Below are 115,343 nucleotides of genomic sequence, written 5' to 3' on the forward strand. Positions count from 1 at the left end.
TGGTCTTCCCGCTTGAACGACTACGCGCGGCAGGCCGTGGATCTGGACCGGATGAAGAGCGGAATTCGCGCCGGCAGGAATACGATCTCTTTTACGAGCATCGCTCCGGACGATCAACTGTTTGACCTTGACCATGTGAAGCGGGCCTTTCTGGACAGGATGGCTATCGAGGGTAATGTGCTGCTGAATTACGGATATGCGAAAGGCTATAAGCCGCTGATTGAGTTGCTGATGAGATATATGGAACAAAAGGGCGTAGATCTGCAAGGCAAAGATATGCTCATCACCAGCGGGTTTACCGAAGGTTTCGATATGATTCTCGCTGCGCTCGGGAAGAACAACGGCGGAGCTGTCCTTTGCGAAAATCCTACGCATCATACGGCCATCAAGAACCTCAAGCTAAACGGCTTCGAGATTAAGGGGATTCCGATGGAGCATGACGGCATTAACCTAAGGGAGCTGGAGCTGGCTTTGTCCGAACGGGCTTACGATTGCGCCTATTTCGTTCCGTCTTATCATAACCCGACAGGGATTGTAACCTCCCCCGGCAAAAGAATCGCTCTCATGAAACTGATGGCCGAGCATCAAATCCCGGTGATTGAAGACGGTTTTAATGAAGAGCTGCGCTATTCGGGCTCCCATGCTCTCCCCCTGATCGCTACGGCCGGACGTGGTAATGGCGTCATCTATATCGGCAGCTTCTCAAAAGTGCTGTTTCCCGGTCTACGGGTCGGGTGGGTACTGGCCGACAGGGAACTTATCGATTATTTGGAAAGCATAAAGCGGGCCCGGAACATCCATACTTCGACGCTGGACCAGTCGGTGTTGTTTCAATATCTGCATAATGGCCATTTGGAGAAATACTTAAAAAAAGCACGGGCCGAGTATAAAAGGAAATATGAATGGACGCGGCTATGCTGCGAAAAATACATTCCGTTTGCCCGTGTAACGGGGGACGGTGGGCTTCATTTGTTCCTTGAATTCGAGGAGAACTTCGATACGCACCGATTGCTGGAGGCTTGCTCTGTGAATGGTGTGATTTTTACTCCGGGAGACCTGTTCTTTACGGACGGTGGCGGAGTCAATACGATGCGGGTCGGCTTCTCGCGGGTGAGTGATGAAGATATTGATAAAGGGCTTCGAATCATAGGCGGATTGGCCGCCAAACAACTTGAGGGGTAGAGGGGTGCAAAATATGAAGGTCGGCGTTGTGATGGGAGGCATGTCCTCGGAACGTGAAATATCGTTGATGACCGGAAAAGAAATGCTGGCTCGACTGGATCGCAGCAAGTATGAGGTGGTTCCGATCGAGATCGTGAAGCAGGAGGATCTTAGCGAGCAAGTCCAAGGTATCGATTTTGCGCTGCTTGCGCTCCACGGCGCATACGGGGAGGACGGAACGGTTCAGGCGGCATTGGAATCATTGAGCATTCCGTATTCGGGAAGCGGCGTAGAGTCCAGTGCTCTCTGTATGGATAAAAATAGATCCAAGGAATTACTTCGCGCTGCCGGAATCCCGACGCCGGATTGGCTTTGTTGGAGCGGAATGGAGGAATATGACGCGGAAGCCGTAGCACAGCTGGGATACCCGGTGTTTGTCAAACCGAATTCGGGCGGATCAAGCGTCGGAACGCTGCCGGTTTCCGATGAAGCTTCTTTGAAAGCAGCCGTTCAGGAGGCGCTGCGCTGGGACTCTTCCGTGCTCATCGAACAATTGGTGGAGGGAGAAGAGATCACCTGCTCCATTGTCGGCGAGGATTTGTTGCCAGTCATCGGCATCCGCTCTAAAGCCTCGGCGTGGTTTGACTATCATGCCAAGTATCAGGACGGGGGAGCGGATGAACAGGTGGTCTTTTTGCCGATAGAAATTCAAACAAGTGTGCAGGATGCTGCGATAAGCAGTTACCGGATTTTGAAATGCAGCGTGTATGCCCGCGTAGATATGATTTTGCGCAACGGGATTCCGTATGTTCTGGAAGTGAACACGCTGCCGGGTATGACGCCGAACAGTCTGCTGCCGAAAAGTGCGCAAGCGGCGGGCCTCAAATTTAACGAATTACTGGATCGGATCATCGAGCTGTCGCTGCAAGAACGGGAGCAGAACGGGATTCACAACTTGAGTCTGCAAAAGGAGAGTGTGACCGCTTATGGGAAGTGAGAGGATTGCACCTTTAGTTCGCGATATTCCGCCATCCGGCATCCGCGCTTTTTTTGAGACTGGCGCCGGCCGGAAGGATACCATCCAGTTGGGTGTAGGGGAGCCGGATTTTGTAACGCCGGAGCATGTGCGTGAGGCTTGCATTCGCGCCTTGAACGAAGGAAGAACAAGTTACACGCCAAATGCGGGTTTGCCTGAACTGCGGGAAGAAATCTCATACTATTTGAATGGGAGCTTCCGGTTAAAGTATGAGCCAGAACATGAAATCCTAGTCACTGTCGGGAGCAGCGAAGCGGTCGATTTGGCACTCCGAACGTTCCTGACGCCAGGGGACGAGGTGCTGATTCCGGCGCCCGGTTATATCGCTTATTCGCCGATCGCCCGCCTGCATGGGGCGGAGGTCGTAGAAATTCCTTCCTCCGCGGAGCGAAACTTCAAGCTGGAGGCGGATGAGCTGGCTGCACGGATTACGCCGCGATCCAAGATATTGGTGGTGAACTATCCGTGCAATCCGACAGGCGCAGTCATGACGGAAGAAGACTGGCTGCCGATTGCTGAGCTTGTCACCCAGCATGACCTCCTGGTCATCTCGGATGAAGTCTACGCCGAGCTAACATATGGCCAGCGGCATTTCAGCATCGCCGCGCTCCCGGGCATGAAAGATCGTTGTATTGTGATCGGAGGATTCTCCAAGGCGTTTGCCATGACGGGCTGGCGCATCGGATATGCGTGCGGCGACCGGGAGTTGATTGCCGGGATGCTGAAAATCCATCAGTATACGATCATGTGCGCACCGGTACTCGGCCAAATCGCGGCGCTGGAATCGCTGCGCAGCGGACTTGACGCCAAGGACCGGATGAAAGCGGAATATGACGGGCGCAGAGTCATGTTTGTTCAAGGGCTAAATGAACTTGGGATGAGATGTCACATCCCGGAGGGCGCTTTTTACGCCTTTCCTTCCATTGCGGATACCGGCCTTAGCTCCGAGCAGTTCGCCAGGGGACTATTGCAGGAAGAGGGAGTTGCCACCGTACCGGGTCATGTTTTTGGAGTCGGCGGCGAAGGGCATATCCGTTGCTCTTACGCAGCGTCCCGGGAGAAACTGTGCGAGGCGCTGGAACGAATTGAGCGTTTTAAGAAAGCTATCCAAAAGACATCGTTTACGCTTTGCCATTAAACTTGGCGATAAACAAAAACAGTCGTTTCCTCTCGGGAATCGACTGTTTTTTGGTAATTTGTAAAATACAAGTAATGACAATTGGACTTTAACCTGAAACAGGATTGCAGTTCATCTCCAATTTTGCCAAAACCTCATTAAACAAACGGACGGACCGCAATACCGTCTCTTTCTCGAATACCGTCAAGTGAGAAAACACTTCGTCCAGGTAATCGTTCATTTGTCGCTCAATCGAATCGGCGACAATCTGTCCTTCGGTTGTTAAAGAAAGGGTGTATACCCGGCGGTCTGTTGAATCCGGCGTCTTCTGAAGCAGGTTCAGCTTCATCAAGGACTGGACCTGGCGGCTAAAAGTCGTAATGTCCGTGCCCAGCGTTTCCGCGATTTCCTGCATCGACGGCTTATGCTGGCGGCTGACCTCGAACAGAATATGGCTTTGTACCGGGGAGATGTCGAGAGATCCGACACTGCAGCAATTTTTATTAAGCAGTGCGAACTGACGTGTCATAATCTGAAACAATTCGCGAGTATTTTCCATATTCGTTCACCTCATAAATCAGTTATATCTCTTTATGTTGCAGTTTGCAAGTATCATTTCTTTCATTTAAGGACATATGTCCTTCCCAACTCTAAGGCGATAGCGCTATCTTTTAATTAAGACAACATTAGAGATATTAAGGGAGAGAAACCAACGATGAGAGGGTTATTATTTGCATTCCTGGGAGGGGCTTTGATTACTTTGCAGGGGGTAGCCAATTCCCGAATCAGTCAGAGCATCGGGACCTGGCAGGCGGCCACGCTTACCCAATGGACCGGGTTTGTAACGGCGCTGCTGATCCTGCTATTTATCCGCGACCGCAAGTTGCGGGAGTTTAAGCAGGTTAAGCCTTTATACTTGACGGGAGGCGCATTGGCGGCGATTATTATTTTCGGCAACGTAACGGCGATTCAACAGATGGGGGCTACCTTTACAATATCCGCACTGCTGATTGCCCAACTGAGCCTCACTTTTCTTATAGACAGTAAAGGATGGTTTGGTGTAGCCAAGCAAAAAATGCAGGCACCTCAGTTTATCGGCATACTATTGATGGTGGCAGGCGTCATAATTTTAAGATTTTGAGGTGAGAAGAACCATGAAAGAGATTTTGGACATGGAAATCCTGAACTCGCATTTACAGGAATTTGATTTGGAACCGATCTTTACGGAATCGTTGAAACCTCATATGACACTATACAGTTATGATGCAGGTGAACTCGTATGCTCACAAGGAGATCCATCGGGAACGCTTTACGTACTTGTTAAAGGGAAACTCAAAATTTATACGACCTCGGCGGAAGGAAGAACTCTGGTTCTCTGCTTCAAAACACCGCTTGAGCTCGTAGGAGACATAGAATACGTAAAAAACACGGACATCGTTAATACCGTTGAGGCAGTTACGCCGGTTCAACTGATCGGCATCCCATATCGCCAGTTAAAGAAGTATGTAAACGACCATGCGCCATTTCTTCAGTTTCTGCTGGACATTATAACTCAGAAGTTTTATATCAAATCCAATTCGTTCAGCTTCAATTTGATGTACCCCGTAGAAGTGCGGCTGGCAAGCTATCTTTTGTCGGTCTCTTCGGGCGAGTCGGATGAACTGCTTCATGAACAGTTAAGTACGGCGGGCCTGAAGGATGCGGCGAATCTGATCGGTGTCAGCTACAGGCATTTGAACCGGATCGTGTATCAGTTTTGTTCGGAAGGTCTGGTCGAGCGGAGCAAGGGCGGGATTATCGTCAAGAATCGTGAAGGGCTGCGGGCACTAACCAGTCATAATATCTACGAGTAAAAGGAAGGAGATTAAAGCCATGTTAATAGGTATCTTTTGGGCGCTGCTCGCCGGTGCGCTGGTGGGTCTGCAAAATATTTTCAATAGTAAAGTCAATGAACGCGCGAACTCCTGGGCGACGACCGCGTTAGTGTTGGGGTTGGGATTTTTAGCTTCCCTGGTGATCGGATTGATTGTAGAAGGAAAGAAGCTGTTTGCCGTTCAACATATGGAGCTATGGTTCTGGTTTAGCGGGATCATCGGCGTAGGGGTTGTCGTCTGCATGGTAAACGGAATCAAGCTGCTTGGACCGACCTATGCCATTTCGATCGCGATGACCTCACAGCTTGTTTTCGCCCTGTTATGGGACTCTCTTGGCTGGTTCGGATTGGAGCAAGTGCCGTTCACCTTCAAACAGTTCATTGGTGTTATAGTGATTGTATCGGGTATATTTGTCTTCAAATTCGGAGGGTTGCTGCAGGGTCGAAAGCCGTCAGTACAAGGGGAATAATTCGTACTATATAATTGTTATAAAACTAAAGATTGCGGAGGAATTGTGTTGGAAATCAAAATCGATGATTTATCCGGAGATCAGGTAGCCAGGTTAATAGATGAGCATCTGCAAAGTATGGAATTGCATTCCCCGCCGGAAAGCATTCACGCCCTTAATCTTGAAAAGTTAAAAAAACCGGATATTACGTTCTGGAGTGTCTGGGAGCAGGAGGAATTGCTCGGATGCGGAGCCTTGAAAGAGCTTGACGCTCACCATGGGGAGATCAAGTCGATGCGCACTTCTTCGCAGCATTTAAAAAAGGGAGTTGCAAGAAAGCTGATGGAATTTATAATTCAGGAAGCCAAACGCCGAGGCTATCGCAGGCTTAGTCTGGAGACGGGCCCCATGGAAGCATTCGCTCCGGCCAGAAAATTGTATGAAAGTGTTGGATTTCAATATTGCGGTCCCTTTGCGGAGTATGTGGAGGACCCGTACAGTTTATTTATGACGAAGGAACTGTGAATCGGGTCCAAATTAATGATTAAAGGATCAAGGAGTAGGTGTTATTTATGTCTATTTGTCTAAAGCCTTATAACGACGATGAGACCGAAGCGTTGATTGCGTTTCTTGCGGGTGAAACCTGGCCGTATCATGGAATAGCGACGTTGACGGAAAGTAACGTGCGCGAGCAAGTTGCACAAGGAAGATATAACTCGACCGACGAGAAGAAAACATTCTGGATTCTGAACGATGAGGATACAAAACTCGGATTGCTGCGGGTATTTGATCTTCAAGATCCGACCCCTATGTTCGATATTCGCATTTCTGCGAAGTATCGCGGCCAAGGCATTGGTTTACAAGCGGTTAAGCTGCTTGTCGAATACGTGTTTACGAAGCATGACGATAAAATTCGGCTTGAAGGCCATACAAGGGTCGACAATTACGCAATGCGCAAAACATTTCACAATGCAGGCTTTGTGAAAGAAGCGGTACACCGATTGTCTTGGCCGTCGGAAGACGGGAAGCTTCATGATTCTATCGGATATGCAATTCTTCGAGAAGATTGGGCGGAAAACAAAACCACGCCAATTAACTGGGACGATTTCCCGTTTTGAGTGTGACGAAACATTGTCAATTTTAACAAAATTAACGCGATGACCTCCTAATCATGAACATTCTTCGAACAGCCTAGGCATAGGAACGAATGTTTGTTAATGTTATGGTAATTTGTAGGAGTGGAGGTGTACGCAATGAGTGTAAAAGAGCAAGTGCTTGAAGCGATGAAGGCGGCAGGTAAGCCGGTTAGTGCAGGCGAAGTGGAGCAGCTGTCCGGCTTGGACCGCAAGGAGGTCGACAAGGCCTTTAAAGAACTGAAGAAGGAAGAAGCGATTACTTCCCCTATTCGTTGCAAATGGGAGCCGTCTGTTAAGTAAGTGCTATCCTGACCTACATAATAATATCTGGAGACCTTGGACCGTTTGTATCGGGTCCGGGTCTTTTTGCCGTTCATTGTAATATTGACCTGGATGTTTCAATATAATATTATATCTACATACCATTCGGTATCTATATAACACAACTATCTATTTTTCATAAGATCCAGGGGTGAGCTATTGAGCGTTCGAACTCAAGTATTGAAATCGGCGGAGGAATTGGTGAAAAGCAAACCGTTCGATCAGATTACGTTTGCGGAAATCGCTAAAATGGCGGGAGTACATTGGACTGCCGTGCGCAGACATTTTGGAGATAAGCAGGGCCTGCGAAGCTGGCTGGCGGAGAGACAGAGTGACAATAACGGACCGCTCGCAGATACCCGAACCCGAATTTTAGAAGCCGCTGCCAAAGTGTTTGCGGAGCAGGGATATGCCACCGCTTCTTTGGAGAAAGCTGCGGCCGAGGCTGGAATGACCAAGGGAGCCGTCTATTGGCATTTTTCAAGCAAACAGGATTTGTTCCTTGCGATTATGGAACGGAATTTAATTCAGCAAAACCGGCAATTGCCATTGCAGATCGAAGATCTTCTGGAAGCGGATGATCCCGAATCGGCTTTGTACGCTTGGCTCAAATCACAGTTTGATTGCCTGGAAGCCGGAGACGGCGGTCCGCAGCTATTTCTTGAATTCATCACATCGAGCAGGGAACCGGAAGTACGCCACAAACTGCAAGCGATGTTCGGCCAAAGTCTAGAAGCTTTAGGCGGCTTTCTGGCACAAATGCAGCAGAAGGGCTATATCGCACAAGGATTGGACCCTCAATCTCTCGGCATTATGGTGGATGCGTTGATGAAGGGCATTGTCATCGAATGGTTAATCGATCCGGTGAGCTGTCAGCTGGAGCCATTATTGCAGACTGCAGCGAAAGTATTATGGCGGGGGCTAGCACCCGGCAAATAGAGAAATCATCCCGTAAAGTCGGCAGCCTCGACATATTTGCGGGTTAATTTTTGGATACAACATACCATTCGGTATGCGAATATTATATTTGATAGTACATAGTAAACAAGGGAGTGATAAGATGAAGGTAGAACGGCGTATTAAGAAATTCGACAAGCAAGCCAACATGTATGATAAAAAAAGAGAGAAGCTCGAGCTCGCAAGTTACCGCAAAAGCTTGCTGGGTTTTGCCAGAGGTCACGTATTGGAGCTGGGTATCGGGGCGGGAAGCAATTTGCCTTTTTACCGTTCAGACGTGAAGCTGACGGCGGTGGATTTCAGCCCGGCCATGCTTGAAAAAGCTAAATTGGCAAATGAAGCGCAATACGGGCTGGAAGCGGAATATATTCAAGGAGATATCGACGCGATAAGCCTTGAGGAAGACGGGTTCGATACTGTCGTATCCACACTCTCTTTGTGTGCTTACAGCGATCCCGGTAAAGTGCTGACTCATATAAGCCGGTGGTGCAAGCCGGAAGGGCAAGTACTATTACTGGAGCATGGCATTAGCTCGAACAAATTCCTTGCTGCTGCCCTTAAGGTTACCGATCCTTTAGCTTATCGGATCGCCGGCTGCCATTATAACCGCGATATTATGAAGTTAATTGCGGAGTCACCGCTCGATGTGATTAAAGCGGAGCATTACATGTCCGGGATGCTTCATTTAGTCTGGTGCAAACCGGGATCAGCCGTTTTGTTGTGAAGCCGTTTCCTGAAGTGATATACTTTTGCTGTCAAGACGAATACATAAAGATAAAGGAGCGATAACCCAAATGTATAGATCGATCAACGACTTTTTGGAAGACTGGAGTCAAGAGGAGGCTCTCACGCTCAAGGTGCTTGAGGCGCTTACAGATGATTCCCTGAAACAATCCGTCTCGGCCGCACAGCCAAGATCGCTTGGAGATTTGGGATGGCACCTGGTTGGCAGTCTGGATATCATGCTTGGTGCTGCAGGGCTGGTCATCGCCGGTCCGGAATATAAGCTGCCTACTCCTGAACGTGCTTCGGACATCGTTCAAGGTTATCGCCAAATGAGCGATGCTGTTACTAATGCGCTAAAACAGCAATGGAATGACGAGAAGCTGTCACAGGGGATTCTGTTATTCGGTTTTATTGATACGACCTACGGCGGTGTACTGAAAACCGTGGTACGTCATCAAATACATCACCGGGGGCAAATGACGATTCTTATGCGTCAAGCCGGCGTGGTACCCCCTGGCGTTTACGGCCCTAATGAAGAAGAGAGTGCGGCGATACGGGCTGCTAAAGGCTAATCATAGACTAATGCAATGAATTCAGGCCATTGGAGAGGTTGATAAGGATGAGAGAGCGGATTCAAGAAATGGAGCTGGAGGAGCAGGAGCTTCAATTTCGTCAATTTACGAATGAGACGGCGCTTGAAGTCGGACTGGCAATCATTGAGGAGGCCAAGAGCCGGGGGAAGAGCATTACGACGGAAATATACCGCTCGGGCCAGCGTTTATTCGCTCATGCCATGGAAGGCACGTCGAAGGACAATGAGGATTGGATTCGGCGGAAGAACAATGTGGTAAACCGTTTCGGAGAGAGCTCCTGGCACGTCACGCTGCGGTTGCGGGAAGAAGGGAAGTCCTTGGATCAGGATTACGGCTTGCCGATTGAGGATTATGTGGGCGCCGGCGGCGGGTTTCCGCTTATCATTGAAGGGGAAGGACTGGCTGGTACCATCACGGTATCGGGTTTATCCGACCAAGAGGACCATGATCTGCTTGTGGCGGCGTTAAGAAGAATTAGGGTTTCTGCAACTTAACCGGGACGACTTTTTGAACAACCTCTAAAAGATTCAAAAATTAGGTTTACCTCTGACCGATAATTTGATAATATTATCGCAATATCAAATGCGATGAAGAGAGAAGTAAATAAATCGAATTCTTTCTCAGAGAGCTCCTGCTGTGCTGAAAGGGAGTAAAGAATGGTTTATCGAAAAAAGACTCAGAGCAGCACACCGGAACCGAATAGATCGGGGATGCTGTGCCAGGAGCTCCTGTTACAGAGCTAGAGTATAAGCATTGAGATTCAATGCCGTACTTGAAGAGGTCAATATGGCGACATATTGGCGAATCTAGGGTGGTACCACGGGTATACAATATCTCGTCCCTAAGACTAATAAGGTCTTGGGGGTGGGTTTTTTTTATTACTGTAAAGATAAGGAAACTTAGCAAGCGTGCATCATATAGTACACTAAATCTTATTTGAAGGGATTTGAATAGGTTATGTCGCAAAAGCTGAAAGTCGGAATTGTGGGCGGAACGGGTATGGTGGGCCAGCGGTTTATGCAGCTTCTGGATCAGCACCCTTGGTTTCAAGTAACGTCGATCGCCGCGAGCGCCAATTCTGCGGGCAAAACTTACGAGGAAGCCGTGCAAGGCAGATGGAAGCTGGCCGGGCCGATTCCTGAAGAAGTGAAGAATATCGTAGTCCAAGATGCTGCTCAAGTAGATAAAGTTGCCGGAGAGGTCGATTTTATTTTCTGCGCCGTTGATATGAAGAAAAATGAAATTCAGGCCCTTGAAGAGGCTTATGCCAAAACAGGTACACCGGTTATCTCCAATAACTCGGCACACCGCTGGACACCTGATGTCCCAATGGTTATTCCCGAGGTGAATCCAGGCCATATTGAAGTCATCGCTGCACAACGGAAACGACTGAATACTTCGACCGGATTTATCGCCGTCAAGCCGAATTGCTCCATCCAGAGCTACGTACCGGCGTTGAACGCGCTGCTCGCTTACAAGCCGACTACTGTGGTTGCCTCCACGTATCAGGCGATCTCCGGCGCCGGCAAGAACTTCACCGACTGGCCGGATATGCTGGATAACGTGATTCCCTATATCGGCGGAGAGGAAGAGAAGAGCGAACAGGAACCGCTTCGTATCTGGGGAAGTGTTGCAAACGGAGAGATTGTTAAAGCAAGCTCGCCTTTAATTACAACTCAGTGTATCCGTGTTCCTGTAACGGACGGACATTTGGCTACAGTATTTGTATCTTTTGAGAAGAAGCCTTCGAAAGAAGAAATTCTTCAGCTGTGGCAGCAATTCAAAGGACGTCCGCAAGAGCTTGAACTGCCTAGCGCGCCAAAGCAGTTCATCACCTACTTCGAAGAAGAGAACAGACCTCAAACGAAACTGGACCGTGACATTGAGCGCGGCATGGGTGTCTCTGTGGGAAGATTGCGTGAGGACTCTCTTTACGATTATAAATTTGTCGGTTTGTCCCACAATACTTTGCGCGGAGCTGCCGGTGGTGCCGTATTGATCGCCGAGTTGCTTAAAGCGGAAGGATACATCCAGCCAAAAGCTTAAAACTTGAAATGCCGAACAAGGAATATTTAGCGAAATAGCTATCGTTGGCTAATTCATCCATCAGAATATGTAAAAGGGGCTTTCTCCAGGACATCCAGGTGCCGGAGAAAGCTCTTTTAGTATCGTTGTTCCCGCTCATAGAAACCCAACGGATTTAACTGCGTAATAAGATAAGACATGAATTTAAATCGCCGAATAAATCCTAAAGAGAAGTTGAGGTAATTCATCGAATGAATGAGTTATATACAGAGCGTGCCGATGCGGGATACCAGCGTGCTGAGCGGAAAGCTGAAGAATATTTTACATCGCTCTACAAGCAAGTAACGGAGAAAACATACGTATCCGCCCTGACGGAAGATTTCCACTTATGGAAACGAAACCATATCCACCGTCCTGCCTGGCTGTCTCTTTTCTCGCGGAAGAACAACAAGCCGGATTCTAAAGATTACCACAGATATATCAGTTGGTTGAATTATACAGGGAAGCTGGACGATTACTTAGAGCGGAGCGTTTCCTATATTTATATGAGGGATCTGGGTAAAGCCCTGGATTCCGCGCATACGCAGACCCGGATTCAACGTGTAATTGACGACGTAAAGAAGTTATTGCTCCGTTCCAATGATGCAAGCCGCGGATTTCAACCGGATTTTATAAGTTTATCCGGGATGTACCGATGGGCTCAAAAGGAAGGTGTAGAGAGCGCGGCGATCTGGGTGATCCATAAACTGAACCAAGTGGCCATACATATTCCGAAGGAAATGAACGCTGAGCATGCCCAGCGCAAATTAATCAAAATCATGATCGGGGTCATTATGCACGCGATCGAAGAGATGGATGAGGACACTACTGCTATCGAACGTGCACGAAGACTAGATGCCGCGATCCGGCTTGGTTATTCCTACGGCCTGACGTATCCTTTCATAGACGATCTATTGGATTCCGGAGCCTTGGATGCCGAGGAGAAAAAGCAATATACTTCACTGATCCGCCGCGCGCTGCTTACCGGGACTGTGCCCGAGCCTGGCGAATGGTCCGGAAGTAATTCGGAGACGATGCAGTATATCCACTCGGAGCTTAGTGAAGCTTTTGAGTGTATTAAGGCTTATCAGGAGCCGGAAATGCAGCAGACATTTTTCGAGCTGTCGTACATGTTTTTTCATTCCCAGGAACTGGACCGAGATAAGGAGCTTTCCCATGCGGATTATACCAATGAAGAGCTGTACATCCCCGTCATTTTGAAATCTGCTGCTTCCCGCCTGATCGTCCGCTCGGTCATAAGCGCGCCCGAAGACGAAGGGTTTGATCAACGATCGTTCTATTACGGAATCTATAATCAGCTGGCGGATGATTTTGCGGATATGTTTGAAGATATGAGAGAGGGTGCGGTTACCCCTTATACCTATTATTTAAAGTACCGTGATAGCCGTCCTGATCTGATTAATCCGTTTGAATTATACTGGGCGGTCATCTCTAATTTGATTCATAATGTCTATCATAATGACGCCAAGACCAGAGAAGTGATATTGGACCGGGCCATTAACGGATTAAAACGCTGCAAGGCTCGTCTCGGTTTGGCAAAATATACTGAAGTTATGGATATATTCGCTTCCGGAAACCCGGCATTCTATCGTCTAGTGGAGCAAATGGTTACAAAAGCGGAGGATGTTGACTTCTTAGACAAACTGCTTCGGGACCAGATGGTTAATGTTCTAATCAACGACCGGAAGGAAAAAGAATACTTTGCAGAGACGGTCAACAATGTCCGCGAGCAAATCAACAATCTGATGCGGATTACAAAGACCAGCGGGATGGCCCCGATTCAAGAGTCTCTAATCGATGCAGCAAATTATAGTCTCGAAGGGGACGGTAAGCGATTAAGGCCGATATTGGCTTGGGTCATGGGTGTAAACGAATATGGACTCTCTGCATCGGCAATCGAGCCGCTGCTAAGATCCTTGGAATATATGCATACCGCGTCTCTGATTTTTGATGATCTGCCTACCCAGGACAATGCCTCCTCACGTAGAGGACGTCCAACACTGCATCAGGTGCATAATAGCGCCACGGCTGAATTAACAGGTCTGTTTCTGATCCAGAAAGCGATCCAGGAACAAGCGTCGCTGCAGAAGTTCGATCCCGAAACCGTACTGGAGCTGATCCGATATTCTTCTCAAAAAGCAGGGGAGATGTGCATGGGGCAGGAGATGGATTTGCATTCAAGAGGAAAAGCTTTGACCCTGGAGCAATTGAATCGGATGTGTTTTTACAAAACAGGTATTGCCTTTGAGGCTTCTCTCGTAATGCCGGCTATTCTTGCTCAGGTGAAAGAGACGGAAATTGAGATTCTGAAAAAGTATGCTTACCATGCAGGCATTGCCTTTCAGATCAGAGATGATTTGCTTGATTTTGAAGGAGATACGAATTTGCTCGGAAAGCCTGTCGGCAAGGATGCCCAAAACAATAATTCGACATTTGTGAGCATCCTTGGCGTGGAAGGAGCCAAGCAAGAAATGTGGGAGCATTACTGCCTAGCCATGGAATCGTTACAAAAGATGCCCCGTAGCCCCGTTTTCCTAAGGCATTTATTGACTTATATCGTAAGTCGGAACAGTTGAGACAGCCGGAAATCTCTTTCACGATTTTGTCATCTTCCAGCTCGTTATATTATGGTATGATCATTGGGAATAATTTACTCTATGAACAACATTTTTATAGAAAGGGTGTTTAATATGCAGAGAAAACCAATAATTATAGGCATTGGATTGGTAGCCGTGGCCCTTGGAGTCTTCTTATTTACGGGGGGCAACGAAAAAACAGTGAAGAATGAAACTGCGAAAGACATCAAGCAAATGGTCCAGGATTACAGCCTGCGCAAAATCACCGCTCAATCGGCTTCCATCACTTCGCAGCAACTGATCGTGACTGCCGAGAATTCAGCCAAAACTACGTATGAACTGCCTGAGGATGAGTTTTTTGTATCGATAGCTCCGTTCGTCGAAAATACCCATCCTTGTGAAATTCACAGTTTGACGGGATGCCAAGGCGAAATGGTTGAGCAAGAGTTTGATATCAACGTTGTCGATGAGAAAGGAAAGACCGTTCTGAATCAAAAGATGAAGTCTCAGTCCAACGGTTTTGTAGACCTTTGGCTTCCTCGGGATCAAACCTATCAAGTAACGATCGAATATGACGGGAAGACGGCGAAGTCCGAGGTCTCCACGTTTAAAGACGATAACACTTGCATTACGACCATGCAATTAAGTTGATTTTTTTCTTCGGAATTTCCCTCGTACCAGCGCCAGTAGCAAGTAATATAAGGGGATACTGTTGATGATTACCCAAAATGCGATAAAGCCGAGCTCGGAAAGATCCTTTTGATATTGCGTCGTATTTTGGGAATATTGAAAAGCGGCAACGGTCGCGGTCCCGGTTAGTATGGATATTAGCGGCCGGGTCTCCTTTAACTTGAAAAGATGACCGAGGCAAGAAACCCCGACATAAACGAGGAACGCATCGTGAATGATCATGGATATAGCCCAAATCCCGATAAATAGGGGGTCGGCATTGCCTAGCAGCCCGGTAAAGGAAGTTCCTCGGATTAATTGCAATATCGGGTATTTGACCTGACTCCCGTAATGAACACCAAAGTTGAGCAGGACGAGCAGCCAGGTCAATAGTACGGCAACCGTGACCATCGTATTGGCCAGCAAAAGGTTCCGAAGCGTCTTTTTGTCAAAATTAAGGTGGGGAAGGAGAAAAAGGAATATAAACCATTCTCCGATCCAGGAAATGACACTAAGCACATCCGTAAACAAGTTGGTAAAATTACGGTGGTTCAGCAAGGCAGGCAGCATCTGATAGTCCGCATCGCCGATGAATAGCAACAGCAAGAAGAGAACCCCTATGAGGATGAGGATAAAGGTACCATCCGCAATATAGATAAGGGTTGAGAACCCCCACCGGGCCGTAATCATAATCACCAAGCCGACCAACAGCAGAATGAACCATGGGGGCGTATCTTTCATATAGATGGAACCGTAAAACAAGGTGAACTGTTCCATATCCAAGGATACATAATAGATGCTCCAAAATGAGAGCAGGAGCAAAACTGCCCTATGTCCCCACTTACCTGCGATTTGTTCCCCGTAAACGACCCAGCTTTGCCCCGAATTTGAAGCTAATTTGCCTACGAAGTAGGTGCAGGAAATAAGCACGACATTGACGGCCCCTCCAATGAGCATGGCAATCCATCCCTGATAGCCGGATGTACTGATTAACGGCGGAATCATAAAAGCGAGCGGGATGGTGAGCATATAAATGCTGGAAAACCGGAATGTTTGAAATGATGTCGTTCGCATTTATGCACCATCCTTATTTATTGTCGTTGACTAGCACGGCGGAGTTAAATCCATCCTAACAAGTACAAGATAAAGCGATTCGGATTCGGCCACCAGGAAATGAAATTAGCCCCGATGTTCCAGACGAGCGTAAGAGAGAAGAGCCACCAGAAGGCTTTCTTTCCTTGAGCAGGCTTATTATGAAGCTGTTTCCATTCGAACAGGGCGATAGCCGCAAAGCAGATTGCCAGCATCGGACACCTCGCTTTCTTGAGCGATAAACTCTTTTTCGAAAAGTTATGGCTTGTTCGTAATCACGGATATTTCGACTTTGCTTTCCGTTTGAATGTGCTCACGGTCCTTATAATATTCCGGCCAATTCTCCCGGACCTTCCTCCAATAATCGGGGTAGTTCCATTCGAGAAGCAAACCAAGCCTCAGCACATCGGATCCTAGTATTTTGGACTTATGAAGCGCGGAATTCAGTTCTTTATCAACTTTGACATTCAGCAGTTCGGTAACAATTCGTGATAGTTCGGTATCGCTGCGCTGCTTCGCATCTTTCTTGTAAACTAAACTACCTACACCTTTTAGATGGATCGTGAATACCGGGCCTTCCCGGGTCATCCTTACTTTTCGCTCGGCTTTCAAATTATAGAACAGCACGCTGGCCCGGCTGCTGCCCCCGTCCCATTCGACGGTGTAGGCCTGTTTTCTTAATCGATCCGCTGCCCATGCTATAGTCCGTGCTTCATTGGTAGGCAGGGTTCCCGTCATTTTATCATCCTGGTATAGAGCTGTTCCCTGAATTCCTGCCCAATTTTCCTTCTTTTCATTTTCGCTGGGCAACGCTTTGGCTTGGATCGACATATAATTCGTAGCAAAACCGACCTTGGAATAGTGCGCGATCAGAGACTCTTTCACTGTGGTTGTATACAAGGTGCGCTGCAAACTCATTCTCCGTAAAACTTCCGAAGGCATTTGTTCATACAGGGGTACCAGTTCGGCAATCTTTCTGGCTTTGCCAGGTGCCGTGATCAGAAAAGAGCTGATATGGAAAGTGGGCTCCCGGTCTGCCCAATCCAGTAAATCCCCGATGCCGGCCTCGGCATACTCCCGGCCGATTACCACAACACTGGTATGTCCGAAATTGATTTGGCGGCTAAGATCCTTCTGGATTAATCGTATCGTGTCCGGCACCGATTCTCCGGTTTTGGAAATCATGGCATAAAATCTCCCATTTGAAGATCCGCTCCCGGCTTGCTGGCCGGACATCATCCGGTTGGGCAATGGACTGCTGATCGTCACCTCTACGGTTCCGGGTTGATCTCCTTTATCGATATATAGGGCAAATACAAAGACTTGTTCATCGACTTCCAGTTTGGACCAGCATCCCGAGAGCAAGAAGAGGGGGAGAAGAATCAACGGCCACTTTAAGCGTGTCATTTCGATTTTTGTCTCCTTAAGTTCCGGTTCGCATACGAGGTCGGTCTGGACTTCATTTCAGGGGAAGGAACGCGGACAAAAACATCTTTCCAGTCGCTAAGAACTAGCGGGGCAAGAGGTTGCATGTATGGCGTACCGAACGAATTCAGATTCACGAGATGCCCGAAAACAATGAAGGTCAGGATAAACACACCAAAGAGACCCGTCGTTCCCCCGATGATCAGAAGCGGAAATCTGAGCAATCGAAGCGCCAATCCCATTTCGAAGTGGGGAATGATATAGGAGGCAATACCGGTTATAGATACGACAATGACCATTGGCGAAGATACGATCCCGGCTTGTACGGCCGCTTGTCCGATAACGATTGCCCCAATGATGGAAATGGTTTGGCCCACCGGTTTGGGAATCCGGGTCCCCGCCTCACGCAGGCCTTCAAAGGTCAGCTCCATAATAAAGGCTTCCGTCAAAGCGGAGAAGGGAATGTTCTCCCGCGCCGCGGCGATGGTCAGAAGAAGATCGGTAGGGATCATTTCAGGCTGGAACGTGGTGATCGCGACATAGAGTGAAGGAAGCAGCATGGAAATAACGCCGAAGAACATTCGGACCATACGTACCCAGCTTGCGGCCATATAGCTTTGGTAATAATCTTCCGAGGATTGCATCAGCGAAAATAGCGTAACCGGTACGAGGAGTGCGGAAGGCGTTCCATCCTGCAAAATGCCGACCCTTCCCTCCAGCAGGGAAGCAGCAACGGAGTCAGGACGCTCCGTATACTGGAACTGGGGAAACGGCGTGTGATTGCCTTTTTTCATTTGCTCAGCCGTGTAACTGATGCCCAAAACACCGTCGATGGATATGGCCTGGATTTCCTTATCGAGCTCCTCTACAATGTTGGGGTCGCACAACCCTTCGATATACACGATATAGATTATCGTTTTCGAATATTTCCCGGCTTCGTATCGGATCGTTTTAAGATCCGGATGCTTGATTTTATGTCTTAGCAGAGAAAGATTTGTGGCTATGTCCTCGATAAAGGCCTCTTGTGGGCCAATGACCACCAATTCGTTTTTGGATTCCGATACCGCTCGTTTTTCATACTTTGCCAAGTCGAACAGATAGATTTTTCGGGCATCGTTGAAACAAAAAAGCGCTTTGCCTTGGACTAATTGATCGATCGCTTCCTCTAGGGTGGCCGCGGGAACATAGGGAAGAGGAAATAAGGTGCCCTGATCGAGCCGGGCGGCCAGTGATTCCCAATTATCCGCCTTTCCGGCTTGTTCGATAAAAACCTTGGAGACTTGGTCTTGTAATATAGGTATATTAATGATGGACTCGATATAAATCAGGGCGCAGGAGTGGCCATGGATCAGAAAATGCTGATACACGACATCCTCATTTGCCGACAACTGCTCTTTGATCTGTTCGAGAATTGAATTTTGATTATTCATGATGTTTCATTGCTCCTGACACAAATCGGGATTCTGTTCTTTATAGGTTGCCGGGAAATATTAGAAGTTATTCAGTTACGAGACGTTGAAATTACAAATGGGTTCATGTTATGATACAACTACTTTAATGACTGGAGTTGAAGAGGATAATGTAGATTTCTTGCTAAGAAATAAAACAAAAAAGCGATCTTTTTCGCAAGTTTTATTTTGTTATGCAAGAAAGTTACTTTACCTTTTTAACTCAACGGTATATCCTGATCTGACTCCGGTACTGGGGGCGGATTTGCTGTATATTTTTGAGCTACAAGAAAGTAACTTTCTTGTAGCTCTTATTTTTTTGTACAGGAGGTTATATTTCATGTCATTAATAAATGTTTCGAAACTGACGTTTGCCTATGAGGGCAGTTATGACAATATTTTTGAGAAGGTTAGCTTTCAAATCGATACCGACTGGAAACTAGGGTTTACGGGAAGAAACGGACGCGGGAAAACTACATTTCTAAACTTATTGCTTGGTAAACATGAATACAGCGGAACGATTTCGGCCGATGTCCAGTTCGAATATTTTCCTTACGTTGTTGAGAACAAGGAGAATCATACCATTGATGTCATCGAAGAGATTTATCCGGACTATGTTCACTGGGAACTCATGCGGGAATTATCTCTCCTTCAGGTGACCGAGGATGTGTTGTACCGGCCGTTCGAATCATTATCCAACGGAGAGCAGACGAAGGTGTTGCTGGCAACCCTTTTTCTCAAGGAAAATCGGTTCTTGTTAATTGATGAACCTACCAACCATCTGGACATGAACGCAAGAAAGCTTGTAAGCGAATATCTCAACAGCAAGAGCGGCTTTATTCTGGTGTCTCATGACAGAGCGTTCCTCGATCACTGCGTAGATCACATTTTGTCCATCAATAAGACAAACATCGAGATCCAAAAAGGGAACTTTTCCGATTGGTGGGAAAATAAACAGAGACAAGATCAATATGAGTTAGCCGAGAACGATAAGCTTAAAAAAGATATCAAACGTTTGTCGAAAGCGGCAAAGCGAACGAGCGACTGGTCTGATGAAGTGGAGAAAAGTAAGAACGGGACCAGAAATTCCGGCTCCAAGCTGGATAAAGGGTACGTAGGCCATAAAGCGGCTAAAATGATGAAGCGCTCGAAATCGATGGAACAGCGACAGCATTCCGCAATTGAGGAAAAGTCAAAGCTTCTTAAAAACGTGGAGAGCACCGATAACCTGAAGATTTCGCAGCTTGTTTATCATAAGAATCAGCTTGCCGAGCTTGAGCATATTTCGATTTCTTACGGAGATAAGACGGTTTGCGAAGATATAAGCTTTACGATTGAGCAGGGGGAGCGAATCGCGCTGGAAGGGAAAAACGGCTCCGGTAAATCCAGCATCATCAAACTGATCTGCGGTGAGGACATCCCATATTCGGGCACGTTCAGAAAGGGAAGCCAGCTTAAGATTTCCTATGTGTCGCAGGATACCTCTCATTTACAAGGCAATCTAACGGACTTCGCCAGAGATCAAGATATTGATGAGAGCTTGTTCAAAGCGATTCTAAGAAAGCTTGATTTCTCCAGAATTCAATTTGAAAAGGACATGTCCGCATTTAGCGGCGGCCAGAAGAAGAAGGTTTTAATCGCGAAAAGTCTCTGCGAGAAAGCCCATTTGCATATTTGGGATGAGCCGCTTAACTTTATCGACATTTTTTCACGCATGCAAATCGAAGAATTGCTGCTTGAATATTCACCGACACTGCTGTTTGTGGAGCATGATCTTGAATTCTGCAACAATGTGGCAACGAAGGTCGTAAAGCTTTAATTGATACAAAATGAATCCCTTTCATCCCTTTAACAAGACAATTATTATTGTCCTGACGTGGATGAAGGGGACTTTCTTTATTGGAGAGAATTTGATTTTTATAAGAAAATCAGTTATCTTGGTTATAAAGTATCTTGATGATCAAGATATTATATTGAAAAGAGGAGCGCTGTCCTTTGTCCATTGAGAGGCAAGATCATGTTACAGAATTGCAGGAAGCCTTCACACTTCGTATGCGCGGGTTAGGAAACCGAACCATTCTCTATCAGCAAAATGTGGCCAGCTCTTTAGGGCTATACAATAATGATTTCTTATCTATCGATATCCTGCATGAAAAAGGTCCTGTCACTGCGGGGGAGCTCGCGAAACTAACCGGACTTACAACAGGGAGCGTTACCGCATTAATCGATCGACTCGAAAAAAACGGGTTTGTTCGCAGAGAGCAAGACCCTAATGACCGAAGAAAAGTAATTATCGTCCCATTGTACGAAAATAATGAAGAGGTCCGAAAAACGTATCTTGCGCTTCACGCGGCCATGGTCAAATTGGCTTCCTCTTACAAAGTAGAAGAGCTTGAGCTCATAACGCAGTTTCTAAGCAAAGCCAGTACCTTATTGGAGGAGCAGATCCGGGATCTCCAATCGAATCCTCGCGGCGAAACTTCTTCTTAATGGTATTCATCGACATTAAATGAGATAGGATATGGAGGTTATTTTATGGCAGTGCTGGTTCTTTACGCTACAAAAACAGGTGCGGCAGAACGATGCGCAAAAGTATTAACGGATGAACTTCCACAAAGTACGATGTGCAATATCGAAATGGACAAGCCAGATCTTGGGCAATTTGATGGAATTATTCTCGGTGCCGGAGTTAGAGATGGCAAGATATACAAACCGATCCGTGATTTTATCAAAAAAAATCAGGACGAGCTGCTGAAGAAGAAAATGGGGTACTTCATTTGCAATGAGAAACCGAAGGAAACCGAAGCGATTATTGAGCGAAACATTCCCGTCGGCTTAAAGGATTCGGCAGTCTGCATCGAATCGTTTGGTGGGTATAAAGCCTATGCAGCACCTAAGGAAGGCACCGACCTGTACAAGGGAATTTTCGTGGATCGAATCAAAGCTTTTTCCGATAAATTCGTTACCAGTACTCCTGATGATTGATATGAATATGTAATAACCTACAGCCCCATCAGAGATTTCACAATCTTTGACGGGGCTTTCTTTGTTAAACTTGACATTTTGCCAAACTATCGTATACATTTGTATACAAAGATAGTTCGTATACGAATGTATACGACAAACTCTGAGGAGGCGTTGTTAAGTTGCGCGAGGGAAGACATAAACATAGAGAGAATCACGGACATCGAGAGCATCCGGAAACCCGCGGTGGACAAGATCAAGATGCGACTGGCAAGCAACGGCCCCATAGCGCGCAAACTTTTCGCCGGGGCCGGGCCATAGCTTTTCTTGAAAAACTGAACATCAAGCGTTCGACTTTGCAGCGGCAGCTCGAGCAGCCGGAATTTGAATCCATAAAGCAGGTCATCAGCGGGGAGCTGAAAGCGACCGATGCGATTATTCAGGAATTCATCCACACTTTCGAGCTTCGCGAAGCTATTTCAGATAACGATCCCAACAATAAAGGAGCCGATGAATCCCATGACAATAACTGAAGCCATCAAAAACCGCAGAACCATCAAAGCCTTTAAACCGGATTCCATTTCGGAGGATGATTTGCTCTCCTGGTTGGAAGCGGCAAGCTACGCGCCAAACCACCGCTTGAACGAACCGTGGGGAATTCTTGTCATTGGTCCAGAGACGAGATCCAAACTGAACCATAAAAAGGACTTTGGCGGAGCGCCTGTTGTCCTTGCCATCGTATCCAAGCCTGCAGGGACTCCATTCGAACGGGATGAAAATATTATGGCCGTTTCATGTTTCGTGCAGAACTTTATGTTAGCCGCGCATGAAGCCGGGGCGGGCGTCTATTGGTCTTCGATGGGGAACTTACCGCAAAATCGCGAGATTCTCGGCGTGGAGCAAGATTATGATGTCGTAGGCGTTCTTGGTGTCGGTTATCCGGCGGAAGTACCGGCGGCCAAACCGAGAACTCCGATCTCTTCCAAGATCACACATTTAGCATAACGGCCGTACATGTGAGAAGGCCCGTCCGAACAACGAATCGTTCGGGCGGGCCTGATTTATGATTGTGGATCAGATGACCTGAAGTACAAAATGAAGAACGAAGAGAAGCGATATAAAATAGAAGAGTGGCTTCACTTCGCGCCATTTGCCGACAGCCACATGAAATAGCGAGTAGCTAATGAAACCGATCGCGATTCCGTCCACGATGCTATGCATGAGCGGAATGAAGGCGATGATGAAGAAGGCAGGCAATCCCTTTTCCATGCTTTCAAAGGAAATGTTGCGCACCGAAGGCATCATCAAACCACCGATGAAAATTAGGATCGGCGCGACAGCCTGATCCGGAACGAGCGTGATCACGGGCATCGCAATCAACGAAATCAAGAACAGAATCCCCGTGAACGCTGATGTCCAGCCTGTTCTACCTCCGGATGAAATCCCTGCAGCGGCTTCAACAGTGGAGACGGTAGGACTTGTTCCAAAGATACCGCTAAGAAAAACGGAGAACGAAGTAGCTTGCATGGCTTGCTTAAAGCGTTCAGGTTTTTCGCTCATGTTCAGTTGAGCGTTAATGAGTCCTACATTCTCGAACACGATAACGAGAGTGAGTGAGAAGACGGCGACAATCAACGTGGTGACAGGCAAGCCTTTAAATGTCAGATGCCCGAAAACTTCACCGTAGGATGACCAGGTAAAGCCGCCAAGGCTGCTTCCTGCCGATGGCTTAATGCCGAACAAAAAGGCAAGCACTGTTCCGCCGATAATGGACAGCAGCAAATTGCCGGGCACCTTCCGCATGTACAAAATGCAGGTCAAGGCTAAAGTGGCAAGTGTAACGATGACACCGGGGTTCCCGAACGATTGCACGGCGATCACTGAAGCGCTATCCGGTAGAATGACGCCGCCTTTATGCAAGCCGATCAGGACCAGCATAAGTCCGATACCTACAGAAATTGCTTCTTGCAACGATGCGGGGATGGCTTCACGCAACTTCCCGACGAGAGAGGTCAAGCTAATAGCTAAAAAACAAATGCCCGACATCATAGACACCGCCAAAGCTTGCTGCCAAGTTAATCCCATACCTTGAACAAGCGTGTACGTGAACATGGCATTAATCCCCATGCCGGGAGCGATAATCAGGGGAGCTTTACCCCATAAAGCCATTACAAAACACCCAACCGCCGATGCAAGAATTGTTGCGATAATTCCCGCTTCCTGCGGGATGCCGGCATCCGCCAATATCGATGAATTGACGATTATAATATAGACGATCGCAAAAAAAGAAACGGTTCCTGCCAAAGCTTCCCGTCGCCAAAAGCTTGGGGCAAAGCGGGGAGTTGAATTAGGTGATACAGGCTCCTTTGTGTGCGATGGTATCTGTTTCTTTTGGTGGACCAACCATAAACCTTCCTTTCATTGTAACCCCTCACCCAACCCTTTCAAGAAATATGAAAGAAAGACGGCTAAAAGCCGCATGAGATATATCATACCATATTAAATTTAGTCTTGACACTTCGGGGATATGTCGTATACATTTGTATACATAAGCGGTTGTATACAAATGTATACATCCGAATAAAGGAGCGAAATGATGTACATAGAAGGTGAAATGAATGTGGAAGCTTAAGCGATTTATGAAGCCTTATTGGCTGTGGTGCTTATTGGCGCCTCTTCTGATGGTGGTCGAGGTGATTATGGATTTGATGCAGCCAGCGTTGATGGCGAGTATTGTCAATCAAGGACTCTTAACGAACAATTTGGAGCATATCAAATCCACGGGATTGATGATGCTGGGTGTGGCCCTTGTCGGCCTGATCGGCGGGGTAGGCTGTACCGTGTTTTCGAGCATCGCCTCCCAAAGTTTCGGCAACGATTTGCGAATCACGCTGTTTGAGCACATCCAGACCTTCTCGAATCGAAATCTGGACCGTCTGAAGACGGGTTCACTGATTACCCGATTGACGAACGATGTGGGGCAACTTCAGACGTTTGTGCAAATGATCCTGCGCACGTTAGTCCGTTCACCGCTCCTGCTTGTCGGCAGCCTGGTGATGGCGATACGAATCAGTCCGTCGTTGACGCTTATCCTGTCCGTATCCGTCCCGTTGTTATTCATCATTTTTTATGCAATCATTCGGCTTTCCTTTCCTTTATTCTCAAAAATGCAGGAGAAGTTAGATAGCGTCAACACGGTGTTACAGGAAAATCTGTCGGGCATCCGGGTGATCAAAGCCTTCGTTCGGGCAAAAGAAGAACAAAAGCGGTTTAATGCGGCTAATACGGCCTACACCGGCAACGCGATCAAAGCGATCCGCCTCATGGCGTAATATTCCGCTTATGATGCTGGTCCTGAACGCCAGCATTGTAGCGGTATTGTGGTTCGGCGGGCTTAAGAATTGGAATGGAGAGCTTCCTGTCGGTGATTTGATTGCTTTCATTAATTACGTCACACAGCTATTGATGTCGATGATGATGCTGAGCAATTCGCTTACCTTTGTGTCCAGGGCGAAGGTGTCGGCGGACCGGGTGAACGAAGTGCTCGGCGCCGTCAGCGAAATTTCCGATGCGCCGTCGGCGAAGACCGAAGTGATCCGCTCCGGCCGGATTCAATTCAATCATGTATCTTTCGCATATAACTCAACGGACGAAAATCTAGTTTTGGAGGATATCCACTTTACGGCCGAACCCGGAAAAACGGTGGCCATTCTTGGCGCTACCGGGGCAGGGAAGTCAACGCTCGTAAGCCTCATCCCCAGGCTCTATGAGGTTTCATCCGGTTCCATTATGATTGATGGAACCGATATCCGCGATATTAGCCTGGACCATCTCCGCAGCGAGATCGGTTTTGTGATGCAGCAGAGTATTTTGTTCAGCGGCACCATCCGCGACAATATCCGGTATGGCCGACCGGACGCTACCGAAGAGGAAGTGGTGCAAGCGGCTATAACCGCCGAAGCACACGGTTTCATCACCGGCCTTCCTCAAGGGTACGATACCTTGCTTGGTCAGCGAGGCATCAATTTGTCCGGCGGGCAAAAGCAGCGGCTGTCCCTTGCGCGGGCTCTGTTGATCCGTCCTAGAATCCTCATCATGGACGACAGCACAAGTGCCCTGGATGCCGCAACCGAGGCCCGAATCAGGCAACTGCTGAGAGAGCAGATGCAAAACAGCACGAGTATACTGATCGCTCAGCGGGTTTCTTCGGTCATCGACGCCGATGACATCCTGATCCTGGAGAATGGCCGCATCGTATCCCGAGGCACTCACGAAGAGCTGATGCAAAGCAGCGAAATTTACCGGGATATCCGGCAGTCGCAGCTGAAAGGAGAGGAGACGTCCCATGTCTAGCGTAAATAACCGCGCGCAGATCCCGATTCCCGGGCGTCCCGGCGGATTGGGCGGAGGTCCGCATGGCGGTCCTGGGGGAGGTCCCGGGCGAGGTGCCATACCGATTGTAAGGGCCAAAAACCGCGGAGCTACGATCAAGCGAATTTGGGCTTATTTAAATCGTCAGCGGGCCGGACTGATTGTGGTATATGTGTTCACTGCGCTAAATGCGATCGTTGCCCTCATCGGGCCCTATCTGCTCGGAACGGCCATTGATACTGCGGTCATTCCCGGCGATTGGGACAAACTGGTCCGGTTTTGTCTGCTTTTAATCGGCATTTATTTGTTAGGGAGCGTTGTTGCTTGGGTGCAGGCGTATGTCATGACTTCCGTATCGCAGAATACGGTGTTTGAGCTGAGGCGCGATCTCTTTGCCAAGTATCAGGAGTTACCGGTGCAGTTTTTTGATACGCATTCGAGCGGGGAACTCATGAGCCGGGCCACCAACGATATCGATAACGTATCGAATACGTTGAACCAAAGCGTGACCCAGCTGCTAAACAGCCTCATCACGCTGAGCGGCTCACTCGTGATTATGCTCTCGTTAAGCCTTCCGCTTACGGTTGTGGCCTTGATTACGATTCCGCTTGTTCTGCTGGCAAGCCGAAAAATTACGGGCTTGAGCCGGGTTTATTTCAAAAATCAGCAACGGCATCTTGGCGAGCTTAACGGATTTATCGAAGAGACGATTAGCGGTCAGAAAGTGGTGAAACAGTACCGCAGGGAAGAGATCGAAGTTCGACGGTTCCGCAGCATCAGCGGGGAGCTGAATAAGGTCGGAATCAAGGCGCAAATCGTATCCGGCCTTGTAGGCCCGGTTATGAACCTGATCAACAATTTGAACTTTGCCCTCATAGCCGGAGTGGGCGGGTGGATGGCGTTTCACGATATAGTTACTGTGGGCGTCATCGTCAGCTTCCTTAACTATTCCAGGCAGTTCGGCCGGCCAATCAATGAGCTGGCTAACCAATACAACCTGATCCAGTCTGCCATCGCCGGTGCGGAGCGAGTGTTTGAAGTCATGGATATGCCGTCCGAATACGGGGATGACAAAGAGAGCGAACTGCCCCGACTGAGTGGGGAAGTCAAATTCGACAACGTATCTTTCGGCTATAAGCCGGATGCGCCGATTCTGCGCAGGGTGACATTCGAAGCGAAGCCGGGCGAGAAAATCGCGCTTGTCGGACCGACAGGAGCCGGGAAAACGACGATCGTCAATCTGTTGACCCGGTTTTACGAAATCCATGGCGGGAATGTATTTATCGATGGCCGGGAGATCCGGGATCTGGACAAAAATGCGCTGCGCAGACAGCTCGGGATGGTGCTTCAGGATGCGCATGTATTCTCGGGAACGATCCGCGACAATATCCGCTTCGGTCGGCTTGATGCGACCGACCGGGAGGTGGAAGAGGCTGCCCGGCTTGCCAATGCGGAGAGATTCATCGCAAGGCTGCCGCATGGCTATGATACGATGCTCGAATCGGAGGGCAGCAATCTGAGCCATGGACAGCGCCAGCTTCTGACGATTGCTAGAGCGATTCTGTCCGATCCGGCCATCCTGATCCTGGACGAAGCAACGAGCAGCGTAGATACGCGGACGGAAATGCAGATCCAGCATGCGATGAAGACCTTGATGAAGGGGCGCACCAGTTTCGTAATTGCACACAGGCTTAGCACGATCCGTGATGCGGACCGTATTCTGGTCATCCAAAACGGAGAGATTGCTGAGCAGGGCAACCATGAACAGCTTCTAGCGTTGTCGGGAGTTTATCACGAACTATACAACAGCCAGTTCAAGCAGGCGATTCAGGCGGACGCCATATAATGATCGCGCTCGCTTAAGTTTAATTATAGGAAGGACGGAAACGGCGCACAGCCGATTACCGTCCTTTTTTGCGTTAAATTCTTCATTTAAGTTTGGTTAAAGGTTTCGGACTTATTATACAAACATGGATGGAAGAAAGGAGGTGAAAGACATGAAACGTACTTCAATTCTAATCTCAATCGCAGTTGGTCTTGGTTCCATCCTTCTCCTTGCGGCATTGTTAAAAGTGAACATAGTCCCTATTAATGAAGGCATGCAGCATCGTCAAGCATGGCATGAACCTATGAGGTATGGACACCATGGTGTTCCCTTGCACATGAATTCCAACAATGCTGCAACTCCAGCTTCTGGTGCGAAACCGGTTTGGCACTTTGTGCTTCAAATCGCCGTTCTGCTCGGCGGGGTCACACTTTTCCTCAAGGGGAAAGGAGGGCTTAAATGGACAGGCGCTGTATTCGCCGTTCTGAGTACGATGAGTTTACTTACACCCCTTTGGGGCCTGGTTGTGTTGATCATCGCTTTTTTACTGTACAGAAGGATCGAAAACAACCGTAAATATATATCCCCTCAAGCTATAAACGTATACCCGTCTTTCGTGGAAACCACGGAAAGCCGGGGCCGGTTTTTGGATGAGTGGGAACGCAAACAACATAAGGAGGAATGAATTTCATGGGTATTTTTACAAGAATAAAAGATATCGCCGCAGCCGATACACACCGCTTGCTTGATTTAGTGGAAGATCCGGTCAGTATGGCTAAACACTATATCAGACAGCTTGAGCAGCAAATCGACCAGGCCCGTTTAGCGCTGGAGAAACAGCTCGCCGCTGAACAACAATACGATCTGCTGGTTGCCAGAACCGGACAAATGATCGATAAACGTACGCGCCAGGCCGAGCTCGCCGTCGAACGGGAGGAAGAAGATATCGCCAGGCTGGCCATCCAGGAGAAATTAAGCCACTCAAAACTGATGCAAACCTATTTGGAGCAGCGCGAAGTTATTCGGAAACAGGTCCAGGCCTTACAAGAGGAGATCGCCCGCCTATTGGATTTGCATAAAGAGCTGAGTGATAAGCTGAACTTCCTGCTGGCACGCAGTCAAGCTGCAGCCGCCTTAAGGGCAACGGTCGCAACGGCTTCGCCCGGCGACATTAGTAAGATTTCGCGCGGATTTGACCGCATGGAACAAAAAATCATGACCCTCGAATCCGGCTTACTTGCCTATCGGAGTATGGATCAAAGCAATGCACGGCTGACAGGTTGGTCGGAACAGGATGAAGTGGAAAGTGAGCTGGCAAGACTTAAAGCCGTGAAACAGACTCAATAATAAACTTGAATAATCAGGAGGAATTATCATGAAAAACAAAGCGATAACAGCAAGTGCGCTGGCATTGGCTATTACACTAGGCGGAGGAGCGGTGCTTGCCGGACAAGCGTTTGCCGCTTCGGATTCAAACATTACGAGCTCAACATCGTCCGCAACACAAAGAGCGGATAAGGGAACATTAAAAGGGAAAGGCGGGCATCATGGAATAGGATTAAAACTTGACGATACGGCGATTGCCGCCCTTTTCGCTATGACTGAAACCGAATTGGAGACGGCAGAGCGTTCGGGGAAATCTCTGGCTGCGGTGGCCGAAGAAAAGGGGATCTCGCTTCAATCGGTGATTGATCTTGTAGCCAAACAGCTTACGGCGCGCCTTGATCAGAAGCTGTCGGACGGAAGCTTAACCCAGACTCAATATGATACCGAAAAGGCTAACGTTACGGAGAAAGCAACCAAGCTTGTGAACCGTGAGTTGACGGGTAAAGCAAGCCTTGGCGGACACGGTGGGGCAAGAATCGATGAGGAAGCCGTCGCAGAACTGCTTGGTATATCAACCAGCGACTATGAGACCGCCAAGCATGCCGGTAAGTCGATGGCGGCATTGGCGGAGGAGAAGGGCGTTGCTTTGCAATCGGTCGTGGAGCTCGTAACGAGCCAGCTAACTACGGCGCTGGATAAGTAATTGGCAGATGGCAAGATAACGCAGTCTCAATATGATACTGCCAAGACCAAACTCGCGGCAAAAGCACTCGAAATCGTGAATGGAACGCGTTCGGATAAAGCCGGCCATCACGGTCACGGTTCCCGGTCAGGCACAGTGAATGATACTGAGAAGACAACGGAAGGCTGAACCTCAAACCTCCATCCTCCTGCTTATTACAAGGCAGGGGGATTGTTTTTGATTATGGACTTTTATTATGGCAGCTAATTCGGTCTACACAAATATCATCAGTTGCGTTTTGACAGATCGATGTAATTGGGGTTATTATAGACACATTAAGTCTTTGATTGATCCGTTAAATAATTCGGGAGTGATTAGGTTTGTCTAATTATAGATAATTTATATCTATAATATCTACAAAAAGAAATGGAGGTTTCAAGTTATGAACTATCATTGTGCCATTATCGGCGGCGGTCCGGCAGGATTAAACGCAGCGCTCGTGCTAGGCAGAGCAAGAAAGGACGTTGTTTTGTTTGACGACAGCCAACCGAGGAACGGGGTAACTCATGCGTCGCATGGGTTTATTACACGGGATGGAGTTACACCCGCCGAGTTTCGGCGGATCGCCTACGAGGAGGTGCTCAAATACCCTTCGGTCCGGCATTGGAATTCCCTGGTGACCGATATTCAAAGAACCGATCATGGTTTCGCTCTTCGTACTTCATCGGGTGTATTGGTTCAGGCGGACAAAGTGATTTTAGCGGCTGGCTTAAAAGAAGTATTGCCCGAAATTGAGGGGGTTTCCGAATTTTACGGGAAAAGCCTATTTAATTGCCCCTTCTGCGATGGATGGGAGCTGCGGGATCAACCGCTCGTAGTCGTCTCGGAAACGCCGGGAATATTTCACAAGGTGAAATTGCTGCTTAACTGGAGTTCAGATTTGGTCGTGTGCACGAACGGTCATGATATCTTGACGGACGAACAGCGAGCACAGCTTGCTTCAAAAGGAATTGCCGTCGTCGATACTCCGATCACCGCATTTTCCGGGGAAAACGGATTGCTGGCAAGGGTGAAATTCGCAGACGGATCAGAGCTTGAACGAAGCGGAGGTTTTATCGACCCTGCATTACTTCCTAAAGCCGATTTTCATGAAGCGCTGGGGTATGAAACTGCTCCGGATGGAGGGATTGCAACGGATGCAATGGGCAGAACTAACGTTTCCGGCATATACGCGGCCGGGGATTCAGCGTATGTGATGCCTTCGCAATTGATTTATGCCGCAGCCTCAGGCAGCAAAGCGGCAGTAGCTGTCATAGCGGACATGACGGAAGAGGAGTGGAAATAAAAAATGAGTTATAAAAAGCGCCTCGGGATGCCTGAGCTCACCGGTAAGCCGGGGCTGGAAGTATTAGCTATGCTGAGCCCCCAACCGGGAGAACGAATTCTGGATGTGGGCTGTGGGAACGGGGACTTGACCTCCGCCATTGCGGCTGCGGGCGCAATCCCTACCGGAATTGACCTGTCCGAGGAAATGGTAGGCCGAGCCAGACTGAAGTACCCGGGGCTGGATGTTTTGGTCGAAAACGCATGCCAATATAGGACGGATGTCCAGTTTGATGCCGTCTTCTCGAATGCAGCCTTACACTGGATTCTGGATGCACCGGCCGTGGTGCGTACGATCTGGTTAGCGCTGCGGGAGGGCGGCCGATTCGTGGCCGAATTCGCCGGGAACGGTAATGTCGAGGTACTTACTTCCGCGATAAAGCAGGCACTGGAGGAATATGGTTATGCTTGGGAGGGACGGAATCCATGGTACCATCCCACCATTGGAGAGTATGCGAGCCTGTTGGAGCAGGCCGGTTTTCGCGTCGCCTCTGCCCAGCACTTTGACAAACTCACGCCGCTCAAGGGGAATTTAGGAATCCGGAACTGGCTGGACAGTTTCGCCACCTATTTTTTCCCGGACGTTACCCCATCTGATAAAGAATCTATCTATAGCTTCATAGAATCTGCCGCAAAGCCGCGTCTTGAACTGGATGGACAGTGGATGATAGATACAAGCCGGTTGCGTGTATCAGCAATCAAAGTTTGATCCTTCGGTCAAAACTTTGTAAGATGAGGGAGAAGGAACTCCCCACGGCGGCAATGGAAGTTCTAGTCTACTAAGGAACTCAGGAAATGTGGGGAACTTTCGGTAGGTTCCCTTATTTTAAACCGCGCCCAGCGCGGTTTTTTTGAAGCGTTTACTACATATTAGGAGTGATATTTTTGCTAACCAAGATCAGCCTTGAAGGCGAATGGAAGCTGCAATTAGATGAGAGAAAACAGGGACTGAATCTGCCGTTTCAAGATGTCATCAATCTGCCTGGTACGACGTCGCATGCCCGCAAGGGACCGAAAAACGAAAATGTATTGATCGGCGCCTTGACGGATGAATACTTGTTTGAAGGACAGGCGTGGTATTCGAAGGAAATCACGATTCCGGAAGAGCTTGCAGGAAAGAACTGTTCTTTGTATTTGGAACGCACCCGGATGACGAAGGTTTGGCTGGACGGCCGGGAGATCGGCAGCCGCAACAGTCTGAACACCGCACATATTTACGAGTTGGAGAAGCTTGAAGCAGGCAGCCACACCATTACCGTCCGGGTTGATAATACCGATTATCCGACCAAAGGCGGGCACTTAACTTCCCCGGATACGCAAACAAACTGGAACGGCATCACCGGTCGCCTGGAGCTTCAATTCTTCGGTGACTCGTCTTTGAGCGACATTCGCCTTACTCCGGATTTGGCTGCCCGCTCTGTGCGGGTCACCGGTTTGTTGAAAGGGGCAACGGAGGGAACGGTTGATGTTGTTGCCGAAAGCTTTAACAGCAAGAAATTACACTCGGCTCCGCAGCAAGAGTTTGCCGTATCGGAAGGGGAGTTCTCCTTCGTCTATGAGTTGGGTTCCGATGCGCTGCTTTGGAGCGAATTCGAACCTAACCTTTATAATGTAAGTCTTGTCTTGAAAGATGGAGAAGCGGGAGTAGCCGACCGTCATGAGTTGATATTCGGTCTTAAGGAATTTAAAGCGGCTGGCGACAAGTTTACCATTAACGGAGAGAAGACATTTCTTCGCGGCAAGCATGACGGCCTGATTTTCCCATTGACCGGATACGCGCCTACGGACGTAGAAGAATGGCTGAGGATCCTTGGAATCGCTAAATCTTACGGCATGAATCATTATCGTTTTCACACTTGCTGTCCGCCGGAAGCGGCCTTTACCGCCGCGGATATGCTCGGGATTTACATGGAACCGGAGTTGCCGTTCTGGGGAACGATCACGGAAGAAGCCGATGAGGGACATAACCAGGCGGAACAGGATTATCTGATCAGTGAGGGGTATGAGATTCTGCGGGCTTTTGGCAATCACCCTTCCTTTGTGATGATGTCACTGGGCAACGAACTCTGGGGGAGCAGAACGAAGATCGACTCCATTCTGAAAGAATACAAAGCATTCGACGACAGACATTTGTACACGCAAGGCTCCAACAACCATCAGTTCATGCCGGAGATTCTGGAACATGACGATTTCTTCTGCGGCGTGCGTTTTTCACGGGACCGGTTGTTCAGAGGCTCCTATGCGATGTGCGATGCTCCGCAGGGTCATGTGCAAACCGACTATCCAAGCACGATGAAGGATTATGACGATCAGATCGTTCCACCGGACTTCGGAAAAGAGGCAGACTCGGACGATAAGGCCGGAGGGTCCATTCAGATCCAGTACGGCACCGAGGCCAAGACGGTGGAAGCCGGAGACACCTCCGGAGAATGGATCCCACAAATGCCGGTGGTCTCTCATGAGATCGGTCAATATGCGACGTTTCCGAATTTTGAGGAGATCGACAAATATCAAGGCTCGCTCAAAGCCGAGAATTTCAAAATCTTCCGCGAACGTCTGGAGAGCAAGGGGCTGGGTCATCTTGCCGGTAAATACTTTGAAAGCTCGGGACAGTTGGCGGTTGCCTGCTACAAGGAAGAACTGGAGGCCGCGTTCCGTTCCCGGAGACTTGCCGGGTTCCAACTGCTGGATCTACAGGATTTTAGCGGTCAAGGAACCGCATTAGTAGGCGTGCTGGATGCTTTTATGGATTCCAAAGGAATGATCACGCCGGAGGAATGGCGCACATTCTGCAGCGACGCCGTCCTGCTGGCCAGGTTCCCAAAATACAACTATGTCGCAGGGGAACGCTTCATTACCGCCGTCGAGCTGAGCTGGTTCCGGAGCGGGACGCCCGGCAATCTGTCGTTACATTGGGAGCTCTCCGCGGAAGACGCAAGACTTGCGGAAGGATCCGCTGAAGCGAACATTCAGGCGGGATCAAATTACATCGACATCTGCCAGTTGACGGTTGACCTGCCCGTGGTCCACCGGATGACTCCTGCGAAATTATCCTTATGGATCGAAGGAAGTGACATCCGCAAATCATACGATCTTTGGATTTATCCGCAGCTCATCGGAAGCAGAATTGACGAAGACGAAATCAACTTATTCGAGGAGCTTTCCGATGAAGCACTGGCGCTTCTGGAGCAAGGTAAGAACGTGTTGCTGATGCCGAAGCCGGAATCTCTCGAGAATGCCATTGAGGGGACTTACTGTACGGATTTCTGGTGCTATCCGATGTTCCGGTCCATCTCCGAAAGCATGAACCGTCCGGTGCCTGTCGGTACCATGGGTCTGTTGATTGAGAATACTCATCCTGTGTTCCGTGATTTCCCGTGCGAAGAACATTCCACTTACCCTTGGTGGAGCATTGTCCAAAATTCGAAGTCGATCATCATGGACGGAACCGACCGTGAATGGAACCCGATCGTACAGACGATCGACAACTTTGAGCGCAATCACAAACTTGGCTTCCTGTTTGAATGCAGGGTAGGTCAAGGTAAGCTCCTCGTTTGCGCCCTGGATGCAAGTAAGGCGGGCGAAACGCCGGAGGGAAGACAGTTCTTGTCGAGTTTGGCCGGTTATATGAGCTCGAACGAATTCAATCCGCAGTATAATGTCAGTGCTGCCGAGCTTCGCGAGTTGATCCGATAAGACGGAATCTTCTGCTTAAGTTTTCAGACTAAGATAATAGAAACAGCCCGGTAGAACGAATCTATCGGGCTGTTTTCTATGCATTCCTATCATTTCCCAAGACAAAGCTCCATGCTTCGACGACAGATACGGGCGCTTTCCGGCTCTTGTCTCCGCCGCCTTCTTCCGTCCAGAGCGGAGGATAATAAGCAAATACTTCGCCTTCCCGGAGCCGGCTTGTATTCTCTCGCCATTCTTGCCAACGAAAAGTTTGATAGAACTGCTCCAGATCGCCTTCCGCGAGCCAGCCGAGGAACCCGGAATATGGAAGCTCCGTAGATTCCCACTCCAACGTATCCGGCGCGAAATAGTGGATTAATCCGCTGCCGCCAAATTTGCCCGTATCCAGCGCAAAAAAAACGCCTGCCGCATCATAAGCGACCACAAGCATTCCTTCAAGCGGTTCGACTACGTTGTTGTCCGACAATCCATTCCACGTATTCAAACTGCCGAAGATTCCTGGACTCCCCGATCCGAGCAAATGAATCCAGCCCCCGTCCCACAATATGCCACCCGCCTCGAAAGCAACCGCTCCTAAATAGGACTTTGTGCTTACTTGTAGCTGATATAGCGTGTCCTCCGCGGACGACCGCTCGGCGGGGAGAATGACATATGGATTAGTCCCTTTGCCCAAAAGCTCAACAATTTCTTCCCATGCGTGATGTTCCTTATCGATCAGTTCCGCCGACGTTAATGCATGCAAAGTCAACATTCCTTTCCTAATTTCTGCATATTTCGTACCTTTCGCTTCCTTGCTTTTCCAGTGTATCATGAATAGAATCGCGGTTTAAATAATAGATGGAAGGAAGAAACTGATGGATCCCAAAGCCAAGAAAATACTGATGAACGCCTTTTGGACCTCCGGACGTTGGAGAGACGGCGGAGCTTTTTATACAGAAGAAGAGTTCCAGTATGCAAAAAGTAAAGGAGTCATGTTTGACCCGTTCACCTGTAGTCATGATGAATGCGTTAGCAGGATCAATGAGTTGCATAAGGGGCAGATCACGAAAGAGAAGGCGGTACGATCCTTTCTACATAGTCTTTCCACGCGCAAGGTCTATTTGCGGAGCGCTTTGTCCAGCTTTGCGCTTACGCGAGATTTACCTATACATACATATGCACAGCGGCCGGCGGAGCAGCCAGGATATAGTGCTTGCGGTGATTGCAATGACAGTAGGCTAATGGCGGATGAACAGTATATCGACGAAGATTTAAACGTACTTAATTTCGAACGGATCAAATGGGGAGGCGTCCGCTTAAATTGGTTAGCTTATTGCTTGATGGACCTTGAGTTTCTCGCCAAGTCAGATGAGTTTGAGGTCACAGGCGAAGACGTGGCGATCTTAAAGCAAATGTTTGATGCGGTAGATGCTTGCGGCGATAAGGAAGCGGCAAGGCAGTTAGAGAAGCGCTGGAAGCTTGTTCTTCCTTCCAATCAATATGAGAGAGACGTCGTGATGGAAATTTGGGGATACATAGGCTTGCTGGAGTCCAAAGACGATTACCGTAAAGAACGCGGGCGGGGCACCGATTTTAATTCGATGGCCACCTGGAGAGGTGAGGACGGTTACTCCAGTGAAATAGCGGAGGATTATTTTGGCGAGTATTTGTGAGGTCCCATGCTTGTGAATGCATTTCTTTTCTTTGATTCATAAGAAAGTTTGCGGCTGTGTGTTTTGTAGGAGGAGGAGAGAGAATGAAAAAAATAAAATCCGCAATTATTGCTAACTTGGTCTTTTTTATTCCGGCCATCATTTTAAGCACGTTTGTTTGGAAAGATTACAGTGGTTACATGACAAATATTGATGACCATCTACCATCCATGTCGGGCATTTTTATGATTGACGAGGGAAAAAGGGTGGTCGGGGTATCCGACGAAAATGACGGAGGCTATACTACGGCTTATTTGTTTGATGCGACAAACGGGATATTGCTCAAAGAGGTGAAACTGCGCACCAATATTCATGGTGAGCTAGGGGCTGTTTCTTATCAGCAGAACGGGGTGATCCTTCCGACTTATGACGACAGCTTAGGACTCCAACTCAATTATTTTACGCGGTCAGGGGAGATGGAGGAGCTCGCTCAAGGAAAGCTTCGCATTCCTGCATTTTTGAGCTCGGGTACATATGAATGGCGCGGAAGACTGATTATTTCGGGTGAGACGGCGGAGTCCGTTCCGTACATAGCCCAAGTGAAAGCCGGGCAGCTTGAAACGATATCATTGGATTCCCCATCTCTACTTCCGGCCAGGCCTGTCCACGTTATGGAGGTCCATGGAAGCTTTGAGAACGACAAAGCGGTTCCTATGTTTGAAATTGACTTAAAAGACGATAGAACTGCGCTCGTAAGCGGGATTTTCAACAAGGCAAATCTGCCGTCCGTGGTTATTAAGAATGAGGAGGAAGGTTCCTTCGCCGCACAGGATCGGGCCGCCGCAGAATTCGCCAAGGAGTTTGGCATCAATAATTCGAAGCTGATTCGGGAGGATTCCAATTATCCGGAAACGGCCAAGTTTTACAATGCCAATGAGAATCAATGGGGTGCGGAAGTCCCTACACCACAACCTGTTTATCAAGCGCGTGTATTCTTGCTGAATGATCAAGAAGTATTGATTGCAGGTTCGACGACGGAAGATGAATTGAACGGTACCGTTCTGGGTTATCTGTACAATGAGAAGACCGGGAATTTCACCGATGTTACTAGTCTTCTGGAACAGCTTACATACGAGGATTTAACAAATGAAGATACCTCATTTTTTAAGGAACCGGAAAGTAACATCCTCTACTTAGCGGAACGAGAATCACCTGCTTCGGGCGCATTCGATTTGGAGGCCCGGGAATTGAGGTTTCTGAAGGGAGAACATGTTGAAGGTTGGCTGGTCGGAATAGGCGAGGATGTAAAATCGCTGCAAAGCTTCTGGAGTTACGTCAAAGAGGGAGGACCGCTTATCCTCAATTGGGTGATTTGGCTTTTGATACCCATTCTATCCATCCTTGCGCTTGTCTTACTTCCAATGATATCGATGAGGTCGAATGCCCGAAAGATCTCTCAGGGGCAGCAGCTTCCGGGTACGATCTCCCGGATGGAAGAAACGGGCACGTACATCAACGAATTGCCGCTGGTCCGGTTTACTGTCCGGTTTGAGGATGAGGGCCAGATGAAAGAGGTCACGATCAAGAAGGTCATTTCATACTTGAATGACATTAAAGTCGGCGATTCCGTGCTTATCAGTTATAACCGGAAAAAGCATAAAGCCGTGTTTGTAACCGGGGAGAACATACAAGAGCAAGCGAAGCCGGACGTCATTAAAGACGCGGTGTTGAGCCGCATTGAGGTTTTGGGTGCAGTAAACCGCGGCCAGGCGCTCCAGCTTCATTTTAAAGCCGAAGGCCGTAATTATGCCGTCCCGGTCGTTCAGCCTCCAGGGTTTGAATATCGTGTTGGTGAAAAAGCAAATTTGGTGTTGATTCAAGGGATGACGAGAATTCACAGCTATGGTAAGTTAGCGCCGGTTTTTCGGAATCGGAGCAAATTACGCTGGAAGGCGAAGTGATTGCTACCGAAGAATATCCGGTGACGGTCGGAAATCGGCAGCTTATGATCCTGGAGGTTATGGTTTCCGAGGGCAATGTAAGCTTCCGAAAGGTCAACAGCCTGTTTGTACCAAAAGGGCTGCCTGTGAAAGCAGGGGTGGTCATCCCGGTTACCATGAGAAAGGACGACTTCAAGAAAGAGTTTGCCCTGCAAAAAGGAAAGCAGGGAGCGGCCAAAGTCGTGTCCGTCCAATTTTTCGGAACGCTTGGCGAACGGCCGTTGGCGGAGATCACCGTTGAGCGCGCCGGGATCGCATACCACATCAACCAGACGATTGAGCCGGTTTACGGAGTCGAGCCGGGCGATGAGTTGTGGATTGCCTATGACGAAGTTACCAGAGATGCAATCATTATTAATTATGAATCGAAGTGATCCAAAGGGGAGCTGGACGTGAATTGGGCGGAAGTCAGCAAGACGACCCTGCGCTCGATGGAACGACGGAAAGCCAGCGTTGGAAGGAACTTGGCGCAGCACTAAAAGAAAGACTGGAACAAATTCATCCAATTTAAATTCTATATTGATTGCAGGAGGTGTCGATCATGAACCCGGCTTCGGAAGTTTTCTTAAAGGACATATGGGATAGAATCATGGAGATTTACTTCAAGGAGAGTCAAAGAATACGCGATCTGAAAAACCACAGCAAGCTGCAGGCAGGAATCATGAACTATGTTCGGGTAGCCTGGAGAAAAGGAAAAACCAACTGGGAGCAAGGAAGGCTGCATATTGATGTTTACGAACCTTTCTCTTGGAGCGACGACTCTTATAAGTTTGAAGCAGGAGAGTATATCGAGGAATTGACCGATGAACAACTGACGGAAGAGGTATTTCCAGCTTTGTGCGAGCGGGTGGATCAACTGTTCAGGTCGGAGGAGCTCGGTCCCCGTTTTTTTGATTACCGGTTTGAAGTCGTGTTTGAATTTGAGCGCGATCAATCCATAATCACTTTGCACCGCAATTTGTTGAATGAAGCGAAGCTGCAGCAACTTCGGCAGTCGCTGGAGAATTTTATTCAGACCAAGATTCTTTCCGAACCTCCGGTTTTGCCGAATGAGCATGACATGTTCTTCTTCGCTCAGCATTTGATTAATCCGGATATGATGAAACAGGAAGAAGCAGTTATTGAGCCTTTGATCGGCCGGCTTTCGGACAAACTGAACATAAGTCAAAAACGTAAGAACGAGTGGATCCGGCACTATACGTCAGCTTTTAACACCTGGGCCAAGGAACATTTCTTGCCGCAGCATTTTGATTCTTCAGGTGATTATGGATTCGATTGGATTTTAAAGGAGGAGAAGGACCGCCGATTCGTTGTCGAAGGAGAACTGGATTTCTTCCTCTTTGTCGCTTTGAAGGTCGGATTTACCGAACCGGATACCCGGAAAAAGTATCTGGATTTAGCAGTCAAGCTGGGTTCGCAGCGGGCAGCGAATTATCTGAAGGTCGGCAGCGGTAAGTTTGAGAGTGTCTTGCGGAGTGAGCGGGTGGAATGCAGTAACAACGACGTCACGCAGCTGATCGAAGTCCGTATTCTATCCGAAGAAGTGGCGGCTTACGGTGAAGCCTTGAATTATATCATCAACCTTTTGCGCAAAGGGTTTCCTAAGAGTTACAGCCTGAAGCTGAAGAGCAGTCAAAAGCATTTTCTTCCGTTGAAAAAGCTGGCGAAGTCGAAGCTGCACCAGTTTTTCGCTAATGCGCTCACCTATCCGGCACTTTTTCCAAAAATAGCAGAATATGCAGATGTTGTGATGGAAGAGTATGCGTGGTACGGGGACGTGGAACCTGGAGAGAAATCAGTAATGCCGGGTACTTACGCGGTAATGGGCCTCGGTTTATACAGTGAATCTTTTTTCTCATTAGTGTGCCGCTATATGGAACTGGTGGATACGGAGCATCAAATGGTGCAGGATGACTATGCTGAAGCTTTTATTGAAGCCCACGGTCTAACAGCGGAGAATCTTCCAGTGTTGGTTACTATTTTACTCGGTGGCAATGAGGAAGGGAAATATGTAAAAAATGCAACGATCGACGATCCCGAGCTTGCAGGCGCGCTTGTCGATGTACTGAAAGAGAAGAAGGATTATGAGCGGGAGCTGGTACTGTATCGGTTGTTTAAGAGTGCGGATAAGCTTGCCGGAACTGCAAGAAAGGCGAAGCCGCCTTTAAAGGAACAATTGGAGCAACTCTTGGCGCTTTGGAAGCAATAGTCGTAGATAGAAAGAAGCCCGCGTTTGGCGCGGGCTTTTTGCTTGATGGTCACATTAATGTAAGCCAGACAGCAATGCCGTTTGTTATCGTGAAGATGAATCCGATCGAAATTCCCCAGATATGCTTCTTCTCCAAACCAAGTTCCCCGATTAAACGCGGCAGCAGCCATTTCAGTGCAATGAACGAGAAAATTCCTTGTATAACGCCCAAGAAGATCAGCTTCGTTACAGAAAGCAACTCTATTATGGTATAATTTGGGGGTTATAAATACATCCTGGATTACTATTAAAATACCTTTATATATGGAGTGGTCGTTTTGAAGAAGCTGATAACAGCAGCAGCTGTGTTGAGTGTGATGATATTTGCATCATCCGTTTATGCCGCCGAACCCGTAAAAATACTTATGAAAAATCAAACCGATGGCGCAACGACTGCGATTTCCTCCGATGTAAGTCCCGAAACTGTGAACAGCCGAACCATGGTACCTCTGCGTGTGATCAGTGAAAATTTGGGAGCTACGGTTAAGTGGTCGGATTCAAAAATCATACTCACAAATAGTAATGTCGAGGTAATATTACACCAGAATAGCAATAAAGCTGTGAAAAATGGAAAAGCAGTACTTTTAGATGCCAAGCCATATCTGAAGAATAATCGGGTTATGGTTCCGCTTCGTTTTATTGCAGAAACGTTTGGGTGTAAAGTCAGTTATAGCAACTTTGCAGTAACTGTGGAAACCAAACCGTTGATCATCGATGGTGTAAAGGTGAAAGCATTGCAACAGGAATACCACATGATTTTGGGTGGCGTAGTCAATCAAATCCATGGGAATACCTATAATGAAGCAATCTATAATATTTTTGTAGAAAACAAAGGTAAGAAAGTCGAAGCACCTCCTAATTATTCCTGGCGTAGTCACCTCCCACCTGGTTACTACTATAAAGCTGGACAATATGACTTTTTAGACCAAGAAGGGAATAGCATATTACGGTTTGATGTTTATTCCTTAATTCGTTCGACGGATAGTGATCGTGACCCCGAGGTTTTAATTCATCAAGCGAATGAGAACCAATGGTATATGTTTAACTACAAAGCGCTTTTAAATATTCTAAAGTTAATTGATACAGCAGCAATGAACGGGTTTCTAACGGAGATTAGCAATGACGTTCCATAAAAGCAGCGGCAAACCACAGACTTTATTTAACAGTCTTGGTTTGCCGCTGCTTCTTTTAATACTCTATTTTGACCGACTGCTAACGCTGCAAACTTAGTCCATTAGAAGCGATGACATCTTTGTACCAGAAGAAAGATTTCTTGCGATAACGCTCCAGGGTACCGGTATGGTCATCGTTGCGGTCTACATAAATGAGACCATAACGTTTGCTCATTTGTGCAGATGAGGCGCTCACCAAGTCTATACAACCCCAAGAAGTATACCCCATCACTTCAACTCCGTCTTTGATCGCCTCACCGACCTGAACCAGGTGATCGTTCAAGTACTTGATCCGGTAATCATCGTGAACAGTGGGCTTGCCATCTTCACCCGTAATTAACTCATCTTTGGCTCCAAGGCCATTCTCAATTACGAAGAGCGGCTTCTGGTACCGATCGTAAAACATATTGAGCACATAGCGCAGACCTTGGGGATCAATTTGCCAACCCCAGTCACTTGTCTCCAGATACGGGTTAGGCACCCCGTTGAACAAATCGGTTGGTTTGCGATTGCTTTTATCCGACGATTCACAAATGCTCACATAATAGCTGAAGGAAATGAAATCTACCGTGTGTTTTAGAATTTCGGCATCTCCCGGTTCCATATGAATCTCAATATTATGTTCCCGGAAAAAGCGCTTCATGTAGCCAGGGTAATAGCCTCTGGCATGGACGTCGGCGAAGAAGTAGTTCTTATGTTCAGCCTCCATGACAGCGATGACATCATCCGGTTTGGGTGTGAGAGGGTACGTTGGTATACTAAGAACCATGCAACCGATTTTTGCGTGCGGATTAATCTCATGCCCGATTTTTACGGCCAGCGCGCTTGCAACGAATTCATGATGAATCGCTTGATACAGATCTTGTTTGCTTAACTCCTGCTTCGGAGTATAAATGCCGCCGCTCATGAACGGCTCTTCCAGAATGGAATTGATCTCATTAAAGGTCAGCCAATACTTCACTTTATCTTTGTAACGCGTGAATAACGTTCTTGCATAACGTTCATAGAAGCCGATCATTTGCCGATTGACCCAGCCGTTATATTGCTTGGACAAATGCAGCGGGGTTTCGTAATGCGATATCGTCACGAGCGGTTCAATCCCATATTTAAGGCATTCGTCAAACAAATCATCGTAGAATTGCAAGCCCTTCTCATTGGGCTCGAGCTCATCTCCATTCGGAAAGATCCGGGACCAGGCTATCGAGGTACGGAATACCTTAAAGCCCATTTCAGCAAATAACTTGATATCTTCCTTATAACGATGGTAAAAGTCGATACCGATCAGCTTCAGATTATCGTCAGTAGGAACTTCTGTAATGGGGCCTCTGATACCTTGCGGAGCAACGTCCTGAGTGGACCAGCCTTTGCCATCCTCCTGATAAGCTCCTTCGCATTGATTCGCAGCCACGGCGCCGCCCCATAAGAAGTCCTTGGGGAATATTACGGTCATGTTCAATCCCGCCTTTGAATGTTATTGGATGCATACTAGGTACCCTTGCGGTGTCAATTAGCATTATTCCCAGAATGGCTTATTCTACGTTTAGATAAAATAACAAATCAGGTCAGCGAAGGGAGAGACCTAGGCTGACCTGATTGGCTGGAAATATATTGTTATCTATTTATAAACTTAAAATCTGATTCCAAATCTAATATCTATACCTTAGGTCGTGCAAAACGTCCAACAATTTCTGTGGATTGTACCACGTTCATAAATGCTCGGGGGTCGGTTTGAAGAACCGCTTTCCGCACCGCTACCAATTCATACCGAGTGGTGACCGTCATTAATGTATAGTTTTCTTGCTCACTGTACCCGCCCTCCGAATGGATGCATGTTATTCCATGATGAAGTTTGCGGAGCTGGCAAAGCATCTTCTCTTTTTCTTTCGTAATAATAAAGCAAGTGACTTTGATATGTCCGATATGAATCATGTCGACCACTTTACCTTTGACGTACGTGGACAGCATGGAGTACAGGGCCAGGTCCCAGCTCCGGAAAAAGCCGAGTGCTAAAATCACAGCGCCGTTTAAAATGAACAGAACATTTCCCATCGCAACATCCCGTCTGCGAGTTACGATGGAGCCGAGTATGTCGAACCCGCCGGTAGAGCCGCCTACTCGGAGCGAGAATCCGATGCCTCCCGCTGAGATGAGGCCGCCGAATACCGCAGCCAAAATAGGGTCTTTGGTTAGTTGGATGACGGGAATAAGAGCCATAAACCAAGTCGTGCAGATGACCGAGATACAACTATATACGATATATCTTCGTCCAACCGCCTTCCAACCCCAGATAATGAGTGGGACATTAAGCAAAAAATACACGATTGAAATATTCCACCCGGTAATATAACCAATGATGGATGCGACCCCCGTAAGTCCACCGGATAAAAGCTGATGGGGAATCAAGAATAAATTAAGACCAGCCGCGACAAGCAAGGCGGAAAGGATAATAATTCCAACCTCCTGCACGGGTTTTAGTGAAGATTTGATCGGTTTACCGATGATTGCAGCGTATGGATTTCGATTCATCTCCGAACCTTCTTTTCTCACATAATGGGTTATAAAAATATATTATCGGTTTAAATTATCTTTTTTATCAAGAATTTCGACTATGACAAATGATATAGCTTTTGTTTTTTAGAATGTTGTAAATGCAACAAAAATAATATAACATGTATAACGAGTATCGATTAGCATAAGAAATTAAGGAGTTATCTATGAAAGAAATTCTACGTGAAATCGGAACGATTGCCAGAGCATTGGATTCCATCAGCAATATCGAGTTTAAGGAATATGAGCTTACAAAAGGACAGTATTTGTACCTGGTACGGATCTGCGAACACCCTGGAATCATCCAGGAGAAATTATCCGAAATATTGAAAGTGGATCGGACAACCGCCGCACGTGCCATAAAGAAACTTGAACTTAACGGATTTATTGAAAGGAGAGATGATCCTTATAACAAAAAAATCAAAAAACTCTTTCCTACAGAAAAAGGGGAGAGTGTCTATCCTTATATAAGAAGTGAACATATTCATTCCGATTATGTCGCGCTAGCCGGATTTTCCGATGAAGAAGCAGAAACTCTGTTTCAGTTAATTCAAAGAGTTAGAAAGAATATTGAAGTAGACTGGGAGTTTGTAAAAAAGGGAAATAAGCGAAAGTATTGAGTTATAATCTTTTCTAAAGGAGCTACCTATTCAAATGTCTGTGAAAATACAAAAGTGTGGGATCGAAGATGTAGAACTACTCCAAGAAATAAGTATTGAAACCTTTAACGATACCTTCAAGGATCAGAATTCGCCTGAAAATATGAAGAACTATATGGATCGGGCATTTAACTCCAATCAGTTGAATATGGAATTGAACAATATCCATTCGGAATTCTTTTTTATCTTCTTAGATGAAGAACCTGCCGGGTATTTGAAAATTAACAGTCAGACTGCCCAATCGGAAAAAATGGGGGATGATGCACTCGAAATTGAGAGGATTTATATAAGAAATAAGTTTCAGAAACAGGGGCTTGGAAAATATTTAATTAATACTGCGATAGATATAGCTTTAGGAGAAAAGAAAAATAGAGTCTGGCTGGGGGTTTGGGAAAAGAACGAGAACGCGATTCAATTTTACAAGAAAATAGGATTTGTCCAAGTTGGTGCCCATTCTTTCTTTATGGGGGATGAAGAACAAAGAGATTATATCATGTGTAAAACACTGATGGCAGGAAGATAAGCCGCGAAAGGGATGCGTAATGTCCGATAATCAGCTTAGTCAAAATAATAAACTGAAGGCTGTGTTTGAAGTATTAAGAGTTTCCACGAAACTTGGTTTAACCTCGTTCGGTGGGCCCGTTGCACATTTAGGTTATTTTCATAATGAATATATAAGGCGCAGAAAATGGATGGATGAGCGCAGCTATGCAGACTTGGTTGCTCTTTGTCAGTTCCTGCCCGGGCCGGCCAGCAGCCAAGTCGGTATTGGGATCGGGGTGATGCGCGCAGGATTAATGGGAGGGGTTGCAGCCTGGATTGGCTTTACTCTTCCTTCGGTAATTGCTCTTGTTCTTTTTGCTTATCTGTTACAGGGATTTGATATCGGGAACTCCGGATGGATTCACGGTTTAAAGCTAGTCGCTGTCGCAATTGTTGCTCATGCGGTACTGGGTATGGGGCAGAAACTGACTCCGGACCGGAACCGTGCGACGATTGCCATTATAGCGGCAACGGTCACACTACTTTGGCAAACGGCGATTAGTCAGGCGTTGATCATCGTATTAGCGGGTATTATCGGTTTATTTTTATATAAAAACACGAAGATACCTGAGTTGCCGGATATCCGTGTACCGATAAAGCGTTCGTTAGCCGTGATTTGTCTAGTCCTATTCTTTGGATTATTGATCATCTTGCCTTTCCTACGAGGAATTACTTCGCACCAATGGCTTCCCATGTTTGACAGTTTCTAAAGATCGGGTTCGCTTGTGTTTGGCGGAGGACATGTTGTATTGCCTTTACTGGAAAGGGAAGTAGTACCCATGGGTTGGCTTTCCAAAGAAGACTTTCTGGCGGGTTATGGGGCTACCCAAGCGGTTCCGGGTCCTTTGTTTACATTCGCTGCCTACCTGGGAGCTATAATGAATGGATGGACTGGTGCGATCATTGCAACTTTAGGGATTTTCCTACCAGCCTTTTTATTGGTTGTTGGAGCTCTGCCTTTTTGGGATTCACTCCGAAGGAAGCCAATAATTCAAGGTGCGCTGGTAGGTGTTAACGCAGCGGTTGTAGGTATTTTGCTGGCTGCTCTATATGATCCGATCTGGACCAGTTCCATACTTGCACCCGCTGATTTTGCCCTCGCGTCCATCTTGTTTATAATGCTAGTTTTCTGGAAAACCCCACCATGGGTTGTTGTTATTGCAGGCGCATTAGGCGGAGTGATCATCAACTACATATAACTTGAACCTGTTCAATGGAATGCGGCAGGCAGTTGAAAGGAGACGGCTGCCTTTCCGGTTTCTTGAAGTCCGGAGTCGCTGAGGAACTGTTCCCGCAGTTCCTTTTTATTTTTTCCCAAGGCATACCTCACCGTGATATCGACAACATTTCCTTGTTCTTCAAGAGCAGAGTACTCGTCCAGTGAAAATATTACCGCGTATGCTTCATATGAAGTCGGATCGCCGCTGTCGCAAGGAGAATCGGATTCGGTGCGGCATGCGTTTACTTGAAATGTATTATGCCGCGGTCTGAGTTCGCGAATTTCCCCGTTGAGAGATCCACCTATGTACTGGACACTAATTTCCCGGTTTTCCTGTGTATTTTCGACTGCTGTAACAATATACAGCTTGTTTGCAATATCTATATTTTCCTGGTCGACCGCACCTTTAAGCAAAATAGCGTATTGATAATAGATACGGATGCCTTGTTCGATTTCCGAGCTTTTATTTAGCGGTTCTATGATCGCCGATTTCACCGACTTGATGTGTTCGGCCGTATATAAGGACTGCAATACGGAATCAGGGTCCGTAACTTCAGGCACCGTTTGTTTATGGGACACATTGCAGCCGGCAAGCAGGGCAAACAGCGCTATGAAGATCATAGTCACTATACTTCTCTTAGCTTTCATCATGGTTGACTAACCCCCTCATTAAAATAACTTAATAGAAAGATTATTAAATTTCAAGTTTCCAGCGGCTTAAGCTAGTATGATAAACTAACTCAAGAAGATTTTTCGTGCAAAGAGGAGGAGGGGGCCTATGGCAAAAAAACAGCAGAAAACGAAGAATAAGCGAAACGGCTCCGGTTCATTCTGGCTCGGGTTCTTGAAATTTCTTGGTTTCTTTGTTTTATTCGGCCTACTGTTACTATATTGGGATTCAGCCAGACTTACAAAGATCATAACTAACGCGCGCACGGTGCTAGAGTTGACTCCCGACATCGACGAAATTGTCCGGCTTGATGGCAGTGTTGAAGGCATAGCTGCCGTGACTGATGAGGGCAAACTTCGGAATACTTATGCGTTGCTGCAAAAGGAAACATTTCTTTGGGGATGCAGCAAAAGCAATTGTGATTACAAAAGATCCGAAGACCGCCGTCCGGAGGTTTTAGGCAGCTTCGTGATCAATAGCGTAGTCGTGCAAGCGGAGTGGTTCCGCTTCTACACGAATTGGCTCCCGCTGGATTTTAGCACCGTTGATCCGAGTCAACTGTCTAATATATATGAAGGAGGGACATCCCGGCCGCTGTTGGTGGAGAGTCCGAAGAAAAGGGCATATGGCTACTATGCAGTGTCCCCAGGGGAACAAATCACGGTCATCGGACGCGCCAGAGAGGGAAGATTGGAGCCGTTCACCTTACCCGGCAAGGAAGAGCACAACGTGATTTTGATCGGAACAAATATGGAGCGAATGTTATCTGAGGAGAGGGAATCTCAGCTCGGATATGGGATTGTCTCCGGAATTGTTCTACTGTTTCTGCTTCCGACCATAGTAGGCTGGGTAAGGAAACTATTGCGCAGATTTAAACCTGAAAGATAGGATTGGAGTCTTCTGGATAAATCTTCTTGTCAATTTTTCAATAGAATCTTGGTATGGTAGAGGGTAGCTATTGATGAGAGGTGATGAGTTGTTATGATGAAGAAGCAATGTTTGTTCTGCGATCAGATTGTCCCTATAGCCACGGAAGCCGAATTCGATAAATATATGGGTTGCTCCTGTTCTCCCGGCGGGTTTTATAGCTTGGAGAGAGGCAGTTATGAGACGGTTCGTTCATTCCCGCACCAGAAGAAACGGAATATGCTGCATTTGGTATCGGCATATATCCGGGAGCAGACCGATCGCGATGAAAAGGTCGTAATATCCGCCGACGATTTGGATTCCATCGCAAATTCATCGGATATCCCTGTAACCATGGAGGATAAGGGAAATCGGCTGTTGCAATATTTGTACAGACATTCCGAAGCGCCGGGTGAAACGGTAATCATTCATCCGCTCTCGAGCAATTATAACTTGACGTATTCTCCTAATTTACAAGAGTTGGTATATCTTATAGATACACTGAGCACCGCTGATCTGCTGATCAGGGAAGGGACGGCCTTTAAGCTTACGGAAAAAGGGTGGAGCATCGCTGCCGCCAGCGCAGGAGGGAAGAAACTTAAACCTTGTACCGTTCTCGTCGGGGATGAGAACATGCTGCCTGCGGAATGGACGGAGATCCTACTGCCTAAAATTGAGCAGTACGGTTATTTGCCGCAGTTGGTTGCCCATGCGAAGACAAATCACTCCGAGAAGTACTCCTTGGAGCTCATTGCGGACAGTAAACTGATTATCGCGGATTTAACCGGTCAGTCCCCTGAGGTGTATATGGCGGCGGGATATGCACTAGGTTTGAACATTCCTGTAATCTGGACCGTTAATAGCGGGGATGCCGATCTGCTTCCCGGACAAATCAAAGAGATCCGTCCGTTTGTTTGGAATACAGCAGAAGAATTGGCCGTTATCATCCAACAGAGATTGAATTTGTAAGCATGAACAAGTGTAGTTTCTCATAATGCATAACAAGACGGCAGCCAATGAAGGGGCTGCCGTCTTGTTCAGGATAGTGAAGCTTTTGATATCTCGCTACTTCCCTAGTGGGGTAAAGCTATCCTTCAGCGTTATGTTTGAGAATTTAGCATAATTCAGTTGTTCGATCTTATTGGCGACATCATTGCTGTCAACGGCAAATCCGATATAAACCGAATCTTGCATGACGATTGTCCGTTCGCCGATAGGTGTCCAATCCTTTCCGTCGGTTGACCCGTAAGCGCAGAAGGTATCCCCGTTTCGTCCTAGTTTGAGCCAATATCCTTGCGGGACGCCGTTTGTTTTAAAAGGAACATCCGGAAGTAATTGAATGCCGGCCTTAGCGGCTGCAGAAGCACTGTCTAAAGTTTCCGTCAATTTGTCAAATGGACCGCCTTGCTGGTTTCTGCCCGCCAGATAAGCGGACCAGCTGGTTGCTTTGGACAGCTTGACCCAGGAGAGACCGAGGGCTGCCGCGGCACTGTCATCCTTTAATTCATCGCGAATAATCAGCCCGGTGAAGGCATGGTTATCAACGGCTCCGATCTCCTCCAACTTCGCTGTAAGTTCAAAATCACCGTCCATTTTTTTATACACAAAGTGGAAATCGTCTTTAGCTTCATTGTTTGCTTCGGATTGTTTCATGCTGCCTTCACTCATGCCAAGTTTCCCGTTACCTTTTACGGTGATTACCCCATCCGTCATGCTTCCGGAACCCTTAATATCCGGGTTTCCGATATCCGAGGATATCCAGCCCTCATTAGCGAGGGTAGCGGAGGAGGTATTGACATGAATGTTAGCTGCGGTAGTCTGAGTCTCATTTCCCGCGGTATCCGTGACTCTTGCCGAGATATAGTGGGAAGCATCCTTTAATCCTTTGATCGTATAGGAGTACGTACTGCCTTTCTTCACACCATCTCCGAGATATTGGGATCCATTATAGACAGCGACTTTATTGATTTTGTGCCCGAATTTGGAAGAGGCTTTGATTTTAACTTCAATCTCTTTGCCTGTAACGAATTGTGCATTGTTAGCCGGTGACATGATCACAGCTTCTGGATTTTCCGCTTTGTGATCCATATCAACAAGCCCGTTAATATAAAGTTCCAGCCAGGTATAACCGCTATGGGTAACCGTCTTATAAGCATCCTTGATATCCCATATATTGTTCTTCTTTTCCCATTTGTCGTCAATTCCGTTTTGATTGATATCAAATTGGTCATCGCGCTGTTCCTCAGTGACGCCAAAGTCCGTGATGTAGCCACCAACCTCATGTTCCGTATTGATGTATCTTCCCAAACCTTGCTCAACCTCCGCCACGATTCTTGCATCGATCGCATCGCGTCGCGGATAGGTTGCGCCTGCTTGTTGCAGTATGCTTCTCAGTAAGGGCTCATTCGCATGTTTGATGCCGGATTTAATGTAATTATCAAACGCCTGATTGGTGATGCCATGATTTACTCCCGTGCTGTCCGCCGAAAGATAGGGCTTGGCCGCAATGGTTGTCATTTGATCCCCGCTATTGACACCGGAAAATTTCACGTAATCCGAGGATTCATCCAGCAATCCCGTAAGCTTGCCGTTAATCCGGTTCCCGTCGATGTAGAATCCCCCAAGCTTCGTGGATTCCCCTGCATCAATTACTTGGTTAATTACATTATCCCTTGTTCCCGGACCGGCAAGTTCGACATTGTTCATATAATTCGTGTAGGTAAAGCCACCGCCGTAAGTACCGTTAAAGCCCCAGTTATAAATGACGTTGTTGGAGAACTGGACTACCGCCACATGGTCCGCGTCCGCCGCACCGGCATATCCGCCGCCGAGTCTAGGGTTTCGCGATGTATGGTTGGCGTACAGATTGTGATGGAACGTGGTCTTATCTCCGCCGGCAATGCCGCCGTAGCCGTGTCTCCCTTTGGAATGGCCGGAAAGGGTCAGACTCTCCGAAATGATGGACCACTGAATCGTACCGTTTTCTCCTCTATACAAGGACAGGGTCTCATCCGTATTCCAGCTGAAGGAACAATGGTCAATGATAAAGTTGTCGTTGTCTCTTCCCCAAAGCGCATCCATAGAATCGCTGCCGTTATAAACATTGGTTGCGCCCGGACGGAAGGAGAGGTACCTGAGGATAATATTTTCGGAATTGCTAATGTTGGTATCCCAGCCCGCAATCGTAATTCCGTTGCCCGGTGCGGTTTGCCCGGCGATTGTCAGATTTTTAATGTCTTTGAATCGAAGGGTGCTTTGGAGCTCGATCGTACCGGATACATGAAAAACAATCGTACGTCCTTCTTTAGGGGTAGAAACGACCCCATACCGCAGTGATCCTTCAATAGGTTGATCCTTTTCTCCATAATCCTTCAAGGTTGTTACGATATAAACGTCGCCGCCCCGGCCGCCGCTGGCATAAGCGCCGCCGCCTTCCGCGCCGGGAAAAGCAAGGATTGGGGCACCTTCCGATATACTATGGTCTCCAGTTGATTGTCCTGAGGCATCCAAAGGAGATCCCCCTAAAACTGAAAGCGCTACCGTAAAACTCAACAAAAGAGCTGCTGCCTTGCCGGATCTTTTATTTCTTAGCCTCATCGCTTGACGTATAACATGGATAGGGATGCAGACTTATTGTCCGATAGTGATCCTGTTATACTTCCTCCTTTCAGGGTAAAGTGGTTGGTATGCCTGCAGCTATTACTTTAAAACTTTAAGGCCGTATTTTCCTGCCAAAAAGGATGCTTTTTTGTGCCAACTATTGCTTAGGGACCTTGTGTGCAAGAGATCAGATCGGTATTATCTTCTTAGATTTTATTAACTTGCTGCATGGCAGGCCGATAGGGGAGAAAAAGATGAAGATGAAATATCAGCATCGAGATCAGGCGTTTCACTCCTTTATTTCCACAAATAACACTTATCCGCTTCATTTGCATAAAAATGTTGAGATAACCATGGTTATGTCCGGCAAAATCAATATCTTCATTAATGGAGAAGACTATGAATTGTCAGAAGGGGAAGTGGCCATCATTTTTCCCAATCAGCCTCACAGCTATGAAACCACCGAAAGCAATCAAATTTTGCTGATGTTCTTCGAGGCCACATTTCCGGGAGATTTTACGGGGGATTTGCTTCATTATGTTCCGGACAAGTCCGTAGTTCCCAGGAACAAGGTACTTACGGATCTCATGGCAACCTTGTATAAACTCTATATAGAAAAAAGTGACGATCGATTACTTAGAGCCTATGTATCCGCCATATTAGGGCACGCTCTACCGTTAATGTACATGAAGAGAGTGGACTACAAGAACGACATGGATATGATTCTGAAAATCCTTGCTTACATCGACATGCACTTTTTAGAACCCATTAACTTGGATGCGCTTTCAAAGGAACTGGGCATTAGTAAATTTATGATCTCCCGGATTTTCTCCGAGCAATTCCAAGTTTCTTTTCGCGATTACATCAATAGCCAGCGGGCAGCTTATGCACACATGCTGCTGTTATCTACAACCCATCCGGTCACCGACATCGCCTTTGATTCCGGGTTCAACAGCTTGCGATCATTTTATCGGGTCTTTAAAAAACAATATGGGGTGGCCCCCAACGAATTCCGTTGTAAATCACCGGCTTTATCTTCACAATAACGAAGAGGCTGATTTGACACAAAGGAGCTTAATAGTTATCATGGGCAAATAAAGTCTTTGATTGAGGTGAACACTCCACTATGAAATTTTCTAAAGCGACGAACTATGCTCTTCATACCATGCTCTTTCTTGCTGTCGTCCCCCCGAATAAACTCATCGGCGTACAGCAGCTGGCGGAACGACAAGAGGTTTCTCCGACGTATTTATCCAAAATCCTGACCAAGCTGGTCAAGGCCGGAATGATCGAGTCGACTTCAGGCGCCAATGGGGGATACCGCTTAAAGCGAAATTGGGAAGAGATCTCGTTCCTGGACATCATTCATGCCATTGAGGGCAACGCTTCCTTATTTGAATGCGACTTAAACCACGGTCAAGATTGTATGATTCAGAAAATCATGGTAACGGCGGAAGAGAAGATGGAGGATTATTTACGAAATCAAAAAATATCCGAGCTTGCCAAGAAAATGACGGCCGTTCTGTAAAGGACTGACTATGGACAAGAAGATAGTCTCATTGAAAGTCGCTATTTTAGCGGCTTTTTTTATCGGAACAAATTCTTGTCCCGAGCCAAGGACAAGAACTTGTTCCTATTGCCGGAATGTACAAGAACATAGTCAGAATACCGATTAGATGAATATCAAACTACAATTCCCATTAAGCTAACGGGCAGGTTAGTTCAAACAACATCTCAAAATTCTGAGGTATTGCCTTTGAGTTAGTAGAACATCTTTGTGTATGAGGTCTGGTCAACAAACCATTCTTTTCGGATAGTCCCTCTTAACAAACTATTATATAATTAACTTTAAGAATACAATTTCAACGAACGAGGGAAGCATATGAAACTATTGATTGTAACCGTTTCATGCATAGCCAATAGGACAAGGTGCATGAAACGATAAATTTTGTCCTACTCATGGCTTTTTCCAAAATTCAAATCAAGGAGAAAAGCTAAATGAACTATAACTATAGAGCTGCTTTTTCGCAGACGGATATTACCCCGGATTTTCCTGTAGAAATGATTGGCCGTTCGCGTGAGAAGAACAAAGTAAACGGTATTCATTATCCATTGAAAGCACAAATAGTACTGTTTGAACATCAAAATGACCGCTATTGCTTGATTGCCATAGATAGCTTAGGCTTTACAACAGCTTTATCAAATGAATTGCGGGAAAGGGTTGCGGAAGCATTGGGCACTACTGCCACTAATGTTATGCTCAATTTTTCCCATACCCACTCGGCACCTGATCCTTTGTCGCCGCTTAATGGACAAAAGTATTATTCGCTCTTATGTGATAGAGTGATTTCCTGTATAACAAATGCGATAGTAAATTTACAGCCATGCCTCGTCTCCTGGGCAGTTGGCGAAACAGATATAGGTGAAAACCGGCGGGATGGGTGCAGCGTTGTTGATAAGCGCCTTGGAGCATTGCAAATTGTTAATGCTACTACTCAAAAATCGATTGTAATGCTATTACGGGTTTGTGCTCATGCCAATATCTTAATGAGCCATAGTAACAAACTTTCAAGCGACTATTTCGGTGCGACGCGGGAAAAAATTGCAGAACACTACGGTTGTCCAATTATGATGATACAAGGTGCTGCAGGAAACATTAAGCCTGTTGGTGTTGATAAAATTGATGGCGGCACTACATCCGATGTTGATCGCATAGCAGATGAGCTTCTGCAATCTGCGACAAAACTTCGATTTACCCCAAAAAAAATAACACGTTTGCATATGGTGGAAACAGAGATTCAAATGTACTCTGATGTTCCAGAAGTTGATGAAGCAAGACAAATTGCGGAAAAATCAGGCTTGAATGCGACGGGTTGGCTTAGTGAATGTGAACAGTTAAGAAACGCCGGGATAACCACTCAAACGCAGAACCGTAGCATCCATTTTCTATTGTTGAATGAGGGCAGCCTGTGTGGTGTGCCAGATGAGATTTTCTGTGAGCTTTCGCTTGCGGTTACGGAACAAACAGACAATCCACTTTTATTTTTCAATGGGTATACCAATGGCTGCACGGGCTATCTTCCGAATAGAGAAGAATGGATAAAAGGCGGCTATGAAACTCATGACAGCTATTTAATCTACTATATGTATCACGGCCATGTCATGCCTTTTCGAGCAGATACTGCAAAAAGACTTGTAAGAGCAGTAGTTGATGTATGGAAGAAAAGTAATTAGCTACAGGAACATAAGACTGTGACAGCAGAAAAATAGAGCACTCGAGATAACTTCGAGTGCTCTATTTTCGTATGTGACTTGAAAATCCCTTAAATGTGCCGTGAGCATTTTTTTGTTATACCAATCGGGATAGTCTTTTTCTAGTACATAGCAGATTGTGTATCGCGGGGCGCGGGTTTTCTGTTTAGGCTTTAGCCAGCCTGCCAAGCAATGTTTCCTTCAGGGAACATATGTGCTAAAATAAGTACGCCAAACACGTATTTTGCGCACTTTCAATTCTAAGCGATTTGTTTAAAGGCGAATGGCTACTTGCCTATTAAGTTTAGTGCTAGAATCTAGCATATTATACATAAAATAGCGAGGGATTGCGTTGACGAATAAATATGACATCGAAGAAATCTACTCCGAGCCGATTCAGGCTTTTACGATTTGGATGAAGCAGTCCGGTTATACCGAGGCCACTAGAAAAGAATATAAGAGGGAAGTATTCGATTATCTATCATCATTAGATGAACTTCCGGTGCAGCAGGCTGGTAAGTTACATGTTGTCAGTTTTCTGGTATCCAAACAGGAATCGGCCGGAGATCGAACGAGGAACAGAACGCTGTCCGCCATCCGGTCGTTTTACACGTCGTTGATCGATTTTGAGCTTGCAACAAGAAACCCCGCTTTAGAGGTGAAGAAATCCAAGACCGAGAAAAACAAGATACCCGTCTACTTGGAAGAGCAGGAACTAAAGAAAGTGCTCACTTATGTGGAGGGGCGCTTTCGGGATCGGAACTTGGCTATTTTCCTGTTGATGGGGTATTGCGGTTTACGGGTGGGGGAAGTACATCGATTGAATCTTTCTCACTTTAAGAAGGAAAAGGGATCGCTCGAAGTGTTGGGAAAAGGGCGCAAGTGGAATGAGATTCCGTTGCCGGAAATGGTTGTAGAGGTACTTGTAAAAGTGGCGGAGGAACGAATTCAGCCTTATAGCTCCAAAGAAGAAGCATTTTTCGTGTCCCAAAAAGGAAGAAGGCTATCGATCCGTCAGATTCAGAAGATCGCCGCTCAAGTCTTCGATGCGTTTAAGCAGGATCATCCGCAAATGACCGATATGAGACTTTCTTGTCATAAGCTGAGGCACTCCTTTGCTACGATGCTGCTGAATAATAATGTGGATATCCGCGTCGTCAAAGAGCTACTTGGCCATGCATCGATCGAAACGACTATGATTTATACGCATATCAATGACGAGCAGAAGCGGAGCGCGATGACTACGATAGAGATACCCGTGATATAAATGGAACGGCTGCCCTTGAAAGGCAGCCGTTTCCGATTCAGTCATTGGAAGACCCGAAATCCGTTATATTCATGTCGACTTCATAGGTAATCGGGAATTCAAAAATCTAGCCCGCTCTAAAGAGCGGGCTAGTGTCATGCTGGTTCTAACTTTCTGAGGATCACTTCCGGAATTGCCAATAATAACGCTATAGTGCCATAAACGCCTATGGTGTAACCGGTGACGTATTGAAATCCAAAGCCCTGATGAAACAGAGCGGTGACGAGATGAATCGACAGATTCGTAAAACAAAAGGCATAACTGCGAACCATCCAGTTCCGGTGAGCTTGTATCCGCTTTTTTTTGATTTGAACTAGCGCTGTAGCAGTGATGATCAGCCATATCATATTGATCGCGTTGAATCCGATGCTTGCTATTTTTCCTCCTGTGGCGTAAGGCGCCATGTATCCGGATGTCAATACGACGACAAGAACGGATATCAGATAGACATAACCGTTAATGCGATGAACTAAAATACTGCGATCACGTACTCGCTTTAAAAAGTTAATCAGTCCCGTTGCCATCGCGATACAGGCTAAGGCCACATGAATACGCATCACATTTAACCAGACCGCGGGTTTAAGTTCGCGCCTGAGTCCGGTTTTATGACTTAGAAATTGTTTAGCCTCGGGATCAAAGATAAAGTTATCCGCCAAGGCGTACACGATAAATATAAAACTGATACCCGCCAATGCTCCGTATAACCATTTCCGTTTTTTCATAGGTAAGTAATCACTCCTTGGGGCTTTGACCTAATCAGGATGACGCCCCTGAAATGCGTTTGCCCGTTAATTTGGATGCAGGCAGCAAGCCCGCTTTTGCGACTCCGGTCATAAGTTCACCGTCCGCGGATACTTCGAATTTAAGATTTAAGCGTAACGGTTTTGTAACTCGCAGATTCCAGGCCAGCTTATCCTTAAGAAGTACGGGATTTATGAAAGGAATTTTATCGTTTCCTTGGGTTGCCGAACCCTGGATGATCCCGTCATTCGTTGAAATCGAAAGTCTGACTTCTAACTTTCCGACCGGCGTTACGATCGTCGTATCCCAATCGCCATCAAAGACGGAGGCAAAAGTAGCTTTGCTGTTCAGGGAATCATCGTGAATAGAGGGGATGTTCGCACTCTCATCCGCGGGTGTCATTTGAGTGTTTGGCGCCATTCCCATCGCCCGCCAGACCGTTCCTCTCCGCTCAAATTCAAACAATTGCTCAACCGCGTGGGCGATTCGAGGTCCGAGCTCACGTTCCAGAAGATACAACGCGACATCGAGCCCTGAAGTAACTCCGCCGCCGGTAACCAGATTGCCGTCGTCCACTACACGCGCTGAGACGGGAATGGCACCTGTTGCTCCAAGCAAATCCATGCCCAGATGATTCGTGACCGCCGATCTGCCTTCCAATAACCCTCCCATGGCTAACACCAGGGAGCCGCCGCATACCGTGGCGACTAAAACATCGTTCCTTCCCAGGGCTCGCTCCATCAGTCCGGTAAGATCCGAATTCGCAGCTGCTCCCAGAATCGACGGGACCGAAGCAGGTCCGTGTCCATCTATTTGTCCGGAAGCTCCGGGGACGACAATAATCCCTGCAAGTTCCGGGTTCAACTTGCCGTGCGCTTCAACTTTTAATCCGTTAATGCCGCTAGTCACGAATCTTGGCCCTTCGGCGGTGACCAATTCCACGTTTAACGTGTTTTCCGTAAACAAAGTCGCTGCACAAAACACCTCATAAGGCGCAATGGCATCCAATAGGTCGAATCCATCAAAGAGTACGACTTGAACCGATATCATGATTTATCCTCCTAAACTCATTTTTTGCAGGTAGATGTTTAACCCGGTACGTTGACATTCCGACTCAACTGGATCAATCTTAACAACGGAACATCTCAAACGAAGCTAGGAAAAGGTCACAAAACTATAAACAACTCATCACAAAACATACGGTCATGCTTGCTGATGCGAAAAAAATGGTATATTAGGATGCAAGGTGGGATGTTCATGAGTTCATTACATACGATCCTGGTGGTAGACGATGACCAAAGTATCGTCGAGCTGCTGAGAGACTTTTTGGAGAACGATTATTTTCAAGTAATTACTGCTTGTGATGCTGAGCAGGCCTGGAACGCATTTCAGAGCGAGCCGATTCATTGCATTGTTCTGGACATTATGATGCCTGGACAAAACGGGTTTGAGTTATGCCGCCGGATTCGTGCGGAGAGCGATGTCCCTATACTTTTCTTGAGTGCCCGCAGTGATGATGTAGACAAGATTCGAGGATTGACGCTCGGCGGTGATGATTATATTGTTAAAACCGCTTCACCTGGAGAGATCGTTGCTAGAGTAAAGGCTGTTTTGCGGCGCGCCGGTACCGGGGAGCCAAAGGCAGAGCAAATATTGGATTATGGCCGTATCAAACTAAACCTTACCGCGAGAGAGGTTTTTGTAGAAGGTAACAACGTCGTACTTACACCGAAAGAATATGAACTGCTGCGCTTATTTGCTGAACACCCCAGACAAGTTTTTACATATGATCAGCTGCTTGCGAAGTTCTGGGACGGAGTCGGCGACAGACACACGATTCGGGTTCATTTAAGCCGGCTTCGCGAAAAGATTGAAGGGGATCCGAACCAACCGCAATATCTGGTCAATGTATGGGGTATCGGGTATCGTTTTGAGGGAGGATGAGATGAGAACATTGCGCATTCGTACTTTTACCTTGCTTTGTTTCTTTTTCATCCTATCAGCGCCCTGGATATTCTTCGTAATCTCTAATTTTATGGAAACAAATACGCTCGGCTTTTCAAGAAGTCAGGCGCATAATGAGCTAATACAAGAACAGTTGACCGAGACGACTCAACTGATCGAAGCGGGTGCTGGCAAATGGAACGATCCTCAATGGATTGACCAATTGCAAATCAAATTGCGCGAAACGGAGATGGAAGCTGTGATCCTGGATGCTTCGGGTCAGGTGATTTTTCGGTCCGCTTTGAAGGGCATGGACGCTTCTGCGCCGATTGAACGATTATCGATTCTGGAGGACGGTCGTAAGCTTGGCGAGGTTGTCATTTATCTGCCGAAGACAAGAACGGTTCAAATGATTGCTGCGATAACCGGGCTGCTGTTAGCTTTCTTTATAGTTGGATTTGAGATGCGCAGATTTCTTCTTAAGCCCCTCGAAAAGATGGGCTATGCCGCAAGACAAATTGCAACTGGAGATTTGGATGTGCAGCTGCCATCGACCAAAATCACAGAAATTGCTGAGGTGCGAGACGGATTTGAGTTGATGGTTATGGGACTCCGTCAATCCAATCAAAAGCAAGTGGAGCTGGAAGAGCAACGACGCTTCGTGATTTCGGCTGTAGCGCATGATTTACGGACACCGTTGTTCGCATTGAGGGGTTACCTGGATGGCTTGGAGCAAGGCGTGGCTCAGTCCCCGGAGAAAATGAATAAGTATTTGGCGGTTTGCAAAGAAAAATCGGCGCAATTGGACCGGTTGGTGGAGGAATTGTTCACCTTTTCAAAGATGGAATATTTGGAATCAAAACTGATCACAGAGACTTTGGATTTAAATCTAATATTTCGAAAATCGATAGATAGCTTGAGCCTGCAAGCCGAACAAAAGCAAATTACGATTTCATTGGGCTCCCAGGGCGTATGTTCCCTTAAAGGTGATCCGCACTTGTTGGAACGTGCCATGAACAACCTCTTAGATAATGCTGTAAGATATACCCCCATCTATGGGAAAATTGAAATGGATTGTTATTTGGAGGAAGATAAAGTACTGTTTAAGATCAGGGATACGGGGCCTGGCTTCACTGAAGAGGAGATGCAGCATGTGTTTGAACCGCTATATCGCGGTGAACAATCCAGAAATCGTTCGACCGGGGGGAGCGGGCTTGGTTTAACGATTTCACAGCGAATTGTAAGAATGCACGGAGGGGATCTTGCCGCAAGTAACCATCCGGAAGGAGGAGCACTGCTAACGGGCTGGATCCCTGCAGCTGTTCCGTAATAACGGTAGATAGGGGAAAAGGAAATGAACAAAACGGAACGGCAGCTCGCGATCACGCTTGAGCTTCAGCACAGCAAGATGCTTCGCGCAGAGGATTTGGCGGCCCGATTCGAGACGAGCGTACGCACGATATACCGCGATATTCAAGCGCTTAGCGAAGCGGGGGTTCCGATTGTCGGGGCTCCGGGTCAGGGTTATTCTTTGATGGAAGGGTATTTCCTGCCTCCGGTAGGATTTACGGCTGAAGAGGCGGTGACTTTGTTAATGGGGGCGGATTTTATTGAGCAGCGGCTGGATTCTGATTATGATAGGATCGCCAAGACGGCCAAAGTAAAAATTGAAGCGATTCTTCCGGAGCCAATTCGTAAAGAGTCCGTACGCATTCGGGATACGATGCGGCTCCTTCATGCCGGCGAACAGGTAACCGCGCGGAAAGAAAAGGACTATCTTGAAAAAACGCGACGGGCCATTCTGGATCGCCGCAAATTAAGCTTTACCTATCTGAAAAAAATTCCTGAGCCCGACGGTAATCGGGAGAGCAGGCGGAATGTCTCGCCATATGGACTTGCGCTCGTTCAGGGAAATTGGACTTTGATCGCACGCTGCGATCTTCGGCAAGATATCCGCCATTTCCGTTTGTCACGGATGGCGGATCTTGCGGTGTTAGAGGAGAGCTATTCCATGCCGCCCGGATTTAATCTGCGCGACTATCGCCCGCAAAACGAACGTAAACTTGAAGTGCTGCTTAAGGCGAGTCCCGAAATTGCCGATAAAATCGCCGAAACCGGAAGATTTTATATGGAAATGACAGAGGAATCGGACGATGGACTCTTGGTCACCTTTCGCGTATGGCAGTCGGAAGAGCTGCTCCCTTTTATTCTTGGATGGGGAGCGGACGTGGAGGTAATAGAACCGGAGTCTCTGCGGAACCGGGTTCGGGAAGAAGCTGAAAAGATATTCAAACGCTACTGACACACTGTTGTCAGTAGCGTTATTTTATATTGGGATTATACCCAAGACGAAAGAGGAGTTGTTGTTCTAGTGAGAAACACAGCGGAAACATTACATGAGTTTGAAGCTACAGTGGACCGGTATTTGATTAAACTGGATAACCTTGAAATGGAACAATTGCTTAGGAAAACGGATGAAGATGAATGGTCCATCGGGCAAATGTATATGCATTTGATTCAATCGGCACAATTCATGCAGCTAAATAATGTTGATCAATGCTTGGCCGGAAATGAGGCAACGGTGGTCGTTTCGGGCATCAAGACGGAACAAGGCAGGGAGGTATTCGAACTTGGAAGTTTTCCGCCCGTTCGGATCCGTGTCCCGGCTTCGCCGCAATACACCCCGCAGCAACCGGAGAGCAAGGAGCAGCTTGCGGAAGGTCTCCGAAGTGTAGTGGAAAGGATGAAACGTACAGAGTCTGCCTTGAGTCAGGCGTCTGAAGCATATAAGATCCCGCATCCCAGATTAGGTGCGTTAAACGCTAAAGAGTGGTTTTTACTGGTCGAAATGCATTATCGGCACCATTTGCTGCAATTGGATCGTTTATCTCAGCTTTTATAAAATCTGAGTTTGTGACATTTGAAAGTGGAATAAATTGAAATGGTAACAGAAATATAATTATGTAAACCAAATAAATTTTCTGAAATCAAGAGAGGAAGGGAGCCGGGCTTCCCTTCTTTTTTGTTTAAATTTTACAGTGCCTTTTTCAAATGTCCCATTAGAGAGTATAGTAAAGTATATTAGCGCTGCAAGGAGCAACAATGCCATGTCCATTGAGATAAAAGATATCATTTCAAAAAAAATATTGAGCGAAGCCAAGGGGTACTTGGACGTAGGTTTCACTCATTCATTAAATCCTTACAGCGGCTGCGCATTTTCTTGCAAGTATTGTTATGTGAGGGAAATGCCGATTCAAAAATTCAAGGATATTCCTTGGGGAGAATGGGTCGACATTAAAATCAATGCCGCAGAAAATTACCGCAATGAAATCATCAAGCTTCGTAAAAAAAGCAAACCGGTTCATATTTTCATGTCATCGGCTACGGACCCTTACCAACCTATTGAGCGCAAAGCGGAGGTCACTCGGCGGGTATTGGAGGAAATGATACAACATCCGCCCGATTTTCTCCAGATCCAGACTCGCAGTCCGCTTGTTACAAGGGATCTTGAGTTAATTTCAGTTCTGACGGAAAAATGTGAAGTTCTGGTATCCATGACGATTGAAACCGACCGTGAAGATATAAAGCGGATCTTTGCACCTTATGCTCCTGGCATTCAACTGCGGTTAAAAGCGCTAAAACAAATCCATGATGCCGGAGTAACCACCCAGGCCGCCATCTCTCCCGTGCTGCCCTTTACGCCTGATTTCCCAAAGGCGCTGGAGGGAATCGTCGATCGAATCTGGATCGATACGCTTAATATCGGAGACGGTTCTATGGGTAAAAGATCGGAGCGATTGGGGATGCCAAGTCTGTTTGAAAACCACCAACTAACGAAGTGGAATGATAAGGATATCCATGTGCGGGTGGAAAAGTATTTTAGGAAGTTTTTCCCCCAAGAGATGATCCGTGTGTCAAAACACGAAGCTTTTCCGAAAAATCACAATTTGAAAAAGAAAGATGTTGACCTCAAATGACTAAGGGGATTTGAATCATGATTGAGACTTTCGTATCCTCCAAAAGCACGTGTACGCATATGTGCCGAACAATAGTGTTTTTTGTTGCCGGTATACTAACCTATCGGAATAACTTTGAAGCTGCTGCCGGCGAGTTCGCCAAGCGATATCCCCATATCAAAATCGTAATGATCTTTCCCTATGGGATGGCGGACGGAACTAATCGTTCCTCATTATCCCGTCTATTGGCACGGCAGCTTGCTCCAGTCGGGTATGATCTAATCCATGAGGAATCTCGGCGGGTGAAAGCCGCAGTGGAAATCATTCGTGAGCATGGAGCGGCCGCAGATCAACTCATCCTGGTCGGGCATAGCGCCGGCAGCGTGATTGCTTACCGGGCAGGGCTGAACTTGGAGGAAAAGCACGGTTTTCGGGAGGTTCAAGTATTTGCGGTAGGCAGCCCTAAATTCTTTTTGAAGGATATCTCATTCAATAAGCAATTCACTTATATTACCGGTCAGAAGCAGGACAAAATCACCCGGATCGGCAGATGGCGCAAGCCGGGGTCGCGGAAGTTCCGCGGAAAGCCCGGACGGGAAATTCAACTGGATTTCAATCCGGATCATCAGGGATGGAAGTTTCACGCGTCTTATTTTCTAAATTCGGCGTGGAGTGACGCTAACCAGGTTTTTCATTCCAACGTAGAGGATCTCGTCTCCAAAATCCATGAGCTATGCCCGGATAAGTAGGTTGTATCCCATTATTTTAAGGAGAATGATCATGAATAACCACACCGCCTTATTGGTCATTGACGTACAGGAAGGAATGTTTGATCCGGATTATCCCGTGTTTCAGTATGAGGGCAAGTCAGTTGGGTTATGAAGTCATTGTCGTCGAAGACGCAAACACTACCTATAACCAAGGTGACCGGACAGCTTCAGAAATCATTCAGGAATATAACGATAAATTCCGTTCATTTGCTGAGGTTAGACCCGCGGAGACGCTTCTGTTCTAAGGAACAGATCACATCAATGCGCGTGATGGGCTCCAATAGAATTGTCTGCTGTTTTCTAGAAATTGCTAAGAAAGGAGGGATATAGAGATGAAGTCTCAACCTTTTGAACGAATAAAATTCCCGCCAGGATTTTGGGACGGATTGCGAACCTTAGGGATCTCCGCTCAAGACGTAGCTCGCAAAGCGGGACTGCCCCTGACCATTATTACTGAAACGGAAGTTTCCACCGCCCAATATTTTGATATCTGGCAGGCCTATTCCGATCTCATTGGCGACACGGCCAGAGGAATCATTGAGCTTGCAACCGCCTTTGAAACGTCCAAGTATCCGCCCAACGTTTTAGCGACTTACCACGCTCGTGATTACCGCGATGCTCTTTATCGAATGGAAAGGTACAAGCGATTGTGTCCTCCCGAAAGCTTGCGAATTACCGAAGAAGCAGAGAATTGCACCATTGAGCTGGAGTGGCTAAATCCCGATCAATCTGGTCCGCCTTTACTGGTTGGTATCACGCTGGCATTTTTGCTGGAGCTAGGGCGAAGGGGAACGGGGGAACAATTGACAGCAAAGTGCGTTGAATTTACAAATTCCATGGGCGATGTCCAGGCTCTGGAGGAATTCTTTGGTTGTGATATCGTCATAGGCGCCGATCGTAACCGGCTGACATTGCATCGAAAAGATTTGAATCTTTCTTTTAAGTCGTATAACGAAGAGCTGCTAGAAATATTGACCCCCGCCCTGGATCAATCGCTTAGTGAACAACAGCGAACGCTCACCATAACGGAGAAGGTTAAATGGATCCTGAAACGCAGTCTTACGGGGGGACGGCCTGACATTCAGGTTGTCGCAAAAGAGCTCGGAATGAGCGATCGGACGCTGCAAAGACGGCTGACAGACGAGAACACAAGCTTCAAACAGCTGTTATCGGAGGCTAGACATGAACAGGCACGGGAGTATTTGGCAGACCCCTCACTCGAAATTAAAGAAGTAGCATTCCTGGTTGGGTATGAAGATCAGAACTCATTCTACCGTGCCTTTCGTCTATGGGAAGGGGATACTCCATCGCAATGGCGTACGGAGCACTTGGGGACAAACTGATTTATTAAATGTGGCGTGTTAAACAAGAAGATTGGCGTATGGCGCTAGTTACCGAATGATTCAGACAAGGTAAGATAATCCCTATCCGAAGCATAAGACTGCTTTGAAATTTACTGATATAGGAGAAATGCAGGATGGATATGGGATTAAAGAATAAAACAGCGTTAATTACAGGATCATCCAAAGGAATAGGTAAAGCCATTGCCTTGGAGCTCGCCAAAGAAGGGGTCAATGTCCTGATCAATGGGCGAAATGAGGAGGAAGTGCAGCGAACCGTTAATGAAATAAAACTGGAATTTCCGGAAACCAATCCTCAAAATGCTGCTGCTGATATCGTGGATATCGGGCAAAGAGAGGCTTTATTCGCTAAATTCCCGAGTGTTGATATTTTGATTAACAATGCGGGCATATACGAAATCATGTCATATGAAGATGTCGACGATGAAGTATGGAATAAATATTTCCAGACCAATGTTCTTGCGGCGAATGGGTTATCAAAATATTATTTGCCTCACATGTTGAACAATAATTTTGGCCGCATTATCTTTATTGCGAGTGAAGAAGCCGTAATGCCTTCGGGACAAATGCCTCAATATTGCATGACTAAATCCATGTTGTTGTCTCTGTCCAAGAGCTTGTCCAAATTAACAATTGGAACGGAAGTTACCGTCAATACGATTATGCCGGGACCGACGCTCTCCGAAAATGTACAGCAAATCATTGAAGGTATCTTTGCTGATGGCAATATGACTTTTGCAGAAAAAGAGAAACAGTTTATGGCTTCAAACCTGCCTCAATCCGAAATTCAGCGATTTATCCGTCCTAGTGAAATAGGCAGGCTAGCCGCATTTATTTGCAGTCCCTATGCATCTGCATTTAAAGGTTCACCGATCCGCATGGATGGGGGCATGGTACCGACTATTTATTGACCACTACAAGCTGCGTGTCTATTAATTCAGTAAGGATACTTCCTTTGACGGTATGGGTTATAATAAACTGGATGAAAGTATTTAAAAGTTAAGGGAAGTGCTATTTCATGAATTTGGACATGGTCATGCAGGAGCTTGAGTCGCTTGGTAAGGAACGTACGAAGAAAATATATTTATCCAATGGGGCGCATGAACCGTTATTTGGCGTGGCTACGGGTCACATGAAACCCATCTTCAAGAAAACCAAAATAAATCAGCAATTAGCTGAGGAGCTTTACGCTACCGGCAACTACGACGCCATGTACTTTGCCGGGATCATTGCCGACCCCAAAGCCATGACGGAAGACGATTATGATCGTTGGATGGATGCGGCGTATTTTTATATGTTATCCGATTATGTCGTTGCGGTAACCTTGTCCGAAAGCGATATTGCCCAAGAAGTAGCCGATAAATGGATCGCGAGCGGGGAAGAGCTGAGGATGTCCGGGGGTTGGAGTTGTTATTGCTGGCTTTTGGGCAACCGGCCTGACAGCGAATTTGCCGAAGATAAAATTTCCGCGATGCTCGACATGGTGAAAAGCCGGATTCACGATGCTCCTGAGCGAACCAAATATGCGATGAATAACTTTATTTACACCGTGGCGGTTTCCTATATGCCGCTGCACGATCAGGCCGTCGAGACGGCAAAAGCAGTCGGCCCTGTCGAAGTCAACAAGGATAAATCGAAAAGTAAATTCCTAAATGCTTCCGACAACATTCAAAAAGCAGTAGACAAACAGCAACTGGGTTTCAAACGGAGACATGTAAGATGTTAAAATCAGCAGCCGGTCATAACGACCGGCTGTTGTTTATTTTTGTTTCCATCAAAGATATGATAGGTTTAGTTGAGAAACGACGAAGGGGAATGGACATGTTTATCGTTATCGGAATCTTCGCCATCTTAATTTACGGCGGGTTAGTTTATTATATCGGTTGGCGCGGGTACCGCTGGCTTCGACCGACTAGTTCGTCCTGGAAATTCAAGACTCTCTACATCCTCGTGGTCGGACTGGCCGCTTGTTCGTTCATCATCGGACGAATTCCTGGACTAAAGATCTTGGGGATTGTCGGGGCTTATTGGATGGCCATATTTTATTTGCTGCTATTGCTGGTACCGCTTGCTCATATAACGGTCATTCTGTTACGTCTCACCCGGTTGCCCCGGCAGAGAACTCAGTTCTGGGCGGGAATGGCGACACTGGTATTGGTGATTTCTTTAATGGGTTACGGTACTTTCAATGCCTACAGCCCGATCATAACTACATATAGAATTAAGATGGAAAAAGGTTCATCATCGCTCTCTTCACTTAACATTGCGATGGCGGCGGATACGCATTTTGGGTTGTTATCGGGCAAAGATCATGCGGAGCGGTTGGTCAAGGAAATGAATGCGCTCAAGCCGGATCTCATTTTGCTGCCGGGTGACATGTTCGACGACGATATTCAGCCCTTTATCGATCAGAAGATCGATGTGATATTGGCTAAACTTGATGCTCCGCCATACGGTGTTTACGCTACGCTGGGCAATCATGATAAACATAAGGGCACGATGCAGGAATTGATTGATACTTTAGAACACAGCGGAATTAATGTTCTATATGACGAAACGATAACGATCAATGACCAGCTTACGATTGTTGGGCGCAAAGACATGAGCGATCCCGAGCGGCTCCAGGTAGACAAGCTGATGACCGATACCGACCCGGAGAAGCCGGTAATTCTATTGGATCATCAGCCTACGGAATTGGGGCTCTCCGAACAAGCGGGAGTGGATCTTGTCGTTTCAGGCCATACTCACCGTGGTCAGGTGTTTCCCGGTAACTTGATTACAAATGCGCTTTTCGAGAATGATTGGGGTTATCTCAAAAAAGGAAACATGCAATCCATAGTTACGTCCGGTTTCGGTTTCTGGGGACCCCCGATTCGGATCGGCACGAGGTCTGAAATTGTCAATATAATGGTGAGGTTCGAATAAAGTTAATCGTAATGGTAGAATTGGCATTACATACAACCATTAAGGAGTGATAGTAATGGAGCAGTTCTTGTTCAATCAATTATCCTTTGTAAGAGGCCAAACCTTAAAATTGTTGGAGGGAGTCACGGAGGAACTTGCAGACCGGATCCCCGAAGGATTCCGAAATAATATAAGGTGGAATTTAGGGCACATTTATGTCGTATGTGAACGGTTTGCATTTAAACAATTGAATCTTCCGCAACAACTGCCGAATGGATTCAGCGAACAATTCGAAAACGGATCTTCACCGTTAAATTGGCCTGCATCCTTTCAAGTGCCTACATTGCCGGAGCTTGAGACTCTGCTGAAAGAACAGCAAGAGCGGATACGAACTGCTCTGGGTCATCGTTTGCAAGACAAGATTGTCCCGCCATATACTACATCTGCGGGAATGGTTCTGGAAACGCCGGAACAATTCCTCAGTTTCAATTTATACCATGAAGGCATGCATCTCAGCGTTATTAAACTTTATAAGAAATTATTATCCCGTTAAAGAAAGAAGGACCTTGCCTTGAAGGGCAAGGTCCTTCTTTCTTTAATATAGATTTTCCAATTTATCGTTTAAATGGTAGTCCCTCGGAGATGTCACATTTCATTAAAAATACAGACTCTGAATGAACAGTCGCCTAATGATCCACTTATGAATATATCTTAAGTATAAGATGATTCAGGAGAGGATGTTGGCCGTGCAAGCTGTTCCTCAAGATTTCGTTCATGGATGGATTGCCTACACGTCAGACCACGGCGGAAAGTTCGACATTTGGCTGTACCGACCGCAGAACGGTCGTAATATTCAACTTACACAGGGGCTTGGTTCGGAATTTTCCGTTCCCTATTGGTCTCCGGACAGCCGTAGAATCGCTTTTATCGGCATTGGTAACGTGGTTCACCTGCTGGATACAGTCACGAACGCCGTCGCCAGGATCGACCAAATCGAACCCTACACGCTGCTGGACTGGTCCCCGGACAGCCGGTATCTCGCATATGTTAAAAACTCGCGTATCATAATTTATGATACTTTTTCACATAGAAGTTATGCTATCCCGGAGCCGGGTGCCAGCGATGTCCAGTGGTTCCCTTCGGGTGCGGAACTTCTTTTCGGGGCCCCGGATTCCACAGGCAACACCCAGCTCTTCCGCATCCGGGCCGATGGCACAGACCGAAGACAAATCACGCAAAATACGGACGGACCGCTCCATGACGTTCGGATTTCCCCGGACGGAACCTTCGCACTTTATACGTTCCCTGGAGCAAGCATCTCCATCATTTCCACGGTAGATTTGGCCACGGGCGCCGTCTTTACGCTGGAAGGCGGACCGCTCGCCAAGAACTATTTTCCGGCCTGGTCGCCTGACTCCAGGAGCATCGCCTACAGCGCAACCGCCTATAGGGAGCCGAATTATTATTCTCTTATTCAAGTCGATAGCCGTACCGGTCAGAGTCCAAGGACTTTGGCGCTTTCAGACTGCTTCGCCACTCCTGTCGACTGGTCTCCGGACGGTTCTAAAATCGCTTACTTATCTGGATGTGCAGGGTTAGAAAGCGCAAGTCAGCTCTGGATTACCAGTTTCAGTGGGCAGATGCCGGTGAATGTTCTTAGCGGCGGCCGGATTACCGCTTTCCAGTGGTCTCCGCTAGTCAGAAGGGTTCCGGAAAGCATCTTCACAAGTTTCGTATACCGGGTATCCTTTCCGTATCCCGCAAACTGGCGCCGGGTAAGCGAAGAGAGGTACGAAGGGGAGGATGGTTTTTTCCAGGTATCCGCGATATCAGCGGGCGACCGGATTGCCGATGTATGCCGCTCAGAAGCTTCTCATCCATTGATGCCTTACGGCTCTTCTCCTAGAATTGTTATGACGAGAATACAAAGCCGTGAGGCGTGTTTCATTTTTCCGTCATCCGACCAACCGGCAGAGATGAACAAACAAGCCGCCCTCATCGTGAAATATCCCCGCCCTGTGCAAATCGGGGAAACGTTCTACAATTATTTTATTCTGTGGGCCGACGTTTACCACATTCGGCAAATGGGAGGACAGCTGTCGTTCATATAATCATCATTTAGATCGGCTAAGTTAAGCCAGGTTATTAGCACGAACGCAGATTTTCATTGCGGAACGCTTGAGCAACAACGCACAACCTGCTATACGATTGAAGTCAGCATATGAAGGGATGGGGGAGACTGAGACGGTTACTTTTTTGGACCGACATGGGTCATTCCCTTCATATGCAATACAGCGATAGAATCCGGAAAAGGATTACGAAAAGCTTGTGCGAGTATGATAAGAGGCGGTTCGTAGCACCCATCACTAGTTCTATCTGAAGAACATTTCAAACAAAAACCGATTCACCTATATTGTGCTGGTAAGAATCAGGACAAGTTCACCCGGATTGGCACTCTCCTTCGAAGGGGAGTGTTTTGTTCAAATGAAGCTTGACATCTACTCATTTTCCTTTAAAATCACACTTATTATAAGTGTTTTAATAACTCATAAAGAAAGGACATGCCGCCGTGAATCCGACAACCCATAATACGCTGCAAGTGAAAAAAATCAATGTTGAGTTAGTGAAAAATACATTGAAGGCCGTTGGTACGGGGACGAAGGCTTCCATTGCGAATATGACGCGATTAAGTGTCGCTACTTGCGGCACGATCCTTAATGAACTGGTGCAAAGCGGGGAAGTTCTGGAGAGAGAACTGGAAGAATCGAGCGGCGGACGCCCGGCCAGACAGTACATGTTCAACGCCGATTATGCGTATGTTCTTTGTTTATTGGTAAAAACGGAAGGGGGCCTTCATTCAATAGTTTATGCGCTCGTCAATTTACTTGGCGAGAAAATGGAAGAGGGAACAAGAAGCTTGGATTTCATTGATGTTGAAACCATTGATCAGTTGATCGAGGAATTCACGGTTGAATATAACAACATAAAAGCAATCGGGATTGGTATCCCGGGAGTTGCCCATCAAGGAATCATCGGAATTTGCGATGTGGCTCCTCTGGCAGGTGAACCTTTGGGTCCGCGGCTTGAAGAAAAATACAACATAGACGTCATTATAGAAAATGACATGAATCTGACGGTCTATGGGTTCTATAATCTGCAAAATTTTGAGGAAGATAAGACGTTTGCTATTGTCACTTTTCCCAAGAATCATTATCCCGGCGCAGGTTTTATTGTAAACGGACGTATGGTCACCGGGAATACCAACTTTGCAGGCGAAATCTCCTATTTCCCCTTTGGAATTACGCGGGAAGAGCAATTGGAACGACTGCATAATAAAGATGACTTTATAGCATTGGCAGCCAAACTGTTAAGTTCGATTATCACGATCATCAACCCGGTTTCTGTTGCCATCACCGGGGATTTAACTCATCCTTCCATGTCGGAGGAATTGATAAAGGGTTGTCTTCAATATATTCCAGAAGAACATATGCCGAGTCTCTTAATAAAGAACAATACGCAAGACGAGTATTTGACCGGCATTATAGCTATTACTTTGGAAAGTTTAACTTATCGTTTGCAATTGGTGGAGAGAAGATAGTGTAGATTTTTGTAACCCGCTGATTGATTTAGGAGGATTACAGTTTGAAGCAAACATCCAAAAGATTTAATAAGATCTATGCTATGCAACTGGCTACCATCTTTCTGGGGTTTATCATTTTTGGGATCTCGGAGAATATTAAAGGACCTGCCATTCCAAGGATTCAATTTGATTTTCATTTAAATGAAGAACAATTGGGTAGTTTGTTATCTTTGAACGCATTGGGTTATCTGATTGCCTGCTCGTTTACCGCTGTATTGGTTAGAAAATGGGGGATCAAAGCCGCAAGTATTCTATCTTTTGCCTCCATGTTGATATCAGGCGTTTTTATCTTCATATCGCATACGTACCCGCTTTTTGCCGCTTCCTATTTTCTGATGTATATCGGAAACGGGATGCTTGAGATTGCGTTGGCCATTCTGGGAGCGCGGATCTTTGTCAAGAATACGGGAACCATGATGAATTTATCGCATGCCTTCTACGGATTAAGTTCCACTGTCGCCCCGTTGATTGCAACAGGAGTCATGTCGGTTCAAGTATTCGGTCATGCGCTGGATTGGCGCGGAATGTATCTGGTCATGCTTTCATTATCTTTGCTTCCGATCCTGACAGCCCTGCGCAGTACTTTTCCTGGAGATGATCTTGCGAATGAGAGCCGGACTTCCCTAAAGGAATTGATGAGAGATCCCGCATTGTGGTGGATGGTGCTCATACTCTCCTTCGGCGTAGTATCCGAATTAGCTGTAGGGGGCTGGCTGGTTAATTTCCTGGAAAAAGCGTACCACTGGGACACCGTAAAAGCCTCCGGCATGCTGTCCGCCTTTTTCCTTCTATTCGCTCTTGCCAGACTCTTCTTGGGGCCTGTAACCGATAAAATCGGATTTACGTTTTCCCTAATTATATTCTCCGGCCTGTCTGCGCTTTGTACATTTGCCGCTATTGTCGGGGGAGAATCGTGGTCATTCCTGTTTGCGGCGGCGGGGATTGGGATTGCCATGATTTATCCGACCGTTATGGCCTTTATTGCGAAACGTTACCCGCGCGGAAGCGACACCGCGATTACTTTTACGGTCACGCTAATGGGCCTGGGCAGTGTGATCGGCAACTACGTTATCGGATTTGTCATCGAAATTGTGAAAAAAATGTATGGTCAAGGCAATGCCAACGGATTGCTGCGGGGACTGCAAGCGGGTTACGGATTTATTGCTTTATGTGCTCTATTATGTTCCGTCTGCGGCTGTATTCTATATCGATATTTGATAAAACGCGGGGAACTAATCTAATCTATCTTTGATTAAGGAGTCCAAAACTATGATGATTAAGAAAATGGATTGGGAGGCGGGGGAATGGCTCAATAAGCCCTTGTCTGCCCGGATAGAAGATCATTTCCTGAAGGTGGTGCCCGAAAAGGGAAGAGACTTCTGGAAAAAGACCTTTTATGGTTTTGAGTATGAGGATGGAGCCGCCTTGTTGGCGGATTGGAGTAACGACAAGGCTGTGGAGGTCTCGTTCCAACTCTTCTCCTTCACGGAGTTGTACGATCAGGCAGGCATCTTATTGTATCATGGCCCGGGCCAATGGATTAAAGCGGGCATTGAAATCAATGACGGGATTCCACAGCTTTCCGCCGTCGTAACCGATGGTTATTCCGATTGGTCGCTTGCCGCCGTGCCGGAATGGGCCGGGGAAGAGGTTACGCTTCGCGCTTCGATTATGAAGGATGCGGTGATCATCCGCGCACGTACGCGGCATCATGCCTGGCGCACCATTCGCGTGGCCCGGTTTCCTTATCCAGCAGGGAATCAGGCAGGACCGTTTGCCTGCTCTCCGACCCGGGATGGACTCGAGGTAACCTTTACCCGTTGGGATTTTACAGAACCGGATCAAGACCTCCATACCGATCCAGCAGGAGAATAAATGAACAAGACAGAAAGCCGCGATATCCGCGGCTTTTTGCTTTAAATTGCATACTATCACAAGTGTTAATTCACCACATTAAATATTGAATCATCAGGAATAGACGATGCTAAATTGTGTGAACTCCACATGGCAATCTCGTTCTTTTCCCGTGGCATACAAACCGATAAGGACCCCTGTAAATCCGCCCGCAACTTCCGATGAGAGATATCTCGATTGTGCAGTACCGAGTAAAGTCTCCGTACCATCATCCGTTTGAACATAGAAATGGAAATGAGTAGGGGTTGATTTAATCACCAATGTGGCATGATTGCACTGTCCGAGATCGATCGCTCTTTCCACGGATTTGATATCTCCTACATTAAGCCGCTCGATGACCTCGTATCCTTGCGGGCCGTTGCGCAAGGCCAAATCATAATGGTGGTTTTCGTCCATATAGACCGTAATTCCGGCTTCGCCGCCCTTTAGGCTGATGTCGCAGGAAATGACTGCGTTGAAATCTTTTTGACGGATTCCTATAAATGTTGGTGACAATGGAACATCCAGATTCACTTCGGTTCCTTTCAACGTCACTTTATCGGGTTCGAGCAGATAGTTTTCCGTAGCCGGATGGCGCAGATAACACCAGTCCAGATTCCAATCCGTGTTTTCGAATGTAAAATACTTTTTCTCTTGTTGAATGATACTGTCAGGGAACCGATCCGTTTCAAAGCTCATCAGCGTAGTGCCGTTATGGCCTGCCGTAAACCAACCATCTTCCGCGAAAGTAACCGGAGTAAGGAAAACCTCGCGACCCAAGTGATGATACGTAAGCCATTGGCCGGTTTGCCGGAAGCCGAGATGAAGGAGCCACCAATTCCCTTCGTGATCCTGAATCAGATCACTGTGACCAACGCCTTGCAGCTCATAACCGCCTAAATTACGATTGGTCAGTACGGGATTATTCGGATAAGCTACGAACGGGCCGGAAAGAGATTCTCCCCGTGCATAAGTGACCATATGGCCGTATTCGGTCCCGCCTTCGGCTGCCAGCAGGTAATATCGGCCGTTGATTTTATACATATGAGGGCTTTCCAAATAGCGCCCGCCGGTTCCTTGCCATATCGAACGGCTAGGCGTCAACTTGCGTCCGGTTTCAATTTCGATTTCGCACTGAACGATTCCGTTGACTCCGAAATCGTCTGTTCCGTTACTCATGAAATACGTTCTGCCGTCTTCAAAATATAAATCCGGATCGATTCCTCCCTGATCGACAGGGATCGGATCCGACCATTCGCCGTAAATATTATCAGTCCAGACATAGAAATTCTGACGGGTGGTATCATTGGTTGTCGTCATGTAGAAACGACCGTCATTGAAACGAAGGGTAGGAGCAAACACACCTCCGGAACTGCCCACCGTCTCCAGCTGGATTTGGCTTTTTCGGGTCAAGCAATGCCCAATTTGGGTCCAGTTTAACAGGTCTTTGCTTTCAAAAATCGGTACCCCGGGGAAATACTGAAAAGTACTGCAAACCAGATAATAGGTATCGTTTACTTTGCAAACACTTGGGTCTGGGTAAAAACCTTTAATAACAGGATTATTGTACTTCATTTGTACACCTCTTCTTTAAAATTACATATATATGAATTCAGTTTACATGTGAGCTAAGAAAATTAAACACCAACGGGTTGATTATTTCAATAATCCAGTGTTGATGCTCTATATTATATCAGTTAAATTAATATATATGTGATTTCAATATGTGCATACACGGTAAGGAGTTTAATGGTCAATATGATAAAAGCGAACGGGGAACCCCAATTCATGGCTTTATATGAGGCGCTGGCAAGCGAGGTCCGATGGAAAATTATGAACCTCATTGCCGATAGGGAAATGAATGTGAAAGAGATTGCGGGAAAGTTGGAGCTAAGCCCATCCATTGTTACCATGCATATCCGAAAACTCGAGGACGCCGGTCTCATTGGCAGCCGCAGGGTTCGCCAAAACGGAGGAACACACAAATTGTGTTTTCTAAAGCAAAAAACGATTGAAATCGAGCTGCCCACTGCCGGCCGAAACGCAAAGATCAGGGAACAGAGCATTTCAGTCGGTCATTATACCGCCTTTGAAGTTCATCCTACCTGCGGGATAGGCACGCTTGAGAAGGAAATCGGCGTTTGGGACGATCCGCGCTATTTTCTGGACCCTGAGCGGGTTCACGCTTCGATCCTGTGGTTCGGAAGAGGCTATGTCGAATACAAAACGCCAAATTATTTGCTTCCTGACAAAGTCGCTGACGCTATAGAAATCTCGATGGAAATTGCTTCGGAAGCGCCCGGCTTGAGAGATCATTGGCCTTCGGATATTCGGTTCGAGTTTAACGGCATATCCCTTGGCACCTGGACAAGTCCGGCGGACTTCGGAAGGGCGGCGCGCGGCAAATATACGCCGAAGTGGTGGCACAGAAATGTGAATCAATACGGGTTATTGAAGACGATCCGCATTGACGCTTCAGGAACCTTTATAGATGGGGAACGGATGTCGGATGTGACTGTAGCGGATATCAAGTTATCGGAACCGTTCTGGACGCTTCGTTTCGCAGTGGATGAGCAGGCCGTCAATATAGGCGGTTTGACGATTTATGGGGCCGGTTTTGGAAATCATGACCAGGATATTCTGATTCGTGTGCACCTTAAAGGATAAAATTTATGGTATATTATGGATTGGTGTAGTTAAGTAAAGTAGTTAATAACCAATCGGAAGGATGTTAGCATGAGCCAATCCAATCAGGAGTATATCGTAATCTCGGGTGCCCGGGAGAACAACCTCAAGAATGTATCCTTGCGAGTTCCTAAACGGAAAATCACGATTTTTACGGGAGTATCAGGATCCGGCAAGTCTTCGATCGTTTTTGATACGATCGCCGCGGAATCAACGCGACTGCTGAATGAGAATTTCAGCATGTTCGTGCGCACATTCCTGCCTCAGGTCCCGCAGCCGGATACGGATGTCATCGAGAATCTGAGCATGGCTGTGATCGTGGATCAGAAGCGCCTGGGCGGAGGCTCTCATTCCACAATGGGGACGATTACCGATATTTCTCCTATTTTGCGGCTTCTCTTTTCCCGAGTGGGTAAACCTTATGTCGGACAAGCGCACATGTTTTCGTTTAACGACCCGCAAGGCATGTGTCCCGAATGTAACGGAATCGGCCGCAAATTAGGCGTCGATATGAGTAAGGCCGTTGATATGTCCAAGTCGCTGAATGAAGGGGCCCTGATGCTGCCGGACTATTCCGTAAGCGGATGGGAGTGGAACATGATCGTACAGTCGGGAGACTTCGATCTCGACAAGAAGCTCAGCGATTACACGGATGAAGAATTGGATCACCTGCTTTACTCCAAAGCCAGAAAAGTAAAGATGGATTTTGCCGGTAAGGCCACGAATATTACAGTAGAAGGCGTTATTGAGAAATTCACCAATAAATATATCAAGCAAGATTTAAAAGCGAAGTCGGAGCGAACGCAAAAAACGGTTGCACCTTACATTTCCGAAGGGCCTTGTTCGGGCTGCCGCGGTGCGAGACTCAGTCAGGCCGCGCTGAGCAGCAGAATCCATGGGCGGAACATTGCGGAGATGGCGTCCATGGAGATCGGCGAGCTGCTTCGCGTCATTCGGGAGATTGACGACGCTGTCGCTGCGCCAATCGTTAAGTCACTGGCGGAAAGGCTGCAGCATTTGGTCGATATCGGGCTCGATTACCTGACGCTGGACCGGGAGACGGACACTTTATCCGGCGGCGAGTCACAGCGCGTCAAGATGGTTAAGCACCTGAACGGCAGTCTGGTGGATGTCGCTTACATCTTTGATGAACCCAGCGTTGGACTGCATCCCCGCGATGTGCACCGGTTAAATGAATTGCTGCAGAAGCTGCGTGATAAGGGCAATACCGTAATTGTCGTCGAGCATGATCCGGATGTAATCAAAGTGGCGGACCATATCGTCGATGTCGGGCCTCTCGCCGGCAGCCGCGGCGGTACTATTGTGTTTGAAGGAAGCTACGAAGACTTACTGGATTCGGGTACGCTGACAGGCAACTATATGAAGCGGTCGATCCAGTTGAAGGAAGACTGCAGGCAGCCTTCCGGTAAGCTGTCCATCAAGGAGGCCACATTACACAACTTGCAGAATGTGAGTGTTGATATTCCAACAGGCGTATTGACCGTTGTGACGGGTGTTGCCGGATCGGGCAAGAGCACGCTGATTAACGAAGTGTTTCTCGGCAGCCATCCGGATGCGATCGTCATCGATCAGTCGGCAGTGGGCGTATCAACACGTTCGAATCCAGCGACCTACACAGGGATTATGGATGACGTACGTAAGGCGTTTGCTGCCGCAAACAAGGTGAATCAAGGCTTGTTCAGCTTCAACTCCAAGGGGGCTTGCGAGAATTGCCAAGGGCTTGGTGTCGTATATACTGACCTTGCGTTTCTGGACAGCGTAAAGCTGCCATGTGAAGTATGCGGAGGCAGACGATTCAAGGAAGAAGTGCTCGAGTACAAGCTGAACGGCAAGTCCATAGCAGAAGTTCTGGAGATGACGGTGGAGCAGGCGCTGGAATTTTTTCAGCTCAAAGAGGTAGTGCGTAAACTCCAAGCCATGAGTGATGTGGGCCTGAACTATATCACGCTAGGGCAACCGCTCAGCACGTTATCGGGAGGGGAATGCCAACGCATCAAGCTGGCCAGCGAGCTGCATAAGAAGGGCAGCATTTATGTGATGGACGAGCCGACCACCGGCCTGCATATGTCGGATATCGGCCACCTTCTGGAGATCATGAACCGTCTCGTGGATGCAGGCAATACGGTCATCGTAATTGAGCATAACCTGGATGTGATCTGCCAAGCGGATTGGATTATCGATATGGGGCCGGACGGGGGAAGCAAAGGGGGGCAGGTGGTATTCGAAGGCACCCCTTCGCAGATCATCCATGCGGAACAGTCGATTACGGGGAAATACTTGGCATAATCATCTCGCAAATCAATCGAAGAACAGCCTGTGAAAGGCCAAGTGACTTTTTTCTTTCCTGAACTCTCCCGGGGAACACCCTACAATACCATGGAAAACTTTAATAAAATAACTGCCCCCGGAAAAACCGACATTACATGCAATGTCCTCTATGCTATGGTCGGTTTCGCGCAGCAGACGGATCGCATGACCGATGCGGACTTTTGTCAGGTATTGAAGAGGGGTTATTCCTACCGTAGAGGTAAACCGGCGGATGAAATGGAACTTGGACAATCCCGAAACCTCCGCGATGGCTTCTATGCCGGATACGGATGCGTAGTGATTTTCCATCCAATCCAAGGCCTTACGAATCGCTTCCGGCTGAGTCCCGGTTCCGTCTACTTCGTCGGCAAAGCGCCTTAACTCCATCATAAACCGGTATACGGAGGAGGAAGCCCGGAAAGCATCGGGGAGTTGTCCATCCCTGGCATCCAGGTAGATCAGTTCCAGTGTCCGGATGACAGAATGCTCCCGCGGGATGGCGACAATAGTGCCGCATCGGCTCTTGATGGCATTCCAGTGGTCCGATAAGCCGTTAGGACGGAACAGCAGAAAGATGAATTCCCATGGCTCATCCTTCTCCGCAAAGTAATAACCATGGTCTCCCGGGATTTCTACCAGAAAAGCGGTTTCCTCTGAAAGAAGATGCTCCTTGCTGCCGATTCGAAGGCGACCGTTTCCGGATATTGTATATTGGAAAAGAAACAGCGGTCCATCAGACCGCTGTTGGCCTTCCCATCGGTAAGAAGGGGAGGATATCAAATCCCTGCCTACGGCAAATAATTCATATAAACCCATGGAAGAAGCTTCAGAGAACCGGAATCCGATGGTGGAATAGTCTGGAGTATTGGATTTGGGTTTGCTCATAATTGGATCTCCTCCTTAAGTGGTTTAGTACATCTTCTTTAAACAGAATATTTCAAATTAGGGTTCAAGTCTATACAAGGCAGCGCCGTGAGGAGGCAGCTTCGCGGAAAGTTGCCCGTCTGTTAAAGTTATAACCTCGCCAGTCCAGAGTTCTTTTCCCCTGGGGCTAGGAGTCAATCCAAGCTGCTCCATGGAAACGGATACGATGGCCTCCTCGTCACCCGCATTAAATAGAGCTGCATAAACGGCTCCGTTATCATCTTGTGCCTTCCATACGATCTTATCCGTCTCCCGTGATACTTGATGAGCACCGGAACCGTTTCTATGCAGATGCAGCACGTCACGGTTGGTCAGTAGAGAAAGCGTCCATTCATCGTTGTCCCGCATTTCTCCGCCAAACATGAGGGGGGAACGGAAGATCGACCATAAGGTCATCATCGTCAGTTGCTCGTCCTTTGTGAAACGTGTCCAACGATCGCTGCCTCCTCCGTCAACGGAACGGATACCCAAATGTCCGAGGGGTAGCATATCGCAGTCCGGCCATTGACCGGGTGCCACATGTTCGGCCCATTTGTAGCAGCGCTCAAACATACCATGCAATAAAGGCCAAAGATCCCAGAAATCGTCCGTCATACGCCACATATTGGCGTTGGCCTTCAATTCCTCCGCATGTTCAAGCGGTGCGGGTCCAGGTGACAGACTGAGGACCATGTCTCTTCCGCAGCGGTCTATCGCTTTTCGGATCATTTCGATTTCAGGAACATGAATCTGATATAGGCGAGATGCCGCTATATCATCTACCTTCACAAAATCAACACCCCAGGAAGCATACAATTCGAACAAGGAGTTGTAGTAAGCTTGAGCACCTTCCTTGGACGCATCTACCCCGTACATGTCGGTGTTCCATGGACAGATGGAATTCGGATGCGCAATGTCCCGGGCCGTGACCGAAGTACCAAGTATCGGCGTAGCTGCATGAACGGCCTGGCGGGGAATGCCTCGCATGATGTGGATACCGAATTTCAGGCCCAGACTGTGGACGTAATCCGCAAGAGGCTTGAATCCCTTGCCGTCCGCAGCAGAGGGGAACCGATTAACGGCGGGCATTAACCGGGAATAGGAATCCATTTCTAAAGGAACGAAGGGGCGATATTGAGAGGATATTGCTCCCGGTTCATACCATTGGATATCTACTACTATGTAATCCCATCCATAATCCTTGAGGTGTTTGGCCATATATTCAGCATTCCCTCTAATTTCTTCTTCACGCACGGCAGCACCGTAGCAATCCCAGCTATTCCAACCCATTGGAGGGTGTGTTGCAAACAGATGATGATTCATGTCATACATCCCATCCTTCGTCTTAAAGTAGGTTCTGGCTCTATCTTAAAAGACCGCGATGATGGCGGCAATCATAAAGTATTGCGTAGGTTGTAAAATATTGCTCTTATTGAGGAAGTCTGTTGTAGGCAAGTCTTTTCACTGGGCCAGGCTTATAGTATGCTAACCATAAAAGGGAGGAGAGGTAATTTATGGGGAAACAACTGATACTCGGAGACTTCATGCATGAACTGGCCAATACGCGCCGCATCCTGGAGGTTCTGCCCGAAGATCATATGTCGTGGAAGCCGCATCCGAAATCGATGGCTTTGAGCGGACTGGCCACCCATCTGGTCAATCTGTTGAACTGGCAAGTGGCAATTTTTGATAGCTCGGAATTAGATCTTTCGACCCTGCCGCAGAAACGGGAAGCATTGACGAGACGGGAAGATCTGTTGGCGGAATTCGACGCAAATGTCGTGAAGCTTCAACAGCTGCTTGGTGAAAGCGACGAGATCACACTCAGCGAGAAATGGACGCTGCGGAATGGCGATTACGTCATCCTGAGTCAACCGCGGGCGAATGCGCTTCGCTCCTTCGGAATAAGCCACATGGTCCACCACCGGGCACAGCTCGGGGTTTATCTGAGGCTTCTCGATATTCCGATACCCGGTTTCTATGGGCCCTCGGCCGATGAAATGGTTAGCTTCTCATAGTTACATGACAACAAGCCGTCTCTGGTGAAGAGGCGGCCTTTGTTATTTCAATTTAACTCATTACCTCGAAATCATCATGCAATCTGCGTAGGCGATAAGCGTTCATCGCGTATTCACGGAGCTCCTCGAGAATCGTGTAGTTTGCCCAGGCGCCTGCAAACGCGCCGATTCCAGGCATCATCTGCAGCATTTTCCGGAAGTCCAAAGCGTCACGATACTCGATCTGAAAAGTCTCCCAATCCATTTCCCGATAGTATTCAGTGTCGGAGAGCCATTGTTCCTTCTCGATATGCCAATGCTTGAGGGAACTGAGCAGCTTGGCTCGATTATCGGGCCCTGAGTATGTCATTTGAAATACCTTTAGAATGAAAACCCGCTCGGAAAAATGTTTGGTGTCATATCCATAAACATGCGCCAGCTCAAACATAAATTTCATCTTGATCGCAATGAGAGCCGGGAAATCTACCATGCTAAACATAATACCGCCCGCACCGGTACCTGCGCCTTCGGCGACCGCGATTTTTTGATACAGCGCAAACAATTCTTTCGCGTCTTGATCGGTAGTCTCCAAATTAAGAGTACGCTGTACTGGACGGCTTGGCGTATATTCCGCACCGAATAGCGCCGTGCGCACAATCGATCGTATGGTGGTCGTAATGATGTTGTTCACCTTGGCGGGAATCAAGTGATTGATTTGGTTGCTGATTGTTTTCGAAGTTTTTTCCAGCCATCCTGGAGATTTGAACATTTTTTGTTCCCAGTCGGCAACTTCTTTCCGTACTTTATGTTCGTAATTCATCAATAATCGCTCCTCCAGCAGTCTTAGCTATATTGTATCGAAGGTCTCCAGGATCCGGACCGGACTGCGGCAGGTATCAGACCTCGACTAAAGTCCAGTATCATCTGCAATTGGGTTCCTAATTCCTGAAATCGATAATAACTTATTCATAAGGAGGGAGGATTTCAGTGAATTTTAACTTGTATATCTACAGAGAGCAGAGGAAGTTCCATGAATTCAACATACTTTGAGGCGGCGGCCATCAGGTCGTTCTCGCGGTCATCATGTGCAGAAAATAACTCCAGCACGATGTCCAGCCCTTTGGCTTTGATCTTGCGCTTCCATATGCCGGCAACTTGTCCATCGATGACGATGGTTGGCATGAATACGCCGTTCCCACCGGGAATGATGTACTTTGCGTACTCTGCACGTAATACATCGGAACGGTCCTTATAGCCGAGCACGTATTCATCAAAACCCGGAAGCAGATAGACACCAGGGGTGATCTCTTTGTTGCCGGCTGACAGTGACGAATGATACCAAAGCTCCCGGTCGTCGATCTTCGCGGGTTCGAACTGATTCCCAGCCAATTCTAATCCCTTGCGGGCATCTCTTAGTGTTAATCCAGTCCACCAGGCGAAGTCATGTACGCTCGCAGGACCATGCGAGATATAATAACGTTTGGTGAGCTGGGACAAAACCTCCTCCCGCGATATGTCATCTCCCGGTGGCACCCATTCATCTAGAAGGACGAATGTCTGCTGCTTTCCTTCCCGCGGCCCCATACAAATCAAACCGATCTGCGCAGAATGCCAAAGCAGATGATAACCCCTTTGACCCGTCGTACGAATACCCGCTTCCTCAAACAGTTCCATCAGGACCGGACGCGAGATTCTATTATTCCCTTCCAAAGCATGGATCAGGATTTCATTGCTTTGCTCGATGATTTCCGGTGTCAATTCCAACTCTTGGAGCCTGCGCTTGTCGCTTGCCAGTATGCGCGGAGTCAATAACTGGAGCATCCCCCTTATGGATTCCGGAGGTACTGCGTGAATCGTTCCGCGCATCGGCCAGGTCAGCACAATATTGCGGTCTTCAATACTTCGCTCAATATCCGCGGCCACTCCATGCTGCATTCGACAGCCGATCGCCCAAAGCATTTGATGATAATCCTGAGCCTGTATAGCGCCGAGATAGCGTACTACATCATCCGGCTTCTCACACTTGTCGCCAGCAATTCGCTGATTCTGTAATCGTCGATAACCGATTTCTGATTTTATCACGTTGTTCCTCCTATAATTTCCGCCTCATACCGTCATCGTGTTTTTCTTTCTGGAAGTATTTTGAAAACATTGTACCACAGTCGGGTATTTACTGAGAATGCAGGGGATACTGCTAGTTCGGCGAATCTCCCCGTTCATATTCCGAATGAACTTGACATAGAAGAGACATCGCTTCATTGCAATATGGCCATTAAGATTGATGATTGTTCTTAAATTTCTCATACGGGTAATAAACTGGTAGCACTAGTATGGATATGTGAATCAACTTTCCTACAGAAAGGCGTGACCAAATGTGAAAAGAAAATATGTATCCTTTATAACAATCCCGATATTAGTTATTGTTCTATCGCTTACCGCTTGCTCAGAAGCAACCGAGCCTTCCGCCGGTTCTGAAACTGTAACACCGGCTAATGAAACGGTCACGACTCCGGAGCCGGAGAACAACAAAGCTCCCGAGCCGACGCGGCCACAGACCGAAAGTTTTGATTTGATGACGGGTGAGGGGGATCAGCCGCTTACGGCTACCTTGCAACAAGGGGACGGTTTTTCTTTATACGTTTTCGAAAAGTTTGATTTTGACGCGTCCGAAGGACGTCTGTTTCTTACCAGCAATCCGGAATACAATGTCGAGATCGAACTGCTTCCAGCGGATTATGATCTGACGCAGCTTAGAACAGCAGGAAAAGAAGAATTGGAAGCGTTCGGGGAAGTATCCGATTATAGTGGTGAGCTTGTCGAACATCCTTTGGGTTACGCCGAGATCTATCTTCAAGTGTCGAGTGGGGAAGGGATTAGGGATTATATGGTGTGGAAGTCTGAATCGGGAGATGCTTTCCTGTTTCGTCTCCGCAATCCAAAGGGTGAGGAAGCTTCGGATTTTGCCAGCCCGGTTCTTGTTTCGTTATCTACGGTACAAAAGTAGCAGAAATAAAAAAAAGAACCTGGATATTATTATCAGGTTCTTTTATATTGCCTATGAACAGACATGATGCTATAATCAGATCACGACTGTCTTTATTATGTAGACATAATTATCTCATCTTATACTTTAACTTTATCATGTCGCTAAACTCTTGTCAAATGTTTTTTTCAAAATGACTGGTTAGGAGAGATGTGGAATGAGTTCATTGGTTCTCGGTTTTGAGGAAATTGGAAAGGAGCAGCTATGGCTTGTTGGCGGAAAAGGGCTGAATTTAGGGGAATTATCAAAAATGGAAGGAATACATGTTCCCGAAGGGTTTTGTGTGACAACTACAGGATTTCAAAAAGCCATCGAACACAACGAATCATATCATGCTTTGCTGGATCAACTAACCATGCTAAAAGCGGAAGACCGGGAACAAATCGGCGAAATCAGCGGAAAGATTCGTCAGACTATAACGGAGTCCGAAATTCCTTCCGAGGTTGTCAAAGCGGTTACTGATTATCTCACCCGGACTGATGAAGAACAGGCCTATGCGGTGCGTTCCAGTGCGACTGCCGAAGATTTGCCGCATTCTTCCTTTGCAGGTCAACAAGACACCTATTTAAATATCATCGGCGTCGATGACGTCTTACGGCATATTAGCAAATGCTGGGCATCCCTATTTACGGATCGCGCGGTCATCTATCGTATCCATAACGGCTTCGACCACAGATATGTTTATTTATCCGTTATCGTTCAAAGAATGGTTTTCCCACAGGCTTCGGGGATTATATTTACCGCGGATCCGATGAGCGGAAACCGGAAACTGCTATCCATCGATGCCGGATTTGGGCTTGGGGAAGCGCTGGTGTCCGGTTTGGTATCCGCTGATGGTTATAAAGTACGGGAAGGTGAAATCGTCGAGAAGCGAATCGCAACCAAAACATTGGCGATCTTTGGGCGGAAGGAAGGGGGAACAGAAACCAGGAAGATCGATCCTGATCTGCAAAAGAAGCAAGCTGTTACGGATGAGCAAATTTTAAGACTGGCAAGCATCGGAAGGCAAGTCGAAGACTATTTCGGCCAGCCGCAAGATATTGAATGGTGTTTGGCTGATGGCACTTTTTATATGGTTCAGAGCCGCCCGATCACAACCTTATATCCCATCCCTCAAAGTAATGATCAAGACAATCACGTCTATATATCCGTCGCTCATCAACAGATGATGACGGATCCCATGAAACCACTAGGATTATCCTTTTACCAGTTAATTACTAACGCGCCTATGCGTACAGCCGGTGGCAGGTTATTTGTTGACATTACATCTATGCTGGCTTCACCTGTCGGACGAGAAACTTTAGTAAATACCCTCGGACAATCCGATCCGCTTATCCGTGGAGCCCTCATGACTATATTAGAGCGGGATTTCATAAAATTGGTGCCTAATGATCAAACCGCACCGGTTCCGCGGAGGAATAATACAGTGTTGATGGCGCTAATCGAGAGTAATCCGGCGATCGTATCTGATTTGATTAAGCGTAGTCAAGCCTCGATTGAAGAGTTAAAACATAACATTCAAGCCAAATCGGGATCGGATTTGTTTGATTTTCTTCTGGAAGATATCGTACAGCAATTGAAGAAGATTTTATTTGATCCGCAAAGTTCCACTGTGATTATGTCTGGGATGGAGGCTTCGTCATGGATTAATGAAAACATGTACCAATGGCTCGGTGAAAAGAATGCGGCAGATCCAATTTCTCAATCCGTACCGAACAATATTACTTCGGAAATGGGCTTGGCGCTGCTGGATGTCGCGGATGTGATTCGCCCGTATCCGGAAATCATTGATTATTTGCAGCATGCAAAAGAAGATGATTTTTTGGATGGGCTGTTGAAGTTTAAGGGCGGACAGGAGACTCGTGATGCGTTCCATGATTTTCTAGGCAAATATGGAATGCGGTGCACCGGAGAAATCGATATTACGAGAACCCGATGGAGCGAAAGGCCAATCACGCTTGTCCCGTTGATCCTTGGCAACATCAAAAACTTTGAACCTAATGCCAGCAGCCGGAAATTTGAACAAGGGCGGCAAGAAGCTTTGGCGAAAGAACAAGAGTTATTGGCTCGATTGAAGTTGTTGCCGGATGGCGAACAAAAGGCAGAAGAGACTAAAGTAATGATCGATCGAATCCGGAATTTCATCGGCTACAGGGAGTATCCCAAATACGGCTATGTCAGCCGCTATTTCGTTTACAAGGGTGCCTTACTTCAAGAAGCCGAGCGACTACTGCAGGCTGGCGTTATTCAGGATAAAGAAGATATCTACTATCTGACTTTTGAGGAGCTTCATGAGGTCGTTCGCACCAATAAACTGGATTACAAGATAATCGGCAAACGAAAAGACGAGTACAAACTATATGAAAAACTGACTCCCCCGCGCGTTATCACGTCCGATGGCGAAATTATATCCGGCAAGTACAAAAGGGATCATTTACCCGCCGAAGCCATTGCAGGTCTGGCTGTTTCTTCCGGAGTCATTGAGGGTCGGGCGCGTGTCATTTTAAACATGGAAGAGGCCGATCTGGAAGACGGAGATATCTTGGTCACCCCCTTTACAGATCCTAGCTGGACTCCACTGTTCGTATCCATAAAAGGTCTGGTCACCGAGGTTGGCGGACTGATGACCCATGGAGCCGTTATCGCACGTGAATATGGCATTCCCGCCGTTGTCGGAGTGGAGAACGCGACCATACTGATCAATGACGGACAAAGGATTCGCGTGCATGGAACCGAGGGGTACATTGAAATTTTACAATGAATTACGATCGACGTATCCTTCTTCAAACTTGGATTAAGTAAGGGGAAATAATTTTATCCGTCCCTGTATTTGGTCCAAGACTTCTTCCGGCATCTCCTTGACCTGAATATCCTCCCCCAGGAAGAGCAGCCAATTTGATATTTCGGCCAATTCTTCGGCATTATCGACATGGACAAAAGTCTTCAGGTTTGCAGTGGTTTGATATGGATTCGTGTAGGAGATAGATAGATGTAAGGGATGATACTTTTTGAACTGGGCAATTGCCTTAGGACCAAGTTCAAGGACAAGGTTGATGATTTCTTCCTGGCTGCTTAGCTGTTCCAGAATCTTTTTCTTACTGACTCTCTTTTTCGCAGGGTATCGTTCTATTTGGGTGAGATTATCGACGGAAATAATCCGCCTCTTCTCTTCCTCCAGATCAAAACCTTCAATTTGCCAGAAGCTTTTTTCACGGTAAAGGTGCAAAAGATATATGGGGTAAGTCTTCATTTCCTTTCCTTCTTTAACGGTAACCAATAAATAGCTGTCCGAAAGCAGGATTTGGATGAGTTTTTCCAAGATCGGATGGGGGAGGTCCGACAGATCAAGCAGGTCGGGGTTATGGGGGTTGGTCCCTTCAAATAGCAATATCTGATTTAATAAAACAAGGTCATCTTGCTGGTTTTCCGAAATGAGGCCCAGTAATTTCTCCGCCAGAGACTGGCGACTCTTTAGATAAGGAAGTTGCTGGTTTCTTGTGGCCATAAAGGCGATGAATAGAGCTTTAATCTCATTATCGGTAAAACGGACCGTAGGGAGGACAGAGTTATTCATGACAAAATAACCTCCATCTCTTCCGACTTCAGCGACAAGCGGCATCCCCATGGCTTCAATTTCCCGGATATCCCGAATCGCTGTCGAGCGGGAAATGTTAAATTCACGCATAATTTCCGAAATGGTAAAATGGGCGCGGTTGTTGATATATCGCATAATGATATTAATCCGTTCAACTTTTTTCATGGGGCACCTCTAAACAGTATCATTTTTTGACATGATTTAAAGTTATTATAAACCTATCAAGTGGAAACACAAATCATTTGAAAAAATAATAAGAGGATGGGATTTAATATGGCGAACTATAACCTTGAGAAAAAAGAAAGCTTTATCGTTTTAGGGATCGGAACGGAGCTTCAAAGCCATTACACCGACTATGCCGGAATTAACAAGGAAAAGGCGGAGTTTTGGGAGGCCGTCAAACAAGACGGAAGGCTCGACACTTTAAAGAGTGTAGCATCTAACGACTATATCTTTGCCGTGAACGAAGCTGTGAATAACAAGATGATGTATTATGCCGGCGTAATGACAGATGCAACGTTACCGGAGGCAACCCGTGTTATTCAATTTCCGAAAGGGGATTATCTGGTTGTAAAAGGGGAGGGGAATTCGGCTGAAGAGTTGAGCAACACCCTTACCGGAATTGCCTTTGGTCAAGTCTTGCCTGAAGTGACGGATTTCGCCTATGTCGGCGGGCCGAATGCGACGGTGGAGATGGGGCAGGAAAACGGCCGCGTAATCGGTGAGGTATGGATTCCAGTCGTTGGGAAATAAAAGAAACCAAAGGAGCAATGAACATGCCACATATCGTTGATTTTAAAAATGTGTCCACGGCAGGTTTGGAATCTTCGCCTGTAGCAGAGGCACTTGCTGGTATGCGAGCGAATGAAGCCCGTTACTTTATGAACAAATACAGTCATGAATTTACGGTTGTACCGGCTGAGGAAAGCCAGGAGACTCTGGATTATGTGAACCGGATATTGAAAGAAGAGCGTGGTATTGAATTTGCGGCCAAGCCTTTGGAAACGTCGCAATTTCAAGTGGAAAACATTCAATTTTCCTACGTTTTTTATGAAGATGGGCTTGGGCTCAATGTCATGTATACGGTGGATGACCCTAAGAAGCGGGCCGTCGGTTTTAAGCTTTCCGAGGGGATGGAGGTACCGCAGGAATTAGAAGGGAAGTTTAAGTTTGCCAGACAGAAGTCCAAATTGGCCGGAACCATCCGGGGCTCGTTCTTTGTAATTAAAAAAGAGTATTAGAATAGTCCCCGCAAAGCAGCATAGAAACACATAATATTATCAAAGCCTCGATCCAAACAGATCGAGGCTTTGGCGTATACCGCTACGGTAGAAGTTATTTCCTAAAATTTATCGGGAAACTGTTTCACAATGCCTTCTGTCAAAATATCTGCAAAATGGATCATGTGAATCTCATTTTTGTCGGTAGCTGCAATGTCCGCTTTCCAATCTCCCTTGAGGCAGCTGAGGACGATATCAGTAATTAGCTGAAGGTGCGTGTACAGCATGTCTTGCAGCTCTTTAAACTGCCAGTTCGGATTCGCTGTGCTTAGAAATTTGGCGATTTCATCCGCGTTTTTATGCCAATCGACCTCTAACTTTTTAACTTCCTCTTGATTGCCCGCCTTGGCAGCCGCAACAATTTTGCCTGCAATCAGAATATGTTCTCTCAGGAGATCGGCCAGCTTATTGCCGAAGGCTTCCCCATAATAAGGCTTGAACACATTGCCGATGTCCTGCTGGTTCCGCAGAAGCCGGTCCAACACATCCTTCTGATCCGCACGATCAGAGATGGCGCTGACAATATAGCTTCTTGTCCAAATCGTATGGTCAATCCAAACCTTCTGCATGTCGCTTCTGAGCTTCACCATTTTGGGACTCAGGCAAACCGTATCCTTTTTATCAGCCTTGTTTGCTTGTGCAAATACTGCCAATGGCGTCACACTAAAAACAAGCACCACGGCTAACATCAACGCCAGTAATTGTTTATTTTTCAAACTGTTCTTCTCCTTTGTACGGTTGGAATAAATTAGGCAGTCTTATTATGGTTGATGATCCTGAAATTATTCAAACCGTATTTAGAGAGAGACATCATAGAAAGGCTCTTCCAGCAATACAGTGGAGGAGCCTTTCTTATAGTTACCTAATTCACTTCATTACCTGTAGTTCCATTATACATATGTCTGTGTGGTGTTCTTCCATTTATAGTGGTGTACCCTTGGAAGTAATGATAATGACCACCTGACTGTAAGGGAATAGCCGGACCTGTCGTTCCGATGATGGTGTGAGTATGACCATCGTTAAAGGACGTTTCGGTTCGGTAATTGTGCACGTGCTGGACACCTGATGGAGCGGGTTCAGTCATGCCGGCATAATGATGATTGTGTCCTACATCAAAGGATGTGTTTCCAGAAAAATGATGCGTATGCGTAGTGGGGCGGCCATCCCAGGAGGTTATATAAAGTTTATGAGAGTGGGACGAATCCGGACCTTCGGAGTGAACGATAAAACCTGTGACTGGTATTTCCATTTCAAACTTCCCTTCTTCATTAAATTTGTGTTCTTAAATTTTATGCTGAGTAATATTAGGTGGTTCTGAACATAAAGAGGCCTCGCATTATTCTGAATGCGAGGCCTCTTTATTGAGTTGCTCTATTTGGGTTTTTATTGCTCTGTGATCTGAATTTCTTTAATTTGAACAGTTTCAGTCGGCGAGCTTAGTTCACCCATAGGGCCGCCTGGTTCGACGGGGGTGGCAGCGATATTTTTAACGACATCCATACCATCGGTGACTTTACCGAAGATGGTATAATTCGGTGTGTTGTTTAGTCCGACGCTATTTTCACCCGTGCAGATAAAGAATTGACTGCCGTTTGTATCCGGCCCTGCGTTAGCCATCGCAACAATGCCAGGTTCATATTCATAATCCGTTTGTTCATCTTCAAAGCTGTATCCCGGGCCGCCGCTTCCATTTCCCTCTGGGTCACCGGTTTGGATCATGAAGAACTCGATAATCCGGTGGAAGATGATGTCATTATAGAAGCCTTGCCGGGAAAGAAAGACGAAGTTATTCACGGTTTTGGGAGCGTCTTTAGCAAACAATTCGATGGTGAAGTCTCCCTTAGTTGTCGTGAATTTCGCCGTGTAGGATTTGTTTGTATCGATCTCCATGGCAGGAGGGCTGTCCCAGCTCATGGTTTCTTTCACGGACTCTGGCGCGGGTTCCGCTTCAACCGGCGGAGTCGTTTGATCCGCGGTAGTTCCTGCCGTTTGATTATTCGCCGGCTCTTGCTTAGTCTCGTTGTCTTTGCCGCATCCGCCAAGGATCAATACAGCGGAAATCAGCAGAATTAGCGATCGTATAACCTGTGTCTTTTTCATTAGTGCTCGTCCATCTCCTTATCTTACAAATCATTTTTTATAATACCGATTTTCTAATAGAAATGCCAGCTTGTTCTTATGCGTCCTTTTTAACCCCACCCTTGATGACAACTTCGCTTCTTCGCAGGCATGTCCCTCATCACGCATATGCGGCATGTCTGAGCATTTGCCACGGCCTTCTTTGCCACTGGGCAGATTATCGTTCCTGTCATTGGAGGCGTGGTGGTCGAACGGTACGGCTTGCAATTCGGTGTAGCATCCAGTGCAATCTTTATGGCGACTGCCGCAGCATTGGCCGGTTTGCATGGACAACAGCAACGAAAGTCTGATTCTCACTAATTTAACTTTAATATACGTTTTCCCATGAATACGATCTAAATGGGGAAGGAGTTACATAAAGAGCACCGTCTTTTTTCACAAATGTAATGTAGGCTTCACCCTTTTCCAAGGACGAACTCCATTTGTATTCCTCGCGAAGGGTGCCTTTCCCAGATAGTACACCAGGACCGCCAAAGATGTTGACTACTTCATCATAGGTCATGCCCTCTTTAATAGTAGTCGTGCTTTCGACTGTAACTTCAGGATAGCTTAATTTCGGCAGATCCTTACCCTTATATATCATCATAGTTAGATAATTAGATTGAATGGGGCCTGAGATTACAATTTCATTGAAGCCATCGCGATAAGCTTCGGGGGCTCCGAACAAGTCTAAGCTAGGCTTTCTGGCAAACAGATAATCAAGATCGACGGAGTTGAAATGATCCGCATCAAAGGCCAGGAATTTCTCATAAGTGACGGTAGGTTTACCAAAATCTTTCACCTTACGCAATTCCTCATCATAAACATCTTTCTCAAAATCAGATGGAATGAAATTCACGCCTAAACTGGATACATAGATATCTTTGTTTTTGGAATCCCAGCGTACATCAATACCTAGCAGTTCACCTACAAATCTTAAGGGGACAACCGTTCTTCCGTTAATAATCTGGCTAGGTACATCGGATTGAAGTTGCACTATGTCTTCTTTCGTGTAGTTGTGCAAATAAGAGCTGGGAGTTTTAGTTGCCGTTTTTTGACCAATTGGCAAGGAAACCGAGTAGTTGGTGTGTTCATTGGAGTAAACAATAGTAACTTCTTTCTTTTTCGAATCCCATTTGACTTCATTACCTAAATACTCAGATATAAATCGTACCGGCACCAGCGTGCGCCCATGTTGAATAACAGGTCTCTGATCCAATGCTATTTCTTTAGTGTTTACGAATAATTTAAGGGGGTCACTGGCGCTGGCCGTATTATTAGCTGTAGAGAAAAGAGCTGCAGCCATGAAAGTGATTATTATGAAATTAATTTTTTTGTACATATCTCTACTCCATAAACAAATATTTATTATTAATGGTATTAATTATTAATTATATCAATCCATGATTAATTAAACCAATTTAAAGGGACTGACCAACAAACATTTGATATTTATGATCCTGATGGAGGGGTTATCATATTGGAACAAGCCATTCCCATAATATCTGATAAGAGTCAATAATTGAATGGGAGGGATAGGGTTGTCTGATCCTTTTGTGATTCGTTCATTAGATGAAATCCGATTTTGGTCACGCATTATGAAGGAACATTCATTCTTTCTTCGCTTGGGTTTTAGATGTGAAGACACTCAATTAATAAATGAGGCCAATCAATTTCAGGCAATCTTTGAAGACATTGAACGAAGAGCTCATGCTTATTCGGAGAATACGGATCCTCAAACCATCAGACAATTCAACTCGGAAGTTCACAATGCGGCAGCACAGATCTGGGCGTTTAAGAGAAAGGTACTTGGGCTGATCTTGCGTTGCCAGCTTCCCGGAGGCAACAACTTCCCTTTACTCGTAGATCATATTAGCCGGGAAGCAAGGTACTTCACGAACCGCCTGGATGAACTTAATAATGGAAGGCTTGAACCATTGGCTGATGCCATCATCGATGAAAATGTATTTTTCCTGAAAATCATGGCCGATCACGCCAAATTTATTGGTCATTTACTTGATCCGTCTGAACGAAAACTGGTAGAGCAGGCAAGAGAATTTAGCCAGGAATTCGACACTCTAATGTATCAGGCTATCGATTTAAGCTCAATGCGTCCTCAGTCGCAAACGCATCCGCTTCTCAGTCAATTTGTTGATGAAAATCGGGTTTCCGTGAAATCATTGCGTGATTTTAAGAAAACAGCGCGTGATTTGATTGAAGAGTGCCGAATAAAGAGTATTATTCATCCTTTGTTAGCCGACCATGTTTTTCGTGAAGCCGAAAGATTCCTGTTTATTCTTGATATGTTTGAGCGGTCATTGTCCGGTATGAAGGTGAACAAGCGAGAGATTTTATTTTAAAAATGACTAGCGAAAAGGTAGGTATGCAAGTCAAGTTGAAGTCACCCGTTCCGGGTGGCTTTTATTAATTTTACGATTAGAACCAAACCAGATAACGATTAGTTAGGACAGGGCGTGAGCTGAGCGGTGCTACCTCCGCAGATATTCATTGACACACAGGAACATAGGATTTAATCTCTTCATTAAATTAATTATATTTTTGGAACTGTGGTTTTCATCCATCGTGGAGGGGTGTCGTGATTAGATGACTTCAAGAATAGATTCAAACAAGCTGCCGGACTCTTTGTATAGCTATGTGAATTCTCCGGAGAAGCAACGTAAATTATACCGAAGAACCTTGTTCACCGTCATCCTTTCGCAAATTTTCGGAGGCGCCGGACATGCGGCCGGTATCACCGTAGGTGCTCTATTGGCTCAGGATATGCTCGGAACCGATAACTTCACAGGTATTCCAACTGCCTTGTTTACTTTAGGTTCGGCAGGGGCAGCATTGCTGGTTGGGCGGCTTTCTCAACGTTTTGGACGCAGCTTTGGATTGGGGCTGGGATTTCTGGCCGGAGCTTTAGGCGCAATTGGAGTCGTAATAGCAGCAATAACTGGCAGTATTACGCTGCTGTTAATATCACTACTCATTTATGGAGCCGGCTCGGCAACGAATTTACAGGCTCGTTATGCAGGTACGGACTTGGCCAATGCCAAACAGCGGGCAACAGCGGCCAGTATGGCTATGATGTTCACGACATTCGGTGCAGTGGCAGGTCCCAATTTAGTGAATGTCACAGGAAAATTTGCGCTATCGATCGGAGTGCCAAGTTTGGCAGGTCCTTTTTTATTGGCTGCAGCGGCATATGCGCTCTCGGGAATGGTCCTACTTGTTTTTCTACGCCCCGATCCTTTGTTGATAGCAAATGCAATTGCGGAACAGAGAGCAAGAGATCGATTTGATTCCTCAGCCAATGAAGCGGTGGATATGGAGTCGGGAAAACGGGGAGTCTTGATTGGGGCAACAGTCATGATATTAACGCAAATTGTGATGGTAGCCATCATGACAATGACACCTGTACATATGAAGCACCACGGACATGGATTAAGCGAAGTTGGGCTTGTTATTGGTTTTCATATCGGAGCGATGTATCTTCCATCTCTGATTACCGGTGTCCTTGTAGATAAAATAGGGCGCACCGCGATGGCGATCGCTTCAGGAGTTACGTTGCTCCTGGCAGGAATTGTGGCTGCGCTGGCTTCGGCAGATTCGATGGTCCAATTGATTTTAGCTCTGTCTCTATTGGGATTGGGTTGGAATTTTGGTTTAATCAGCGGTACCGCTTTAATCGTGGATTCAACTACTCCAACCAACCGAGCAAAAGTACAAGGATCTGTCGACGTTCTCATCGCTCTCGCCGGAGCATCGGGAGGAGCACTATCGGGTTTGGTAGTTGCTCATTCGAGCTATGCCACGCTTTCCTTTGCCGGGAGCGTTATCTCCTTGTTGCTTATACCGGTAATGTTTTGGCCTAATAAACAGAAGAGTGCAAAGCAAGCTCAATTATAATATAGAAGAGCGACTCGAATTATTAAGTGGTTTACAAGGAGGTAAGGCATGGACTACTTTTCGTCCAAAGTTGCGGCTTCGCAACTGAAACGGTGGCCCAAATATACTATAGCGGCGGGCCGTCGTCATACTGTTGGACTTAAATCGGACGGAACGGTGATTGCTTCGGGGGATAATAAATATGGCCAATGCGATGTCACCGACTGGTGCGATATGATAGCTATAACCGCAGGGAATGTCCATATGGCTGCAAACACAGGCAATGCTCATACTATCGGTCTTAAATCCGACGGAACAGTGAAGGCTGTAGGGTGGAACAAGCATGGACAATGTAACGTAGACAGCTGGCGGGATATGATATCGGTGGCGGCAGGTTGGTGTCATACTGTCGGTCTTCAAGCGGATGGGACGGTGGTTGCCGTGGGCCGCAATAATGCAGATGAATGCAATGTCAGCAGTTGGCGCGATATGGTAGCGGTGACGGCAGGCGACTGGCATACCGCCGGTCTTCAATCGGACGGGACGGTGATAGCTTCCGGTAATAATCGATATGGTCAATGCCATGTTGACGGCTGGCGAACCATAGTGGAGGTGTCGGCAGGGTACCTTCATACGGTTGGGCTTAAATCGGACGGCACGGTGGTAGCGGCAGGATTGAATAAGCATGGTCAAGGCGAAGTCAGCCATTGGCGCAGTATTGTTGGTATAGCGGCGGGGAGTTATCATACCATTGGCCTTAAATCGGACGGAACGGTAGAAGCAGTAGGTTTGAATGAATATGGCCAGTGCAATGTAAGTGATTGGCACGATATCGTGGCGATAGCTGCAGGCTGCGCTCATACTCTCGGTCTTAAATCCGACGGTACGTTGGTAGCTGTGGGTGACAATGCATATGGCCAATGCGATGTAAGCGGCTGGCATTGCATCCAGCTGCCAGGCAATTAGAGGTACAGAAACATACGAGGGAAATCTGCAATCTGAGCAGGTTTCCCTCTTTTTAGTTCTACAATCGGTTTAATTTCATTTTTTTTACAAAACCTATTGTGCGCTCCACTAATACGTGTTACTATGTAGTGGTAGTAAGTAATACTGAATATCGGTTATACAGAATAGCAAGGTGGTGGTTGTGTTGGAAAACTTAACAGAAATGCTCAAAGGCGTGCTTGAGGGCTGCGTACTAGAAATTATTAGCCGCAACGAAACCTACGGTTACGAAATCACACGGCAGTTGAACGCTCTCGGCTTTCCGGACGTTGTAGAGGGAACGGTGTACACGATCTTGGTCCGATTGGAAAAAAACAAGCTTGTAGAAATAACCAAAAAACCCTCCGATATGGGGCCTCCGCGAAAATTTTTCGCGCTTAACGATGCCGGCCGTGAGGAACTGCAAAGGTTCTGGGAAAAGTGGGAGTTTGTATCATCAAAACTTAACGAGTTAAAGGAGAAATGAGCATGAATCTTTGGGAGAAAATCACCGGAAGCGATATGACCCGAGAAATGAAAGCTTTTGAATCCCGAGTCAAAAAATTGCCGGCTGATTATCAAGCGGCATGGGATAAAATCAAAGCCAACCTTTGGATGCATTCGGATTTCACAGGTCGCAATCTCATGCCAATCCTTGCAGGAGTGGTTGGCCTTCTCGAAGAATCGGCGGCGGAGGGTCAGAGTATCCATGAGGTGCTGGGTGACGATATCAATGGCTTCTGTGCAGCATTGGCCGGCGAAGAAGGGGCAAAGTCTTATCGCGACAAGTGGCGCGAGCAGCTCAACAATACGATCGCTAAAAAACTAGGTAAATAGGAGGGATAAAATGAAACTGCAAGATATCATGCAAGGCAAAAAAGAATGGCGGGCGCACATGGCCCGTGTTAAAGCTCTCCCGCAAGATTATCAGATCGTTTATAAAGAGATTCAGAAATATCTCTTTAAGGTCGGCCCTGTTGAATTAAATGAAAGTACGGGTTTACTGACGGGAATCGTTGATCTTTTTGAAGAGGGCGCGGCCATGAAGAAAGGCGTTCTCGAGGTGACGGGAAGAGATGTAGCGGCTTTCTGCGACGAATTAATCAAAGACTCCAAAACTTATACGGACCTTTATCAAGAATCTGTCAAACAGGCAGTTAGCAAGGCTATAAAAAAGGATATAGATAAGCAAAAGCCGTAGAACCTACCGACTGAATAGCTGATTACGAATGTGGATTGCCCTTTCGCTATTCAGTTTTATTTTTAACCCGGTAGTAAGTTATACAGGTTACCAGTCACACTAAATAGTTAATTATAGGGGGAGAAAAGAATGGGCAATGCAGCGATTTCCGTAAAAGGGCTAAAAAAATCTTATAAAGACAAGGAAGTCCTAAAGAGCGTGGAGTTAGAGGTGGAAAAAGGCAGCATTTTCGCCTTGCTTGGCTCCAACGGTGCAGGTAAGACGACGATTGTGAGAATCCTCAGCACGCTGCTCAAACAAGACGGAGGCACCGCTATCGTAAACGGCTTTGACGTTGCGTCAAAGCCGGAAGGCGTACGGCAGTCGATCAGCCTGACCGGACAATTTGCCGCGGTGGACGAGATTTTGACTGGGCGGGAGAATCTGATCATGATCGCCAAATTACGACACCTCGCCAATCCGCGTCAAGTGGCTGATGATTTGCTAAAACGCTTCGGTTTAACCGACGCTGCCGACCGCAGGGCGTCCACCTATTCGGGCGGGATGCGTCGAAGACTCGACATTGCCATGAGCCTGATCGGAAAACCGCAGCTTATTTTTCTTGATGAGCCAACAACCGGGCTTGACCCTGAGGTACGAATTGAGGCTTGGAAGGTTGTTAAGGAGCTTGCTGATGGGGGAACGACGGTATTCCTGACCACGCAGTATTTGGATGAAGCCGAACAACTTGCAGATCGAATCGCCATTTTGCATGAAGGTATAATTATTGCTAATGGTACGCTGGACGATCTGAAAAAGCTGTTTCCACCCGCTAAGGTGGAGTATGTGGAAAAACAGCCAAGTTTAGAAGACATATTCCTTGCCATCATCGGCAAGAAGGAGGACAAATAAATGGAAACCGTAAAGAAACATTTTTTCAGCGATATGGGGGTTATGCTTGGACGTTCCATGCGCCATATTATGCGCAGTATGGATACCATCATCACCGTCTGCTTCACTCCGATTGCCATGATGCTGTTGTTCGTCTATGTGTTTGGCGGTGCAATCCAAACCGGAACGGATAACTATGTGAATTATCTATTGCCTGGGATCCTGCTAATTGCGATAGCAAGCGGAATTTCTTATACGGCATACCGACTATTCTTGGATAAACAACGGGGCATCATTGAGCGGTTCCATTCCATGCCGATTGCCCGTTCCGCTGTGCTGTGGGGGCATGTGTTGACCTCGGTAGTATCGAACGTCATTTCTGTTGTCATCATCATTCTTGTAGCGCTCATTATGGGCTTTCGCTCATCTGCAGATGTTCTGTCTTGGCTTGCCGTTGTCGGTATCCTCGTCTTGTTTACGCTGGCTTTGACTTGGGTCGCGGCCATTGTCGGATTGACCGCCAAATCGGTGGAAGGTGCAACCGCCTTTTCTTATCCGCTAATCTTCCTCCCATTTATCAGCTCGGCGTTTGTGCCGACAGACTCGATGCCAACGGTTGTTCGTGCTTTTGCCGAGAATCAGCCGGTGACCTCCATTGTGGAAGCCATCCGCGCGCTTCTGTCGAAGCAGCCTGTCGGAAGTGAGATTTGGATTGCGCTCGCCTGGTGCTTTGGGATCCTGATTGTGTCATATCTGTTTGCGATGCGCGCTTTTAAACGGAAAGTGTAATGTTTGCAGGCATAACGTCCTCCATCCGGACGCAAAACGCAGAGCCTATAACCGTGAGTGAAACCACTGTTGGAGGCTCTTTTTTTTACCGATTCTCCGGTAGTTTTGTGACTGGCGAAATCTGGAGAAGAGCTGAAAAAGCAACAAATCGCACATTCATAGCGTCTAATCATTCATACAACAACAAGTGAGGTACAACTGATGAATGTAAAAATGGTGACGATTTTAGGTGCCGTGCTCGGTTCCATGCTTATTTCGGCAGGAAGTGCGGCAGCGAGCGAACGTTTTTCCGATCTGCAGCATTCCAAATGGGCCGAGGACAGCATCAACTATATGGCCAAAAGAGGTACCGTTGCCGGATACGGCAATGGCAAGTTTATGCCCGAGAAGCAGGTAACCAGAGCTCAGGCCGTGACTTTCATGGTCCGGGAGCTGTATCCTCAGGAGCTGAAATCCGGTGCGGGAGCTTCCAATTATTCCGATGTTCCGGCAACCCATCCTTTTTATCGTGAAATTGCTATTGCGGCGAAACACGGGCTGGCCAGCGGATTTCCGGACGGCACTTTTCATCCGGATACAGCGATGAGCCGCGCGGAGACGGCGGCATTCCTAACACGCGCTTATTCGCTTGTGACAGGCAATCAATCTGTCAATTTGAAAGATACGAAAGATCATTGGGCGGCAGAGCCTATTCTCATCATGAGCTCCAACGGTTTGATCGGCGGTTATACGGATGGCAGCTATCGTCCGAATCAATCTGTAACACGGGCGGAGTTTTCCGTATTTATGACCCGGGTGATTCGATTCGAGCGCGAATCAGCCATTCAGGCGCACGATTGGGATAAGCTGATATCCTATATGACGGTCAGCGAGCAGGTCGGTCAAATGCTGATACCTGATATTAGGCAATGGAATGGTCAAGTGACAACGACCGTCAATGAAGGTATAAAAAGCAGCATCCACGATCAGGATTTGGGCGGACTTATTCTGTTTGACAAAAATATTGTAGACGCACGACAGGTAACAACACTAACGCATAACCTGCAACTGGAAGCAGGGGACATTCCGCTCTTTCTCGGCATCGACCAGGAGGGAGGCGTTGTTAAGCGAATCCCAGGCGGGACGAATCTACCGGGTCAAATGGCGCTCGGCGCATCCGGTGACACGGCACTGGCTGAAGCTGCAGGAAAGCTAACAGGAGAAGAACTGAAGGCGCTCGGGCTGCAGGTCAATTTTGCCCCGGTTCTCGATATTAACAGCAACCCGGACAATCCGATCATCGGGATGCGCTCATTCAGTTCCGATGCGGATCTGGTATCACGGCTGGGGACCGCCACCATTAAAGGGTTGCGTCAATCCGGAGTCATCGCGGCAGTGAAGCATTTTCCGGGGCATGGAGATACGACAGTAGACTCTCATCTGGGAATGCCGGTGTTGAACCACAACCGTGAACGCCTCGATGCGGTCGAACTGAAACCGTTTCGCGCTGCGATTGAGAACGGCGTGGAGATGATCATGACTGCTCATATTGCTTTCCCTGCAATAGACGACGAGCATGTTACTTCACTGAAGGACGGAAGCAGCGTACCGATCCCTGCCACGTTATCAAAAAAGGTGCTGACCGGGCTGCTCCGGGAAGAACTGGGCTATAAAGGCATCATCATTTCCGATGCTTTCACTATGAATGCGATCGCAGAGCATTTTGGGGAGAATAAAGCGGTGGAACGTGCGGTCTCCGCAGGCGTGGATATCATCCTTATGCCGCAAGATCCGGCAGCTGCACATCAAACACTGGTAAACGCGGTGAAGAACGGAACAATTCCGACTGAAACCATTCATAATTCGGTGAAAAAAATCTTGGAACTTAAATCGGAATATGGCTTGTTTGACCGCAGCGAAAGCCTGACTCATAAGTTGAACACACTTAACAGCGTCATCGGTAACAAGGAGCATCGCGCGGTGGAACAACAAATTGCAGAAGAAGCGGTTACCGTATTGGCCAGCCGTGATGGTGCGCTTCCGGATCAGATTCATCAAGGGGACCGTGTCGTTATTGTCGCAGCCGAGCAGGAGCAGGCCAAGCAGCTTGAGAAACAGCTGATCCAAGCCCAAGGCAACCTGTCGCTTAAGACGAATATTTCCGTATTCGGTCCAGGCAAAACGACGGAGGCGCTCAAAGCTGTGAATCAGGCGGATTATGTGATTCTGGCTAATTACCAATTCCGTAACGTGGCCAGTCAATTCGGATGGAGCGAAGTTCAAACGTTGATCAATGAGATAAACAAGAGTAATAAACGATACACTCTTTTATCGCTTGGCAACCCGTATGAGATGATCTTTTTGCAGAACGTGCAGTCGGGACTCGCGGTTTACGGAAAGCAGGAACCTAATACGGCCGCCGGGATCAAAGTACTGCTTGGACAATTAAAAGCCGGGGGCGTATTGCCTGTGACAACGGCTCAAAGCTTGGTCAGCGTTAAATAAATATTCCGGGTAGAAGATGATAGTCATATGTATCTATTAATAAGCAGGCCTCTCGATTCCTTTCCAGGATCAGGGGCCTATTTTTAATTCAGAAGTAAACTTGAACACCAAAAAGTCTACTTTCTTCATAAGAAATTACATCGTGATTATGAAAAGACGCAGTTATAATGAGTGCAGAAATTCAGGAGAACAGGTTAGCAGAAGGGATATTACGGGCGAAGAGGGGGGAATTTATATCATTTGAAAATTTATTACGCGCAAATATTAAAGCGCTATCATTTGTAACTATAGTAAAAATAGGAATTATGTCGTAATTGGTCAAAGCCTGAATGGGAGGAATTAAATACGATGTATAAAAAGTGTTTGGTACTCGTTTTGGTTTGTTCTTTCTTCATAAGCTTTCTACCAGGTAAATCTATCTATGCTGCGGGTGAAACCGCCAAGAACCCGATTATTTGGGCGGATGTTCCGGATGTTAGTGTAATCAGGGTTGAAGATACCTATTACATGACCAGTACAACGATGCATATGAATCCGGGTATTCCCGTTATGAAATCCAAGGATCTCGTAAACTGGGAAATCGTCAATTATGTATATGACATCCTGGCAGCAAATGACAAACAGACGCTTACCAATGGGCAAAACATATATGGGCAAGGCTCATGGGCCAGTAATATCAGATATCATAACGGCATGTTTTATGTCGTATTTGCTTCTAATGATATCGGCAAGACGTATATCTTCCAAACCACCAACATTGAAAAAGGCCCTTGGGAAAAGTATGAGCTGGCCGGCGGGGTCTATCATGATATGTCCCTGTTGTTTGACGACGACGGACGTGTATATCTCGTTTACGGCAATGGAACCATTCGGGTTATCGAGCTTACTTCGGATGCCACGGCGGTCAAACCGGGAGGAATGAACAAAGTCATTATTCAAAATGCAAGCGCTCCCGGAGGTTCGGGCGGTTTAGGTGCCGAAGGGTCGCACATTTATAAAGTGAACGGCAAGTATTATATCTTTAATATTTCATGGCCGACCGGGGGAATTCGGACTCAACTGGTCCACAAGGCGGATCAGATCGACGGTCCCTATGAAGGCAAAATTGCGTTAAAATCCGGGAGTAACACAAGTGGAGCCGGCGTGGCCCAAGGCGGCATAGTTCAAGCGGTTGACGGGCAATGGTACGGAATGCTGTTCCAGGATTATGGCTCGGTAGGACGTATTCCTTACATTGTTCCCATGACTTGGAGCGAGGATGACTGGCCTGTTTTCAGTGATGTTAATGATACGGGGATTCCTGCAGAGCTTTCGAAATCCTGGGTGTCCTCCGACAACTTTGATCAGAGTACAGAGAAAGTTGGTGCCTATCATACCGAGGTAGCCGGTGGAGAAAATGACTATAACGGCTCCAACCTTGATTACGTTTGGCAATGGAACCATAATCCCGACAACAGATATTGGTCACTGACTGACCGTCCCGGCTATTTAAGATTAACGACGGGGAGAACAAGCACCGGCATCCTGGATGCCAGAAATACGCTTACTCAAAGAACGTTCGGTCCGGAAAGTTCAGGGACCGTCGCTATTGATGTCAGCCATATGAAAGACGGCGACGTGGCCGGAATTTCCGCATTCCAGAAAAACTACGGTTATGTCGGCGTTAAAATGTCAGGTTCTGAAAAATCGATTGTGATGGTAAATGGAAGCTCCGGGTCGGCTGTAGAAGCGGCTATTATTCCGATCAATCAGGACATCGTCTATTTACGGACTGAGCTCGATTATAAGAACCGGACGGACAAAGCGTCCTTCTATTACAGTCTGGATGGAGACCGCTGGGCGGCGATCGGGAACACACTGCAAATGTCATATACCTTGCCGCATTTTATGGGCTACCGATTCGCTTTATTCAATTATGCAACAAAAACCGCAGGCGGTTATGTTGACTTTGACTATTTTTTAATCGGCGACAAGTTGGAAGGTCCTAATGATGATGCGAATTTAAAAGAACTTCGTCTGGACGGCGTTCCTTTGAAGGGCTTCAGTCCAAATATATATTCCTATGATATAGATGTTCCGGAAGGATCCTCTCCGCCTCAAGTTTCCGCGGCGGCAAACGATCCCAAGGCTACGGTGAACATCACCCAAGCTACGACAATCCCCGGAGAAGCGAGGGTGAAAGTCTTAAGGGACGGAGTTGAAGCAGCTGTCTATACTCTTCGTTTCAGTTCGCCGGTCTTCGTAGCGATTGAGGCCGAAAAAGCGGCGGACAACTCGGAGGAAGCTTACGTGCACGGTACGATCGACGGCCATACCTGGTCGCTTGTCGACGGACAATCCACAGAAGCGATGTGGTTTGGACCCGATACCGGCTTCAATATGTCCGGAACGGATGCTGCGACCCTCGCCTCAGGCTCCAGGCTTGGATATAAGATCAACATTCCGGAAGCAGGAGCTTACCAGCTTTGGATCCTCGCCAAGAGTGTGGATTTCAATTCCGATTCTCTCCATGTCGGAGTGGATCAGCAGTATAAATTCACTTCCAACGGGATTGAGGGAATCAGCGGCGGACAATTCAAATGGGTGAATCTCAGTAACGGCGGTTCTGTCGTGCCTGGGGGAGCGCCATTGAATTTAACGGCCGGCGAGCATGAATTAAATTTCTGGGGCAGGGAGGACGGATTGGCGATTGACCGGATTTATTTGACAACAAGCACCTCCACGGCGGATCCTGTCTGGCCGTCCACGGAAGAGCCAGAACCGACGGAACCTGCAGTTGTCCTGTCGGCAACGGACAGTGTGAAGCCCGGAAGCAGCTTTACCGTCGGGGTGAACCTGAACAACCTGGAAGAAAGCATATATGCTCAAGACATCACGTTGACTTATGATGCCGGCGTATTTGACTATATGAGCGCAACATCCGCAACGTACAATGTGGAGCTGATGACAGAGGAGAAAGACACCTTGGGTGAAGTCCGATTGATCTCCGCCAATATCGGAGGCATCACGGGAGATAGCACGCCGGTTCTGGATCTGACCTTCAAGGTGAAATCCGGGGTTCAGAACACGAGCGGTGCGATTGCCGTGACCCGGGCGGAGCTTGGAACGTCGGAAGGTACCGTGATTCAAGCGGCTACGGACCGGAAGGTCATTTCTGTAGGAAGCATCGATGTTGGCGTTGACAAGACGGCATTGAACTCTGCGATTACAAATGCGCAGAACTTGTATGACGCTGCAGTCGTAGGCACCCTGCCTGGTCAATATCCGCAAGCGGCCAAGGATGCCTTCGGCATTGCGATTAAGGCGGCCAAAGCGGTTAAAGACAACTCGAGTGCGACCCAGTCTCAGGTTGACGGCGCCGTCACCGACCTGCTCCGTGCGGTCGATACCTTCAAGTCCGCAGTCATTAAGGAAGTATCCGCGGACCTGAACAACGACGGAATCATCAATGTGGGTGACCTTGCGATCGTTGCTTACCATTACGGCAAGGATTCCACCAGCCCGGATTGGGCGAAAGCGAAGATCGCCGATCTGAACGGCGACCAGAAGATCGACATTACGGACCTCGCGTTCGTAGCCACCAAAATCCTGAATTAGTTAATTCATTTGTTAAATTATCTCTCAGTACGCCCTGTCCCGCTTAGAAAGGCGAAGGGATGGGGCGTGCTGAAATAAGGAGAGCCCTATGAGAAAAAGAAAACTAGCCATCTTGATCTGTTTTATTGCAGTTATAACAACGGCTTTCATGCCCGTTAAGGGATATACAAAAGCGGAGACTGGGTTTTCACTAACGAAAAGCTCAGATCAAGCTCTTCCTGACAAAACTCTGACGGTAACATTGAATGGAGATAACCTGAATGGACTCTATGCTTATGAAGCTTCCATCAAGTTCGACCCTAAAATCGTTGAGTTGGATAAAGCCGAGTCGAAGTTAGATGGTTACTTCATCACTCCGAAGGCCGAAGACGGAACCGTGACGATCGCGTTCACGAAAATCGGAAAAAAGGCAGGCGAGCAAGGGAATACAGCCTTAGCTTCTATTCAATTTAAAGGGAAAACCAAGGGAGATGCCGGCATTAAACTGGTATCCGTAAAGGCATTGGACCCGGCATTGAAAGAAACCGTTTACCAAAACAAGACGACTTTCAACGATCTTGCTGGCTATGAATGGGCAAGGATGGAGATCGAGGCTCTAGCCACATCGGGAATCATCAAGGGAACTTCATCAACCACTTTTAGCCCGGGAGCGAAGATTACCAGAGCGGACTTCGTTAGCTTGCTGGTCAGGGCGTTGGAGTTGGATGCCGAAGTCGAAGGTAACTTTAAAGATGTCAAACAGACCGATTATTATTTCAAGGAAGTTGGGATCGCCAAAAAACTCGGAATTGCTCTGGGTACAGGCGACGACAAATTTAATCCGAAGCAAACAATTACCAGACAAGACATGATGGTGACGGCTGAACGCGCTATGAAAATTGCAGGAAGAATGCTTGATGAGAAAGACTCGGATTTGAGCAGTTTCAGCGACTCCGGGGATGTATCCGCTTACGCGGTAAACGCCCTGTCCCGGTTGGTCAAGAAAGGAATCATTGAAGGCTATAACGGCATGATTATGCCTAAAGAGACAGCGATCCGGGCGGAAGCAGCCGTCATTATTTACCGGTTATTGAACATCTAAACGTCATACCTCTCATGAGGTTGTTCAGGCTACTGAACTGCCGGGAAAGGAGGTGTCAACGTTCTAATTAAGCAGCATGAAGCTCCTACATAAAAGTTAAGCGTCTTTTAACCTATTTATGAAAGGGTGGAATTAATAAAATGCGAGTATGGAGTAAACTGCTGTCCATGATTATGGTTCTAACGCTTGCCATCGCGTCAAGCCCGATAAATCCAAAGGTTCAGGCGGCGGAAGGAACTCCGCTTACCCCGGCTTTTGCCAAGACTCCCGGCAACGCTAATCCGCTATTTTCACACAAGTTTGGGGCTGATCCCTATGCCATGGTTTATGACGGCAGAGTTTATATTTACATGACCAATGATATTTTTGAATACAATGCGAACGGTACAATTAAGGATAACGGATATAGTCGTATCAACAAGATTACGGTGGTTTCATCCGATGATATGGTGAACTGGACAGACCACGGAGAAATTCCTGTAGCGGGCCAGCAAGGGGCGGCCAAATGGGCAAACAATTCATGGGCTCCTGCCGCCGCTCATAAAACGATAAACGGTAAAGAGAAGTTTTTCCTGTACTTTGCGGATAGCGCAAACGGGATCGGTGTTCTTACCGCGGACAGTCCGATTGGACCGTTTACGGATCCGATCGGTAAAGCTCTGATCAGCAGAAGCACTCCAGGCGTAGAAAACGTTACATGGCTGTTCGACCCTGCCGTGCTTATGGATGATGATGGAAGCGGATACATTTATTTTGGCGGGGGAATTCCGGCCGGGAAGGATGAAGACCCGGGAACCGCGCGGGTTGCAAAGCTAGGCGATGACATGATCAGCCTGGATTTGGCAGCCAGCGGCGGGAAGGCTAAACCGATTAATCCGCCATGGCTGTTTGAAGATTCGGGAATTAACAAGTACAACGGAAAATACTACTACTCCTACAGCACAAACTTTTCCGGTCAACATCCGCCGGATATTCCAACCGGAACTATCGCATACATGGTGAGTGATCATCCGCTCGGTCCATTCACCTACGTGAAAACTATATTGCCGAATCCTGCTGTTTTCTTCGGAGTCGGAGGCAACAATCACCATGCCATGTTTGAATTTAACGGCCAATGGTACATGACTTATCATGCCCAGACCGTGGCTAAGGCCATGGCGGAGAGCGGTCTGGTACCGGAATTGGGCGGCCAGCCGCATGGGTATCGTAATGCACATATTAATAAGGTCAGTTTTGATGCAAACGGAGTGATCGAAACAATCACGGGCGATTACGCCGGGGTTCCTCAACTGAAAAATTTGGATCCTTATAAAAGAGTTGAGGCAGAAACGATCGGTTGGAACGGGGGAATATCCACCGAAACTACGACCCAGCCGGGAGGAATGGTTAACAGCATTAATCTGGCTGTAAGCAGCATCAACAATGGGGACTGGACGGCCGTTTCCAAGGTTGATTTTGGCACGGAGGGTGCAGGAACATTTACGGCAAATGTGGCTAGCGATTCCAGCGGCGGGACGATCGAACTGCATATCGATCGTGCGGATGGTCCGCTGATCGGAGTTCTGCCGATTTCCAGTACGGGCGGCGAAACCGCCTGGAAAACGAAGACAGCCAGTATTTCCGGCGCAACGGGAGTTCACGATTTATACATGGTTTACAAAGGCGCATCTACAGGTAACCTCTTCAAGGTAGATTATTGGCAGTTCGGAAAGAAGAATGCGGTTCGCGATCTTGTAGCCATCAATGCATCCGTAGATAAAAACAAAATCGATCTGGTTTCCGGAACCAACACGGCAAAAATGGAGGTTGTAGCCGTTTATAGCGATGGAACAAGTGAGGATGTTACTGCCCAGGCAAGCGCAACACCTACCCAAAGCGGTATTGTCGACATTAAGAACGGAGTAATCACCGGCGTGGGATATGGGTCAACAACCATCGATATCAGCTTCGGCGGAAAAACGGATTCGATAAATATACTCGTAAAAGACCTGAACAGTGAACTGTCGGTCAAACAGATTACGGTCGACAATCCTTCATTTGCTCTGGATACCGGGCAAAAGGCTACTTTTAAAGTCATCGCCGAGTATCAAGACGGACATAAGGAAGACGTAACCCAAAAAGCAACTTACAACAATCCAAGTCCGAATATAGCAGATGTTTCAAACGGTACGATTACTGCAAAAGCCAGCGGAACGACTCAGGTCGTCGTAAGTTATCGGGGAGAATTGGGCGAAGCGGCAACAACTGAAATTAGCGTAACCGTTAATACTCCCGCGATTGTAGCTATTGAGGCCGAAAAAGCGGCGGACAACTCGGAGGAAGCTTACGTGCACGGCACCATTGATGGCCACACTTGGTCGCTTGTCGACGGGCAGTCCTCGAAGGCGATGTTCTTCGGACCCGATACCGGCTTCAATATGTCCGGAACGGATGCAGCGACCCTCGCAACAGGCTCCAGGCTTGGATATAAGATCAATATCCCGAAAGCTGGGGCTTATCAGCTTTGGATCCTCGCCAAGAGTGTGGATTTCAATTCCGATTCTCTCCATGTCGGAGTGGATCAGCAGTATAAATTTACATCTAACGGCATTGAGGGAATCAGCGGCGGACAATTCAAATGGGTGAATCTCAGTAACGGCGGCTCCGTCGTGCCTGGAGGAAGTCCATTAAATTTCAACGCCGGCGAGCATGAATTAAATTTCTGGGGCAGAGAAGACGGACTGACGATCGACCGGATTTATTTGACGACGAGCACCTCCACGGCGGATCCTGTCTGGCCGTCCACGGAAGAGCCGGAACCGACGGAACCTGCAGCTATCCTGTCGGCAACGGACAGCGTGAAGCCGGGAAGCAGCTTTACCGTCGGAGTGAACCTGAACAACCTGGAAGAAAGCATATATGCCCAGGACATCACGTTGACTTATGATGCCGGCGTATTCGACTATATGAGCGCAACATCCGCAACGTATAATTTGGAGCTGATCACGGAGGACAAAGACACCCAAGGTGAAATCCGATTGATCTCCGCCAATATCGGTGGCATCTCTGGAGATAGCACGCCGGTTCTGGATTTGACCTTCAAGGTGAAATCCGGGGTTCAGAACACGAGCGGTGCAATTGCCGTAACCCGGGCGGAGCTTGGAACGTCGGAAGGAGCCGTGATTCAAGCGGCCACGGACCGGAAGGTCATTTCTGTAGGAAGCATTGATGTGGGCGTAGACAAGACGTCACTGAACGCTGCGATTACGAATGCGCAGAACTTGTATGACGCCGCAGTCGTAGGCACCCTGCCTGGCCAATATCCGCAAGCGGCCAAAGATGCCTTCGACATTGCGATTAACGCGGCCAAAGCGGTTAAAGACAACTCGAGTGCGACCCAGTCTCAGGTTGACGGCGCCGTCACCGACCTGCTCCGTGCGGTCGATACCTTCAAGTCCGCAGTAATCAAGGAAGTATCCGCAGACCTGAACAAAGACGGAGTCATCAATGTGGGCGACCTTGCGATTGTCGCTTACCATTACGGTAAGAATTCCAACAGCCCGGATTGGGCGAAAGCGAAGATCGCCGATCTGAACGGCGACCAGAAGATCGACATTACGGATTTGGCGTATGTTGCCACTAAAATAACCGACTAAAACTACCATAAGTGAGGAGGGATGGGATGTTTTGCATGCCATCCCTCGTTCTCACACCAGCTTTGATTACGCTCAATTCCTCATATAAAACGCAAGGAGAGATGTATATCAATGAAACGGCTAAAAGGTAAAAAAGAGTCGCGGAAAAAAACGGTAATTCATATCGTATCGGTAACATTGGCGGCGAATCTGATGTCCGGTATTTTAGGCTCCACAATTCCGGCATATGCTGCAGGGTTGGATGATTCAAAACAGCTGGAATTAAAGTTTGAAAATAATATTTCAGATTCCTCCAGTAACAGAATTCAAGGAATATTAAATGGGACGGCAAATTATGTGGATGGCAAGGTCGGTAAGGCATTACAACTAAACGGAACCAATAATTATATTGATTTAGGCACTTCAGCAGCATTACAACCACAGAACCTGACGGTTTCTTTCTGGGTGAAACCCGACTCTACGTTAAAAGGCGAACACATGATCATGTGGAACAAGCCAAGCGGAAACTGGATGGGAGAGGGATGGTATCTAAGCATCTTGAGTGATACAGTTCCGTTAAAGCTTTCAACGGGAACAGGCGTACAGGAATCGTATGTTACAGGGGATCGAAGCACCTTCTTTCCCGTTGGAGAGTGGACGCATATTGCGGTCACCTATGACAATGCAACCAAAAATGTGGGGATTTATCGTAACGGTCTAGCTCAAAAGGCTTTATATAATAAACAGGGCGGCAGCATTGCAGCAAATAATACGGATCACAAATATTTAGGATTCAACTCTCCGCTATATGGCGGAGGCTACTCCAAACTGAACGTGGACGAATTCAAAATATATAGTGTGGCAGCTTCAGATGAAGCTATCCGGGGCGTTTATAAAGCGGAAGGCGGCATAATAGACGAAAAGAGGATTGCACAACAAGACTTGGATGCGATTTCTCTGCCGGAAACAACAAGGGGCAATCTTACTTTCCCGACTAAAGGCATAAACGGAAGTACCATTTCGTGGAACTCATCGAATACGGACGTGATATCAAACACCGGAGTGCTCACAGATCCAGGTGTAGATACTGCGGTTACAATACAAGCCACTGTAACGTATGGTTCAGTCACCTTAACAAAAACATTTTCTGTTGTCGTGAAAACAAGTATATATTTAGGTGATTCGGCCAAAATCAAAAATTTCGACATGGATCAGGTAGATGTTACCGATCCGTTTTATGTGAATGCCTTCAATAAAGATGTTGAGTATTTATTAAAGCTTGATCCGGACCGTCTTTTGTCGGGATTTAGAACCGTAGCGGGTTTACCTAAGAAAGCGGAGCTTTACAACGGTTGGGAAGGCAACTGGAGCTATCTTAGAGGGCACACCTTGGGACATTATTTGACAGCGCTATCACAGGCCTACAAACAAACGAAAGAGAATCCGGCACAGCATGCACAAATCAAGAGCAGAATTGATTACGTGATCAGTGAGCTGAAAGCATGTCAAAATGCAAGCAGTAACGGGTATGTTTTTGCAACACCGGAAACCCACTTTGATGTAATTGAAGGAAAGATCGAGGGACAAAGCTGGGTGCCATGGTACACCATGCATAAAATAATAATGGGGCTTGTGGATGTATATAAATACGAAGGAAATGGAGACGCCTTGGATATTGCGAGTAAATTGGGAGATTGGTCGTATAACAGAACTCAAACATGGAACGATTCAACGCATACAAGAGTCTTGAATATTGAATATGGCGGTATAAACGACGCATTGTATGAATTATATAAATACTCCAATAATCAGAATCATTTAACAGCAGCCCATATGTTTGACGAAGATTCCCTGTTTAAGTCCATTGTCAATGGGCAAGACGTATTGGCGAATAAGCACGCGAATACACAAATCCCTAAGTTTATCGGCGCACTGAATCGCTATCGTGCATTAGGTGAGGCAGAATCGTTCTACCTTGAAGCGGCGGAGAACTTTTGGGAAATGGTGGTCAATGACCATACCTACGTAACCGGCGGGAATAGCGAAAATGAGCATTTTAGAGAACCCGGGCAGTTGGATAATTACAGGAATAACATTAATGATGAAACTTGTAACGCATATAACATGTTAAAGCTTACTAGAGAGTTGTTCAGGCTTACCGGAGATATTAAATATGCAAATTATTATGAGAAAACATTGCAAAATGAGATTATGTCCTCCATTAATCCGGAAACCGGCATGAGTACGTACTTTAAGCCGATGGGTACGGGGTATTTCAAAGTATTCTCTACCGAGTTCGATAGTTTCTGGTGCGATACGGGAAGCGGGATGGAGAATTTTACGAAACTGGATGACAGTATCTATTTTCACACCGAACAAGAACTTTATGTCAACATGTACTTGAGTTCGAAATTGAACTGGACCGAAAAGGGTCTTCAATTGACTCAGGCAACGGATATTCCCCAAAGCGACAAAGCAACGTTTACAATTAATGCCGCACCTTCCGAAGCCGTTACGATTAAATTCAGATCGCCGGAGTGGGTTGCAAAAGGCCAAAAAGTAGCTATGAAGATCAACGGAGAAACAATGAGTGCGGAAGCATCCGAAGGATATATGGATATCCACCGAGTATGGAAGACAGGAGATGTTGTTGAACTGACGTTTCCTTTAGAAGTCCAAGTCTCAACTCTTCAAGATAATCCTGAAGCGGCAGCATTTACTTATGGTCCTCTTGTTTTAAGCGCGGGACTTGGAACAGAGCAAATGGTCGCCATTCCGCATCTTGCTTCACAGAAAGCAAATTTACCTGTGGGCGTTACCTTCAAGGATTACATTCTTATTAAGGATGGTAATGTTAGTGATTGGGTCCGTGATATTAAGAACAATTTGGTTAAAACGGAAGGAAAACTGGAATTCACCTTGCGGAATACAGATGAAGATAACCACTTGAAATTTACGCCCTACTATACTTTGTACAAGGAAAGATACGGGATTTACTTCTATTTATCCGCATTGGATTCACCGACTTTCCAGAAAAACATTTTAAATAAAAAGACGGCTGCCAAAAAGGCGATCGCTAAGATCGATGAAGTACAAATCACGAATGACCAGCACGAATTGGCGCATAATCTGCAGGGGAATACAGGGGGTGGTTCCTTTGGTGGGGAACAGTACCGTCAAGCTTGGAGCGGGACATCCGGAGCCGCCTGGCTTAGTTATGATATGACCGTGGATCCTTCTGTAACGAATTATATAGGTACCAGATACTATAGCGGTGATAAAGGAAGAACCTTTAACGTTTATGTGGACGGTAGTCTTATTAAGGAAGAAACCATAGAATCAAAAACCCCCGATCAATTTTATGATGTTAGGTATCAAATCCCGGCAAATTTGTTGGCAGGAAAATCTAAAGTAACCGTAAAGTTTGCTAACAGGGGGTCGAGCTACGTCGGCAGATTATTCGGTACAGTTTCCATTTTGAAGGATTATAACAATAGCACGAACCTCCAAAGTGTCACAGCCGATGGAACACCGGCGACATTAAAGGATAACCATTATTCCGTTTCTGTTCCCAAAAATGCTGCCGAGTCATTCGTCAAATTCACACCTGAGAACGCAAATGCTTTGGTATATGTTAATGATGTATTAATTGACGATACCGCGGAGAGAAAAGTATCTTTACCAACCGATAAGACTACTTTGAACGTTAGAGTGGTAGCTGAAGATGGAGTCACAGAAAAAGCTTATACCGTTAGCATCAATAAGGAAGCACAAGAGAGAGTAGCGGCTGCACTTTCAGCAGACAGCAGTGTGAAGGCCGGTAGCAGCTTTAAAGTAGCAGTTCATCTGAACAGCGTCACCCAAAGTGTTTATGCCCAGGACTTCACTCTAACCTATGACGCCAAAGTTTTTGACTATGTAATTGCGGCAGGTGCGAACAACAACATCCAAGTTGTAAAAGAGGATAAGGCGAATGCCGGGGAACTTCGACTGATCTCCGCCAATATCGGAGGCATTTCAGGAGCGAGCACGCCAGTTCTGGATCTGACTTTTAAGGTGAAATCCGGTGTTCAGAACACAAGCGGTGCGATTGCAGTAACCCGGGCGGAATTGGGAACATCCGAGGTAGCCGTGGGCCAGGCGGGTACAGACCGGAAGGTCATTTCCGTAGGAAGCGCAGATACGGGCGTTGACAAGACCGCGCTGAACGGAGCGATTACGAATGCAGAGAACTTGTATAATGCAGCAGTTGTAGGCACACTGCCTGGTCAATATCCGCAAGCGGCCAAAGATGCCTTCGGCATTGTTATTAACACGGCCAAAGCGGTTAAAGACAACTCGGGCGCGACGCAGTCTCAGGTTGACGGCGCCGTCACTGATCTGCTGCGTGCAATTGACATCTTCAAGTCCGCAGTCATTAAGGAAGTATCCGCAGACCTTAACAAAGACGGAGTCATCAATGTGGGCGACCTTGCGATCGTTGCTTACCATTACGGCAAGGATTCCGCCAGCCCGGATTGGGCGAAAGCGAAGATCGCCGATCTGAACGGCGACAACAAGATCGACATTACGGATCTTGCGTTCGTCGCTACTAAAATATTGGAATAAATAATAAGGATTTCACTCTTCTTGAAACAGGAGCAGACAGCGTAAGTGAGTCTGCTCCTGTTTTCTATTTCCTGTTTAGGTCTAGGATATGTTGACTTGATTATATAGCCATTGTAAAATTTTGTTATGTTGATTCCAGGAAATGTACTTACTTATGAGTAAGGGGATGATTTATCAATGATTCATCAGCGTGAATGTCCTGTAGAGACACTCATTCATGTTTTGGGCGGTAAATGGAAGCCGATGATTTTATGGAACTTGATTGAATCCAAAAAGCGATTCAACGATTTGGAGAAGCTTATACCTGATGTATCACAAAAAATGCTTTCACAACATCTGCGGGATTTGGAACGAGAAGGCATCGTCGATAGAACGGTCTATCCTTCGATCCCTCCAAAAGTT

Annotated in this window: 104 protein-coding genes, 3 pseudogenes and 1 other annotated feature (2 of these 108 running past the window's edge); of the genes and pseudogenes, 83 read left to right on the forward strand and 24 right to left on the reverse strand. The window is 47.0% G+C overall.

Annotated elements, in window-relative coordinates:
- The 3 genes in view from NYE70_RS04315 to NYE70_RS04325 are tightly spaced (at most 13 nt apart) and all read left to right on the forward strand, a layout consistent with a single transcriptional unit that may run on beyond the window.
- A protein-coding gene (locus NYE70_RS04315) for an aminotransferase-like domain-containing protein (protein ID WP_341045111.1) crosses the window boundary here: on the forward strand, positions 1-1,182 show its 3' portion. The gene continues 282 nt to the left of window position 1, outside the view; the window shows 1,182 of its 1,464 coding nt (coding positions 283-1,464); its start codon lies beyond the left edge, outside the window; its stop codon occupies positions 1,180-1,182.
- A 13-nt stretch (positions 1,183-1,195) separates the two neighbouring features.
- Positions 1,196-2,158 (forward strand): D-alanine--D-alanine ligase, encoded by a 963-nt coding sequence (locus NYE70_RS04320; RefSeq protein ID WP_341045112.1) that lies wholly within the window; start codon positions 1,196-1,198, stop codon positions 2,156-2,158.
- Complete coding sequence (locus NYE70_RS04325) at positions 2,148-3,335, forward strand: aminotransferase class I/II-fold pyridoxal phosphate-dependent enzyme (RefSeq protein WP_211020356.1); 1,188 nt, start codon at positions 2,148-2,150, stop codon at positions 3,333-3,335. Before NYE70_RS04320 ends, NYE70_RS04325 begins: the two co-directional genes overlap by 11 nt.
- A gap of 88 nt (positions 3,336-3,423) precedes the next feature.
- Here the strand turns inward: NYE70_RS04325 and NYE70_RS04330 are convergent, their stop codons facing one another.
- Positions 3,424-3,873 carry a MarR family winged helix-turn-helix transcriptional regulator gene (locus tag NYE70_RS04330; RefSeq protein WP_211020359.1) on the reverse strand — a complete coding sequence of 150 codons (450 nt, stop codon included), beginning with the start codon at positions 3,871-3,873 and terminating at the stop codon, positions 3,424-3,426.
- Positions 3,874-4,029: 156 nt separating this feature from the next.
- Between NYE70_RS04330 and NYE70_RS04335 the strand changes: the two genes are divergently transcribed.
- From NYE70_RS04335 to NYE70_RS04395, 13 genes are all read left to right on the forward strand, one after another.
- Positions 4,030-4,455, forward strand: a complete 426-nt coding sequence (locus NYE70_RS04335; protein WP_211020361.1) for a DMT family transporter — start codon at positions 4,030-4,032, stop codon at positions 4,453-4,455.
- Positions 4,456-4,468: 13 nt separating this feature from the next.
- Positions 4,469-5,167, forward strand: a complete 699-nt coding sequence (locus tag NYE70_RS04340; RefSeq protein ID WP_341045115.1) for a Crp/Fnr family transcriptional regulator — start codon at positions 4,469-4,471, stop codon at positions 5,165-5,167.
- A gap of 19 nt (positions 5,168-5,186) precedes the next feature.
- The gene (locus NYE70_RS04345; protein ID WP_211020365.1) at positions 5,187-5,657 is read left to right on the forward strand and encodes a DMT family transporter; all 471 of its coding nucleotides are present in this window, start codon (positions 5,187-5,189) and stop codon (positions 5,655-5,657) included.
- 48 nt (positions 5,658-5,705) lie between these two features.
- Positions 5,706-6,161 (forward strand): GNAT family N-acetyltransferase, encoded by a 456-nt coding sequence (locus NYE70_RS04350; protein ID WP_341045117.1) that lies wholly within the window; start codon positions 5,706-5,708, stop codon positions 6,159-6,161.
- Between the two features lie 47 nt (positions 6,162-6,208).
- Complete coding sequence (locus NYE70_RS04355) at positions 6,209-6,754, forward strand: GNAT family N-acetyltransferase (protein ID WP_211020369.1); 546 nt, start codon at positions 6,209-6,211, stop codon at positions 6,752-6,754.
- A 135-nt stretch (positions 6,755-6,889) separates the two neighbouring features.
- Positions 6,890-7,072, forward strand: coding sequence for a transcriptional regulator (locus tag NYE70_RS04360; RefSeq protein ID WP_211020371.1), 183 nt, complete (start codon positions 6,890-6,892; stop codon positions 7,070-7,072).
- Between the two features lie 180 nt (positions 7,073-7,252).
- Entirely contained in the window at positions 7,253-8,032 is a 780-nt protein-coding gene (locus NYE70_RS04365) for a TetR family transcriptional regulator (protein WP_211020373.1), read from the forward strand.
- Positions 8,033-8,153: 121 nt separating this feature from the next.
- Complete coding sequence (locus NYE70_RS04370; RefSeq protein WP_211020375.1) at positions 8,154-8,774, forward strand: class I SAM-dependent methyltransferase; 621 nt, start codon at positions 8,154-8,156, stop codon at positions 8,772-8,774.
- A gap of 70 nt (positions 8,775-8,844) precedes the next feature.
- Positions 8,845-9,348: a DinB family protein gene (locus NYE70_RS04375; protein WP_341045120.1), complete on the forward strand. Its 504-nt coding sequence runs from the start codon at positions 8,845-8,847 to the stop codon at positions 9,346-9,348.
- Between the two features lie 47 nt (positions 9,349-9,395).
- On the forward strand, positions 9,396-9,863 hold the full coding sequence (locus tag NYE70_RS04380; protein WP_247681566.1) for a heme-degrading domain-containing protein: 468 nt from the start codon (positions 9,396-9,398) through the stop codon (positions 9,861-9,863).
- Positions 9,864-9,947: 84 nt separating this feature from the next.
- Positions 9,948-10,215, forward strand: a binding site (T-box leader).
- 111 nt (positions 10,216-10,326) lie between these two features.
- A complete protein-coding gene (asd, locus tag NYE70_RS04385; RefSeq protein WP_211020381.1) occupies positions 10,327-11,415 on the forward strand; it encodes an aspartate-semialdehyde dehydrogenase in 1,089 nt (362 codons plus the stop codon).
- Positions 11,416-11,645: 230 nt separating this feature from the next.
- Positions 11,646-14,030, forward strand: coding sequence for a polyprenyl synthetase family protein (locus NYE70_RS04390; RefSeq protein WP_213655321.1), 2,385 nt, complete (start codon positions 11,646-11,648; stop codon positions 14,028-14,030).
- A gap of 114 nt (positions 14,031-14,144) precedes the next feature.
- On the forward strand, positions 14,145-14,681 hold the full coding sequence (locus NYE70_RS04395) for a CueP family metal-binding protein (RefSeq protein WP_341045124.1): 537 nt from the start codon (positions 14,145-14,147) through the stop codon (positions 14,679-14,681).
- On the opposite strand, the gene NYE70_RS04400 is transcribed toward NYE70_RS04395, so the two are convergent.
- From NYE70_RS04400 to NYE70_RS04415, 4 genes are read right to left on the reverse strand one after another with little or no spacing between them, the layout of a single operon-like run.
- The gene (locus NYE70_RS04400; RefSeq protein ID WP_341045125.1) at positions 14,673-15,773 is read right to left on the reverse strand and encodes a GerAB/ArcD/ProY family transporter; all 1,101 of its coding nucleotides are present in this window, start codon (positions 15,771-15,773) and stop codon (positions 14,673-14,675) included. The genes NYE70_RS04395 and NYE70_RS04400 overlap by 9 nt on opposite strands.
- Before the next feature lie 44 nt (positions 15,774-15,817).
- Entirely contained in the window at positions 15,818-16,006 is a 189-nt protein-coding gene (locus tag NYE70_RS04405) for a hypothetical protein (protein ID WP_211020386.1), read from the reverse strand.
- 43 nt (positions 16,007-16,049) lie between these two features.
- Complete coding sequence (locus NYE70_RS04410) at positions 16,050-17,198, reverse strand: Ger(x)C family spore germination protein (RefSeq protein WP_341045127.1); 1,149 nt, start codon at positions 17,196-17,198, stop codon at positions 16,050-16,052.
- Complete coding sequence (locus NYE70_RS04415; protein ID WP_213655317.1) at positions 17,195-18,646, reverse strand: spore germination protein; 1,452 nt, start codon at positions 18,644-18,646, stop codon at positions 17,195-17,197. The genes NYE70_RS04410 and NYE70_RS04415 overlap by 4 nt, the downstream gene beginning before the upstream one ends.
- 358 nt (positions 18,647-19,004) lie before the next feature.
- On the opposite strand from NYE70_RS04415, the gene NYE70_RS04420 reads away from it, so the two are divergent.
- From NYE70_RS04420 to NYE70_RS04440, 5 genes are all read left to right on the forward strand, one after another.
- The gene (locus NYE70_RS04420) at positions 19,005-20,483 is read left to right on the forward strand and encodes an Lsa family ABC-F type ribosomal protection protein (RefSeq protein WP_341045128.1); all 1,479 of its coding nucleotides are present in this window, start codon (positions 19,005-19,007) and stop codon (positions 20,481-20,483) included.
- Positions 20,484-20,659: 176 nt separating this feature from the next.
- Positions 20,660-21,154, forward strand: a complete 495-nt coding sequence (locus NYE70_RS04425) for a MarR family winged helix-turn-helix transcriptional regulator (protein WP_445323742.1) — start codon at positions 20,660-20,662, stop codon at positions 21,152-21,154.
- A 45-nt stretch (positions 21,155-21,199) separates the two neighbouring features.
- The gene (locus NYE70_RS04430; RefSeq protein WP_341045129.1) at positions 21,200-21,649 is read left to right on the forward strand and encodes a flavodoxin domain-containing protein; all 450 of its coding nucleotides are present in this window, start codon (positions 21,200-21,202) and stop codon (positions 21,647-21,649) included.
- Between the two features lie 161 nt (positions 21,650-21,810).
- Positions 21,811-22,161, forward strand: a complete 351-nt coding sequence (locus tag NYE70_RS04435; RefSeq protein WP_211020393.1) for a hypothetical protein — start codon at positions 21,811-21,813, stop codon at positions 22,159-22,161.
- Positions 22,148-22,633, forward strand: a complete 486-nt coding sequence (locus tag NYE70_RS04440) for a nitroreductase family protein (RefSeq protein WP_211020394.1) — start codon at positions 22,148-22,150, stop codon at positions 22,631-22,633. The genes NYE70_RS04435 and NYE70_RS04440 overlap by 14 nt, the downstream gene beginning before the upstream one ends.
- A gap of 69 nt (positions 22,634-22,702) precedes the next feature.
- On the opposite strand, the gene NYE70_RS04445 is transcribed toward NYE70_RS04440, so the two are convergent.
- A complete protein-coding gene (locus tag NYE70_RS04445; RefSeq protein WP_290407082.1) occupies positions 22,703-23,932 on the reverse strand; it encodes an NCS2 family permease in 1,230 nt (409 codons plus the stop codon).
- A 314-nt stretch (positions 23,933-24,246) separates the two neighbouring features.
- On the opposite strand from NYE70_RS04445, the pseudogene NYE70_RS04450 reads away from it, so the two are divergent.
- From NYE70_RS04450 to NYE70_RS04490, 9 genes and pseudogenes are all read left to right on the forward strand, one after another.
- Positions 24,247-25,981: pseudogene (locus NYE70_RS04450) on the forward strand (ABC transporter ATP-binding protein).
- Positions 25,974-27,845, forward strand: a complete 1,872-nt coding sequence (locus NYE70_RS04455; protein ID WP_341045130.1) for an ABC transporter ATP-binding protein — start codon at positions 25,974-25,976, stop codon at positions 27,843-27,845. Before NYE70_RS04450 ends, NYE70_RS04455 begins: the two are co-directional and overlap by 8 nt.
- A gap of 151 nt (positions 27,846-27,996) precedes the next feature.
- A complete protein-coding gene (locus NYE70_RS04460; RefSeq protein ID WP_290407085.1) occupies positions 27,997-28,509 on the forward strand; it encodes a hypothetical protein in 513 nt (170 codons plus the stop codon).
- Between the two features lie 5 nt (positions 28,510-28,514).
- Positions 28,515-29,171 carry a PspA/IM30 family protein gene (locus NYE70_RS04465; protein ID WP_290407086.1) on the forward strand — a complete coding sequence of 219 codons (657 nt, stop codon included), beginning with the start codon at positions 28,515-28,517 and terminating at the stop codon, positions 29,169-29,171.
- 28 nt (positions 29,172-29,199) lie between these two features.
- The gene (locus tag NYE70_RS04470) at positions 29,200-29,853 is read left to right on the forward strand and encodes a hypothetical protein (RefSeq protein ID WP_341045131.1); all 654 of its coding nucleotides are present in this window, start codon (positions 29,200-29,202) and stop codon (positions 29,851-29,853) included.
- Positions 29,854-30,021 (forward strand): hypothetical protein, encoded by a 168-nt coding sequence (locus tag NYE70_RS04475; protein ID WP_341045132.1) that lies wholly within the window; start codon positions 29,854-29,856, stop codon positions 30,019-30,021. It begins immediately after the preceding gene.
- A gap of 253 nt (positions 30,022-30,274) precedes the next feature.
- Positions 30,275-31,177, forward strand: a complete 903-nt coding sequence (locus NYE70_RS04480) for an NAD(P)/FAD-dependent oxidoreductase (RefSeq protein WP_341045133.1) — start codon at positions 30,275-30,277, stop codon at positions 31,175-31,177.
- 3 nt (positions 31,178-31,180) lie between these two features.
- Positions 31,181-31,924, forward strand: coding sequence for a class I SAM-dependent methyltransferase (locus NYE70_RS04485; RefSeq protein WP_341045135.1), 744 nt, complete (start codon positions 31,181-31,183; stop codon positions 31,922-31,924).
- A 167-nt stretch (positions 31,925-32,091) separates the two neighbouring features.
- Positions 32,092-34,911 carry a sugar-binding domain-containing protein gene (locus tag NYE70_RS04490; RefSeq protein ID WP_341045136.1) on the forward strand — a complete coding sequence of 940 codons (2,820 nt, stop codon included), beginning with the start codon at positions 32,092-32,094 and terminating at the stop codon, positions 34,909-34,911.
- 76 nt (positions 34,912-34,987) lie between these two features.
- Here the strand turns inward: NYE70_RS04490 and NYE70_RS04495 are convergent, their stop codons facing one another.
- On the reverse strand, positions 34,988-35,653 hold the full coding sequence (locus tag NYE70_RS04495) for a DUF2625 family protein (protein ID WP_341047510.1): 666 nt from the start codon (positions 35,651-35,653) through the stop codon (positions 34,988-34,990).
- Between the two features lie 112 nt (positions 35,654-35,765).
- Here NYE70_RS04495 and NYE70_RS04500 point away from each other — a divergent pair, with 112 nt between their 5' ends.
- The 5 genes from NYE70_RS04500 (at position 35,766) to NYE70_RS04520 (ending at position 40,751) form a co-directional block, all read left to right on the forward strand.
- Positions 35,766-36,563, forward strand: a complete 798-nt coding sequence (locus NYE70_RS04500) for a hypothetical protein (RefSeq protein WP_290407092.1) — start codon at positions 35,766-35,768, stop codon at positions 36,561-36,563.
- An 83-nt stretch (positions 36,564-36,646) separates the two neighbouring features.
- Positions 36,647-38,503, forward strand: coding sequence for a hypothetical protein (locus NYE70_RS04505; RefSeq protein WP_341045137.1), 1,857 nt, complete (start codon positions 36,647-36,649; stop codon positions 38,501-38,503).
- Positions 38,500-38,916, forward strand: a complete 417-nt coding sequence (locus NYE70_RS04510) for a hypothetical protein (RefSeq protein WP_341045138.1) — start codon at positions 38,500-38,502, stop codon at positions 38,914-38,916. Before NYE70_RS04505 ends, NYE70_RS04510 begins: the two co-directional genes overlap by 4 nt.
- Positions 38,913-39,053, forward strand: a complete 141-nt coding sequence (locus tag NYE70_RS04515) for a hypothetical protein (protein ID WP_341045140.1) — start codon at positions 38,913-38,915, stop codon at positions 39,051-39,053. The genes NYE70_RS04510 and NYE70_RS04515 overlap by 4 nt, the downstream gene beginning before the upstream one ends.
- A gap of 30 nt (positions 39,054-39,083) precedes the next feature.
- Entirely contained in the window at positions 39,084-40,751 is a 1,668-nt protein-coding gene (locus tag NYE70_RS04520) for a DUF6138 family protein (RefSeq protein ID WP_341045141.1), read from the forward strand.
- A 49-nt stretch (positions 40,752-40,800) separates the two neighbouring features.
- On the opposite strand, the gene NYE70_RS04525 is transcribed toward NYE70_RS04520, so the two are convergent.
- On the reverse strand, positions 40,801-40,962 hold the full coding sequence (locus NYE70_RS04525; protein ID WP_213655301.1) for a hypothetical protein: 162 nt from the start codon (positions 40,960-40,962) through the stop codon (positions 40,801-40,803).
- Positions 40,963-41,068: 106 nt separating this feature from the next.
- Here NYE70_RS04525 and NYE70_RS04530 point away from each other — a divergent pair, with 106 nt between their 5' ends.
- Positions 41,069-41,923, forward strand: a complete 855-nt coding sequence (locus tag NYE70_RS04530) for a copper amine oxidase N-terminal domain-containing protein (protein ID WP_445323743.1) — start codon at positions 41,069-41,071, stop codon at positions 41,921-41,923.
- A 79-nt stretch (positions 41,924-42,002) separates the two neighbouring features.
- Here NYE70_RS04530 and NYE70_RS04535 read toward each other — a convergent pair whose 3' ends face one another.
- Together NYE70_RS04535 and NYE70_RS04540 are read right to left on the reverse strand one after the other, a co-directional pair.
- Positions 42,003-43,412, reverse strand: coding sequence for a glycoside hydrolase family 1 protein (locus tag NYE70_RS04535; protein WP_290407099.1), 1,410 nt, complete (start codon positions 43,410-43,412; stop codon positions 42,003-42,005).
- A 203-nt stretch (positions 43,413-43,615) separates the two neighbouring features.
- On the reverse strand, positions 43,616-44,488 hold the full coding sequence (locus NYE70_RS04540; protein ID WP_211020413.1) for a YitT family protein: 873 nt from the start codon (positions 44,486-44,488) through the stop codon (positions 43,616-43,618).
- Positions 44,489-44,676: 188 nt separating this feature from the next.
- Here NYE70_RS04540 and NYE70_RS04545 point away from each other — a divergent pair, with 188 nt between their 5' ends.
- The 3 genes and pseudogenes from NYE70_RS04545 to NYE70_RS04555 all read left to right on the forward strand — a co-directional run bounded on the left by NYE70_RS04545 (position 44,677) and on the right by NYE70_RS04555 (position 46,910).
- Positions 44,677-45,129: a MarR family winged helix-turn-helix transcriptional regulator gene (locus NYE70_RS04545; RefSeq protein ID WP_341045145.1), complete on the forward strand. Its 453-nt coding sequence runs from the start codon at positions 44,677-44,679 to the stop codon at positions 45,127-45,129.
- A gap of 34 nt (positions 45,130-45,163) precedes the next feature.
- A complete protein-coding gene (locus NYE70_RS04550) occupies positions 45,164-45,691 on the forward strand; it encodes a GNAT family N-acetyltransferase (RefSeq protein ID WP_341045147.1) in 528 nt (175 codons plus the stop codon).
- 19 nt (positions 45,692-45,710) lie between these two features.
- Positions 45,711-46,910 (forward strand): annotated as a pseudogene (locus NYE70_RS04555) (chromate transporter).
- Positions 46,911-46,921: 11 nt separating this feature from the next.
- On the opposite strand, the gene NYE70_RS04560 reads toward NYE70_RS04555, so the two are convergent.
- Positions 46,922-47,581, reverse strand: coding sequence for a hypothetical protein (locus NYE70_RS04560; RefSeq protein WP_341045148.1), 660 nt, complete (start codon positions 47,579-47,581; stop codon positions 46,922-46,924).
- Positions 47,582-47,708: 127 nt separating this feature from the next.
- On the opposite strand from NYE70_RS04560, the gene NYE70_RS04565 reads away from it, so the two are divergent.
- Both NYE70_RS04565 and NYE70_RS04570 read left to right on the forward strand, forming a co-directional pair.
- Positions 47,709-48,488, forward strand: coding sequence for a hypothetical protein (locus NYE70_RS04565; protein ID WP_341045149.1), 780 nt, complete (start codon positions 47,709-47,711; stop codon positions 48,486-48,488).
- A 93-nt stretch (positions 48,489-48,581) separates the two neighbouring features.
- Positions 48,582-49,475, forward strand: a complete 894-nt coding sequence (locus NYE70_RS04570; RefSeq protein WP_341045151.1) for a hypothetical protein — start codon at positions 48,582-48,584, stop codon at positions 49,473-49,475.
- A gap of 96 nt (positions 49,476-49,571) precedes the next feature.
- Here NYE70_RS04570 and NYE70_RS04575 read toward each other — a convergent pair whose 3' ends face one another.
- Positions 49,572-52,016: an Ig-like domain-containing protein gene (locus tag NYE70_RS04575; RefSeq protein ID WP_341045152.1), complete on the reverse strand. Its 2,445-nt coding sequence runs from the start codon at positions 52,014-52,016 to the stop codon at positions 49,572-49,574.
- 344 nt (positions 52,017-52,360) lie between these two features.
- Here NYE70_RS04575 and NYE70_RS04580 point away from each other — a divergent pair, with 344 nt between their 5' ends.
- From NYE70_RS04580 to NYE70_RS04595, 4 genes are all read left to right on the forward strand, one after another.
- Positions 52,361-53,152: an AraC family transcriptional regulator gene (locus NYE70_RS04580; protein WP_341045153.1), complete on the forward strand. Its 792-nt coding sequence runs from the start codon at positions 52,361-52,363 to the stop codon at positions 53,150-53,152.
- A gap of 80 nt (positions 53,153-53,232) precedes the next feature.
- A complete protein-coding gene (locus NYE70_RS04585; protein WP_211020422.1) occupies positions 53,233-53,634 on the forward strand; it encodes an Rrf2 family transcriptional regulator in 402 nt (133 codons plus the stop codon).
- Between the two features lie 470 nt (positions 53,635-54,104).
- Entirely contained in the window at positions 54,105-55,340 is a 1,236-nt protein-coding gene (locus tag NYE70_RS04590) for a hypothetical protein (protein ID WP_341045154.1), read from the forward strand.
- Positions 55,341-55,710: 370 nt separating this feature from the next.
- The gene (locus tag NYE70_RS04595) at positions 55,711-56,625 is read left to right on the forward strand and encodes a tyrosine-type recombinase/integrase (protein WP_341045155.1); all 915 of its coding nucleotides are present in this window, start codon (positions 55,711-55,713) and stop codon (positions 56,623-56,625) included.
- A gap of 134 nt (positions 56,626-56,759) precedes the next feature.
- Here the strand turns inward: NYE70_RS04595 and NYE70_RS04600 are convergent, their stop codons facing one another.
- Entirely contained in the window at positions 56,760-57,386 is a 627-nt protein-coding gene (locus tag NYE70_RS04600) for a DUF2306 domain-containing protein (protein WP_341045156.1), read from the reverse strand.
- A gap of 34 nt (positions 57,387-57,420) precedes the next feature.
- The gene (locus NYE70_RS04605) at positions 57,421-58,455 is read right to left on the reverse strand and encodes a DJ-1/PfpI family protein (RefSeq protein ID WP_341045157.1); all 1,035 of its coding nucleotides are present in this window, start codon (positions 58,453-58,455) and stop codon (positions 57,421-57,423) included.
- A gap of 207 nt (positions 58,456-58,662) precedes the next feature.
- Here NYE70_RS04605 and NYE70_RS04610 point away from each other — a divergent pair, with 207 nt between their 5' ends.
- From NYE70_RS04610 to NYE70_RS04685, 16 genes are all read left to right on the forward strand, one after another.
- Positions 58,663-59,349 (forward strand): response regulator transcription factor, encoded by a 687-nt coding sequence (locus tag NYE70_RS04610; RefSeq protein WP_341045158.1) that lies wholly within the window; start codon positions 58,663-58,665, stop codon positions 59,347-59,349.
- A gap of 1 nt (position 59,350) precedes the next feature.
- Complete coding sequence (locus NYE70_RS04615) at positions 59,351-60,679, forward strand: sensor histidine kinase (RefSeq protein WP_341045160.1); 1,329 nt, start codon at positions 59,351-59,353, stop codon at positions 60,677-60,679.
- Between the two features lie 24 nt (positions 60,680-60,703).
- On the forward strand, positions 60,704-61,651 hold the full coding sequence (locus NYE70_RS04620; protein ID WP_341045162.1) for a helix-turn-helix transcriptional regulator: 948 nt from the start codon (positions 60,704-60,706) through the stop codon (positions 61,649-61,651).
- 69 nt (positions 61,652-61,720) lie between these two features.
- Complete coding sequence (locus tag NYE70_RS04625; RefSeq protein WP_341045164.1) at positions 61,721-62,251, forward strand: DinB family protein; 531 nt, start codon at positions 61,721-61,723, stop codon at positions 62,249-62,251.
- A 205-nt stretch (positions 62,252-62,456) separates the two neighbouring features.
- Complete coding sequence (locus NYE70_RS04630) at positions 62,457-63,326, forward strand: SPL family radical SAM protein (RefSeq protein ID WP_341045166.1); 870 nt, start codon at positions 62,457-62,459, stop codon at positions 63,324-63,326.
- Positions 63,327-63,343: 17 nt separating this feature from the next.
- Positions 63,344-64,054, forward strand: a complete 711-nt coding sequence (locus NYE70_RS04635; RefSeq protein WP_341045167.1) for an alpha/beta hydrolase — start codon at positions 63,344-63,346, stop codon at positions 64,052-64,054.
- 107 nt (positions 64,055-64,161) lie between these two features.
- Positions 64,162-64,320, forward strand: coding sequence for a hypothetical protein (locus NYE70_RS04640; RefSeq protein WP_341045168.1), 159 nt, complete (start codon positions 64,162-64,164; stop codon positions 64,318-64,320).
- A gap of 87 nt (positions 64,321-64,407) precedes the next feature.
- Complete coding sequence (locus NYE70_RS04645; RefSeq protein ID WP_341045169.1) at positions 64,408-65,418, forward strand: helix-turn-helix domain-containing protein; 1,011 nt, start codon at positions 64,408-64,410, stop codon at positions 65,416-65,418.
- Between the two features lie 134 nt (positions 65,419-65,552).
- Complete coding sequence (locus NYE70_RS04650; protein ID WP_341045170.1) at positions 65,553-66,347, forward strand: SDR family NAD(P)-dependent oxidoreductase; 795 nt, start codon at positions 65,553-65,555, stop codon at positions 66,345-66,347.
- 107 nt (positions 66,348-66,454) lie between these two features.
- Positions 66,455-67,162, forward strand: a complete 708-nt coding sequence (locus NYE70_RS04655) for a DNA alkylation repair protein (RefSeq protein WP_341045172.1) — start codon at positions 66,455-66,457, stop codon at positions 67,160-67,162.
- A 95-nt stretch (positions 67,163-67,257) separates the two neighbouring features.
- Positions 67,258-68,361 (forward strand): metallophosphoesterase, encoded by a 1,104-nt coding sequence (locus NYE70_RS04660; protein WP_341047511.1) that lies wholly within the window; start codon positions 67,258-67,260, stop codon positions 68,359-68,361.
- Between the two features lie 55 nt (positions 68,362-68,416).
- Positions 68,417-68,893: a DinB family protein gene (locus tag NYE70_RS04665; RefSeq protein WP_211020437.1), complete on the forward strand. Its 477-nt coding sequence runs from the start codon at positions 68,417-68,419 to the stop codon at positions 68,891-68,893.
- Positions 68,894-69,062: 169 nt separating this feature from the next.
- Entirely contained in the window at positions 69,063-70,451 is a 1,389-nt protein-coding gene (locus NYE70_RS04670) for a hypothetical protein (RefSeq protein ID WP_341045173.1), read from the forward strand.
- A 458-nt stretch (positions 70,452-70,909) separates the two neighbouring features.
- Positions 70,910-71,938 (forward strand): ROK family protein, encoded by a 1,029-nt coding sequence (locus NYE70_RS04675; RefSeq protein ID WP_341045174.1) that lies wholly within the window; start codon positions 70,910-70,912, stop codon positions 71,936-71,938.
- 83 nt (positions 71,939-72,021) lie between these two features.
- Positions 72,022-73,221: an MFS transporter gene (locus NYE70_RS04680; RefSeq protein WP_341047512.1), complete on the forward strand. Its 1,200-nt coding sequence runs from the start codon at positions 72,022-72,024 to the stop codon at positions 73,219-73,221.
- A 28-nt stretch (positions 73,222-73,249) separates the two neighbouring features.
- The gene (locus NYE70_RS04685) at positions 73,250-73,855 is read left to right on the forward strand and encodes a DUF1349 domain-containing protein (RefSeq protein WP_341045176.1); all 606 of its coding nucleotides are present in this window, start codon (positions 73,250-73,252) and stop codon (positions 73,853-73,855) included.
- Positions 73,856-73,948: 93 nt separating this feature from the next.
- Here NYE70_RS04685 and NYE70_RS04690 read toward each other — a convergent pair whose 3' ends face one another.
- On the reverse strand, positions 73,949-75,448 hold the full coding sequence (locus NYE70_RS04690; protein WP_341045177.1) for a glycoside hydrolase family 43 protein: 1,500 nt from the start codon (positions 75,446-75,448) through the stop codon (positions 73,949-73,951).
- Between the two features lie 183 nt (positions 75,449-75,631).
- Here NYE70_RS04690 and NYE70_RS04695 point away from each other — a divergent pair, with 183 nt between their 5' ends.
- Both NYE70_RS04695 and NYE70_RS04700 read left to right on the forward strand, forming a co-directional pair.
- On the forward strand, positions 75,632-76,540 hold the full coding sequence (locus NYE70_RS04695) for an ArsR/SmtB family transcription factor (RefSeq protein WP_341045178.1): 909 nt from the start codon (positions 75,632-75,634) through the stop codon (positions 76,538-76,540).
- A gap of 69 nt (positions 76,541-76,609) precedes the next feature.
- On the forward strand, positions 76,610-78,865 hold the full coding sequence (locus NYE70_RS04700) for an excinuclease ABC subunit UvrA (RefSeq protein ID WP_341045179.1): 2,256 nt from the start codon (positions 76,610-76,612) through the stop codon (positions 78,863-78,865).
- A gap of 12 nt (positions 78,866-78,877) precedes the next feature.
- Here NYE70_RS04700 and NYE70_RS04705 read toward each other — a convergent pair whose 3' ends face one another.
- Both NYE70_RS04705 and NYE70_RS04710 read right to left on the reverse strand, forming a co-directional pair.
- Positions 78,878-79,771 carry an AraC family transcriptional regulator gene (locus NYE70_RS04705; protein ID WP_341045180.1) on the reverse strand — a complete coding sequence of 298 codons (894 nt, stop codon included), beginning with the start codon at positions 79,769-79,771 and terminating at the stop codon, positions 78,878-78,880.
- A gap of 57 nt (positions 79,772-79,828) precedes the next feature.
- Entirely contained in the window at positions 79,829-81,112 is a 1,284-nt protein-coding gene (locus NYE70_RS04710) for a glycoside hydrolase family 27 protein (protein ID WP_213655269.1), read from the reverse strand.
- Between the two features lie 191 nt (positions 81,113-81,303).
- Between NYE70_RS04710 and NYE70_RS04715 the strand changes: the two genes are divergently transcribed.
- Positions 81,304-81,807, forward strand: coding sequence for a DinB family protein (locus tag NYE70_RS04715; protein WP_213655268.1), 504 nt, complete (start codon positions 81,304-81,306; stop codon positions 81,805-81,807).
- Between the two features lie 52 nt (positions 81,808-81,859).
- On the opposite strand, the gene NYE70_RS04720 is transcribed toward NYE70_RS04715, so the two are convergent.
- The gene (locus NYE70_RS04720) at positions 81,860-82,606 is read right to left on the reverse strand and encodes an EcsC family protein (RefSeq protein ID WP_290407132.1); all 747 of its coding nucleotides are present in this window, start codon (positions 82,604-82,606) and stop codon (positions 81,860-81,862) included.
- 164 nt (positions 82,607-82,770) lie between these two features.
- The gene (locus NYE70_RS04725; protein ID WP_341045181.1) at positions 82,771-83,868 is read right to left on the reverse strand and encodes a winged helix DNA-binding domain-containing protein; all 1,098 of its coding nucleotides are present in this window, start codon (positions 83,866-83,868) and stop codon (positions 82,771-82,773) included.
- Between the two features lie 292 nt (positions 83,869-84,160).
- Here NYE70_RS04725 and NYE70_RS04730 point away from each other — a divergent pair, with 292 nt between their 5' ends.
- A complete protein-coding gene (locus tag NYE70_RS04730; RefSeq protein WP_341045182.1) occupies positions 84,161-84,790 on the forward strand; it encodes a hypothetical protein in 630 nt (209 codons plus the stop codon).
- Positions 84,791-84,986: 196 nt separating this feature from the next.
- Entirely contained in the window at positions 84,987-87,590 is a 2,604-nt protein-coding gene (ppsA, locus tag NYE70_RS04735; protein ID WP_290407135.1) for a phosphoenolpyruvate synthase, read from the forward strand.
- A gap of 33 nt (positions 87,591-87,623) precedes the next feature.
- Here the strand turns inward: ppsA and NYE70_RS04740 are convergent, their stop codons facing one another.
- Entirely contained in the window at positions 87,624-88,589 is a 966-nt protein-coding gene (locus NYE70_RS04740; protein ID WP_290407136.1) for a helix-turn-helix transcriptional regulator, read from the reverse strand.
- 108 nt (positions 88,590-88,697) lie between these two features.
- Here NYE70_RS04740 and NYE70_RS04745 point away from each other — a divergent pair, with 108 nt between their 5' ends.
- Positions 88,698-89,177: a GyrI-like domain-containing protein gene (locus NYE70_RS04745; RefSeq protein WP_290407137.1), complete on the forward strand. Its 480-nt coding sequence runs from the start codon at positions 88,698-88,700 to the stop codon at positions 89,175-89,177.
- Positions 89,178-89,200: 23 nt separating this feature from the next.
- The gene (locus tag NYE70_RS04750; protein WP_211020453.1) at positions 89,201-89,665 is read left to right on the forward strand and encodes a phage tail protein; all 465 of its coding nucleotides are present in this window, start codon (positions 89,201-89,203) and stop codon (positions 89,663-89,665) included.
- 101 nt (positions 89,666-89,766) lie between these two features.
- On the opposite strand, the gene NYE70_RS04755 is transcribed toward NYE70_RS04750, so the two are convergent.
- The 4 genes from NYE70_RS04755 to NYE70_RS04770 all read right to left on the reverse strand — a co-directional run bounded on the left by NYE70_RS04755 (position 89,767) and on the right by NYE70_RS04770 (position 93,164).
- Complete coding sequence (locus tag NYE70_RS04755) at positions 89,767-90,420, reverse strand: glycosyltransferase (RefSeq protein WP_341045183.1); 654 nt, start codon at positions 90,418-90,420, stop codon at positions 89,767-89,769.
- Positions 90,421-90,566: 146 nt separating this feature from the next.
- Entirely contained in the window at positions 90,567-90,953 is a 387-nt protein-coding gene (locus NYE70_RS04760) for a YmaF family protein (protein WP_213655260.1), read from the reverse strand.
- Between the two features lie 134 nt (positions 90,954-91,087).
- The gene (locus NYE70_RS04765; RefSeq protein ID WP_290407139.1) at positions 91,088-91,804 is read right to left on the reverse strand and encodes a peptidylprolyl isomerase; all 717 of its coding nucleotides are present in this window, start codon (positions 91,802-91,804) and stop codon (positions 91,088-91,090) included.
- Between the two features lie 346 nt (positions 91,805-92,150).
- Entirely contained in the window at positions 92,151-93,164 is a 1,014-nt protein-coding gene (locus tag NYE70_RS04770; protein ID WP_341045186.1) for a copper amine oxidase N-terminal domain-containing protein, read from the reverse strand.
- A gap of 199 nt (positions 93,165-93,363) precedes the next feature.
- Between NYE70_RS04770 and NYE70_RS04775 the strand changes: the two genes are divergently transcribed.
- The 15 genes and pseudogenes from NYE70_RS04775 to NYE70_RS04840 all read left to right on the forward strand — a co-directional run.
- On the forward strand, positions 93,364-94,182 hold the full coding sequence (locus tag NYE70_RS04775) for a DUF2935 domain-containing protein (protein ID WP_280520380.1): 819 nt from the start codon (positions 93,364-93,366) through the stop codon (positions 94,180-94,182).
- A gap of 244 nt (positions 94,183-94,426) precedes the next feature.
- The gene (locus NYE70_RS04780; protein WP_213655257.1) at positions 94,427-95,734 is read left to right on the forward strand and encodes an MFS transporter; all 1,308 of its coding nucleotides are present in this window, start codon (positions 94,427-94,429) and stop codon (positions 95,732-95,734) included.
- Positions 95,735-95,782: 48 nt separating this feature from the next.
- Positions 95,783-96,679, forward strand: coding sequence for an RCC1 domain-containing protein (locus NYE70_RS04785; RefSeq protein WP_341045191.1), 897 nt, complete (start codon positions 95,783-95,785; stop codon positions 96,677-96,679).
- Between the two features lie 202 nt (positions 96,680-96,881).
- Positions 96,882-97,184 (forward strand): PadR family transcriptional regulator, encoded by a 303-nt coding sequence (locus tag NYE70_RS04790; protein WP_280520384.1) that lies wholly within the window; start codon positions 96,882-96,884, stop codon positions 97,182-97,184.
- Between the two features lie 2 nt (positions 97,185-97,186).
- Positions 97,187-97,534 carry a DUF1048 domain-containing protein gene (locus tag NYE70_RS04795; RefSeq protein ID WP_213655255.1) on the forward strand — a complete coding sequence of 116 codons (348 nt, stop codon included), beginning with the start codon at positions 97,187-97,189 and terminating at the stop codon, positions 97,532-97,534.
- 10 nt (positions 97,535-97,544) lie between these two features.
- Positions 97,545-97,898 (forward strand): DUF1048 domain-containing protein, encoded by a 354-nt coding sequence (locus NYE70_RS04800; protein WP_211020463.1) that lies wholly within the window; start codon positions 97,545-97,547, stop codon positions 97,896-97,898.
- A gap of 129 nt (positions 97,899-98,027) precedes the next feature.
- Positions 98,028-98,789, forward strand: coding sequence for an ABC transporter ATP-binding protein (locus NYE70_RS04805; RefSeq protein ID WP_213655254.1), 762 nt, complete (start codon positions 98,028-98,030; stop codon positions 98,787-98,789).
- Entirely contained in the window at positions 98,790-99,557 is a 768-nt protein-coding gene (locus NYE70_RS04810; protein ID WP_213655253.1) for an ABC transporter permease, read from the forward strand.
- A 201-nt stretch (positions 99,558-99,758) separates the two neighbouring features.
- Positions 99,759-102,041, forward strand: coding sequence for a glycoside hydrolase family 3 N-terminal domain-containing protein (locus NYE70_RS04815; protein ID WP_341045193.1), 2,283 nt, complete (start codon positions 99,759-99,761; stop codon positions 102,039-102,041).
- 348 nt (positions 102,042-102,389) lie between these two features.
- Positions 102,390-105,638 carry a family 43 glycosylhydrolase gene (locus tag NYE70_RS04820; RefSeq protein WP_341045195.1) on the forward strand — a complete coding sequence of 1,083 codons (3,249 nt, stop codon included), beginning with the start codon at positions 102,390-102,392 and terminating at the stop codon, positions 105,636-105,638.
- 88 nt (positions 105,639-105,726) lie between these two features.
- Complete coding sequence (locus tag NYE70_RS04825; protein ID WP_211020468.1) at positions 105,727-106,719, forward strand: S-layer homology domain-containing protein; 993 nt, start codon at positions 105,727-105,729, stop codon at positions 106,717-106,719.
- A 140-nt stretch (positions 106,720-106,859) separates the two neighbouring features.
- A pseudogene (locus NYE70_RS25995) lies at positions 106,860-108,434 on the forward strand (glycoside hydrolase family 43 protein); the annotation flags it as partial.
- 1,230 nt (positions 108,435-109,664) lie between these two features.
- Positions 109,665-110,354: a dockerin type I domain-containing protein gene (locus NYE70_RS26000; protein ID WP_445323829.1), complete on the forward strand. Its 690-nt coding sequence runs from the start codon at positions 109,665-109,667 to the stop codon at positions 110,352-110,354.
- Positions 110,355-110,465: 111 nt separating this feature from the next.
- Positions 110,466-114,941 (forward strand): beta-L-arabinofuranosidase domain-containing protein, encoded by a 4,476-nt coding sequence (locus tag NYE70_RS04835; protein WP_341045197.1) that lies wholly within the window; start codon positions 110,466-110,468, stop codon positions 114,939-114,941.
- A 177-nt stretch (positions 114,942-115,118) separates the two neighbouring features.
- Positions 115,119-115,343: the 5' portion of a winged helix-turn-helix transcriptional regulator gene (locus tag NYE70_RS04840; RefSeq protein ID WP_341045198.1), read on the forward strand. 108 nt of this gene lie beyond the right edge of the window; only the first 225 of its 333 coding nucleotides appear in the window; it begins with the start codon at positions 115,119-115,121; its stop codon lies beyond the right edge, outside the window.

The organism is Paenibacillus sp. FSL R5-0407 (assembly GCF_038009185.1).
GTDB lineage: Bacteria > Bacillota > Bacilli > Paenibacillales > Paenibacillaceae > Fontibacillus > Fontibacillus vini.

What these genes read in the sequence shown, in the direction of transcription:
- NYE70_RS04320 (WP_341045112.1), top strand. Translation starts at nt 1,196, where the DNA reads ATGAAGGTCGGCGTTGTGATGGGAGGCATGTCCTCGGAACGTGAAATA.
- NYE70_RS04325 (WP_211020356.1), top strand. Translation starts at nt 2,148, where the DNA reads ATGGGAAGTGAGAGGATTGCACCTTTAGTTCGCGATATTCCGCCATCC.
- NYE70_RS04330 (WP_211020359.1), bottom strand. Translation starts at nt 3,873, where the DNA reads ATGGAAAATACTCGCGAATTGTTTCAGATTATGACACGTCAGTTCGCA.
- NYE70_RS04335 (WP_211020361.1), top strand. Translation starts at nt 4,030, where the DNA reads ATGAGAGGGTTATTATTTGCATTCCTGGGAGGGGCTTTGATTACTTTG.
- NYE70_RS04340 (WP_341045115.1), top strand. Translation starts at nt 4,469, where the DNA reads ATGAAAGAGATTTTGGACATGGAAATCCTGAACTCGCATTTACAGGAA.
- NYE70_RS04345 (WP_211020365.1), top strand. Translation starts at nt 5,187, where the DNA reads ATGTTAATAGGTATCTTTTGGGCGCTGCTCGCCGGTGCGCTGGTGGGT.
- NYE70_RS04355 (WP_211020369.1), top strand. Translation starts at nt 6,209, where the DNA reads ATGTCTATTTGTCTAAAGCCTTATAACGACGATGAGACCGAAGCGTTG.
- NYE70_RS04360 (WP_211020371.1), top strand. Translation starts at nt 6,890, where the DNA reads ATGAGTGTAAAAGAGCAAGTGCTTGAAGCGATGAAGGCGGCAGGTAAG.
- NYE70_RS04370 (WP_211020375.1), top strand. Translation starts at nt 8,154, where the DNA reads ATGAAGGTAGAACGGCGTATTAAGAAATTCGACAAGCAAGCCAACATG.
- NYE70_RS04375 (WP_341045120.1), top strand. Translation starts at nt 8,845, where the DNA reads ATGTATAGATCGATCAACGACTTTTTGGAAGACTGGAGTCAAGAGGAG.
- NYE70_RS04380 (WP_247681566.1), top strand. Translation starts at nt 9,396, where the DNA reads ATGAGAGAGCGGATTCAAGAAATGGAGCTGGAGGAGCAGGAGCTTCAA.
- asd (WP_211020381.1), top strand. Translation starts at nt 10,327, where the DNA reads ATGTCGCAAAAGCTGAAAGTCGGAATTGTGGGCGGAACGGGTATGGTG.
- NYE70_RS04390 (WP_213655321.1), top strand. Translation starts at nt 11,646, where the DNA reads ATGAATGAGTTATATACAGAGCGTGCCGATGCGGGATACCAGCGTGCT.
- NYE70_RS04395 (WP_341045124.1), top strand. Translation starts at nt 14,145, where the DNA reads ATGCAGAGAAAACCAATAATTATAGGCATTGGATTGGTAGCCGTGGCC.
- NYE70_RS04400 (WP_341045125.1), bottom strand. Translation starts at nt 15,773, where the DNA reads ATGCGAACGACATCATTTCAAACATTCCGGTTTTCCAGCATTTATATG.
- NYE70_RS04405 (WP_211020386.1), bottom strand. Translation starts at nt 16,006, where the DNA reads ATGCTGGCAATCTGCTTTGCGGCTATCGCCCTGTTCGAATGGAAACAG.
- NYE70_RS04410 (WP_341045127.1), bottom strand. Translation starts at nt 17,198, where the DNA reads ATGACACGCTTAAAGTGGCCGTTGATTCTTCTCCCCCTCTTCTTGCTC.
- NYE70_RS04415 (WP_213655317.1), bottom strand. Translation starts at nt 18,646, where the DNA reads ATGAATAATCAAAATTCAATTCTCGAACAGATCAAAGAGCAGTTGTCG.
- NYE70_RS04420 (WP_341045128.1), top strand. Translation starts at nt 19,005, where the DNA reads ATGTCATTAATAAATGTTTCGAAACTGACGTTTGCCTATGAGGGCAGT.
- NYE70_RS04430 (WP_341045129.1), top strand. Translation starts at nt 21,200, where the DNA reads ATGGCAGTGCTGGTTCTTTACGCTACAAAAACAGGTGCGGCAGAACGA.
- NYE70_RS04440 (WP_211020394.1), top strand. Translation starts at nt 22,148, where the DNA reads ATGACAATAACTGAAGCCATCAAAAACCGCAGAACCATCAAAGCCTTT.
- NYE70_RS04455 (WP_341045130.1), top strand. Translation starts at nt 25,974, where the DNA reads ATGTCTAGCGTAAATAACCGCGCGCAGATCCCGATTCCCGGGCGTCCC.
- NYE70_RS04460 (WP_290407085.1), top strand. Translation starts at nt 27,997, where the DNA reads ATGAAACGTACTTCAATTCTAATCTCAATCGCAGTTGGTCTTGGTTCC.
- NYE70_RS04465 (WP_290407086.1), top strand. Translation starts at nt 28,515, where the DNA reads ATGGGTATTTTTACAAGAATAAAAGATATCGCCGCAGCCGATACACAC.
- NYE70_RS04470 (WP_341045131.1), top strand. Translation starts at nt 29,200, where the DNA reads ATGAAAAACAAAGCGATAACAGCAAGTGCGCTGGCATTGGCTATTACA.
- NYE70_RS04480 (WP_341045133.1), top strand. Translation starts at nt 30,275, where the DNA reads ATGAACTATCATTGTGCCATTATCGGCGGCGGTCCGGCAGGATTAAAC.
- NYE70_RS04485 (WP_341045135.1), top strand. Translation starts at nt 31,181, where the DNA reads ATGAGTTATAAAAAGCGCCTCGGGATGCCTGAGCTCACCGGTAAGCCG.
- NYE70_RS04500 (WP_290407092.1), top strand. Translation starts at nt 35,766, where the DNA reads ATGGATCCCAAAGCCAAGAAAATACTGATGAACGCCTTTTGGACCTCC.
- NYE70_RS04505 (WP_341045137.1), top strand. Translation starts at nt 36,647, where the DNA reads ATGAAAAAAATAAAATCCGCAATTATTGCTAACTTGGTCTTTTTTATT.
- NYE70_RS04520 (WP_341045141.1), top strand. Translation starts at nt 39,084, where the DNA reads ATGAACCCGGCTTCGGAAGTTTTCTTAAAGGACATATGGGATAGAATC.
- NYE70_RS04535 (WP_290407099.1), bottom strand. Translation starts at nt 43,412, where the DNA reads ATGACCGTAATATTCCCCAAGGACTTCTTATGGGGCGGCGCCGTGGCT.
- NYE70_RS04540 (WP_211020413.1), bottom strand. Translation starts at nt 44,488, where the DNA reads ATGAATCGAAATCCATACGCTGCAATCATCGGTAAACCGATCAAATCT.
- NYE70_RS04545 (WP_341045145.1), top strand. Translation starts at nt 44,677, where the DNA reads ATGAAAGAAATTCTACGTGAAATCGGAACGATTGCCAGAGCATTGGAT.
- NYE70_RS04550 (WP_341045147.1), top strand. Translation starts at nt 45,164, where the DNA reads ATGTCTGTGAAAATACAAAAGTGTGGGATCGAAGATGTAGAACTACTC.
- NYE70_RS04560 (WP_341045148.1), bottom strand. Translation starts at nt 47,581, where the DNA reads ATGATGAAAGCTAAGAGAAGTATAGTGACTATGATCTTCATAGCGCTG.
- NYE70_RS04565 (WP_341045149.1), top strand. Translation starts at nt 47,709, where the DNA reads ATGGCAAAAAAACAGCAGAAAACGAAGAATAAGCGAAACGGCTCCGGT.
- NYE70_RS04570 (WP_341045151.1), top strand. Translation starts at nt 48,582, where the DNA reads ATGATGAAGAAGCAATGTTTGTTCTGCGATCAGATTGTCCCTATAGCC.
- NYE70_RS04580 (WP_341045153.1), top strand. Translation starts at nt 52,361, where the DNA reads ATGAAGATGAAATATCAGCATCGAGATCAGGCGTTTCACTCCTTTATT.
- NYE70_RS04585 (WP_211020422.1), top strand. Translation starts at nt 53,233, where the DNA reads ATGAAATTTTCTAAAGCGACGAACTATGCTCTTCATACCATGCTCTTT.
- NYE70_RS04590 (WP_341045154.1), top strand. Translation starts at nt 54,105, where the DNA reads ATGAACTATAACTATAGAGCTGCTTTTTCGCAGACGGATATTACCCCG.
- NYE70_RS04600 (WP_341045156.1), bottom strand. Translation starts at nt 57,386, where the DNA reads ATGAAAAAACGGAAATGGTTATACGGAGCATTGGCGGGTATCAGTTTT.
- NYE70_RS04605 (WP_341045157.1), bottom strand. Translation starts at nt 58,455, where the DNA reads ATGATATCGGTTCAAGTCGTACTCTTTGATGGATTCGACCTATTGGAT.
- NYE70_RS04610 (WP_341045158.1), top strand. Translation starts at nt 58,663, where the DNA reads ATGAGTTCATTACATACGATCCTGGTGGTAGACGATGACCAAAGTATC.
- NYE70_RS04615 (WP_341045160.1), top strand. Translation starts at nt 59,351, where the DNA reads ATGAGAACATTGCGCATTCGTACTTTTACCTTGCTTTGTTTCTTTTTC.
- NYE70_RS04620 (WP_341045162.1), top strand. Translation starts at nt 60,704, where the DNA reads ATGAACAAAACGGAACGGCAGCTCGCGATCACGCTTGAGCTTCAGCAC.
- NYE70_RS04630 (WP_341045166.1), top strand. Translation starts at nt 62,457, where the DNA reads ATGTCCATTGAGATAAAAGATATCATTTCAAAAAAAATATTGAGCGAA.
- NYE70_RS04635 (WP_341045167.1), top strand. Translation starts at nt 63,344, where the DNA reads ATGATTGAGACTTTCGTATCCTCCAAAAGCACGTGTACGCATATGTGC.
- NYE70_RS04640 (WP_341045168.1), top strand. Translation starts at nt 64,162, where the DNA reads ATGAGGGCAAGTCAGTTGGGTTATGAAGTCATTGTCGTCGAAGACGCA.
- NYE70_RS04645 (WP_341045169.1), top strand. Translation starts at nt 64,408, where the DNA reads ATGAAGTCTCAACCTTTTGAACGAATAAAATTCCCGCCAGGATTTTGG.
- NYE70_RS04650 (WP_341045170.1), top strand. Translation starts at nt 65,553, where the DNA reads ATGGATATGGGATTAAAGAATAAAACAGCGTTAATTACAGGATCATCC.
- NYE70_RS04655 (WP_341045172.1), top strand. Translation starts at nt 66,455, where the DNA reads ATGAATTTGGACATGGTCATGCAGGAGCTTGAGTCGCTTGGTAAGGAA.
- NYE70_RS04660 (WP_341047511.1), top strand. Translation starts at nt 67,258, where the DNA reads ATGTTTATCGTTATCGGAATCTTCGCCATCTTAATTTACGGCGGGTTA.
- NYE70_RS04665 (WP_211020437.1), top strand. Translation starts at nt 68,417, where the DNA reads ATGGAGCAGTTCTTGTTCAATCAATTATCCTTTGTAAGAGGCCAAACC.
- NYE70_RS04670 (WP_341045173.1), top strand. Translation starts at nt 69,063, where the DNA reads ATGATTCAGGAGAGGATGTTGGCCGTGCAAGCTGTTCCTCAAGATTTC.
- NYE70_RS04680 (WP_341047512.1), top strand. Translation starts at nt 72,022, where the DNA reads ATGCAACTGGCTACCATCTTTCTGGGGTTTATCATTTTTGGGATCTCG.
- NYE70_RS04685 (WP_341045176.1), top strand. Translation starts at nt 73,250, where the DNA reads ATGATGATTAAGAAAATGGATTGGGAGGCGGGGGAATGGCTCAATAAG.
- NYE70_RS04690 (WP_341045177.1), bottom strand. Translation starts at nt 75,448, where the DNA reads ATGAAGTACAATAATCCTGTTATTAAAGGTTTTTACCCAGACCCAAGT.
- NYE70_RS04695 (WP_341045178.1), top strand. Translation starts at nt 75,632, where the DNA reads ATGATAAAAGCGAACGGGGAACCCCAATTCATGGCTTTATATGAGGCG.
- NYE70_RS04700 (WP_341045179.1), top strand. Translation starts at nt 76,610, where the DNA reads ATGAGCCAATCCAATCAGGAGTATATCGTAATCTCGGGTGCCCGGGAG.
- NYE70_RS04705 (WP_341045180.1), bottom strand. Translation starts at nt 79,771, where the DNA reads ATGAGCAAACCCAAATCCAATACTCCAGACTATTCCACCATCGGATTC.
- NYE70_RS04710 (WP_213655269.1), bottom strand. Translation starts at nt 81,112, where the DNA reads ATGAATCATCATCTGTTTGCAACACACCCTCCAATGGGTTGGAATAGC.
- NYE70_RS04715 (WP_213655268.1), top strand. Translation starts at nt 81,304, where the DNA reads ATGGGGAAACAACTGATACTCGGAGACTTCATGCATGAACTGGCCAAT.
- NYE70_RS04720 (WP_290407132.1), bottom strand. Translation starts at nt 82,606, where the DNA reads ATGAATTACGAACATAAAGTACGGAAAGAAGTTGCCGACTGGGAACAA.
- ppsA (WP_290407135.1), top strand. Translation starts at nt 84,987, where the DNA reads ATGAGTTCATTGGTTCTCGGTTTTGAGGAAATTGGAAAGGAGCAGCTA.
- NYE70_RS04740 (WP_290407136.1), bottom strand. Translation starts at nt 88,589, where the DNA reads ATGAAAAAAGTTGAACGGATTAATATCATTATGCGATATATCAACAAC.
- NYE70_RS04745 (WP_290407137.1), top strand. Translation starts at nt 88,698, where the DNA reads ATGGCGAACTATAACCTTGAGAAAAAAGAAAGCTTTATCGTTTTAGGG.
- NYE70_RS04750 (WP_211020453.1), top strand. Translation starts at nt 89,201, where the DNA reads ATGCCACATATCGTTGATTTTAAAAATGTGTCCACGGCAGGTTTGGAA.
- NYE70_RS04760 (WP_213655260.1), bottom strand. Translation starts at nt 90,953, where the DNA reads ATGGAAATACCAGTCACAGGTTTTATCGTTCACTCCGAAGGTCCGGAT.
- NYE70_RS04765 (WP_290407139.1), bottom strand. Translation starts at nt 91,804, where the DNA reads ATGAAAAAGACACAGGTTATACGATCGCTAATTCTGCTGATTTCCGCT.
- NYE70_RS04770 (WP_341045186.1), bottom strand. Translation starts at nt 93,164, where the DNA reads ATGTACAAAAAAATTAATTTCATAATAATCACTTTCATGGCTGCAGCT.
- NYE70_RS04780 (WP_213655257.1), top strand. Translation starts at nt 94,427, where the DNA reads ATGACTTCAAGAATAGATTCAAACAAGCTGCCGGACTCTTTGTATAGC.
- NYE70_RS04785 (WP_341045191.1), top strand. Translation starts at nt 95,783, where the DNA reads ATGGACTACTTTTCGTCCAAAGTTGCGGCTTCGCAACTGAAACGGTGG.
- NYE70_RS04790 (WP_280520384.1), top strand. Translation starts at nt 96,882, where the DNA reads ATGCTCAAAGGCGTGCTTGAGGGCTGCGTACTAGAAATTATTAGCCGC.
- NYE70_RS04795 (WP_213655255.1), top strand. Translation starts at nt 97,187, where the DNA reads ATGAATCTTTGGGAGAAAATCACCGGAAGCGATATGACCCGAGAAATG.
- NYE70_RS04800 (WP_211020463.1), top strand. Translation starts at nt 97,545, where the DNA reads ATGAAACTGCAAGATATCATGCAAGGCAAAAAAGAATGGCGGGCGCAC.
- NYE70_RS04805 (WP_213655254.1), top strand. Translation starts at nt 98,028, where the DNA reads ATGGGCAATGCAGCGATTTCCGTAAAAGGGCTAAAAAAATCTTATAAA.
- NYE70_RS04810 (WP_213655253.1), top strand. Translation starts at nt 98,790, where the DNA reads ATGGAAACCGTAAAGAAACATTTTTTCAGCGATATGGGGGTTATGCTT.
- NYE70_RS04815 (WP_341045193.1), top strand. Translation starts at nt 99,759, where the DNA reads ATGAATGTAAAAATGGTGACGATTTTAGGTGCCGTGCTCGGTTCCATG.
- NYE70_RS04820 (WP_341045195.1), top strand. Translation starts at nt 102,390, where the DNA reads ATGTATAAAAAGTGTTTGGTACTCGTTTTGGTTTGTTCTTTCTTCATA.
- NYE70_RS04825 (WP_211020468.1), top strand. Translation starts at nt 105,727, where the DNA reads ATGAGAAAAAGAAAACTAGCCATCTTGATCTGTTTTATTGCAGTTATA.
- NYE70_RS26000 (WP_445323829.1), top strand. Translation starts at nt 109,665, where the DNA reads ATGAGCGCAACATCCGCAACGTATAATTTGGAGCTGATCACGGAGGAC.
- NYE70_RS04835 (WP_341045197.1), top strand. Translation starts at nt 110,466, where the DNA reads ATGAAACGGCTAAAAGGTAAAAAAGAGTCGCGGAAAAAAACGGTAATT.